Here is an 84,214-nt window from a genome sequence, read left to right on the forward strand (position 1 = left end):
CATTGGCGTCATCTCCCCGCCCGCGCCAACGGGCAGCTCGCGGCCGGAGGGTATGTCCGACGGCCCGGTACGACCGTCTACCGCGCCCAGGTCCTCGACGTGCTCCGCTTCGGCGCCGACGACCGGATCGTCGAGATCACGTCCTTCGAACCGCACCTGTTCCCGGCCTTCGGACTGCCGCTGCGGCTGTGACCGAGGAGCCGTGACCGATGAGTGGTGGGCTCCGTGTGCGTCTGTATGGCCGACACGAACGACACGTACATCACGCCCCGTACGTCACGACCCGCAAGGAGATCACCATGCTGCTCACCGACAAGACCGCGGTCATCTACGGCGCCGGAGGCTCGATCGGCGGTGCGGTCGCCCGCGCCTTCGCCGCCGAGGGAGCCCGTGTCCACCTCGTGGGACGCACCCGGGAGACGCTGGAGGCGGTGGCCACCCACATCCAGGACATCGGTATCAAGGACGCCGAGGTGGCCGTCGTCGACGCGCTCGACGAGACGGCCGTGACGGAACACCTCGCCCGTGTCGGGGACGTGGACGTGTCCTTCAACCTCGTCTCGCGCGGCGACGTGCAGGGGCTGCCGATGACCGACATGCCCGTCGACGACTTCCTGCGGCCCGTCCTCAACGGCGTCCGCGCCAACTTCATCACCGCCCGCGCCGCCGCCCGCCGGATGGCCGAGCGGGGCAGCGGTGTCGTCCTCACCCTCAACAGCGGTTCCGCGCACGGCAGTCCGATGATGGGCGGCACCGGTCCCGCCGACGCGGCGACCGACAGCCTCGTGCGCAACCTGGCGATGGAACTGGGCCCGCGCGGGGTGCGCGCCGTAGGACTGTGGGCCGCCGGCATCCCCGAGACGCTCACCATCGAGAAGCTCGGCAAGGTCAACCCCGACCTCAACGAGGCGGCGATCCAGGGCATCCTCGACCATCTGTCGAGCCTGCGGATGACCCGCCGCAACCCCACCCTCGCCGAGATCACCGCGACCGCCGTGTTCCTCGCCTCGGACCACGCGGCGAGCATCACCGGCACGTTCGTCAACGTCACCGGCGGGATGTTCCCGGGCTGAGCAGCACATGCGGAGGGGCGCCCGGCGGATCGCCGGGCGCCCCTCACAGCCGTAGCAGAACCGATTACGACGCAGCCGCGTCCGCCGCCTGGGCCTTCAGTGCGCGCTCCACACCGGACCGGGACTCCGAGACCAGGCGGCGCAGGGCCGCGTTGGGCTCGGCGGCCGTCAGCCAGGTTTCCGTGCGGTCCAGGGTGTCCTGGGAGACCTGGACCGACGGGTAGAGGCCGACCGCGATCTGCTGGGCGATCTCGTGCGAACGGGAGTCCCAGACCTCCTTGACCGCCTCGAAGTACTTCTCCGTGTACGGCGCCAGCAGGTCGCGCTGGTCGGTCTGGACGAAGCCCGAGATCACCGCTTCCTGAAGGGCGTTGGGGAGCTTGTCGGACTCGACGACCTGCGCCCAGGCCTCCGCCTTCGCCTCCTCGGTCGGGCGGGCGGCACGGGCGGTCGCCGCGTGGCGCTCACCGGCGGCCGTCTTGTCCCGCTCGTACTCGCCGGCGATCTCCGTCTCGTCGAACCGGCCCGCGGACGCGAGGCGTTCGACGAAGGCCCAGCGCAGTTCGGTGTCGACGGCCAGGCCCTCGATCGTCTGGGTGCCCTCCAACAGGGCGTCCAGCAGGTCGAGTTGCTCCGGCGTGCGGGCCGTGGACGCGAACGCGCGGGCCCACGCCAGCTGTTGGTCGCTGCCCGCCTCGGCGGAGCGCAGATGCGCCAGCGTGGCGTCCGTCCAGCGGGTCAGCAGCGCCTCGCGGGCGGCCGGGTCGGCGTACAGCTCGATCGCCAGCTTCACCTGCCGCTGGAGCGACTGCACGACACCGATGTCCGACTCCTTGCCGATGCCCGACAGGACGAGGGACAGGTAGTCGCGGGTGGCGAGTTCCGCGTCCCGGGTCATGTCCCAGGCCGAGGCCCAGCACAGGGCGCGGGGGAGGGAGGATGCGAAGTCGCCCAAGTGCTCGGTGACGAAGGCCAGCGACTGCTCGTCCAGGCGGACCTTCGCGTACGACAGGTCGTCGTCGTTGAGCAGCACCACGTCCGGGCGGCGCTTGCCGACCAGCTGCGGTACGTCCGTCAACTCGCCGTCCACGTCCAGCTCGACGCGCTCGTCACGCACCAACTTGCCGGTCTCGTCGTCGAGTTCGTACAGGCCGACCGCGATCCGGTGCGGGCGAAGCGTCGGCTCGCCCTTGGCGCCCGCGGGCAGGGCCGGGGCCTCCTGGCGGATCGCGAAGGCGGTGATGACACCGTCCGCGTCCGTCTCGATCTCCGGGCGCAGAATGTTGATGCCGGCGGTCTGCAGCCACTTCTCCGACCAGGCGCCCAGGTCACGGCCGGAGGTCTCCTCCAGCGCGCCCAGCAGGTCGGACAGACGGGTGTTGCCGTACGCGTGACGCTTGAAGTACGCCTGCACGCCCGCGAAGAACTCGTCCATGCCGACATACGCGACGAGCTGCTTGAGCACGCTCGCGCCCTTGGCGTACGTGATGCCGTCGAAGTTGACCAGGACGTCGTCCAGGTCGCGGATCTCGGCCATGATCGGGTGCGTGGACGGCAGTTGGTCCTGCCGGTACGCCCAGGTCTTCATCGAGTTGGCGAACGTGGTCCACGAGTGCGGCCAGCGCGAATCGGGCGAGTACGCCTGGCAGGCGATGGAGGTGTAGGTGGCGAACGACTCGTTCAGCCACAGGTCGTTCCACCACTCCATGGTGACGAGGTCGCCGAACCACATGTGGGCCAGCTCGTGCAGGATGGTCTCCGCGCGCACCTCGTAGGCGGCGTCGGTCACCTTCGACCGGAACACGTACTGGTCGCGGATGGTCACCGCGCCCGCGTTCTCCATCGCGCCCGCGTTGAACTCCGGGACGAACAGCTGGTCGTACTTCTTGAAGGGGTACTGGTAGGCGAACTTCTCCTGGAACCAGTCGAAGCCCTGCCGCGTCACCTCGAAGATCGCGTCCGAGTCCAGGAACTCGGCGAGCGACGGCCGGCAGTAGATGCCGAGCGGGACGCTCTGCCCGTCCTTCTCGTACACGCTGTGCACGGAGTGGTACGGGCCGACGATCAGCGCGGTGATGTACGTCGAGAGGCGGGGCGTCGGCTCGAACACCCAGGTGTCGTCCCGGGGTTCGGGCGTCGGGGAGTTGGAGATGACGGTCCAGCCCGTCGGCGCCTTCACGGTGAACTGGAAGGTGGCCTTCAGATCGGGCTGCTCGAAGCTCGCGAACACGCGGCGCGCGTCCGGCACCTCGAACTGGGTGTACAGATAGGCCTGTTGGTCGACGGGGTCGACGAACCGGTGAAGCCCCTCACCGGTGTTGGTGTAAGCGCAGTCCGCGACCACGCGCAGGACGTTCGGTCCCGCCAACAGCCCGGCCAGCGCGATCCGCGAGTCCTTGAAGACCTCGTCGGGGTCGAGCGGGTCGCCGTTCAGCGTCACCTCGTGGACCGTCGGGGCCACCAGGTCGATGAAGGACTCGGCACCGCCTTCGGCCACGTCGAAGCGCACCGTGGTCGCGGACCTGTAGGTCCCGCCCTCCTGCGCGCCGGAGAGGTCGAGATCGATCTCGTACGAGTCAACGGTGAGCAGGGTCGCCCGCTGCTGCGCCTCTTCGCGAGTCAGGTTTGTGCCAGGCACGCGGTCATCTCCTCGTTATGTGTGGGTTGCGCCATCCTTCCACGGGACCTGCGCGGAGCGCGATGTCCGTATCCCGCCGGTGAGCGGGACGGACGAGCGGGAGCCTGGAGTCATGACGACGTACACGGCACGACCCATCGGGCCCACGGTCCTGAAGGAGCTGCGCTCTGCTGACGATGCGGGAGCCCGAATGGTTCCCGTGCGCGACGAGGAGGGCGGCGCTCCGCTCCGCTGCTGCCTGCGCCGCAGCGAGCCGGGTGAGCGGATCGCCCTGGTCTCGTACGCCCCGCTGCGGCGCTGGGCGGCGGAAACGGGGGTGGAGCCGGGGGCGTATGACGAGGTGGGGCCGGTGTTCGTCCACGCGGAGGAGTGCGGGGGGCCTGCGGCCGGCTCCGGGTACCCGTTCGCGGACGCCCACCGGGTGATCCGCCGCTACTCCGCCGAGGGCCACATCCTCGGCGGCGAACTGGTCGACGCCCTGGACGACGATGCCTTCCGCCGGGCCTTCACCGACCCGTCCGTGGTTCTCGTCCACGTCCGGGCGGTGGAGTACGGCTGCTTCTTCTACGAGGTACAGCGACCCGAAATCAGCCCCTCCGGCGTTTGAGGAGCGGGGGTCCAGGGGGCGGAGCCCCCTGGGGATGGGACGGGTAGGGGCGGCGGGGGCGAGGAAGGCCGCGTCAGCCCCGGAGCTCCGCCGCCACCAGCTCCGCGATCTGCACCGCGTTCAACGCGGCACCCTTGCGGAGGTTGTCGTTGGAGATGAACAGGGCGAGCCCGTGCTCGACCGTCTCGTCGGCGCGGATACGGCCGACGTAGGACGGGTCCTGGCCGGCCGCCTGGAGGGGGGTCGGGATGTCGGAGAGGGCCACGCCCGGGGCGCCGCCGAGGAGCTCCGTGGCGCGCTCGACCGAGATGGGGCGGGCGAAACGGGCGTTGACCTGGAGGGAGTGGCCCGAGAAGACCGGGACGCGGACGCAGGTGCCCGAGACCTTCAGTTCCGGGATCTCCAGGATCTTGCGGGACTCGTTGCGGAGCTTCTGCTCCTCGTCGGTCTCGTTCAGGCCGTCGTCGACGATCGAGCCGGCGAGGGGGAGCACGTTGAAGGCGATGGGCCGCTTGTAGACCTGCGGCTCGGGGAAGTCGACCGCGCCGCCGTCGTGCGCGAGCTTGTCCGCGTCGGCGACGACCTTCAGCGCCTGCCCGTGCAGCTCGGCCACACCGGCCACCCCGGAACCGGACACCGCCTGGTACGTGGCGACGACCAGCGCCTCCAGGCCAGCCTCCGCGTGCAGCGGCTTCAGGACCGGCATCGCGGCCATCGTCGTGCAGTTCGGGTTGGCGATGATGCCCTTGGGGCGGTCCGCGATGGCGTGCGGGTTCACCTCGGAGACGACCAGCGGTACGTCGGGGTCCTTGCGCCAGGCGGACGAGTTGTCGATGACGACCGCGCCCTGGGAGGCGACCTTCTCGGCCAGCGCCTTCGAGGTCGCGCCGCCCGCGGAGAACAGCACGATGTCGAGCCCGGAGTAGTCGGCCGTCGCCGCGTCCTCCACCGTCACACCGTCGAGGACCGTCCCCGCCGAACGGGCCGAGGCGAACAGGCGCAGCTCGGTGACCGGAAAGTTCCGCTCCACGAGAATCCTGCGCATGACCGTGCCGACCTGACCGGTGGCTCCGACGATTCCGACCTTCACGGCGACTCCCTTTGCGTGCGTTTTACGTGGTCCGGCGTTTCCATGATGCGTCTCACCCGTGCCGGTGTGTCCAATCCTTTCGCCGCCCGGCCCGAGGAGTGGGACACGGGGACCGGCCCAGCCCGTCCCGATCCTCCTGCGAGGGCTCCGCGCGCTGCGAAGAAATCCGCCCCTCACCCGCCCGGGGCCGCAAGCCGTCCGGCCCGGCGGTGTGATCCATCACTCCGGCCGCCGTTCCGGAAAAATCCTCCGCACCGGTGCGAACGTTTCGGCCCTTCCCCGCGTCGTAGGGAAAACGCGGGGGAGGGGAGGGGTGGCTGTGCTGCGCAGAAGGGCCCGGCGCGCCGAGGGGGCGGACGATCCCCTGGACGCGGCCCAGGAACGGCGGGTGCGGGCGGTGCTCGCGCTCGGTGGGGTGCCGCAGACGGATCTGCCGGACGGCGTCCAGCAGGTAAGGCTGCGGCTGCTGGAGCGGGCGGCGAAGGGCGACGAGGCGCCGCGCGACGTCTCGGCGTGGGCGGCGGTCGTCGCCTCGAACTTCGCCATGGACTGGCACCGGGCCAAACGCCGTCAGGAACGGGTGGGGGAGCGGCTGGCCTCCCTGCGCCAGCTGGAGCACCCCTCCGGCGAGGACACGAGCGTCCTGTCCCTGGCGGTGGCCCGGGGGCTGGACGAGCTGCCCGACCAGCAGCGTCAGGTCCTCGTCCTGCGGTTCTTCGCCGATCTGCCGGTGCGCGGGATCGCCGAGGAACTCGGCATCCCGGAAGGCACGGTCAAGAGCCGGCTGCACTCCGCGGTCCGCGCCCTGCGCGACCGCCTGCACGAGGACGAGGTGGTGTGACGTGGCCGCGGAGCGCACTGAATACGACGGCGTGGACGCGCTGATGGCCGCGATCACGGACGAGCCGCTGCCGGAGGCGGCCCGCGCGGACGCCGCGTTCATGACCGAACACCGGGTCGCCACGGCCGATCTGGCGCTGTTGAGGGAGCAGTTGGGGATCATCGGGGAGGCGCTCTCCGAACCGGAACCGGAACCGGAACCGCGACCCGCTCCGAAGCCCGTGCGCGCGCCCCGCCCCGCCCGCCGGCGTCGGCCTGCCCTGCGCGCCCTCGCCTACGGCACGTTCGCGATGGCGGTCGTCGCCACGATGATCACCGGGATCGCCTGGCTGGCCGCGCACAACGGCGAGGTCTCCGCGTCGGGCAGCAACGCCGACTCCGGGTCCAAGTCCAGTGCCCAGGCCCCGGACAAGATGTCCGGTGCCGGGGGGGTGCCGTCCGACCCCGAGCTGGCGCTGGCCTGCGACCGGCTCGTCGTCGAGGGCACGGTGGCCCGGGTGGAGACGCGGACGGACGATCCCTGGACCCGGATCGTGCTGAGCGTGATCCGCTCCTACAAGCCCGCCAAGGGCCCCTCCCAGGTGTCCTTCCTGCTCGACGGCGGGGCGGACCCGAAGCCGCGCGCGGGCCAGCACGTGCTGGTCGAGGTCGGGCGGGACGCGCGGAACGCGAGCACGTGGGCCGTGGGCGACGACCGTGTCGCCGCGAACCGGGCCTGGATCCTCAAGGCCCTGCCCGGCTCCCGCACCACCACCTGCCCGGCCGAGGAACCGACCGACAAACCGTGAAAGGGCGGGCGCCCGCACGGACGCCCGCCCCGGTTGTCGTACGTGGTGCTACGACTGTCATAGGTGGTGCTACGACGTGACCTTCTCGATCTTCACGCTGCCCAGGCCCGCGACCGTGCCGTGGGCGTTGACCAGTTGGACCTGGCCGAAGAACTCACGGCCCGCCGGAGCGGGGGCCAGGGCGGTGACGCTGCCGGAGACGGTCGCCGAGGCGCCCGTGGCGAGCTTGACCGGCGTCGAGCCGTCGACGGTGACCGTGCCGAGCGCGGACGAGTAGAACAGGTCCAGGTAGTCGTACGCGGTCGAGCCGGACGGCACCGAGTAGCCGGCGACCTCGACGGTGTAGGTACCGGCGGCCGGGTTGGCGATGGAGACCGCCTCCTCCGAGTCGCCGTCGGCGGACTGGCCGACGACCGTACCGGCGGCGTTCTTCACCGTCAGGTCCAGGTCCGCCGCCGTGTCCGAGACGTTGCCGATGGAGACGTTCAGGGCGGTGGCGCCGGCGGGGACGTCGACCGTGGTGGTCTGGGTGACGCCCTCGGTGATGGTGGGCCGCGCGGTCAGCGAGGAACCGAGCGGGCCGCCCTTCAACGTGCCGGTGAGGGCCGCGTAGTTGTTGGTCACCTTCCACGAGGCGGTGGTCGGCGTACCGACCTTGGCCTCGGGCACGGTCACGGTCTCCGGGTCGAAGGCCGCGCCGAGGACGGTGGCGTCCAGCTGGTACGGGTTGTCGAGGTACGGCGAGGTGCGACGCGCCTCGACCTCGATCTCCCACACGCCGGCCTGCGGGTCGGTGTACGACCGCACGTCGGGCTTGCAGCCGTTGCCGTCGAGGTAGTTGTTGTAGCAGTACGGGGTGCCGTTGTTCTCGACCGAGACGCCGTACGGGTGGATGGAGAGGAACCGCGTCTGGCTCTTGTCCTTCAGCCCGCCGATCGCGACCTCAAGGGACTTGGCGCCCTCGGGGACGGTCAGGAAGTACGACTGCGAGCTGTTGCGCTGCACCGAAGTCGACGTGGAATAGGTGTACTTGACCGGCGTCGAGACGACGACCGTCGTCATGATCTGCTTGTCGACGCCTTCGGTCTTCGGGTCGTCGACCTCCAGGATCGCGCTCTTGATGCCCGAACTCCTCGGCGCCGCCTGCACCTTGACGGTCACCGGCTGGTTCAGCGGGAGCCTGACCTCGTCCGGGCCGACGATCCGGAAGGTGTCACCGGCGTTGTTCGCGAAGTGCAGCTTGTGCCGAACGGCCTTGTCCGCACCGGAGGTTCGCGTGATGACGACGTCGTACGTCTTCTTCGCGCCGGCCTTGAGGCCGCCCTCGCGGTCGTACAGGCCGGTGCCGAAGCCCGGGGTCTTCAGCGCGGAGGCGAGCGCGGTGTCGACGGGCGCCTTGACGGCGTAGTCATGAGGCACGGGCTCGTGGGCGGTGGCGCCGCCGCGGATGGACTTCCACGCGTCCACGATGTCGATGAGGCCCGCGCCCTCCTCGTACGCCTGAAGACCTTTGATGTGATCGGCGGTCGAGGTCAGGGCCGTGCGCAGGGTGGCCGGGGTGAGGGCGATGCCCTTCTGCTTGGCGGCGCTCAGCAGCAGCGCCGAGGCGCCCGCGGCCTGCGGGGAGGCCATCGAGGTGCCCTGGAGCATCGAGTAGCCGGCCGGCAGCGAGTAGCCCGCCTCGGCGACCGGGGCGCCCGGGAGCCAGGTCTGGGTGGTGTTGATCGCGGCGCCGGGCGCGACGAGCGTCGGCGTGAAGCCGCCGTCCTCACGCGGACCGCGCGAGGAGAACGGCAGCAGCTGGTACTTCTTCTCCACCTGCGAGCCGTAGTTGGCGGCCCAGGTCTGCTTCGAGATCGAGGCGCCGACGGAGATCACCTTGTCGGCGAGACCGGGGTCGCCGATGGTGTTGGCGCCCGGGCCGGAGTTGCCGGCCGAGATCACCAGCTGCACGCCGTAGGTGTCGATGAGCCGTGTGTACAGCTCGTTGCGCGCGCCGCTGCCGTCGTTCAGCGCGGGAAGACCGCCGATCGACATGTTGACGATGTCGACACCGCGGTTGACGACGAGGTCGATCATGCCCTCGGTGAGCGCCACGTTGGTGCAGCCGCCGGTCCAGGTGCAGGCGCGCGAGGAGACGATCTTCGCGCCGGGGGCCTCGCCGTTCATCTTCCCGCCGAACAGGCCGTTCGCGGCGGTGATGCCGGCGACGTGCGTGCCGTGCTCGGACTCGATGACGCCGATGTTGACGAAGTCGGCCGTCTTGCCGACCCAGGACCCGCCGTACGGGTCCATCGGGACGTCCTTGCGGATCTGCACGACGAACGGCTGCCGCTCGACGACGTCCGTCGCCGGGTTGTCGGTACCGAAGTAGCCGATCTGGTACCCGTCCTTGTACGGCTTCATCGGCGTGTCGTCGCCGAAGTCGTGGTTGTTGTTCAGGTCGACCGTCACGGTGCCGGCCGCCGGGTCGTAGAGCACGCCCCACGAGTCGGTGGTGTCACCGTCCCGGTTCGCGTCGCCCGCCGCGTCGCCGCCGGTGGTGTACGACTCCTTGAACGTGCTGATCTCGTACGACCCCGTCGGCGCCGTCCACGTCAGGCCGCCGTAGGTGAAGGTGGGCCCGGACACGGCCGTCACCATCGGGCGCCAGGTCTGGTCGTTGTCGACGATCGGGTCGGTCGCGGTGACCCAGTCGACGATCTTGCGCTCGCCGGTGGTGGTCTTCTGCAGCGCCGGGTGGCCGAGGTCGACGCCGGAGTCGAGGATGCCGATCGTGATGCCGCGGCCGTCCGCCTTCGGGTTCTTCTTCACGAAGTCGACGGCGCCCGTCTCGAAGGACGGGTTGTACGGGTTCTCGGCGGGGGTGTTCTTGTCCGGCCCGGAGTAAGTGGTCGCGGTGGACGCGCTCTTGGCGCCGCTCGCGGTGTCCGCGCTCGGCGTCGGGTCGTCGAGCGCGATCTCCTGCCGCAGGTCGATGGCGTGCACGGAGGACAGCTTCGCGGCGGCGGCGATCGCCGAGTCCGCCCTGCCGGTCGGGACGGTGGCGCGGACGTAGCCGAGCTTGTCGTAGGTGCGGCCCACGGAGCCGCCCTTGACCGCGTCCAGCTGCTGGGCGACCTGCTCGGTCCGGCCCGGCGCGGTGGCGATCATCATCGTGACGTTCTTGTCGCCGTCGGCCTTGGCGGCGGCGAGCAGATCGGCGTCGTCCGAACCGAGCTTGGCGGCGGCGGACTTGACGGTGCCGTCGGTGGGCGCGGTGCCGGACGGCGTGTCGGCGGAGAAGGCCATGGGTATCGGCCCGGCCGCGGAGAGCGCGGCGACGAGACCGGCGGCCACGGATATGCGGGCCACACGTCTCTTGGGGTTGAGGGTCATCGGCATCCCTTGTAGGTGAAGAATCCAGTGCCGGACGAGCGCACAGCTTTACCCAAGGGACGGTTGTTTGGGAAGTGTTGACCGAATCGATATGGACGTATGGGGAAAACCCCCTATGCGTTCCGGGGGTTCGCGCGCGCGTAGTGGCGGGACGCCTTCGCGCGGTTTCCGCAGGACGCCATGGAGCACCAGCGCCGGGTGCCGTTCCTCGACGTGTCGAGGAAGTGCAGGATGCACGCGTCGTGGGCGCAGCGGCGGATGCGGTCGGGGGCGGTGGAGAGCAGCTCCAGGTAGTTGCGGGCGGCGAGCCAGCCGGGGCCCCACCTGGGGTCCTCGAACTCGGGGATCTCACCGGGGCCCTCGGCGGTGACGGTGGCCCTGATCCGGCCCTGGTCGAGGACGAGGTCGAGGTCCTCCGCGCCCTGTGCGAGTGAACCGTCCACCACCGCGTGGAGCGCGTCGCGCGCGATCTTGGTGTGCAGCAGGGTGATCGGATTGGCCTCGAACCGCTCGCCGAGCCCGGCCGAGCCGAGCCATACGGCGAGCCCGCGGGGGCTGGAGAGCAGATCCTGCACGGACCCGTCCCGCATCCACCGCGTGTTGAGCAGGTCGAGGGCGAGCGGCTCGCCGACGAGCGGGCGGGGGTCGGTGGTGGCGGACATGGGCATCGAGAAGCTCCCTTCTGATCTAACCGCTCAAGAGTACGTGACCGGTTGACCCTCTCCGGTGTAACCGTTAACGTCACTCCCAACGGTTAGACCAGAGGAGGGCTTTTCATGACCCTGCACGCCGGCCACGTCGGCCTGAACGTCACCGACCTCGACCGCTCGCTCGCCTTCTACCGCGATGTCCTCGGCTTCACGGTCCTCACCGAGGGCAAAGAGGACGACGACCGCCGATACGCGTTCCTGGGCGACGGCGGCGACCACCCCGTCCTCACCCTCTGGCAGCAGGCGCGGGGGCCGTACGGCGGCGACCGCGCCGGCCTGCACCACCTGGCGTTCGCGGCCGACTCGATCGAGCAGGTCCAGCGGTACGAGGAGGCACTCAAGGCCTACGGCGCCGACTTCGCGTACGAGGGTGTGGTCGCCCACCGCGAGGGCGCGGCCTCGGGCGGCGTCTTCTTCCACGACCCGGACGGCACCCGCCTGGAGATCTCGGTGCCGAGCGGCGCGGAGAGCGCCCCGGCCCCCCACGACCAGGCCCCGACCTGCGGTTTCTTCTAGCCGTGGAGGCCACAGGGGCGGCCATGGAGACCTACCACACGGGCTCGCGGACCGTGCAGGACCGGGTGGGAGTGCGTGACGTCGCCGATCACGTCGGCCGGATCATCGGCCAGGGCATCAAACCCGTGGCCGCCGCCTTCCTCGAACTCCAGCCGCTCCTGATCCTGGGCGCCGCCGACCCGGCGACGGACAGGGTGTGGGCGTCACCGCTCACCGGCGCACCCGGTTTCGTACGGGCGACGGGCCCGCACCAGATCTCGGTCACCGACGGCACCCGCCCGGCCGACCCCCTGACCCCGGCCCTCGCCGGGGCACGGGACCTGCCGGTCGGCACGATCGCCCTCGACCCCCGCACCCGCCGCCGTATGCGTGTCGACGGCCGACTCCGGTCCACGGCACGGGGGTTCGCGATCGAGGCGGAGCGGGTGTTCTCCAACTGCCCGAAATACATCCAGCGGAGGGAGTCCTACGAGACAGTCGCCGACCGCGAACCCGCGCGGCCCCGGCGCGGCGCCGAACTGACCACGGCACAGACCGAGTTCATCGCGGCGGCCGACACCTTCTTCCTCGCCACCGTCCACGAGCACGGCGCCGGCGCCAGCCACCGGGGCGGCAACCCCGGCTTCGTACAGGCGATGTCACCCCACGAACTGACCTGGCCGGACTACGCCGGCAACGCCATGTTCCTGAGCCTGGGCAACCTCCTCACCGACCCCCGCGCGGGCCTCCTCTTCCTGGACTGGAACACGGGCACGACCCTCCAACTCACCGGCGAGGCAAGGACGGAGTTCGGGGAGGACGGGGAGCGCAGGGTGCGTTTCACCCTCGACGAGGTCATCGAGAGTGCCGCAGCGATCCCGCTGCGCTGGTCCGCCCCCGAATACTCACCTGCCAATCCGACCCCGGCGAGTTGAGCGCCCCTCCAGGGGCGCGGGGCTGTATCGATATGCGGCTCCGCCGCGTGGGCGCGACCAGCCACAACGGCGCGACAGCCGAAAAAATCCACATTGCGGCACTTCCAACAGAGCACCTAACGTCTCCGGATGCGCAAAAAGCTGAGGGTCGCCGCCTACGCCGTCTGCGTCCAGGACGGCCAACTCCTGCTAGCCCGATCGCCCGCCGACCGCGGAGGACACGAGTGGGTCCTCCCCGGCGGCGGCATGGACCACGGCGAGCACCCCAACGACACAGTGGTCAGGGAACTGGAGGAGGAGACCGGCTACCACATCGAGGTCACCGGTTTCCTCGGCATGGACTCGATCCACCACGTCATTCCATGGAGCTACCGCCGCAAGGTGGACCAACACGGCCTCCGGCTCGTGTACGAGGGCCGGATCGTCGGCGGCGAGCTGCGCCACGAGATCGGCGGCTCCACCGACATGGCCGCCTGGCACCCGCTGGACGACGTACCCGGCCTCACCAGGGTCGGGCTGATCGACGTGGCGCTGAAGCTGTGGCGGGAGCGGCCGACCACCGGCCGTGCAACGACGGCCGCCGAAGACTGACAAAGCGTTCTATGTCATCCACCTGCCGGATCAATCCCCGTTCTGGAATGCTGAGTCGACCGAACAGTGCCGAGGGGGACGGCCATGCAGTGGACGACGTCCATCACATACGGCGCACTCGGCGGCCTGGTCGTGGAGATCGTCGTCTTCTACGGCCGCATCGCGGCGTGGCAGGCGGCCCGCCACCGGGTGCTGTCGCGGAACAAGCCACGTGAGGAACTGCCGCGACTCGACGAGTACATCGACCCGGCCTCCGACGCACTGGCCGCCCTCACCCGGCTGTCGCTGGGCGCCGGGGCCGGCTGGATCTTCTCCCCACAGCTCACCGGAGCGCTGGCGGCCGTCGCCGTGGGCGCGTCGGCGCCGGCGCTGCTGCGACAGCTCGGCAGCGCGCGGACCCTCCAGGCGGTGATCGGGGGAGAGCAGCCGGCTCCGGCCGACCCGGGTGGGGCGGAGGTACTCGAGTCGTGAGCAGGCTCGCGCAGCGCTACTGGGCTTCGCTGACGGACGCCAATGTCGAGTCACTGGACGAGTTGATCGAACGGGGGAGACGGAGGGACGGTCCGCTGTGGCGCCGGTACCTCGCGTCTCTGCTGGACATCCCGGCTCCGGGGCCGGCGCCGGGCGAGGTGGAGGGGCGGGCGGAGCGGGCGGCGGTGGAAGAGGAGCGGGAGCCGCCGACGTCCACCGTCCACTACACGCTCGACACGACCATCGAGACCGGGAGCGTGCCGGCCGTTGCCCGCAAGAGGGGCTGGGGCGTCGGCAGTTGGGCTCTCGCTGCGGTCCTTTGCGTCGTCGGCACGGTCATCGGTCTGTCGGTGCACCACACGGCGCAGGAGTCGGTGACGACGCCCATCTACATCGGGACGACTCCACGGCAGAGTCCGCCGGCGAGCGCGCGTGTGGAGACCGACGACTACGCCTGGGTTCCGCCCAAGGGCTGGCGGCGTGACATGAAGACGGGCGCAGAGGTGCACTACACCTCCCCGAGCGGCGACCAGGAAATCGTGGCGAAAGCCTCCCTCGCGCGTGGCGACCTGGTGGCGACCTGGAAAGCCTCGGAGAAAAACGCCCACCAAGGCCAGGGCTACCGGAAGATCCGCCTGGAAGAGGCGGTGTTCGAGGGCTGGCCCGCCGTCCTCTGGGAATACACCTTCACACTCAAGGGCGTCCCCTGGCACGCAGTGCTCCTCGGATTCCAGGCGAATGGGAGGACGTACCAGATCAACACCTGGTACCGACCGGACATCGAAACGCAGGCGCTCAAGACCTATGAGACGGTCAGAGCGAGCTTCACGGTGATCGCTCCGCCGCAGACGACGTCGCCGCCCTCGTCCCCCGGGAACTAGGTTCACTACCCCGGGAGATGAACGCAACGTAGCCGCTCCCCGGCCATGCGAAGAGCGTTCGCGAACGCACAGGGTGTCGCAAGATCCACGTACGGTGATCGGCGCTACGCGTTGCCGTCTTGTTTACGTGCAGGTCATCCCCGATGCCAAGCATCCAGTACGAGCGGGAAGTTCGCGACCGCGATCGAAAACCGGTCGCCGCGAACCCTCGCGACCACTGCCGACGCAGTTCGTACTCGGGGAGATCGCGCCATGTCGCGCACACGCTCTGTCGCCAGCTCCGCGCTGGGGGTCAACCGCCGTACCGTCCTCGCCGCCACCGCGGCCGTGTCCGTCTCCGCAGGCGTCGGTTACGCCCTACGGCCCACCGACAGCCAGGCCGCCACCGCCGACGCGACCACCGCCGCCGCCGAGGCGCCCGTGGCGCACTCCCGCGTGGCACCGGCCGCACCCCTCGCCCCGTACACCAAGGGCACCACCCTCGCGACGGTCGCCACCCCGCGCACCAGCTCCGGTTACCGCCGCCTCGGCGACGGCGCCGGCTGGAAGCGCGTCGTGCGCGCCGACCTCGCCGCCGCCAAGTCCGGGCGCGCGGGCCGCCGTACGGCACTCGCGTCGTTCGTGCAGTTCACCGACCTGCACCTGGCCGACACCCAGCACCCGTTGCGCCTGGAGTACTTCCGCTCGACCGCTGTGAACACCTGGCGCCCGCAGGAGGCGCTGACCGTGCAGGGCGGGATCTCGCTGGTCGAGCGGGTCAACGCGCTGCGCGGCGCCCCGGTCACCGGCTCCCCGCTGCACTTCGTCATGACCACCGGCGACAACACGGACAACAACGCCAAGTCCGAGCTGGAATGGTTCATGAAGACCATGAGCGGCGGCCGGTTCACCCCCAACACCGGTGACCCGCGCCACTACGAGGGCGTCCAGAACAGCGGCCTCAAGCTGTACTGGCAGCCCGACTCCGCGCTCCGCGACGGCGACAAGCAGCTCGGCTTCCCGCACCTGCACGGCTTCCTGGCCGCCGCGATCCGCGAGGTCCGCAGCCCCGGCCTCAACCTGCCCTGGTACTCCACGGTCGGCAACCACGACGCGCTCCCGCTCGGCTGCTACGGCTCGCACGGTGACACCTACCTCACCGAACTCGCCGTCGGCGGCAAGAAGTTGATGAGCGTGTCGGCGTCCGAGGCGAAGAAGCTCCGGGACTCGATCAGGCAGGTCAAGGACCCCAAGGGCGTCGGATACGCCGACTTCCTCAAGGCCCACGCCCGCTCGATGCGCTCGGTCACCCCGGACGAGAACCGCGCCCCGTACACCCAGGCCGAGTACCTCAAGGCCCACCTCGACCCGGCCTACCAGGGCCTCGGCCCGGTCGGCCACGGCTACTCCTCCGCGAACGTCGACGCGGGCACCCAGTACTACGCGTTCCGCATCGCCGACGACGTGATCGGCATCAGCCTGGACACCACGGACGCGGGCGGCCACTACGAAGGGTCCATCGGGGCAACGCAGTTGAGGTGGCTCGACAAGACACTCCGCGACAACAAGGACTCGTACGCGGTGATCTTCAGCCACCACACCAGCAAGACGATGGACAACACCCGCCCCGACCCGGCGCACCCCAGCGAGCGCCGCTACGACGGTTCGGCGGTCGTCGCGCTCCTCGGCAGCCACCCGAACGTGCTGGCCTGGGTGAACGGCCACATCCACCGCAACGTCATCACCCCGCACTCGGCGCCCGACGGCCGCAGCTTCTGGGAGATCTCCACCGCCTCGCACGTCGACCATCCCCAACTCGCCCGCGTCATCGAGCTGGTGGACAACAAGGACGGCACGCTGTCCGTCTTCACCACGCTGATCGAGTCCGCGGCTCCGCACCGCACCGACTTCTCCGACCTCACCCAGACCGGCCTCGCGGCCCTCTACCGCGAACTGTCCTACAACGCGCCGGGCTCCAGCACGGTGCTGGGCGGCGACGCGAAGGACCGCAACACCGAGTTGATCCTCAAGAAGGGCTGAAACTCACTCAACTGGCGTACACCGGAGCAACCTTCGTATCGGACCCCTGTGTCCCTCCCCTCGACCGAGCCGAACAGGGCTCAACGAAGGGGGAAGACATGGCAGTTCGAGCGGTAGTGATGGGTGCGACGGCGGTGGCGCTGTCGGTGGCGCTGGCGGGTCCCGCGACGGCGGCGCCCGCCGGAGGGAACCACACGGCGACCCGGCAGGCGATCCAGGCAGCCGTGCAGGACGGCGTACCCGGTGTGACGGCCACTGTGCGGGACGGCGGCACCACCTGGTCGACGACAGCCGGTGTGGGCAACCTCCGCACCGGCAAGCCGCGTTCGGCCGATGACCGCTACCGGGTGGGCAGTATCACCAAGGCATTCGTGTCGACGGTGCTGCTCCAGCTGGAGGCGGAGGGCCGCCTGTCGCTCGACGACACGGTGGAGAAATGGCTGCCGGGCACGGTCCACGGCAACGGCAACGACGGTGGCAAGATCACGGTCCGCCAGCTCCTGAACCACACCAGCGGCATCTACAACTACACGCAGGACGACGACTTCGGCCGCGCGTACTTCACCAAGGACGGCTTCTTCCAGCACCGTTACGACACGAAGACCCCGGCCGACCTGGTGGCGATCGCGATGTCCCACAAGCCGGACTTCGCGCCGGGCACGTCGTGGCACTACTCCAACACGAACTACGTCCTGGCGGGCATGGTCATCCAGAAGGTCACCGGCCACTCGTACGCGACGGAGATCCGCCACCGCATCATCAACCCCCTGAAACTGACGGCGACTTCACTCCCCGGCACGGGGGTGACGGTGCCGAGCCCGAGCAGTCACGCCTACAGCAAGCTGGCGGAGACGACGACGGGCCCGACGTACGACGTCACGAAACTGAATCCGTCCATCGCCTCCTCGGCGGGCGAGATCATCTCCGACTCCGCCGACCTGGACCGCTTCTACGGCGCGCTGCTGGGCGGAAAGCTCCTCCCGGCGAAGCAGCTCGAGGAGATGCAGACGACGGTGCCGGCGGGCGACAGCCCGACCACGCGCTACGGCCTGGGTATCTCCGACATCCACCTGCCCTGCGGCGTCCATCTCTGGGGCCACGACGGCGGCATCCACGGCTCCCAGTCCGCGGTGGTGGCGACGCCGGACGGCCGCCACGCGCTGGCGTTCAACTTCAACGGGGACTGGTCCGGGGACGCGGGGGCGGTGGTGGTGGGGGAGTTCTGCGGCAAGTAGGGACACCGCGGGCGGGCTCGCTTGCGTAAGCGGAACAAGGTTCCATATGCTGTTCCGGAACCTTGTTCCGCTTATCGTGTTCCCTCTAGGAGAGCCATGCACTACCGCACACTGGGCCGCACCGGCATCAAGGTCAGCCCCTACTGCCTGGGCGCGATGATGTTCGGCGCCGTCGGCAACCCCGACCACGACGACTCCGTCCGGATCATCCACAAGGCGCTCGACGCGGGCATCAACTTCATCGACACCGCCGACTTCTACTCGCACGGCGAGTCCGAGGAGATCGTCGGCAAGGCGCTGAAGGACGGCCGTCGCGACAACGTCGTACTGGCGACCAAGGCGCACCTCCCGATGGGCGACGACCCCAACCGGCGCGGAAACTCCCGGCGTTGGCTGGTCCGCGCGCTGGAGGACTCCCTGCGCCGCCTGGGCACCGACCACGTCGACCTGTTCCAGATCCACCGCCCCGAGCCGGAGACGGACGTGGAGGAAACCCTCTCGGCCCTCACGGACCTGGTGCGCGCGGGCAAGATCCGGGCGATCGGCACGTCCTCGTTCCCCGCGTCGGAGATCGTCGAGGCGCAGTGGGTGGCGGAGCGGCGCGGTCTGGTCCGCTTCCGCACGGAACAGCCGACGTACTCGATCCTCAACCGGGGCATCGAACGCGAGGTGCTGCCGGTCTGCGAGCGCTACGGCATGGGCACCCTGGTCTACAGCCCCCTCGCGGGCGGCCTCCTGACCGGCCGCTACCGCAAGGCTCGGCAGACGGACACCCACCGCTCCACGTTCGGCTTCAAACACCTCACCGACGAACACCGCCTGGACGCGGTCGAGCACCTCGTCACCCTCGCCGAAAAGGCGGACCTCCCGCTGACCCACCTGGCCCTGGCCTTCGCGATCACCCACCCCGGCGTCACCTCGGCGATCATCGGCCCCCGCACGATGGCCCACCTCGACGACCTGCTCGCCGGCGCGGACACCGTCCTGTCCGACGAACTCCTCGACGAGATCGACGCGTTGGTACCGCCCGGCACGGACGTGGGGACGCTGGACATGGCCTACGAGCCGCCGGCGATCCAGCGGCCGGTGCTGCGCAGGCGCGGGTTCGGGGAGCGCGCGGCGGCCTGACCAACGGGGCCGGTGCCGAGACGAAGGGCCCGCCCAGGCGTCTCTCCGCATTCCTTGATTGGTTTCCGCGGGACGACATCGGCAAGACGGTTCGCGCCCGGCTCGCCGGAGGCCCCCGCACCAATTGACCCCGGGATAACCAACCGGACCCAGACACGAGACGCACAGTTCATTCATGCGAAATGTCCGTGCCGCCTCATAACGGCTAACCCGCTGTTCACGGGGATGGCTCGATTCATACGCAAGGCGGGTGGTCGTGTGCGCGCTAGACACGAGCTGCACGTGCTGTCGGTCTACGAAGGCTTCTTCTCCGGGGGAGCCCGAATCGTCCACAGCGACGTCGTTCTGGGACTGGTGGAGGGCGGCCAGCATCATTCGGTGCTGAGCATTCACGGAGAGGTGCACCGAGAAGCAACCCGGCAGGCCATGGAGAACGACGCCTGCTACCAGCAACTGACCTCGGCCGGGGTCGGCGTCTCCACCCTCGGCCGCAGTTTCGGCGGCGACCGGGACCCGGACGGCACCGTCAGCGACGGCTTCACCGGCCCCGAGCTGGCCGACGCGGCCCGCGCCCTGGCGGACGCCGACGTCGTCCTGTCGCTCAAGGAGCAGCCGCTCTCGCTGCTCAACCAGGCGGGTCTGCCCCGCCGCCCCGTCGTCGTGTGCCTGCACCGTTCGGACCCCGAACACCAGGGCGCCGCCCTCGACGAACTGAAGGCCGCCATCGCCGACGGCAAGGTCGTCGCCTGCGTCTGCTGCGCGGAATCCACCCGCGACGCCTACCAGGCCGCCGGCATCCCGCCCGAGGTCCTGCACGTCATCCCCAACGGCGTCGACCTCTTCCGCTTCCGCCCCGATCCCGCCCGGCGGCTCGCGCTGCGCGCCTCCCTCGGAATCCCGGATGCCGCCCCCGTCGTCGTGTTCGCCGCCCGCTACGCCACCATGAAGAACATCCCGCTCTTCCTCCGCGCCGCCCACGAATGGCTACGACGCGAACCCGCCGGCCACGTCCTGATGTGCGGCACGGGCATGACCGCCGACAACCAGCCCGCCCTCTCCGCCGACATCGACGACGCCTTCGGGGCGGACCGGCACCGGCTCGCCGACCGGCTCCATCTCCTCGGCGTACGGCGGGACATGGAGACCGTCTACGCCGGGTCGGACGTCGTCGCCCTGACGTCGTCCTTCGGCGAGGCCGCGCCGCTGTGCCTCATCGAGGGCATGATGTGCGGGGCCGTACCCGTCGCCACCGACGTCGGCGACAGCGCGTCCATCGTCGCCGGGCACGGCATCGTCACGCCCCCCGACCCGGACGCCATCGCGTCGGCCTGGACCGAGGCGGTCATCGGCCGCGCGGAGTTCGCCCAGGCCCACGCCCGCAGCCGCGAACGCTTCAGCCGTACGCGCATGATCGCCTCCTACGCCGCCCTCATCGACGGCCTGCACACGAGTCATACGACCACCTCCGCGACCCCTCCGCCCCTGCCCGAACCCCTGTAGACACACATGAGGAGGGGCCACCGACCCCCGGTGGCCCCTCCTCTCCCCTCCTGATGCCGCCCCGGTCCGTCACTACCGGGGCAGCACCACGACATACGCGGCGGGATCGCGGTCCGCCGACGCCATCAGCGCCGTACGGACCACCGCCGCCTGCTGCTCCCTCGCGTCCCGGAGCTTTTTGGGGGTGATGTGGACGACCGTGATGCCGAGCCGCTCCAGGTGCTCGCGCTTGCGGGCGTACTCCGACCACAGCGCGTCCTCGTCCTGGCGGGGCGCGCGGGTGTCCAGCTCCACCGCCACCGCTTGCTCCGGCCAGTACGCGTCCAGGCCGCCGAGGTGCGGGCCGCCGGGCAGCCGCAGGTCCACGTTCCACACCGGGTCGGGGAGGCCGTACTCGCTCACCATCCGGTAGAGGCGGTCCTCCGCGATCGCGCGGCCCTCGGCCAGCAGCGAGTCCACCGCGTCCACGACGTGCGGGCGGCTCAGCAGCTTGGCGTTGTTCAACTCCCGTACCACGGCGGCCGGTTCGCAGTGGCCGCCGCGTACCGCCTCGGTGAGCAGCCGGCGTACCGCGTTCGCGTCCGACAGCTCGGCCACCGCGTCCGCGAGGGCACGCGGCACCGGGGCGACCGGGACCCCCTTCACCTGCTGCGGGGTGGGAAGCGCCGACGTGCGGGCGATACGGGCGCAGCCCGTCGAGCGGAGCCGCCGCATCCGGGGGACCAGGACGTCGATGTGGTCGAGGGCGGCGAGCGCCGGGGCCGAGGTGAAGCCGTGCAGGGCCAGCGCGGCCAGGCCCGTGACCATCGTCTCCGTGTACGTCGGGCGGTGCGGCTCCTCCGCGCCGGGCTGGACCGGGACCCCGGTCGCCCGCTCCCGTGCCGCGTACATCAGCACCGCGTGCAGCCGCTCCTCGCCGGTGGGCGGGCCGGAGTGCAGCAGGACGACGCCGGGGAGGAGCTGCTGCCAGGGGCCGTCGGGACGGCACTGCTCGTTCACCTCGGCGGCCGGGACGCCGTGCGCACGGAGCTGAGCCGTCGTCAGAACCCGGCGGTGCACCTCGGAGAGGTGGCTGAGGGGGCGGGGGGAGAGCGGGGTGTTGTGGTTCATGCAACGGGGTTTCCCGCGCCGGATCCGCTCCCTAACCGCTGTTACACGCCCGTCGACAAATCCGGACAAGGCGGTACTAAAGGACAGGCGTTCGGATGCCGAGTAGGCACCGAAAACCCCTGGTCCGGATGGGGTGGACCAGGGGTTACGGCTGCGATTACCTGTATTCAGTAACGGTCACGGAGAGGCCAATCGCAGGCCAACGATCAGCCCTGAGAGCCACCGGAACCCCGCCCCTCGTTGTCCGCCGCCTGCGCCCGCAACGCCCGCGCCAGATCGTCCCGCGCCTCCAGCACCAGCCGCCGCAGCGCCGGCGCCGCCCCCTCGTGGGACGTCAGCCACGCGTCCGTCGCGTCCGTCGTCGCCCGAGCGTCCTCGGCGGCCGGGTACGCCGGGAACAGCCCCCGCACCACGTCCACGCCGATCTGGATCGACCGCTCCGTCCACACCCGCTCGATCGCCGCGAAGTACTTCTCCGTGTACGGCGCCAGCAACTCCCGCTGCGACGGCTGCGCGAAGCCCGCGATCGTCGCCTCCACCAGCGCGTTGGACAGCGCGTCCGACTCGACGACCTGCGCCCACGCCTGCGCCTTGACGGCCGCCGACGGGCGGGCGGCGAGACAGCGGACCTGGTGGCGCTTGCCGGACGCGGTGTCGTCGCGGGCCAGCTCGGCGGCCACCGCGGACTCGTCCGCCGCCCCGTGCGCGACCAGCGGCTCCAGGAACGCCCAGCGCAGCTCCTGGTCGACCGCCAGCCCCTCGATCTTCTCGGTGCCGTCCAACAGGGCTTGCAGCAGCGCCAGTTCGTCCGGCGCCGACGCCACCGACGCGAAGAACCGCGCCCAGGCCAGCTGGTGTTCACTGCCCGGCTCGGCCCCCCGCAGATCCCGCAGCGCGATGTGCGCCAGGATCTCCGCGCCGGTCTTGCGCCACCACGGCGGCGAGTAGTTGACCAGCGCCGAGTTCGCCCACGCGTGCAGCATCTGCAGGACACCGATGTCGGTCTCCCGGCGCCCGAACTGCGCCACCAGGTCGATGAAGTCGGGCGCGAGCAGCAACGCGTCCCGGGTCATGTTCCACAGCGCCGACCAGCACAGCGCACGCGCCATCGGGTCGGTCAGCGCGCCGAGCCGCTCGCGCAGGGTCGCCAACGACACAGTGTCGAAACGGGTCTTGGCGTACGTGAGGTCCTCGTCGTTGACGAGCACCAGCTCCGGCGCGTCCGCACCGGCCAGCTCCACCACGACCGTCCGCGCACCGTCGACGTCCACCTCGGCCCGCTCGTACCGGACGAGACGCTTGCCCTCCATCCGGTAGAGGCCCACCACCACCCGGTGCGGGCGGAGTTCCGGGTGGGATGCGGCGGCCTCCTGAAGCACCGTCAGCTCGGCGATGCGCCCGCCCTCCACGTCCAACACCACTTGCGGAGTGAGGGAGTTGACCCCGGCCGTCTGCAGCCACGACCGCGCCCAGGACGCCATGTCCCGGCCGCTCGTCTCCTCCAGGACCGACAACAGGTCACCGAGGCGCGTGTTGCCGTACGCGTTCCGCTTGAAGTAGCGGCGCGCGCCCTCCAGGAACGCGTCCTGGCCGACGTAGGCCACCAACTGCTTCAGTACGGACGCCCCCTTGGCGTACGTGATGCCGTCGAAGTTGAGCTTCGCGTCCTGGAGGTCGCGGATGTCGGCGGTGACGGGGTGCGTGGACGGGAGCTGGTCCGCGCGGTAGGCCCACGCCTTGCGGCGGTTGGCGAAGGTGATCCAGCCGTCGGTGAAACGGGTCGCGCCGACCAGCGCGAACGCGCCCATGAAGTCGGCGAAGGACTCCTTCAGCCACAGGTCGTCCCACCACTCCATGGTGACGAGGTCCCCGAACCACATGTGCGCCATCTCGTGCAGGATCGTGTTGGCCCGCCCCGAGTACGACGCCTGCGTCACCTTGCCGCGGAAGACGTACTCCTCGCGGAAGGTAACGAGCCCCGGGTTCTCCATCGCGCCGAGGTTGTACTCGGGCACGAACGCCTGGTCGTACTTGCCGAACGGGTACGGGTAGTCGAAGTGGTCGTGGAAGAAGTCCAGCCCCTGCTTCGTCACCAGGAACACGTCGTCGGAGTCGAAGTGCGGCGCCAGGCCCTTGCGGCACATCGCGCCGAGCGGGATCTCCAGCGTCGTACCGTCGTCGAAGGTGCGTGAGTAGGAGTCCGTGACGTAGTGGTACGGGCCCGCCACGAACGCCGTGATGTACGTCGAGATCGGCTTCGTCTCCGCGAACCTCCATACGCCGTCGGCCAGTTCGCCGACGCCGTTGCTCCACACCGTCCAGCCCTCGGGCGCCCGCACCTCGAAGCGGAACGGCGCCTTGAGGTCCGGCTGCTCGAAGTTGGCGAAGACGCGGCGCGAGTCGGCCGGTTCGTACTGCGTGTAGAGGTAGATCTCGCCGTCCTCGGGGTCGACGAAGCGGTGCATGCCCTCGCCGGTACGGGAGTACGCGCACCGCGCGTCGACGATCAGCTCGTTCTCGGCGGCCAGGTCCTCCAGCTGGATGCGGGAGCCGTCGAAGACCGCGCCAGGGTCCAGGTCCTTGCCGTTGAGCGACACGGCGGTCACACCCGGCGCGATCAGGTCCGCGAAGCTCGCCGCGCCCGGCTCGGCGCACCGGAACCGGATCGTGGTCACGGAACGGAAGGTCCGCGGCCCCGGCCCGGCATCGTCACCCACCGCCGAGCGCAGGTCGAGGGACACGTCGTACCCGTCGACGGACAGCAGGGCGGCCCGCTCCCGGGCCTCGTCGCGGGACAGATTCTCACCGGGCACGGAGCAGCTCCCTCGGATGACGGCGGTGGTGTTCGCTGTGTGGTCAGGCCCGATCCTGCCATGCGCCCCTGACGACGGGCACGCGGGAATGAGGTGGGGAAGGGCGGCGTTGCGATGAGGAAACGGCCGTATTCCGAGAAAACCGGAGAGTCATGTCCGAGACCGCGACCACGCCTGCCAAGACCCCCGTGGACTTCTGGTTCGACCCGCTGTGCCCCTGGGCCTGGATGACCTCGCGATGGGTGCTGGAAGTGGAGAAGGTCCGGGACATCGAGGTCCGCTGGCACATCATGAGCCTGGCCGTCCTCAACGAGCCCAAGCTCGACGAACTGCCCGAGGAGTACCGCGAGCTGCTCGCCACCAAGGCGTGGAAGCCGATCCGCGTGGTCACCGCCGCCTGGCAGAAGCACGGCGCGGACATCCTCGGCCCGTTCTACACCGCGCTCGGCACCCGCATCCACAACAACGGCGAGGGCCCGACCGTCGAGGCCATCGCCGGCGCGCTCGCGGACGTCGGCCTGCCCGCCGACCTCATCGACTACGCCGACCAGGAGGACTTCGAGTTCGACGCCGAGCTGCGCGCCTCCCACAAGGAGGGCATCGACAAGGTCGGCCAGGACGTCGGCACCCCCGTCATCGCCGTCCCCGGCCCCGACGGCGAGCAGATCGCCTTCTTCGGCCCGGTCGTCACCCCCGCCCCCAAGGGCGAGGAGGCCGCGCGCCTGTGGGACGGCACCGTCGCGGTCGCCTCCGTCCCCGGCTTCTACGAGATCAAGCGCTCGCGCACCAAGGGCCCGGACTTCAGCAACCTCAGCTGAAGGAGGCCGGGAGGCTGAAGCCGGCCGACTGGTTGCTGTACGGCTGGACCCACAGGCACTGCCCGAGCGCGGTCTTTCCCTGGCACCGCCAGAAGCCGTGGGCACCCTTCTTGCCGCGCAGTTCCTTCTCGATGTGCTGCTCCTCCTTCGCGTTGACCCTGCGGAACGGATGCAGCTTCCCCTGGGGGCAGTTGGGGCAGTGAATATCGGTCACTCGGGCCTCCCGGTCCCATGAAAAGGGGTGGAACCGGAAGCGTAGGTGCGTCGCTTTCGTGGCGTAAGCCCGGAATCGGTCATGCCGTCGGCGGGGCCTCCTCCCGGAACTTCTCGGGGAGGAGGCCGCCGTCGCCCCTGCTGTACCAGCGCTGGTACCACAGGCAGCCCGCGGCGGTGCAGCGCCAGTAGTCGTGCACGTAGTGCCGGTCACCCTTCTCCGCCCGGACGGCGGTCTTCTCGGCGTCGTCGAGCGGCCGGAAGTCCTGCCAGCCGTCGCAGGTGGGACACGCCTTACGTCTCATTTCCGCTCTCCTCCTCGTCGGTCACGCCCGTTCCCGTGCCGCCGCCAGCCGCGCGAGATGCTCCGCGAACCCCTCGGTGTAGTACGCGGCCCGCCCCGCGTCCGGCTCGACGACCTCCGTCGGCCGCGTCCAGGCCGCCGTGTCGAGGCCGACCCCGTACCGTTCGGCCGCCGCCAGCACCGCGCCCCGCGCCCCCACCTCGCCCTCGACCACCCGCAACGGCCGCCCCAGGACATCGGCGAGGAGCCGCATCCACGCGGGGCTGCGCGTCCCCCCGCCGCACACGGCCAGCGACCCCGTCAGACCCGCCGCCTCCAGACAGTGCCGGGCCGCGTACCCGATGCCCTCGCAGGTCGCCCGGATCAGGTCGGCGGGCGTCGACTCCAGGGAAACACCGGTGAGTTCGGCGCGCAGACGCGGCTCGACGAAGGGCGCGCGCTCGCCGGACGGCGCGAAGTACGGCAGCACCCGCACCCCGTGCGCACCCGCCGGGGTCGCCGCGAGCAGCGCGTCCACCTCCTCGTGCCGGACGCCCGTCGTCGACAACACCCAGTCCAGGGCCGCCGTACCGACCATCGCCGGCATCGCGCGCAGCCAGTGCCCCGGCCGGTCGAGGGAGATGTACAGGCCGGCCGGTTCGCCGCTCAGGTCCAGATCGGTGGTCGCGACCAGACTGGCGAGACACGTCCCGACGATGAGCAGCCCGTCCCCCGGCTCCGTCACACCCGCGCCGAGCGCGCACGCGGGCAGGTCGTACGGCCCGTTCGCGATCCGCGTCCCCGCCGGCAGCCCCTCCCCGCGCGCCTCCGCCGTCGCGACCGGATCGCTGACCGGCACCAGCAGCCCCCGGTGCCGGGTCAGACCGAGGAGTTCCACGACACCGTTGTCGTACGACCGCGTCCTGGGGTCGAGGAACGGCATCGACGCGTCCGAGACATCGGTGGTCGCCGGCGCCCCCGTCAGCCGCTGGAACACCATGTCCTTGCAGTACAGGGCGGTCGCCGCCGCGTCCAGCGAGGTGGGCTCGTGCGCCGCCAGCCACGCCAGCAGCGGGCCCGGACACCCCGGGAACATCGCACTGCCCGTCCGCCGGAACACCGTCTCGAACGTCCCGTCCGCCAGCCACTGCCCGAGCAGTTCGTACGCCCGCCCGTCCATCCAGGATGCCGCCGCCCGCACCGGCCGCCCCTCCGCGTCCACCAGCCACACCCCGTCACCCTGCCCGGTGAGCCCGACGAACTCGACCGACCCGGCCGTGCCCGACGTGAGTTCGTCCAGTTCGTTCAGTTCGTCCAGTACGGCGACCACCGCGCCGTACACCTCGTCCATGTCCTGCTCGACGAACCCACCACGCATCGACAGCCCCACCGGCCTTGCCGCTACGGCGAGTTGACGCCCGGCGCCGTCGAAGGCGGCGGCCTTCACCGTGGATGTGCCGACATCGATTCCGATGTACATGGGGCCTCCTGGGGGTGGTTTCAGTGGGGGAGGGTGAGGTGCGGGGCGGCCGACGCGTGGGGGCAGCCGGACTCGGTGGGCCCTCACCCGAGTTCGTGGGACAGACGCTCACCTCGTGCCCAGCGGCCCACCTCCGCCGCCGATATCCGTGCCGCCTTCTCGGCGACGGCGCGGGAGGCGCCGCCGAGATGCGGGGTGAGGACGACCCGGTCGGCGAAGCCGAACAGCCGCGCCCCGGCCGGCAACGGTTCGCTCGCGTATGTGTCGAGGGCCGCCGCCGACACCTGCCCGCTCTCCAACGCGTCGCACAACGCGTCCTCGTCCAGCAACGGACCCCGCGCCACGTTCACCACCACCGCGCCGGGCCGCAGCAGCGCCAGTTCGCGGGCGCCGATCAGGCCGCGTGTCCCGGGGGTCAACCGGGCGTGCAGGGTGATGACTTGGGAACGCCGGAGGAGTTCATCCAGCGCCCCGACGCGCAGTCCGTGGATCTCGCCGTGCACATAAGGGTCGTACACCATCACGCGTGCCCCGAACGCGCACAGCACCCGGGCGACCCGGCTGCCGACCGCGCCGTACCCGACGAGCCCGACCGGCAGGTCCTCCAGCTCCAACCCGCTCCGCTCGTACGTGTAGTAGGCGGCCCCGGACTCCCAACTCCCCTGCCTCGCAAGGAGTTCGTGCGCCTGCGGGATACGGCGGAGCGCGGCCAGCATCATCCCGACGGTGAACTCGGCGGTCGCGGCGGCGTTGCGGCCGGGCGCGAAGCACACCCGTACGTCGTGGGTCTTCGCCGCGTCGAGGTTGACGTTGACGGGCCCGCCCCGGCACACGACGACCAGCCGGAGGCCGGGGCAGGCCTTCAGCACACGCTCGGTGACCGGCCCCATCTGGGTGACCAGCACCTGGGCGCCGCCGCTCCGCAGGGCGTCGATCACCTCGTCCTCGGCGTCGCTCGCCTCCTCGACCTCGGCGACGGGCCCAAAGGGTTCCAAGGGCCAGCCGAGGGTCAACTCGGTGGTGGTGAACGGGTGTTCGCGCAGTTCCTCGGCGATCGCGGACGTGATCAGCGACGGCAGGACGAAATGGTCACCGGCGGCGACGACACGCAGGGTCTCGGTCATCGTGGGGCTCCCTCCCTCTTTGCCACGATGAACGGGGAATGCCGAACGCGAAACCCCTGTGGGAGGTCCGGATGATGTTCGAGGGTGACGACGGGGCGTGGCTGGGCATCGACCTGGGTACGCAGAGCGTCCGCGCGCTGCTGGTCACGGCCGACGGCACGCCCCTCGGTACCGGCACCGCCCCGCTGACCAACCACCGGGACGGCGTACGGCACGAACAGGACCCGGGGGAGTGGTGGGAGGCGGTGTGCACCGCGTCCCGCTCCGCAGTGAGAGGACAACACCTCTCGCGGCTACGGCTCGGCGGGCTCGCGGTCTGCGGCACCTCCGGGACCGTACTCCTGACGGACACTCAAGGACGCCCGCTCACACCGGGGTTGATGTACGACGACGGGCGCGCGGTGGCGGAAGCGGCGCGGGTGGGGATGCAGACGAGCTGGGCGCTGCCGAAGGCGATGTGGCTGCTGGAGGAGTACGGGCGGGGGCAGGGGAAAGGGCAAGGGCAGGGGAAAGGGCAAGGGCAGGGGCAGGTGGCGCGGGTGACGCACCAGCCCGACGTCATCACCGCCCGGCTGACGGGCGGGCCGGTCCCGACCGACTCCAGCCACGCCCTCAAGACGGGCTACGACACGGAGCGCGAGGTCTGGCCACCTCGACTGGCCTATTTGGGCGAGGTGTTGCCGGAGGTGGTGCGGCCCGGGAGCCGGCTCGGGGAAGTCTGCCGGGCCGCCGCCGAAGCGACCGGCATCCCCGCCGGTACTCCGGTCATCGCGGGCATGACGGACGGCTGCGCGGCGCAGATCGCGTCCGGCGCGCTGCGCTACGGCGCCTGGAACTCGGTGCTCGGCACCACGCTGGTCCTCAAGGGGGCGTCCGCGAGGCCCGTCCGGGACGACACCGGCGTGGTCTACAACCACCGTGCACCGGACGGGAGTTGGCTGCCGGGCGGGGCGTCGAGCGTAGGCGCGGGCGCACTGCCGGCCGGGTCCGACCCGGCGACGATGGACGGGAGGGCAGCCGGGTACGAGCCGTCCGGAGCCCTGACCTACCCCCTCACCTCACCCGGCGAACGCTTCCCCTTCCTGGCCCCGGACGCCACCGCCTTCACCCTCGGCACCCCGGCTTCCGAGGCGGACCGCTGGGCGGCGGTACTTCAAGGCGTCGCCTTCACCGAACGCCTCTGCCTCGACTACCTCCACCACCTCGGCGCCGGGATCGACGGCCCGCTCACCTTCACGGGCGGCGCGGCCCGCAGCGCGTACTGGAACCAGCTCCGCGCCGACATCCTCGGCCGCCCGGCCCGGGTACCGGAACAGATCGAACCGGCCCTGGGAATGGCGGTGTTGGCGGCGCACGCCGGGCTGGGCACGAGCCTGGCGGACACGGCCGACCGGATGGTCCGCATCCGCACCGTCCTCGCACCCCGCGCGTCCCACACGGCCCGCTTCACCGAGCCGTACGCTCGCCTGGTGGACGAACTGGAGACCAGAGGCTGGCTGCCTACCCCGGTCGCGAACCACACCCGCACCCGCCTGAACCAGAAAGCCTCCGACTCATGAGCACCACCCTCCTCCTGGCCCGCCACGGCCAGACCGTCTGGCACACCGAGAACCGCTACGCCGGCATCAGCGACGTCCCCCTCACGGACACGGGTGTCGCGCAGGCGGAGTCCCTCGGCCGCTGGGCGGCCACCCACCCGGTCGACGCGATCTGGACCTCCCCGCTGTCCCGAGCCGTCCTCACGGCGGCCCCCGCGGCCCGCGCCCTGAACCTCACCCCCCACACCGAACCCGCCCTGCGCGAATGCGACTTCGGGGTGGTGGAGGGCCGTACCCTCGCGGAGTTCGCAGCGGAGAACCCGGCGGCGGAGGAGGCATTCCGCGCCGATCCGGTGGCCCACGCCTTCCCCGGCGCCGAGGACCCGACGGCAGCGGCGACGCGCGGCACGACCGCCCTGCACCGCATCGCCGCCGCCCACCCCGGCCAACGCGTGCTGGTCGTCGCGCACAACACGCTGCTGCGGCTGGTGCTGTGCCGGTCGCTGTCGATTCCGCTGGGCGAGTACCGGCGGGTGTTTCCCCGCCTGCGGAACGGGGCGGTGAGTGAACTCCGGGTGCAGGGAGGGACGGTCGCCCTGCTGTCGCTCAACGTGCCGCGCGGAGAGGAGAATTGAGGAAGACCCCCGCGAGTCACGTCCTCGCGGGGGTCTTCCTCTTTATCCGCCCGCCCGCGTGAAAGGTGAGAAGACGATCACGAGGCAGGACGTTTCCTGTGCCGTATGTCCTGTGCCTTATGCGGGCAGGATCGGCTGCCGGGACTTCGCCGCCTCGTAACGTCGCGCCACGTCCTGCCAGTTGACGACCGCCCACATGGCGTCGATGAAGTCGACCTTCTGGTTCTTGTACTGGAGGTAGAAGGCGTGCTCCCAGGCGTCGAAGACGAGGAGGGGGGTGGAGCCCTGGCCGACGTTGCCCTGGTGGTCGTAGATCTGCTCGACGATCAGCCGGCCGCTGAGCGGCTCGTGGGCGAGGACGCCCCAGCCCGAACCCTGTGTCGTCGCGGCGGCCTTGGTGAGCTGGGCCTTGAAGCCGGCGAAGGAGCCGAAGGATTCGGTGAGGGCGTCCGCGAGGCCGCCGAGGCCGTCGGCGGCGAGCGGTTCGCCGCCGCCGTCGCCGGTCATGTTGTGCCAGTAGATGCTGTGCAGGATGTGGCCGGAGAGGTGGAAGGCGAGGCTTTTCTCCAGGCCGTTGACCGAGCCCCACTGCTCCTTGTCGCGTGCCTCCGCCAGCTGCTCCAGTGTGTCGTTCGCACCCTTCACGTACGCCGCGTGGTGCTTGTCGTGGTGCAGTTCGATGATCTCGGGGCTGATCACGGGGGCGAGCGCGGAGTAGTCGTAGGGCAGGTCGGGCAGCGTGTAGACGGGCATGGCGGATCGATCCCCTTCGAGCCTCTTATTGCACATAGCTTGCAACTACAATCTAGCAGCGAAAAGGTGCTGTGTGGCTACTCCGCCACCGACGTGTAGTGCGACGCGTCGCCCTCGATCGAGTAGCTCTCCTTGCCCTCGGTGCCGACCGGGATGTCGCCGGCGACGGTGACGCGGTGGAGGCGGCGGGGCTGGTCGTCGTAGTTGTCGATGGCGTAGTGCTGGGTGATGCGGTTGTCGAACAGGACGAGCTGGTTCGGGGACCAGCGGTGGCGCAGGACGTTCTCGGGGCGGGTGACGTACGCCTGGAGGATGTCGAGGATCTTGCGGGACTCGCCGGTCGACAGGCCTGCGATCCGCTGCGCGAACCCGCCGATGAACAGGCCGCGTTCACCGGTCAGCGGGTGGACGCGGACGACCGGGTGGACCGTACGGAACGTGATGGACGTGAACTGCGCGCGCTGGGCAGCCTTTTCGTCGTCGATCTCCTCCTCCGGTACGGCGTAGTCGTAGTCGTTGGTGTGCTCCGCCCACAGGGTGTCCGCCAGGGCGCGCAGCGGTTCGGGCAGGTCGCGGTAGGCGGCGGCCGAACTGGCGATCAGGGTCTCGCCGCCGTACGGCGGGACCGTGATGCTGCGCAGGGTGCTGGCCTGGGGCGGGTTGAGGACGAAGGTCACGTCGGTGTGCCAGTGGTTGGCCCGGCCGCGCTCACTGTCGACGGGCAGCACGTTCGGGGCGCCGTCGACGGCGGGCACGGTGGGGTGGGCGGTGGTGACGTCCCCGAAGTGCCGGGCGAAGGCCTCCTGGCCCTCGTCGTCGAGGTGTACGTCGTCGAAGACCAGTGCCTTGTGGACGTTGAGGGCTTCGCGGACCGCCGCGACCTGCTCGGCGTCGAGCGGCTTGTCGATGTCGACGCCGGAGACGCGCGCGCCGATGTTCGCGGTGACCTTCTGGATCTCGATGGACATGGTGAAGTCCTTTCAGACGAGGGCGGGTTGGGCGTACTGGTTGGCGGGGCGGGGGAGGCCGTAGCGCTCCCGGAGGGTCGTGCGCGGGCCGTACTCCGTGCGGAGCAGGCCGCGGGCGCGGAGGAGCGGGACGACGTGCTCGACGAAGGCGTCGAGGCCGGACGGAAGCACCGCGGGCATGATGTTGAAGCCGTCGGCGGCGCCCTGGGTGAACCAGGTCCCGATCGCGTCGGCGACCTGCTCCGGCGTACCGGCGAAGGTGAGATGCCCGCGTCCGCCACCGAGCCGGCCGATCAGCTGCCGTACGGTCAGCCGGTCGCGGCGGGCGAGTTCGACGACGAGTGTGTAGCGGCTCTTGGCGCCCTCGATGGCGTCCTCGGGCGGCAGGCCGGAGGGGAGCGGGGCGTCCAACTCCAGGGTGCCGGGCTCCAGTTGCAGCAGCCGTTCCAGATGGTCCACGCCGTGCGTGTACACGATGTGGTCCTCAAGGAGCCGCTCGTTCGCCCGCGCCTCGGCCTCCGTCGAACCGAGCACCGGGACGATGCCGGGCAGCACCTTGATGTGCCCGGGATCCCGACCGGCCGCCGCCGTACGGGACTTGAGGTCCGCGTAGAACGCCTGCGCGTCGGCGAGGGTCTGCTGCGCGGTGAACACCGCCTCCGCGTAGCGCGCCGCGAAGGCCTTGCCGTCTTCGCTCGACCCCGCTTGCACGAGGAGTGGGTAACCCTGCGGTGAGCGGGGGACGTTGAGGGCTCCCTCGACACTGAAGTACGTCCCCCGGTGACGCGGCGGGTGGATCTTCGCGTCGTCGCCCCACACCCCGGCCGCCTTGTCGGCGACGATCGCGTCGTCCTCCCAGCTGTCCCAGAGCTTCAGCGCCACATCGAGGAACTCGGCGGCACGCGCGTACCGGTCCGCGTGCGCCGGCTCGTGCTCCAGCCCGAAGTTGCGGGCCGCCTCGGCACCGGCGGTGGTGACGATGTTCCAGCCCGCCCGGCCACCGCTGATGATGTCGAGCGAGGCGAACTTGCGGGCCAGGTTGTAGGGCGAGTTGTAGGACGTGGACGCCGTCGCGATGAGGCCTATGTGCTCGGTGGCCGTCGCCAGTGCGGTGAGCAGGGTGAGCGGTTCCAGGGCGCCGGCCGGGCGTTGGGCGAGGTTGCTCCACAACTGCGGTCCGTCGGCGAGGAAGAGGGAGTCGAAGGTGCCGCGTTCGGCGACGCGGGCGAGATGTGTGTAGTGGTCCAGCTCGACGTGGGCGTAGGGGTTGCTCTCCGGGAGGCGCCAAGAGGCTTCGTGGTGACCGGTGTTCATGAGGAAGGCGTTGAGGTGGAGTTGGCGGGGCATGCCAGGTCCTTACGTGAGAGATCCGGTGCGTGAATCAGCCCTTCGGGCGGCTTCTCGGCGCGGGCAGTGAAATCAGCTCGTCCGGCGTCTTTTCAACGCGGGCAGCAAAATCAGCTCCTCCGGCGACTTTTCGGCGCGGGCAGTGAAATCAGCCCCTCCGGCGACCTTTCGACGCGGGCCGCCAATATCCAGCCCGTCCGGCGTTTGAGGACGAGGCCCCTTCAGGGCCGATGGGGGTCTGGGGGCGCAGCCCCCAGGAGACGGCACGAGCAGCTGACGCTCACCGGGAATCCGACGCTCACCGCGAGTCCGACGTCACACCGAGCGCAGCCAGCAACCGCTCCCGGTACTCCGCCCGCGGCACCCCGGGGTCGATCGCCAGGTCAAGCCCGATCCGCCCCTCCTCCAGCACAAGCACCCGATCCGCGAGGACAACCGCCTCGTCAACGTCATGGGTGACCAGCAACACCGAGGGACGGTGCCGCTCCCACAACTCGCGGAGCAGCACGTGCATCCGGATCCGCGTCAACGCGTCCAACGCCCCGAACGGCTCATCGGCCAGCAGCAGTTCAGGCTCACGCACCAGCGACCGGGCAAGCGCCGCCCGCTGCGCCTCACCACCGGAGAGCTCATGGGGCCACGCACGCTCACGACCGGCGAGACCCACCTCGGCAAGAGCCTCACGCCCCCTCGCCGCGGCCTCCTTCCCGTCCGTCCCCAGCAGCACGTTGTCGAGGACCCGGCGCCACGGCAGCAGCCGGGAGTCCTGGAACACCACCGACACCCTTTCCGGAGCGTCCAGTCGACCGCTCCCGGCGACCTCGTGGTCGAGCCCCGCGATGGCCCGCAGCAGCGTGCTCTTGCCGGACCCGCTGTGCCCGAGCAGGGCGGTGAACTGTCCGGCGGGCAGGTCGAGATCGATGTGGTCGAGGACCGTACGACCGTCGAACGACCGGGTGAGACCCCGGAGTTGGACGGTGGGCGGCGCGGTGGTCAGCTGCTGAGTGTGCGGCGCCATGACAGCACCCTCCGTTCGACGAGACGGACCGCGCTGTCGGAGACCAGGCCGAACACGCCGTAGATCAGCAGGCCGACCAGGATGACGTCGGACTGGCCGTAGTTCTGGGCCTGGAACATCATGTAGCCGAGGCCGCTGGTGGCGTTGATCTGCTCCAGGACCACCAGGCTCAGCCAGGAGCCGGTCACCCCGAGGCGCAGGCCGACGAAGAAGCCGGGCAGGGCGCCGGGGATGACGATCTGCCGGACGAACTGGAGCCTCGACAGGCCCTGGACCTCGGCGAGTTCGACATAGCGGTGGTCGATGCCGGACAGCGCGGAGTGCAGGTTGAGGTAGATCGGGATGTAGACGACGATCGCGATGATGGCGACCTTGAAGGTCTCGCCGATGCCCAGCCAGAGGATGAACAGCGGGATGAGACCGAGGGTCGGGATGGCCCGGTTGAGCTGCACGGTCCCGTCGATCAGCGCCTCGCCGATCCGGCTGAGCCCGGCGGCCAGCGCGAGGACGACACCGGCGGTGAGGCCGAGGGCGAAGCCGTATGCGGCGCGTTCCAGGGAGGTCAGGATGTCCGTGGGTAGCGTGCCGGCCGTCCACAGCCGGCCGGCGGTCCTCACCACCGTCCAGGGTGCCGGGATCGCCGCCGGGTCCAACCGCCCTGCGGCGGAGGCGACGGCCCACAGCGCGAGGAAGAGGACGGGACCGACGATCCGGGAGGCGGGCAGACGTTTGCCGGGGGCGAGGCCGCGGCGCCGCCCGCGCCGTACCGAAGTCTTCTCCTCAACGGCGGTCACCGGCACGGTGGTTGTGGTGGTCGCCCGGGACGTGGAGGAGGTCGTCACGGCCGTCACTTCCGGTACTCCGCCGGTACGGACTTCGCCGCGATGGACTCGAAGCGCCGGTCGAAGAGCGAGTCCACCTTGAACTCCTTCACGAAGCCGCCCTCGGCCAGCAGATCGGCGGTCTCCTGCTCCCACTTCACGGCCTCGTCCCAATTCGGCGGGAACAAGGGCTTGTTGGCGAGAGCGGTGACCGACTGGGCCTGCGCGAGGGTCAGGTTCTGCGTCTTGACGTAGAACTCCTCGTTCCAGGTGTCAGGGTTCTCGTACTGCCAGACCTGGCCCCGCGCCCACTGCGGGATGTACGCGGCGATCGCGGCGGCCTTCGAGGAGTCGGCCAGCACGGCGGACGGCGCCCACAACAGGCTCAGCAGGTCCACGACATCGGTGGTGATCGCGCGGGCGCCCTTCGCCTCGTACTGCTTGAGGTACGCCGGTGCCTGGCTGTTGGCGAGCGGGGCGATGTCGACCTGACCGGACTGTAGAGCGGTGAGGAACTGGTTGCTGGTCAGCGGGACCAGCGTCACCTCGTCGTACTTCAGCCCGGCCGCCTTCAACGCCCGCAGCAGGACGACGCCTTGGGCCTGCCCCTGCGAGAACGCCAGCTTCCTGCCCTTGAAGTCGGCGACCGTGTGGATGTCGCTGCCGGGCTTGGTGGCGAAGAGGTAGTTGGGCTTGCGGGTGATGTCGATCGCGACGATCTTCGCGTCGAAGCCCTGGTAGTGCGCCTGGATCGGCGGGATCCCCGCGTTGTTGGCGAGGTCCAGGGATTTGGCGCGGAACGCGTTGATGACATCGGGACCGGCGCCGATGTTCACCCAACTCGACACGGTGAACGGCAACTTGGGCAGCTTCGCCAGCTTGAACTGCAACTGCTGGGTGTTCAGATACGAGGAGATCTTCAGACTCGTACCGGACGGCACCTTCTCGGCGAGCGGGGCCGACAGACCGGCCCCGGACTTGGCGGCCGCGGCACTGCTCGTGGCGCAGCCGCTGAGGCCGGCGATGCCCGCGGCGGCACCGAGCACGGAGGTGAGGAAGAGCCGGCGGTCGACGCCGGGCGCACGGGAACTGGGCATGGGAGGGCTCCCTGATTCAACGGATGAGAAGTCTGGGGAATGCTGGGGAATGCTGGGGAACGCGGACAGAATTCCGGGCAGCGGAAAGTCCGAGAAGGGAATTCGGGCAGGATGAGACCGGCGCTCGGGGCGCGTCAGCGGGTCAGCAACAAGAAGTGCGACAACTCATCTGCAGGCTCATGACCAGGATGTTCCCGGTCACGCGAGCCCCCTGTCAACATTCGGAGTTTCTGAATTAAATAGTCGCCGGTGAAGCGCTCAACGGATCCCGGTACAGCACATCCAGCAGCACCGAACCGCCCGCCACGGCCAGCACGGAATCCGGGAAACTCGTCGGCACGACAGCGGACGCACGCGTGCCACCGACCTCCTCGCGCAGCGCGCGCAGGCAGTCCTCGCGGTGGATGACCCCCAGCTCGGTGACGACCACGGTCTCCGGGTTGAGGATGTCGAGCAGCAGCCCGGCAGCCCGCCCGGCCATCCGCGCCCGCTGCGTCAACAGCCGTACGGCGACGGGGTTTCCGCGCTCGGCCGCGGCCACGACATGGGTCGGGTTCACTCCGTCGACGATCCCCGCCTCCCGGGCCCGTCGGCACAACGTCCGTTCGCTCAGCTCCACTTGGAGGCAGCCGACGCGCCCGCAGTCGCAGGGCTCCGTGCCGCCGCGCAGGGGCAGATGGGCGATCGCCCCGGCCTGCGAACGGGGACCGTGGTGCACCTCGTCGTTGGTGGCGAAGGCCGCGTCGACCACATTGCCGACGAAGAGATGCAGCACGCTACGGCTGCCGCGGGCCGCCCGCCCGAAGAGGCGCTCCGCGTTCACCAACGCCCGCGCGTGGCCGTCGACATGGACCGGCAGTCCGGTGCGGGCGCCGAGCAGTTCGCGGACCGGGACGTCCCGCCAGCCCAGCAACGGGTGCTCGACGATGGTCCCGGAGTCCCGGTCGACCCAGCCGCCGGCGGCGAAGCCGACACCCAGTGGGGTGGTCCCGGCCGCCTCCGCGAGCAACGCGTCCAGCCCTTCGGCGGCCCGCGCCAGCACCCGCGAGGGGTCGCTGGTGTCGTGCCCGAAGCGCCGCTCGGCGATCACCCGCCCCCGCAGATCGAGCAGGGCGACCGTCGTATAGGGCACGGCCACATGGACTCCGCCCACAAGGAACCGAGACGCGTCCAGGTCGACGGGCACATGGGGTCGACCCACACCCTTCGAGCGGAGTGGTGTGGCGGACTCCCGGATCAGGCCGAGTTCGGTGAAGCGGGCGCAGTAGTCGGTGACCGACGCCGGGGACAGTCCGGTCAGCCGGGAGATGGTGGAGCGGGCCACCGGTCCGTGCTCCAGCACCGAACGCAGGATGACGCTCGCGTTGGTGCGGCGCCGGTCGCTGTCGGCGGCGCGGGGCACGGGGGAATTGGGGGAGTCGGGGGAGCGGGACGGGAGAAGGGGTGCCGCGGTACGGGGCATGGGGATCTTCCTCGGGAACGGGTCCGACAGTGTGTCGTCTCGGATTCGAGGCGCACCGGATCCGCTCCGCCCGCCTCAGGGGCGGTAACAGGTCGCCGCGGCCTGGCGTCGCAGGTCGACATAGCGACGCGACGCGAAGTTCCGGGCCTGGGCAACCATGCGGTCGAAGCTAGCAAAACGGTCCACGGCTGCCCAGACGGTGACCGGTGTGCGAGACGGCACGGGTGTCGGTGTGCGAGACGGCACGAGGTCCGCGTGACCGGCATCACGCCCGGACGCGTGTAACGGGCATCCTTTGTGCGGAGCCCACCAACTCCCCGCCGAAGCCTTTGTCGAGCGCTGACGGTGATCGGCCCGAGGGCCCTGGGATAGCGTCACGATGTCCCCCTGTACCCCCGTCAACCTGCGGAGTCCCCCTTGAGTACCGCCGTCGCCACCGCCCGCCCCGGACAGGTCCTCGCCGATCTGCTGCCCGCCTCCCGCGTCCGGGACATCGCCCTCGTGCTCGGCGGCGCCGCGCTCACCGGCCTCGCCGCCCAGCTCTCCGTGCCCGTCCCGGGCTCCCCGGTACCGGTCACCGGCCAGACCTTCGCCGCGCTCCTCGTCGGCACGTCCCTCGGCGCGGGCCGCGGCTTCCTCTCGCTCGCGCTGTACGCGCTGCTCGGCCTCGCCGGTGTGCCGTGGTTCGCCGGCGGCACCCACGGGAGCGGCGCCTCCTTCGGCTACATCATCGGCATGCTGCTCGCCTCCGCCGCCGTCGGCGCCCTGGCCCGCCGCGGCGCCGACCGCTCGGTCCTGCGCATGGCCGGCACGATGCTGCTGGGCGAGGCGATCATCTACGCGATCGGCGTCCCGTACCTGGCCCTCAGCCTCGACCTGTCGACGAGCGCCGCGATCGCCGCCGGCCTCACCCCGTTCCTCCTCGGCGACGCCCTGAAGGCCGCCCTGGCGATGGGCGCGACGCCGACCGCCTGGAAGTTCGTCAACAAGCAGCGCTGACAAGGCAGTTCCCGCACAGGAGGCTCACCGGGTCGCACTGCGACCCGGCGGGCCTCTCGCACGTTTCCGCGCAGTACGGCCCCTCGGAGAGGGAGGGCTGGGTGCTCCCGCGCCCCGGCCCTCCCTCTCGGCTCACGCCCTGGCCCGACTCCGGCGGCTCGGCCCCGCAGGGCCGCTCCAGCCCTCCAGGTTCCGCCTCGCTAGCCCTCCAGAGTCCGCCCCGGCCGTCGCTGCGACCAGTACAGACCGGCCGCGCCCACCGCGATCAGCGCCGCACCGGCCGCGCCCAGGGGCAGCACGTCATCGCCGACGCCCGTCTTGGGCAGCGTGTCGCCGCCCGGTGCCACCGGCTTGTTGTCGGTACCGAGCAGCAACGGGGTGGCCGGGGCGTTCGGCGACGGGTTCGTCGTACCGAACGGGACCGGGCCCTGCTGCCAGAACGTCTTCTTGCCGTCGGCGGACATCACCGGCAGACAGATCTTCCCGGCCTTGCTCAGGTCGTACGTCGCGTCGACCGCGTACGACTTCGACTTGCCCGCGGTGAGAGTGCCGACCGAGCACTTGAATCCGCTGTTCGAACCGGGCGGCAGATCCTTTGCGGCGATCGCCGAACACCCCTGGACGCTATTGACCTTGAGGCCGTCGAAACCGACGACCAGGAGATTGAGATCGCCGCTCTCCTTGGTCCCGTCATTCTTCACCGTGGCCGTGAGCGCCGTCTTGTGCGAACTGTTGTCGACCGAGATCTTCTCCGGCAGGAGCGTGGTCAGTTTCACCCCCGCCGGGGCCGCGTCCACGGCCTTTCCCCCTTTGCTGCTCCCGGGCCCCTGGTCATCGGCCGAGGCGGCGAAGGAAAGGATCATCACCGCCGAGAAAGATGCCGTGAGCAGCGATCCTGTGATGGCCGTAGCGATGGTCGTCGCACGACGAGAACTCATGTTCGTCCCCCTTGCGTTCCCCTGTATCCCCCTGGGACTGCGCCTGAATTCGCAGTACTTGAAGAGGTACCACAAGATTTCTCCGCACTATGCTGGTACGGCATGAAGTGTGACCATTGTGTTTTGTATGGGAACAGTTAGGCGATCGTTGGGGGGTGCGACGGATTGCCGGAGAATATGGGGAATTCGGGGAACGCGGGGAATGCGGGGAGCGGTGGTACTCCGGGGCTGCTGGTGACCGGGCGTTATCGGCTGGTCGAAAGTATCGGCCAGGGGGGAATGGGGCGGGTGTGGCGAGCCGCCGACGACATGCTCGACCGGCAGGTCGCGGTCAAGGAGATGCGGATAGACGGCCTCGACCCGGAGGACACCCGCACCCGCCGCGAGCGCACCCTGCGCGAGGCCAGGGCGACGGCCCGGATCGACCATCCCAACGTCGTACGGGTCTACGACGTCGTCGACGAGGGCGAACGCCTGTGGATCGTCATGGAGTTGGTCGCCGGGCGCTCACTGGAACGCATCCTGTCGGAGGACGGCGCGCTAGGCCCGCGCGAGGCGGCCCGCATCGGACTCGGGCTGGTGGCGGCCCTGCGCCAGGTGCACGCGGGCGGCGTCCTGCACCGCGACATCAAACCCGGCAACGTACTCGTCGAGAGCCGCGGCCAACGCGTCGTGCTCACCGACTTCGGCATCGCCGCGATCCAGGACGCCAAGGCGCTCACCATGGTCGGCATGCTCGTCGGCTCGCCCGACTACATGGCGCCCGAGCGGATCTCCGGCCGCCCGCAGGGACCGCCCTCGGACATCTGGTCCCTGGGCGCGACCCTCTGCGCGGCGCTCGGCGGACGTTCCCCGTTCTCCCGCGACACCACGCTGGCGACACTGCACGCGGTGCTGTACGAGGAGCCCGAACTCCCTTCGGCGGCGGGGCCGTTGCGCGAGGTGCTGGCCGCGCTGCTGGAGAAGGAGCCTTCGGTTCGGCCGGGGTTGGAGGAGGTGGAGGAGGCGCTGACTCCGGTCGCGTTTCCGGCGGAGGTGGAGGAACTCGGTTCAGTGGAAGGGGGGTTGGCGGAGGAGGCGTTGCCCGAGGCGTATCGGGAGCCGTCGCCCGAGGTGTATCGGGAGTCGCCCACCCCGGCCTTTCTGGAGCCGTCCCTCGTCCAGGCGGCACGCGATCCCCGGATACGGGAACCCGATCCCGACCCCGACCCCGACCCCGACCCCGATCCCGTCTCCGTCGAGGACGCCATACCGACACAACGTCCCGCCGTAGAAGAACCTGCCTCCACCGCCGAAGCCGCCTCCGAGCTGAACTCCGAGGCCTCCTCGAACAACTCCCGGCGACCCGCTCCCCGCAGGGCCGGGGTATCCCTCGCCCGAGCCGATCAGGGTGAGCGTGCCGATCACGGTGAGGGAGCCGATCACGGTGAGCGCCCCGGGCCGGCCGAGGGAGCCGGGCAGGGCGAGGGGCCCCAACAGGCTGGACACGCCAGGCAGGCCGAGTACCTCCAGTACTCCGAGTACCCCCAGTACTCCGAGTACCTCGAGCGCTCCGAGCGCCCCGAGTACCCCGAGTACCCCGAGCGAGCTGAACCCGCCGAGCGCCCCGAGTACCCCGAGCGAGCTGAACCCGCCGAACAAGCCGAGCGCAGCGAACGGGCTCAACTCGCCCAACAAGCGCAGGCGTTGACCGAACCAAAACCCGTGCCCCTCCTGTCCCACCCGCCGGCCCCACGCCCGGCACCACCGCACCCCGGCCTCGGCTCTGGTCCCGGTCTCCGCTCTGGCCCCGGTCCCGGTAACGGCCTCGGCTCCGGCCCCAGTCCCGGCCTCGGCTCCGGCCCTGGCTCCGGTAACGGCCTCAGCAACGGCCCCGGCCCTGGCCCTGGTCCCGGCCTTTACTCCGTCCCCGGTCCCGTCCCCGGTCCCGTCCCCGGTCCCGTCCCCGGTCCCGTCCCCGGCCCCGGCCCCGGCCCCGGCCCCGGTAACGGCCCCGGCCCCGTCCCCAATGCCGCCCCCATCCCAGCCCGATCGCCCCGCCCGCACACTCCGCGCCCCGACCTGGGTCCCCACCCCGCCCGTCTACCCCACCTCGCGGCCCCGCCCCCCGGCGCCGAACTCCCGGTCCCCGCCCAGCCGTTCACCCCGCGCGGCACCAACGACCACGACCACCACCACCACCGTCGCCGCCGCCGTATCGGCCTGATCGCCGCCGCGGCCGTAGTGGTCGTAGGCGCGGTCATCGGGACGATCCTCGCGAACGGGAACGGCTCGTCCGACGGCACGGCCACGGGCTCGGCGTCGAAGGCGTCCACCAACGCGTCGGCGTCCAGCAGCGTGTCCGCGTCCACCAGCGCGTCGGTGTCGACCGGCGCATCGTCGGCCCCCACCGAACCGTCGAGCCCCGCCACCTCCCCGCCCCCCACGGTCGAGGGCACCTCCCGCCCCCGGAGCCTGCCTCCGGGTACCCACCAGGAGGCAGGCGGGTTCGCGTGGGCGACGCCCGGCGGCTGGCGGCGGGATCTGAAGACGGGGGCCGAGGTCCACTACACGTCCCCGGACGGCGCCCAGGAACTGGTCGGCAAGTCGTCCCTCGCCCGGGGCGATCTGATGCAGACCTGGGAGGCCTCGGAGCGGAACGCGCGGCAGGGGCAGGACTACCGGAAGATCCGCCTCGACAGGACGACGTTCCGCGGTTACCCGGCGGTGGTCTGGGAGTACACGTTCACGCTCAAGGGCGTCCCCTGGCACGCCCGGCTGCTCGGATTCGACGAGGACGGGAAGTCGTACCAGATCAACACCTGGTACCAGCCGGACGTGGAGACCCAGGCGCTGAAGACCTACGACAGGGTCAAGAACAGCTTCGTGGTCCTGTGAACACCCTTAGCCCACAGAGACCTTGTCGGTGTCGGTGTCGGTGTCGGTGTCCGTGTCCGCGGCGGTCGCGACCGGCTTTCCGCCCCGCACCCGTTCCTTGATCACGGCGACCGCCAACACGCCCGCCGCGACCGCCAGCGACAGCAGGACGGTCGTACGGCCGCTGCTCTCGCCCTCGGTGTCGGTGAGCATGTAGCCGAGGACGAACACGATCAGGGCGATCGTCGCCCAGGTCAGATACGGGAACAGCCACATCTTCACGACGAGCTTCTCGGGCGACTCGCGCTCGATGATCCGCCGCATGCGCAGCTGCGACGCGCAGATCACCAGCCACACGAACAGGGCAACCGCGCCAGAGGAGTTGACGAGGAAGAGGAAGACGGTGTCCGGGAAGGCGTAGTTGAAGAAGACCGCGACGAACCCGAAGACGACCGACGCGATGATCGCCGCCAGCGGCACACCGCGGGAGGTCGTCCGGGCGAACGCCGCCGGCGCGTCTCCGCGCTCGCCGAGCGAGAAGGCCATGCGGGAGGCCGTGTACAGGCCGGAGTTGAGGCAGGACAGTACCGAGGTCAGCACGATGAAGTTCATGATCTGGCCGGCGTGCGCGATACCGAGGGAGTCGAGGGCGGCGACGTAGGAGCCCTGCTCCTTGATCGACGGGTCGTTCCAGGGGAGCAGGCAGACGACGACGAGGATCGAGCCGAGGTAGAAGACGCCGATGCGCCAGATGATGCTGTTGGTGGACTTGGTGACCGCGCGCTGCGGGTCCTCCGACTCGCCGGCGGCCAGCGTGGCGATCTCGCTGCCCATGAAGGAGAACACGACCAGCAGGACGCCGGTCAGGATCGCGCCGGGGCCGTTCGGCAGGAAGCCGCCGTGGTCGGTGAGGTTGCCGAGACCTGCCTTGTCGGTGTGGGCGCCGGGCAGTACGCCGAAGACCGCGAGCGCGCCGACGACGATGAACGCGCCGATCGCCACGACCTTGATCCCGGCGAACCAGAACTCGAACTCGCCGTAGGAGCCGACCGATACGAGGTTCGTGGCGGTCAGCACCACCATCACGATGAGGGCCCAGCCCCACTGCGGTACGGCGGGGATCCACCCTTCGAGGATCTTCGCGCCGGCGGTCGCCTCGACGGCGAGCACGACGACCCAGAAGAACCAGTACAGCCAGCCGATCGAGAAACCGGCCCAGCGGCCGAGCGCGCGGTCGGCGTGCGCGGAGAACGAGCCGGAGGTGGGGTTCGCGGCCGACATCTCGCCGAGCATGCGCATCACCAGCACCACGAGTGTGCCGACGAGCGCGTAGGAGAGAAGGATGCCGGGTCCCGCGGTCGCGATGCCGGAGCTGGAGCCGACGAACAGGCCGGCGCCGATGACACCGCCGATCGCGATCATCGAGAGATGTCGGTTCTTGAGTCCTGCCTGGAGGCCGGAACCATCAGTCGTGGGGGCAGTCATGGGGGGAGTTCCTTTACGCCGGTTGGGCTGCCGGTTGGGGTGCCCGTACGAGCGGTGTACGGGTCGGTCCAGTGAATCGGAGGTAAAGGAATTCCTGAACCTCTGAATCCAGATCGTTACTTGAGGTTTCCTTGAGGTTCGGAGGTGTCGCCCGCATTTAACGAGGTCGGGCCCCGAAGCTGCCTCCCGGAAACAGCCATGTCACACTCGACGCATGCGCGTGTATCTCGGCTCCGACCATGCGGGCTTCGAACTCAAGAACCACCTCGTCGAGTGGCTCAAGGAGGCGGGCCATGAGCCCGTCGACTGCGGGCCCCACATCTTCGACGCCCAGGACGACTACCCGCCCTTCTGCCTCCGCGCCTCCGAGCGCACGGCCGCCGACCCCGAGGCCCTCGGCATCGTCATCGGCGGCTCCGGCAACGGCGAGCAGATCGCGGCGAACAAGGTCAAGGGCGTACGGGCGGCCCTCGCCTGGAGCGAGGAGACCGCGTCGCTCGGCCGGCAGCACAACAACGCCAACGTCGTCGCGGTCGGCGCGCGGATGCACACGCAGGAGGAGGCGACGAAGTTCGTCGAGACGTTCCTGGCGACGCCGTTCTCCGAGGACCCGCGGCACATCCGTCGCATCGACATGCTGACGGAGTACGAGACGACGGGCGAGCTGCCGGAGATCCCGGCGCACCACCCGCAGCGGTAGGAAGTCTTTCAAGGCCCACCCGTCGAGGGACCTCGACGGGTGGGTAGGTGGGAAAGGAAGTTCGCCAGGTGCCAGAGGGGCACACGATCCACCGACTCGCACTGGACTACGGCAGTCACTTCGCCAACCGAGCCACTCAAGTCACGAGTCCCCAGGGCAAGTTCACCGACTCCGCCGCGCTGCTCGACCGCACGGAACTCACCCGCACGGAAGCCCACGGCAAGCATCTCTTCCTGGGTTTCCGTGACGCCGACTGGATCCACATCCACCTCGGCCTCTTCGGCAAGGTGAACTTCGGCGGAGCCCCGGCGCCCCCGCCCACGGACACCGTCCGCCTGCGCCTCGCGAACGACACGTCGTACGTCGATCTCCGCGGCCCCACGACCTGCGCCCTGATCACGGACACCGAGAAGCAGGCGATACACGACCGCCTCGGCCCCGACCCGCTGCGCTCCCCGAAGGACACGGACCCGAACGCGGCGTACCGCCGTATCTCCCGCAGCCGTACGACGATCGCCGCACTCCTCATGGACCAGAAGGTCATCGCCGGCGTCGGCAACGTCTACCGCGCCGAGGTCCTCTTCCGGCACGGCATCGACCCGTACCGCGCGGGCAAGGACATCACCCTCGCCGAGTGGGACGCGATCTGGGCCGACCTCGTCGACCTGATGCGCGAGGGCGTCCGCAACAACCGCATCGACACCGTCCGCCCCGAACACACCCCCGAGGCGATGGGCCGCCCGCCCCGCGTGGACGACCACGGCGGCGAGGTCTACGTCTACCGCCGGGCCAACCGGCCCTGCCACATCTGTGGCGGCGAGATCCGCACCGCCGACCTCGCCGCCCGCAACCTGTTCTGGTGCCCCAACTGCCAGAAGCCGTAAAGCCGTTGCGGCAGTCCTGAAGGAGTTCTAGAAGCCGTGCGGCAGCCACGGCGCGACCGCCGACCCGAACGCCGGCGAGGCCTCCGCCAGCGCCCCGGCCCGCAGCTCCCGCACCCGACCGGCACCCGCGAGCGACGCGAGGGACACCCCGCCGAGATACGCGGCCCCCAACTCCCGTACGGACAGCGCGAGATCGGCCGGTTCCTCGGTCCGCTTGCAGGACGCGCCCTTCGCGTCACCGGTGAGCCGCCAACGCCCCGCGTTCCAGGGGCAGAAGGCGTCCTCGACCTCGAACACGACGTCCACGGGCGTCTGGTAGGTCCGCGCCTCCAGCGCCGCACCCAGGTCCACCAGCCGTACGTGCAGCGAGTCGGTCTGCCGGACGGAGCACCGGCGGACGTCGGAGACGAGGTGCTGCCACGCGTCGTCGACGGGCCGGCTGTGCAGCGCCACCTTCGCCGTCAGGTCGATGTCGCAGAGGTACCGCCACAGCGCCGCGTACGACGCCGGGTCCAGCGCCTCCAGATCACGCAGCCGTACGGTCCCCTTGGGGCCCTGGTCGTCCCACTCGGGCTTGACGAAGTACCGCGTGTAGCCGACGACTTCACCCTCCCGCTCCGCGACCACGCACTGCAGCGGCGACGAGCCCTTGCGCTCGCTCTCCGGGGCCAGCAGCGGCAGATCCTCCCACCCGGGCCGCCGCGCCAGCATGCCGGGGCGCCCGGCCACCTGACGCGCGTACACCGCCTCGCACTGGTCGCGCACGGCGCCGGGTTCGGCGAAGCGCAGCCGTACGTCGTCCGTGCCCGGCGGCACCGAGAGCCGTACCCGGGCGGTGTCGATCTCGGCCATCGTCTTCATCGTCGCGATGCCGTACCCGAACCGGCCGTAGATCACCGGCTCGGAGGCCGTCAGCACGGCGAGCGGCTCGCCCCAGGACCGTACGTCGTCCAACTGCCGCCGCATCATCGACGTGAGGATGCCCCGCCGCCGGTGGGTGGCGGCCACGCTGACCATCGTGACGCCCGCGGCCGGCACGGAGGCGCCGCCGGGCACGGTGAGCCGGAAGCTGAACGCGCCCGCCGTCCCCACGCACGCGTCCCCGTCCCAGACGCCGAGGGAGCGGTCGAACTCGGTGAGCCGGGACCACAGCTCACGCTCCTCGGGCGGCTCGTGGAGTCCGCCGAAGGCCGTGACCAGGTTGTCGTACCAGGTGTTCCACTCGTCCTGGCGCAGTACCCGCAGCTCGGTCCGCTCCGCACGCGTGTTGCTCGCATCTGTCCCCATGGACCATGCCTATCAGCGCATTGCGGGACGAGCCAGGGAATTTCCGCTCGGCGCCCGCACGGCGGCCTCCGGTGAAGTTCACTGTGAAGTTGAACCTCGCAGGGGGGACAAGTGGGACCTCCCGTGCCAAGCGGCTGGTCGGATGGATAGGGTCCCGAACTAATGGCAGCAGGACGAGAGCGGCGCGCGGAGGCCGACACGTTCACGGCCCGGTTGAAGAAGCTGGTTCACCGGGTCCGCACCGGCCTGCGCAGAAGTGCCGTCGACTACTTCCGCGGGGACGGCTCGGACTGGGTCGCGCTGGCCGGGCTGTTGATCACGATCCCGGTGATCGTGGCGATGACCCTGGCCAACGCGGTGTGGTTCTCACCGGCCGCGCTGGTCCTGCCGATCGTCGCGGGCGGCCTGCTGCTGCGGCCCGCGAGCCTGCTCGGCCTGTACGCGGCGGCGGCCACCGGACTGATCGTCGAGTCGGTGAAGCTCGGCCCGTACACCGAGGGCCCGGCGCGGGTGACCCCGGGCGTGGTGCTCGTGGTGGCCGCGTGCGGGTTCTTCGGGCTGCTGATCGCCCAGTTCCGCAGCCGGGTGGGCGTGCCCTGGCGGCGCGGCGGCACCATGCTGTTCGACCTGCGCGAACGCATCCGGGTGCAGAGCAAGCTCCCGCAGCTGCCGCAGGGCTGGCACCGGGAGATGGCGCTGCGGCCGGCGGGCGGCCAGTCCTTCTCCGGCGACTTCGTCGTCGCGGCGCGGACGAACGGTGGTCGGACCATGGAGGTGGTCCTCACGGACGTCTCCGGCAAGGGCATGGACGCGGGCTCCCGCGCCCTGCTCCTCTCCGGCGCCTTCGGCGGCCTGCTGGGCTCCCTGCCCCCGCACGCCTTCCTCCCCGCCGCCAACGGCTATCTGCTCCGCCAGGACTGGGACGAGGGCTTCGCGACCTCCATCCACCTCGTCCTGGACCTCGACTCCGGCGACTACGAACTCTTCTCCGCGGGACACCCGCCGGGCCTCCAGCTCAGCGCGGGCAGCGGACGCTGGGAGGAGAAGGCGGCGGAAGGACCACTGCTGGGTGTGTACGACGGCGCCCAGTTCGACCCCGTGAAGGGATCGCTACGGCCCGGAGACGTGTTGATGCTGTTCACAGACGGCCTGGTGGAGACCTCCGACCGGGACATCGTCGAGGGCATCGACCGCCTCACGGGTGAGGCCGACCGCTATGTCGCCGGCGGCTTCCACGGCGCCGCCTGGCACCTCATCGAGGCCGTCGCCAAGGACGTCAACGACGACCGGGCCCTGCTGCTGGTCTGCCGGGAAGGCCCCACGGCGGCGGCACAGGCGTCGACGCGATGACCGCGCCCCTCACGCTCGCCGAGGTCGAGGCCCTGGCCCGCGCCGCCCACGAGGGCCAGACCGACAAGGCGGGGCGGCCCTACGCCGAGCACCTCCAGGCCGTAGCGGAGGGCGTACGTGCGCGGGGCGGGGACGCCGAGCAGCTCGCGGCGGCCTGGCTGCACGACTCCGTGGAGGACGACGCACTCACCGAGCAGTGGCTGAGCGAGGCCGCGCTGAGCCGTCGTACGAAGGACATCGTGCTCGCGGTCACCAAGCGGGCCGGGGAACCCGCGGAGGCGTACGCCGGGCGCGTTCTCGCGACCCCCGGCGCGCTCCTCGTGAAGGAGGCGGACCTGGCGCACAACGCGGACCCGGCGCGCCTCGCGGTCCTCGACGCACCGACCCGCACCCGACTGACCGAGAAGTACGCACGGATGCGCGCACTTCTCGGCCTCACGGTCGGCCCTGACTAGGCGCTGACCTTCTCCCGTACGACGTGTTGCTCGAACCGCTCGCGGTCGCGGGCCAGTTCGGCCGCGTCACGCCTGAACGCCCACTCCATGCGCGGCTCGATCACGAAGCGGAACACCCGTCGTACGGGCGGGGTGCACAGCAGGGTGACGGCGGTGGCCGCGAGGCCGGTCACGAGGAGCACGCCGTACGGCCGGTGCAGCCAGGCGTGGTGGAACAGACCCGCGTAACCGGCGCCCTTGACCAGGAAACCGTGCAGCAGATAGCCGTACAGGGTGCCCGCGCCGAGCGCCGTGAACCAGGTCCTCCGGCTCGGCACCCAGGAGTAGAAGCCGGCGGTCAGCAGCAGCGAGCAGGCGAACATCAGGAGCGTCATCACCGGCCCGGCCCACCAGGGAGCGCCGAACTCCTGGGCGGAGTCGTGGTGGTAGACCCAGCTCGCGTTCATCCGCGGCACCGCCCACCAGCCGAACACCACGGCGCCCGCGAACACCGGTACCGCCAGCACCCGCGCCGCACGGCGGCGCACCAGCCGGAAGTGCTCGGGCCTCAGGACCAGACCGAGCACGAAGTACGGCAGGAACTGCGCCAGCCGCTGCAGATCGAAGTCGTCGGTCATGTCCGGGGTGCAGGACGCGAGCATGGCGAGACCGAGGGCGATCGGCAGCGGATACCGGACCAGTTTCCAGATCGGGGTGGTCAGCCGCCAGATGAACAACGCGCAGAGGAACCAGGTCAGATACAGCGGGTCGAGAAGGGTGATCCGCTGGTGCGGGTCGTCGTTGCCGTACCGGCTGAAGAGCGAGTAGGCGATCTCGAAGACGATGTACGGCATCGCGACACCGGTGAGCAGTCGCTTCAGCCGGTCGGGGCGGAGGTCGAAACTCCGGGAGAAATAGCCGGAGATGATGATGAAGGCCGGCATGTGGAAGCTGTACACGACCAGGTACAGGCCCTGCAGCACTCGGCTGTCGCCCTTGAGGGGCTCCCAGGAGTGGCCGATGGCGACCAGCAGGATCGCCAGGTACTTCGCGTTGTCGAAGAACGCGTCGCGCTGTCTGGGGTGTTCGTTCTTTTCGTTCGGTTCGTTCTGTTTGCTCTGTTCGTTCTGGCCCGGGGGCGTGGCAGCGTGGAACATTTGAGGCACCCTAGCGTTGCCTGTGGGAATCGGTGAAACCATCGAGCGCGCGTCCGAAATCTGCGCCTGATGTCACGATTCATCCAGATCAAAAGGTGCGAAAGGCCATGCCGGGAACGCGCGTTCGTGTGCTCGTGCCAACAATTCGAACTGGTTGCGAACGCATCTCTTTCGAACCTTTGGGACCAACGATGCGTCACCCGCCGCATAGGTGGGCCGGGTTGGTGGCACGATGGTTCTGGCGGGGGTGCGCGCGGTGGCGCCTCCGGGCCGGGAGAGCGGACCGACCGAGGGTGTGATCAGTTGTGGCCATTTCACTGTCTGTGGTGCTGCTGTTGGCGATCATCCTGGTGGTGTTGATCCGAGGGGGATCGATCAAGGCGGGCCCAGCCATAGTCGCCATCCTCTTCGGCTTCTTCCTCGCCTCGACCGGCATGGCACCGTCCATCAACCGGTTCCTGAACTCGATAGCCGAGACGATCAACTCGATCAGCTTCTGATGGCGGGACGCTTCACCAAGGAGTCGGCGGGCGCGCTGTTCGCCGCGTTCGCGGCGTTCCTGCTCACCCGCGACGCCACGTTCGGCTACTTCCGGCACGCGCTGCCCGACTGGGCGTACCGGGCCACGGCCCTCACCGGCCTCGCGGTGGCGGCCGTCACCTACGGACTCGCCACGCTCTGGCTCCGCCGGCTGCCCTGAAACGAGTCAGGACCAAGTCCGAGGAATCATCCTCCGACCTGGCCCTGAGTCGTACGGAGCGGGCGACGGGAATCGAACCCGCGTAGCTAGTTTGGAAGATCGCGTATGCAGACCGGGGCTGACCTGCCGAGACGCTGACCTGCCGGTTCTCGGGTCGCTCGCCGGCGTTCCCCGCTACTCCCCGCCGTTCGCCGCTCGATCGGGCACGCAGAGGACACGGCGCCGGGTTCACTCGGGGACACACATCATGCGGTGAGCCGGCGCGACGGGTTCGCTCGGTAGCGGATCGATTCCACGGACCCGTACGGCCACGATATCCGTGGCGACGGGGGATCGGTCCGGAACCCTCGTCAAACGCCACCTGAAGGCCGCTGGGGCGTCTTTTGCGGGCAACTCCACCATGGCGAGGCTGACCCATCGATCGTAGTTGGTCGGGTACACGCGAACCAAAGCGCCGCATTCCTGGCAACGTGGCGGCTCGATCAATGTCACGTCGTCCGGGTCGGGGTTCGGTCTGGGCGGGGCTGTGGCGCCATCGGCTTCGGCCATCTCGTTGGCGTAGGTGTTCCAGCACCCCTCGCAGTAGCTCGCCATGAGACCGAACCGGCCGCGCTCACGCACGGTGGGGCTGATCTCCCCGCAGCGATGGCATGCAAGCTGGTCACGATCCCGAATCGCCCCCATGTGTTCGAGTGTGAGCGAATCTGACCGAATCTCAGTAGGGCGCGATTTGGCCTCATTTGACGATCAGGCGCAAAGATGTCCATCTGGGCGGTGTGATGGGTTCCATCTCAGCCGGGCACGCTGAGGCGTCATGCCGCACAAAGAGGTGGGCTCGCCGGTCTCCGAGTCAGTACGATCCGCCTGGCCATGAGTCGTTTTAGCGGCCCAAGACGTCGCACTCGGGTTCGCCCCGATGCGGAAACCCCGGTTCGAATCCGGGCTGTGGCCACCCTCGGCATCTCCACCCATTTCCCGAGGTCGCGACATCACCTCAACCCACCACTCGCCCCGCTTCCATCCCGTCCGCCGTCGACCCACACACCGTGGAGCGGGCGTGGTTCATGGCGTCCAGGTGGAGCGCGCCACTGTACGAACGACCTGGACGCCATGGGCCGCGTCTGCTCGGCTCTGCCTGGGTCGATGGTGGACGGGATGGAAGCACCCCACGCACACCCCTACGGGCCCGCAGCCGCGTACGGCGCCCCCTCCATCCCGGTGCCGGCTGATCCCCCGCCGGAGGCATGTTCTGGCCGTGGCTACTGCGTGTCCAGGTCTCTACTCGGGGCCGTAACTTGCTGCGGCCCCAGGGCTTGGCCCCGGCGCCGTAGGCGCAGAGGGGCCGGAGCCCAGGGGCCAGCCCGCGCTTGCGCGGGCACTTGATGAGGTAGAGAAACCTGTAACAACAGCGCTAGATCACCGCGCTCCGCTCGGCCAAGCCGCGAAGGGATTCAGGAACACGCGGCTCCGAGAGTTGGATTAGGTCGCGGATCACCTCACGGGCCAAGTGGTGATCGTGGATCTGTTCGGGTGCCAGAACCTCGGACTCCAAGAGTGCGGCTGTTGCCTCGCCAACGTGTCGCCGCTGCGCGTGCGCTCGCGCCACGTCAAGCAGTAAACGTGACTGCCGCTCGGGTGAAAGGGCGGATGCGTCGATCCGTTGGGCCACCTCAAGGGCAAGTCCAGCGTCCCCCAACTCGACGGCTGTACTCACCGCGTGGATCTCAACGTTCGTCGGTCCGAACTCCGTGTCGAAGTCGTTGCGGTCCTCACCCAACCGCGCCGCGATCCCGCGCGCCCGGTCAATGTGCTCGTGAGTCCGTCGCCGGTTACCCTCCCGCGCATTGATCACAGCGAGAACCAGGTTCATGGCGCCCAAGAGCGACAACTCTTCCGGCGGGCATGCAGGGGCGTCCGCTCTAGGCGCCATGACGACCACGGCGGACTTCGCTGCCTGCTCGGCCTGTTCCATGTGCTGCTGCCGCATGAAGGCATGCGCCATGCGAAACAGGCTCGCCACAACCTCTAGCGGCTGGCCTGCGAGTTCGGCTGCCTGGAGCGCCCGGTCCGCCGCAACCCATGCCGCGTCGGCCTGGTCTTGCCGGGTAAAACTCGCGGCTGCCACCTGGTACGCCTTGGCACGCAAAGCATGAAGTTCCGAGCGATCGCCGGCGGGGGCATGGCGTACGGCCGCCTCGATGCTCGGAAGCAGCCGCACCAGGTGATCGCTCAATGCCGCGTAACTCGATGCGTGGGCGAGTGCCCAAGCCTCGTCCACACGCTGACGGAAGTCGGCAAGCGAGGGGATAGGTTCAGCCGGCAACTGTTCAAAGAGGCTGCCCAGAGCTGGGTGTCCTGTGAGGGCCACGCGCAGCCCTTCCAGGTCGTTACTCTCGTGAGCCTCTTCCGGCTCGGTTTCCTCCGCTGGCGCTGCATCAGGCCGGATCTCGCGTACGGATACGCTCAGCGCATCGGCAAGACTCTGAAGGATCGACAGCCGCTCAACGGGCTGCACGCCTCTTTCGACCTGTGAAACCCAGCTCTCCGAGCGCTTCATCGCGGTAGCAAGGTCACTCTGTGACATGCCTGCCGCGCGACGCAGCTCCTTGACTCGCTGGCCAAGCGTCTTGGTGTCCGAGCCTGTCACGCCTCGGCTCCGGTGGGGTACTTGCCTGCGTACGGCTGGAGTCGATCAACCTCGGTCTTCTCAACGTACTTGGTGCGCTCAGTGAGGAAGTGGCGCGTGTGGGGCTGGCGCTCGTGCTCCTCGAACGCGTCGTGATCGGCGTATAGCTCAAAGAAGATCCGCTCATTCGGTGCGCCCTCCACCTCGTGGCATGCGTAGACCAGAGTGCCCGGCTCGTGAGCCCGGATTCCGGCGGTGGTCTCCCGCATCAGCGCGTCAAATGCCTCGCCCGCACCCTCGCGAAGAGTGAAGCGAACAAAAAGCCCAAAGTTATCCATTTCTCCTCCTTCTCGTCGCATCCAGTCTCGCAGAGTCAGACTTCTACTGCTAGTCGCAGATTTTCTGTTGACTCGCAGTTTTTCTGCGAGTAGCTTCGATGGTGTCGGACAACAAGGCGCCCCGAGCTACGTGCATCCGCCAAGATCACAACGCAGCCCGGGGCTCATCCCACAAGGGGAGACTCCATAATGCCGTCGTTCAAGATTGACGTTTCGACCGCCATGGTGTTCGTGGCGACTGCGCCCGAACCGAAGGTGAAGAACTTCGCGACCGGTGAGCGGGCCGTGAACCAGGAAGGTCGGCCGATGTCGACCGTGGGGCTGCTGGTCTCGGACGAGGGGGAGGGCAACCTCCTGAAGGTCTCGATCCCCGAGAACGGCTACCCGGAGGGTCTCGCGCCGGGCATGCCGGTTCAGGTCATCGGCCTGAAGGCGCGTGACTGGGACAACGTGATCAAGGGCGAGAAGCGCTCGGGCATCGCGTTCAGTGCGGTCGCGCTCACCCCGCTGGGGGCCTGATCATGACCGACGCGACGATGTGGCTGGAGACCACGGGCGCCATAGCGGCTGCCGGTGGTGTCGGCTACGCGAAGTACCGCGCTCCTCGCGCGTACTGGTCGCTGGTCGGATTGCCCGCGACGTGGGGCCGGTTCACGGTGACGTACCGCTCGACGATGGACGTGTGTGGGTTGACGGTCCAGCCGTCCGGCCTGCGGGCGTTCATGGCACGCAGCGTCGCCCGCCGTCAGGTCCAGCCGGTTCCGCCGAAGATCCGCCGGGTCCGGGGCACTATGACCGGACTGCGGGTGACCCTGCGTCTGCCCGCGGGCCTGGAACCTGCCGACGTGATCGCCTCCACGGAGCGGCTGCGGCATGCCTGGGGTGTGCACGCGGTGCGGGTGGCGGTGACGAAGCCGGGGTTCGTGGAACTGCGCATGACCGGGTACGACGTGTTGCGGCGGGTGCGTATGCCGCGCAAGGCCCAGCCCCGGGACATGGTCGTGCCCGTGGCGCTGCGCGACGACGGGACCGTGTTCGAGCGGGACTACCGCAAGGTACCCATGGCGCTCACGCTGGGCGCCAACAGTTCGGGCAAGTCGACGTATCAGCGCAACCTGATCAAGGGGCTGGCTCAACTCCCGGTGGCGCTGGTGGGGATGGACTGCAAGCGCGGGGTGGAACAGTCCTCGTACGCGCCGCGTCTGTCGGCCCTGGCGACCACCCCGGACGATGCCGCCTCGCTGGCAGATGTGCTGGTCACGGAGATGGAAGACCGCTTCGACCTGCTGGGCCTGTACGGCGCTGCGGACATCTGGGAACTGCCCGAGGACCTACGCCCGGCTCCGATCGTGGTCCTGGTCGACGAGATCGCCGAACTCTTCCTGATCTCCCGCAAGGAGGACGAGGACCGCCGCACACGGATCGTCACGGCGTTGATCCGGCTGGCACAGATGGCCCGTTCGGCCGGCATCTACCTGGAGATCTGCGGTCAGCGCTTCGGTTCCGACCTCGGCAAGGGCGCCACCATGCTCCGCGCCCAACTCACCGGGCGGGTCGTACACCGGGTCAACGACAAGGAAACGGCCGAGATGGGGCTGAAGGATGTTGCCCCGGTGGCGGTCCCGATCGCCTGCATGATCCCTGCGAGCCGTGCCGGTACGGCCGTGGCCACGGACGCCGATGGCGGCTGGTCCCTGATCCGCACACCCGAGATCTCCCGCGATGAAGTCGCCACGGTCTGCCGGGACTTCGAGCACCTGGTGCCTGACCTGCCGTTCCTTCGGCCCTTCGCCCCCGCCGCGTCCTCGCCGCTCGCCGGCACCCCGCTGCTGACCAAGCCCTGACACCCCCGGCTCCATCGGTCGGCGCGACCGCCTCGCGCCAGGTCCCTACCCGATCCATGCCGAAATCCGGAAGGAGCGCAGCTCATGGCCACTGCCGACACCGCCGCCCGCGAGACCGGAGCGAAGGACTGCCCGGTCTGCCACGGCACCGGAGAGGTCTCCCGCACCGTCCAGGTCGGCCGCAAACGCCGCGCGGTCGGCAAGCAAACCGGCTTCTGCCTCAACTGCCTGGGCAGTGGCGAAGCCCCCGCCGAATGACCTGCCGGGGTCGGGCGGCCGGAGACCGCTTTCCCCGCCCGCTCCTGGCCCAACTCTCCTGAAGGGAGGTGCCGTTCATGGCCCGCTCGGTCCGTCTGGACGCAGTCCTGATCCAAGCCGTCATCGCCGGCGCCCTCTCGTTCGCCCACCTGCACGACCTCGCCGAAGCGGCCCACCAATCCGGCTGGAAGGCCTGGGCCTACCCGGTCTCGGTCGACCTGCTGATGGTCGCCGCCTGGCGCCGCCTGCGCACCGCCCGCCGCGACCGCGCCGCGTGGACGTGGTTCGTGATCGCCCTGTCCGCCTCGCTCGGCGCGAACGTCGCCACCGCCGGACTCCTCGACCTCGACCATGTCCCGGCCTGGCTGCGCATCCTCGTCGCCGGCTGGCCCGCCCTCGCCTTCCTCGGCGGAACCCTCCTGGTCCACTCACCCACCGCCGCGCCCGCTTCCCCACAGCCTGTGGACGACGTGGCCGCGCCGGAAGTCGAGATGCACCGCACCGACGAGCCCGCCCCGGCGGTCGACCCGGTACCGGAACTGCCCGCCGCACCCGAACCGCCCGCTGTTCCTGCGCCCGTGGTGCCGGCCGCGCTGCTCGACCACGCCCGGAAGATCGCAGAAGCCCACCGCGCCGCGACCGGATCGGCCATGCCCGCTGACGCACTGTTCGTCCGGCTCCAACTGCCCGCACCGATGACCGCCGCGATCGCCGCACAACTCCAACTCACCTGACAGGAAAGGAAGTTCATCATGCGTCCGTCCATCGAGTCCGCCCTCAAACAGGCGGCGGAACTGACCCGGAACAACCGCCTCGTCGACGCCGTGGCCACCGCTGAGGCCGCGATCAGCCAGGCCACCGCCGACGAACACCCCGAGATCCAGCAGTGGCTTACCGACCACGCCAGCGACTTCACCGGACAGGGGAACTGACCCGTGACCGCGTACCGCCGCTTCCGTCACGTGATCCGTGTCGGACCCGTTCAGGTCGCCACCTACACCGACGACCGGGGCCGCGAGAAGCACGCCATCGCCTGCACCGCGCCGGACTGCGGCTTCTCCAGCGACTACCGCGACCGTGCCGCCGCCGAACTCACCGCCCAAACCCACCGCTGCAACGCCTGAAGGGAGATCACGTCATGGCTGTTCCGCTCTGGTTCGCCCTGCTCATCGTCGGCTACCTCGGCATCAAGCTCATCCGCCCGCCCGTGTGGCTGGTGATCGTGCTCCTGCTCGGCGGCTACCTCCTCGCCGGCAGCGTCCTCGCTCCCGCCCTCGCCACGGTCCTGAAGTAACCCAACTCGAAGGGAGATCAACCGTGTTCACCCCGAAGTACCCGCCGCAGGACACCGCCCCCGACCCGACCACGGTCCCGCACGTGCTGGCCGCTGGCGCCCCGGTGCCCGCTCCGCAGGCTCCGGCCCCGGTCGCCCCGGTCTCGAATCGTCCGACCGTGCAGCTCACCCCGGGCAGTGCGCTCGCCCTCGCGGCCGGCGGCGGTGCCGTGGTCCTCGTCGTCGGCGCGGTCCTGGTCTCGCTGCTCCTCGCGGTCGCCATTACGGGCATGTCCGTCGCCGTGGTCGCGGTCGTCCTGCGCTCGCTGCTGAAGGACCTCAACAACCAGCGTTAACCGGCCCCCGGAGCGGCCTCGGTCTGCCAACTTCCGCCGCTCCGGGCGCCTCACCCATTCCTGATCCAACGGACCCGAAAGGGACGCCCTCATCATGCCCCAGCACGCCCCGAACACGCCCGTCTGCCGAGACTGCGACGGCTTCGCCGCCGCCGCCATCACCACCGGTGCCCGCGACGGTGACGGCTCCCGCGTCACCCTCCGCGTCACCTGCAAGGCCTGCAAGGGCACCGGTCACACCGCCCCCGCCGCCCTCGTCCGCGCCGGGAGGTGACCGCGATGTTCCGCAAGCTCCCCGCCGACCTCACCCCGACCGAGGACAGCCCCGGTCTGCGCGTCAAGACTGGTACCCGCTACAGCAGCTCGCAGGGCGACTACATGTGCGGCGGCTGCGGTGCCGAGGACCACGCCAACGGCGACACCGACGTCACGGCCCTGGTCGAGGACTACAGCGCCAACCACGGCCCCGCCCACCGCAACGGGGGCCGGCGATGAACGCGCCCCGGGTCCTGGACCTGTTCTCCTGCGCCGGCGGTGCCGCCATGGGCATCACCTGGACCGACGTCCACGAGGAGCTGACCGAGGCCATCCCGCCCGCCTACACGCGGTGGCTCGGTACCGCGTTCCTGACCGTGGGTCAGGAGGTGTTCGCGTGACCGACACCGCCACCCTGGCGGGACTCGACCCGGCCACCCTCAACGACGTGCTGAGGGTGGCTGGCTCGGCCCACTTCGACCGCTGGCAGGACCAGATCCGCCGCACGGGCGGCTGCTCCGACCCGATCCGCCTCGCCGGCGCCACCAAGACCATCGACCCGACCACGAAAACCGTGCTCTACGCGTACACGACCGAGCACGAGCCCGGCGGCATGCTCCGGATCGCGTGCGGCAACCGTCGTGCCTCGCGCTGTCCGGCCTGCGCCTGGACGTACGCCGGCGACACCTACCACCTCATCCGCGCCGGACTCGTCGGAGACCCTGCCAAGGGCACCCCGCACACGATCCGCGACCACCCCCGGGTCTTCGCCACCCTCACCGCGCCCTCGTTCGGCCCTGTCCACAACCGCCCCGGCAACCGGCCCTGCCGCTGCGGTCGGCAGCACGCGGAGGACGCGCCCGAACTCGGCACCCCGCTCGACCCCGCCTCGTACGACTACGCGGGCGCGGTGCTGTGGAACAACCACGCCTCCGACCTGTGGCGCTACTTCACGATCTACCTACGCCGCGAGATCGCCAAGCGCGCCGGTCTCACCCAGAAAGACGCACACGCTCAGTGCCGCGTGGCCTTCGGCAAGGTCGCCGAATACCAAAAGCGCGGAGCCGTCCACTTCCACGCCGTGATCCGCTTCGACGGACCGGACGGACCCGACAGCCCCCCGCCGCCCTGGGCCACCCTCGACCTGCTCGACGGCGCGATCCGGGCCGCTGCCGCCCGCGTCGCGGTCGACGTCGACCCCGCCGGGGATCAACCGGCGCGCACCCTCGTCTGGGGTACGCAGCTCGACGTCCAGCCGATCGGCGCCTTCGGCCACGGTGAAGAGATCACCGAAGCCGCAGTTGCCTCCTACGTCGCCAAGTACGCCACCAAGGCAGCGGAGACCACGGGCACAGTCGACCGCCGGATCGGCAACAAGGAAGCCCTCGTACTGCTCGACGTGCCCGACCACCCGAGCCGGCTGATCGAAGCCTGCCTCGACCTCCACGCGCTCTACCCGGACCGCAAGCTCCGCGACTGGGCCCACATGCTCGGCTTCCGGGGCCACTTCTCCACCAAGTCCCGCCGCTACTCCACCACCCTGGGCGCCCTGCGACAGGTCCGAGCCGACTACCGAGCGGCCCAACACCGCGAAGCCCTCGGCCTGCCCGACCCCGACGACATCCCGGAGGCAACCACGCTCACCCTCGCCCACTGGACCTACGCCGGCCACGGCCACACCCCCGGCGAATCCTGGCTCGCCGCCAACATCCGGCGAGAGATCCAACTCAACCGCGAGACCGCACGCGAGGAACTGAACGCTGACGCAGGGGAGGGTGAACATGGCTGATCGCCTGTTGAACGTGGCTGAGGTCGCCGTGCGTCTCGGCACCTGGGAAGACAGTGGGGAGCGGTTCCCGCGTCGTCTGATCGAAGAGCGCCGGATCGCCTACGTCAAAGTTGGGCGGTATGTCCGTATCGCTGAGAGCGTCATTGACGCGTACATAGCGGCGAACACGGTGCAGCCGCGTCGGCGGGGTTCTGTCCTCCGGGCGGTGGCTGCCTGATGGCTGGCAAACGACGACAGTTCGGCCGCGTCCGCAAGCTCCCGTCCGGCCGCTACCAGGCCCGCTACGTCGGCCCTGATGGGCTGCTTCGGCCCGCTCCGGACACCTTCGCCACCAAGCGGGACGCTGACGACTGGTTGGCCGACAAGCAGACCGAGATGCGGCGCGGCGACTGGCACGACCCGGACGCCGGGAAGGTGCCGTTCGGCGAGTACGCCGCTGCCTGGATCCGGGAACGGGAGCTGACCACCACCACTCGTCAGCTCTACGGCTCGCTCCTGCGTCACCATCTCGCGCCCACCTTCGGGACGGTCAACGTCGCCGAGATCTCGCCCCCGCTCGTGCGTCGGTGGCGCGCTGACAAGCTCGCCGGCGGCACGGGTCCGACCACCGTGGCGAAGGCGTACGCCCTGATGCGCGCCATCCTCGGTACAGCCGTGGCTGACCTGCTGATCCGCCGCAACCCGTGCACGATCAAAGGGGCCAGTACCGTGCACACACCGGAGCGACCGACCGCGACCGTGCAAGAGGTCTACGGCCTGGCCGACGCGATCCAACCCCGCTACCGCGCGCTCGTGCTGATGGCCGGCTTCCTGGGGCTGCGCTGGGGTGAGTTGGTCGGGCTGCACCGCCGGGATGTCGACCTCGACCACGGGGCCGTTCGCGTCCGCCGGGCCGTCGCCGAACTGAACAACGGGCAGCGGGAGATCAAGGCGCCCAAGAGTGCGGCGGGCAAGCGCACCGTGGCCATTCCTGCCGCGATCGTCCCTGAGATCCGCGTGCACCTGGACCTGTACGCCGAACGCGGTGCTGACGGTCGGGTGTTCGTCGGAGCGAAGGGGGCGACTCCGCGCCGCAACCACTTCAACCGGCTGTGGCACAAGGCGTGTTCGGACGCGGGGATCAAGGGCCTGCACTTCCACGATCTTCGGCACACGGGCAACACCCTCGCCGCGTCGACCGGGGCCAGCACTCGTGAGTTGATGGCGCGCATGGGCCACAGCACCGCCCGCGCCGCTCTGATCTACCAGCACGCGAGTGTCGAGCGTGACCGGTTGATCGCCGATGCCGTGAGCGGGCTCGTCGACAAGGGGCGGAAGAAGGCTCGAAAGGCCAAGAAGAAGCAAGATCGAAAGCCTAAGGGGCACGAGGGGGACACGGCGGGCTGATCGGAGCCCCCGGAAACGATCAGGGCCAGGCGGAGAATCCAACCTCCGACCTGGCCCTGAGTCGTACGGAGCGGGCGACGGGAATCGAACCCGCGTAGCTAGTTTGGAAGACTAGTGCTCTACCATTGAGCTACGCCCGCGCATGACGCGCCGCAGGTCAGACGACCGCGGCACAGAGAGCATCGTAGCGGGTCGGGCACCCCCGGCGCACACCCCCATTCCCCGCACCCCCGGCGCTCGTGAAATGCGGCGGCCCCACTGCCTGCGGGCATGTACCCTACGTGTCGCACCAGACGGGGTGTGGCGCAGCTTGGTAGCGCGTCCGCTTTGGGAGCGGAAGGCCGTGGGTTCAAATCCCGCCACCCCGACCACGTGCCGGACCTCAGGGACCGGCAGCAGGACCGGTACCACACGAGTACCTCGCGAGATCGCCTTTTGGGGCGTCCAGCCGCTGCGGCTACTATGCAAGCTGCGCGCCCGTGTGTCTCTCACACTTTGAAGTCCTCCGGGCGACCAGAAACCGCCGGACCTGTCTGGGTCCGCAACCCAAGAAGTCAGCCCCCAAGGAGACCGAACCGTGAAGAGCGCCGTGGAGACCCTGAACCCGACCCGGGTTCGGCTCAGCATCGAGGTGCCCTTCGAGGAGCTCAAGGACAGCCTCGACGCGGCGTACAAGAAGATCAACCAGCAGGTCACGGTGAAGGGCTTCCGGAAGGGCAAGATCCCGGCGCGCGTCATCGACCAGCGGTTCGGCCGCGGTGCGGTCCTGGAGGAGGCGGTCAACGACGCGCTTCCGAAGTTCTACACCGAGGCGGTCAACGAGGCGGAGCTCAACCCGCTCGGCCAGCCCGAGGTCGACATCACGGAGCTGAAGGACGGCGAGACGCTGAACTTCACCGCCGAGGTCGACATCCGCCCGACCATCGAGATCCCGGACTACTCGGGCATCGAGGTCGAGGTCGACGCCGTAGAGGTCAGCGAAGAGGACATCGACAAGTCGGTCGAGCAGCTCCGCGAGCGCTTCGCCGCGACCTCCCCGGTCGAGCGCGCCGCCGTCGACGGTGACGTCGTCACCCTCGACCTGGAGGCCAAGGTCGACGGCGAGGTCCTCGAGGACGGCGTCGCCGAGGGCGTCTCCTACACCATCGGGTCCGGTGAGCTGCTCGAAGGCATCGACGAGGCCGTCACGGGCCTGGAGGCCGGTGGCGAGGCCACCTTCGCCTCCGAGCTCAAGGGCGGCTCCGCGGCCGGCCAGGAGGCCCAGGTCACCGTCAAGGTCACCCAGGTCGCCGCTCGCGAACTGCCCGCGCTGGACGACGAGTTCGCCCAGCTCGCCTCCGAGTTCGACACCCTGGAGGAGCTGCGCGCCGACAGCCGCAAGCGCCTCGAGAACATGAAGCAGTACGACCAGGCCACGCAGGCCCAGGAGCGCGTCCTGGACAAGCTGCTTGAGCTCGTCGAGGTGCCCGTCCCCGAGAAGCTGCTCGAGGACGAGATCAACACCCGCAAGCACAACCTGGAGCACCACCAGCTCGGCCAGATGGGCCTCGACCTCGAGAAGTACCTTGAGATCCAGGGCAAGACGGCCGAGGAGTTCGACGCCGAGACCAAGGAAGCCGCGGTCAAGGGCATCAAGACGCAGTTCGTCCTCGACGAGCTCGTCAACAAGGAGAAGCTGAACGTCAACCAGGAGGAGCTCACCGAGCACCTCATGCGCCGCGCGGCCTCCTCCGGCATGTCCCCCGACCAGTTCGCCCAGGCGGTCGTCGAAGGCGGCCAGGTCCCCCTCCTGGTCGGCGAGGTCGCCCGCGGCAAGGCCCTCGCGGTCGTCGTGGAGGCCGCCACGGTGAAGGACACCAACGGCGAGGTCGTAGACCTCGATGACGAGGACGAGACGGAGGCCGCCATCGAGACGGTCGAGACCGTCGAGGCCGCCACCGAGGAGCCCGCAGAGGCGTAAGCAAACGCACACAAGGGCCCCGGGGACATTGCTCCCCGGGGCCCTTGTCCTACCTAGGGGCGCGGGGAACTGCGCGACCAGCCCCCGCCGACCCGCAGCCCCCCGGCAACCTGAACCCACCACAACGCGGGGATACCGCTCCAGCCAGCGCAGCGATGTGCTGACAGCGAACAGTTCCCTTTGCGGGATTCTCCGAAGGGACCCGCGCGTTAGGGTCCATGAATACGAGGGCAGGGGAGTCCCCGTTGCCCCCGGCAGTACACGTGAGACGGCCCGGCGCCGTCGTAAAGACGAGCAGGTGGATACGTGACGAATCTGATGCCTACAGCCGCCGGCGAGCCCTCTTTCGGTGGCCTCGGCGACCAGGTCTACAACCGACTGCTCGGTGAGCGGATCATCTTCCTCGGCCAGGCGGTCGACGACGACATCGCGAACAAGATCACCGCACAGCTCCTGCTCCTTGCCGCCGACCCCGACAAGGACATCTACCTCTACATCAACAGCCCCGGCGGTTCGATCACGGCCGGCATGGCGATCTACGACACCATGCAGTTCATCAAGAACGACGTGGTGACCATCGCCATGGGCCTCGCCGCCTCCATGGGCCAGTTCCTTCTCAGCGCGGGTACCCCGGGCAAGCGCTTCGCCCTCCCGAACGCCGAGATCCTGATCCACCAGCCCTCCGCCGGCCTGGCCGGTTCGGCCTCCGACATCAAGATCCACGCGGAGCGGCTGCTGCACACCAAGAAGCGCATGGCCGAGCTGACGTCCTTCCACACCGGCCAGACCATCGAGCAGATCACTCGCGACTCTGACCGGGACCGCTGGTTCGACGCCGACGAGGCCAAGGAGTACGGCCTCATCGACGACGTCATTCCCACGGCCGCCGGTATGCCGGGCGGCGGCGGCACCGGGGCCTGAGGCCCCCGCACAGCCCCCAGCCGACCGTCACAGCCCCTAGGAGAGAGACAGTGAACGACTTCCCCGGCAACGGCCTGTACGACCACGCACGCGCCGAATACACGGGCCCCGCCGCCGAGTCCCGTTATGTGATCCCGCGCTTCGTGGAGCGCACCTCGCAGGGCGTGCGCGAGTACGACCCGTACGCGAAGCTCTTCGAGGAGCGCGTGATCTTCCTCGGAGTCCAGATCGACGACGCGTCGGCCAACGACGTCATGGCGCAGCTGCTGTGCCTGGAGTCGATGGACCCCGACCGCGACATCTCGATCTACATCAACAGCCCCGGCGGCTCCTTCACGGCCCTTACTGCGATCTACGACACGATGCAGTTCGTGAAGCCGGACGTCCAGACGGTCTGCATGGGCCAGGCCGCGTCCGCCGCCGCCGTCCTGCTGGCCGCCGGCACCCCGGGCAAGCGCATGGCGCTGCCGAACGCCCGTGTGCTGATCCACCAGCCGTACAGCGAGACGGGCCGGGGCCAGGTCTCCGACCTCGAGATCGCGGCCAACGAGATCCTCCGCATGCGTGCCCAGCTGGAGGACATGCTGGCCAAGCACTCGACCACCCCGCTGGACAAGATCCGCGAGGACATCGAGCGCGACAAGATCCTCACGGCCGAGGACGCCCTGTCGTACGGCCTGATCGACCAGATCATCTCCACCCGGAAGATGAACAACGCCGACGTCCGCTGACCCGGACTCTGTATCGTCCAACACCCCTCGGCACGGTCCACGTGGAAGTGAACCGTGCCAAGGGGGGCCCGAACGGGGGGCCCGGCAAGGTACCGTCGGACATAAGGCAGCACCAGGAGCCGCTGGACCCAGGCGGCTCCCAGGCGAAGGGGAAGCACACCGTGGCACGCATCGGTGACGGCGGCGATCTGCTCAAGTGCTCGTTCTGCGGCAAGAGCCAGAAGCAGGTCAAGAAGCTCATCGCAGGGCCCGGTGTGTACATCTGCGACGAGTGCATCGACCTCTGCAACGAGATCATCGAGGAAGAACTCGCGGAGACGAGCGAGGTCCGCTGGGAGGAACTCCCCAAGCCCCGCGAGATCTACGAGTTCCTCGAGGGTTACGTCGTGGGCCAGGAGTCGGCGAAGAAGGCACTCTCGGTCGCGGTGTACAACCACTACAAGCGCGTCCAGGCCGGTGAGAACGGCGGCGGCCAGAGCCGCGAGGACGCCATCGAGTTGGCGAAGTCCAACATCCTGCTGCTCGGCCCCACGGGCTCGGGCAAGACCCTCCTCGCACAGACCCTGGCCCGCATGCTGAACGTGCCGTTCGCGATCGCCGACGCGACCGCGCTCACGGAGGCGGGCTACGTCGGCGAGGACGTCGAGAACATCCTGCTGAAGCTGATCCAGGCGGCGGACTACGACGTCAAGAAGGCCGAGACCGGGATCATCTACATCGACGAGATCGACAAGGTCGCCCGCAAGAGCGAGAACCCGTCGATCACCCGTGACGTGTCGGGCGAGGGCGTCCAGCAGGCCCTGCTGAAGATCCTGGAGGGCACGACGGCCTCGGTCCCGCCGCAGGGCGGACGGAAGCACCCCCACCAGGAGTTCATCCAGATCGACACGACGAACGTCCTGTTCATCGTGGGCGGCGCCTTCGCGGGCCTGGAGAAGCTCATCGAGTCCAGGGCCGGCGCCAAGGGCATCGGCTTCGGCGCGACGATCCGCTCCAAGCGGGAGCTGCAGTCCAAGGACCAGTTCGAGGACGTCATGCCCGAGGACCTGGTCAAGTTCGGCATGATCCCCGAGTTCATCGGCCGCCTCCCCGTCATCACCTCGGTCCACAACCTGGACCGCGAGGCCCTGCTCCAGATCCTCATCGAGCCGCGCAACGCGCTGGTGAAGCAGTACCAGCGCCTCTTCGAACTCGACGGTGTGGAGCTGGACTTCGAGCGCGAGGCCCTCGAAGCCATCGCCGACCAGGCCATCCTCCGCCAGACCGGCGCCCGCGGCCTGCGCGCCATCATGGAGGAAGTCCTCCAGGGCGTCATGTACGAGGTCCCGTCCCGCAAGGACGTGGCCCGCGTCGTCATCACGGCGGACGTCGTCCTCTCGAACGTCAACCCGACCCTGATCCCGCGCGACGCGCGCAATGGGCGAGGTCCGGGCGAGCAGAAGACGGCGTAACCGCTTCCGTACGGCACGAAGGGCGCCCGGTCAGTCAACTGACCGGGCGCCCTTCGCACTTGGGGGCCCGGGGCTAGCTCTTCACCCGAACTTCCTTACGCAGCTTGGTAGTCATGGCGACGGCGGTGTCCTTCGATACATCGGCCGTGTTGTCACCGGGGGACACCATCGCGATGGTGCTGTAGTCGGCCCAGACGCAGAACCAGTCGGTCTGCGTCTTCTTGGTCACCTGGTTGGTGCCCTTGGCCGCCTGGCACTTCATGACCGCGCCGTCGACGTCGACCGACTCGGGGTCCCCGACCAGCTTGCTGCCGCCCGACGAGCTGCTGGAGGAGCCGCTCTGGTTGACGTCCTTCTGGATGTCCGCGAAGAAGGCGTCCAGGGCCTTCTTGGGATCGGCGATCTTGCCGTAGGCGCCGATGAGTGAGATGCCCTTGGCCGTGAGGAGTTCCGTCTGGCTGGGCGCGGTGGAGGGGTCGCTCGGGTTGTAGCCGCTCAGGTCGGCCGTCGTGTAGGCGCCGAAGACGGCGGTGCCGTTCTTGACGCCGCTCTTCTCCAGGTCCTTCACGGTCGAGGAGCCGCTGTCGCTGGTGTCGCCGTCTTTGGTCGCCCGGCTGTAGTCGCCGAGCACCTTCGCCGGCGTCGTCAGCTTGTGCGGACCGTCGTCCGCGAGGCCGGACGACCCGGTGCCGCCGATGACGAAGTACACGCCCACACCGATGGCCGCCACGACAGCCACCGCGCCGATGATGAGCCCGGTCTTCTTCTTCCCCCCGGGTGCCGGGGGCTGCGGAACGCCGTACGGGGGCTGCCCGTAAGGAGGTTGGCCGTAGGGCAGCTGCTGCTGCCCGTACGGCGGCTGCGGCTGGCCGTAGGGGTTCGGCTGTTGCGGGGGCTGCTGCGGGTAGCCGTAGCCCGGCTGGGCGGGGGGTGCCTGTTGGGGGTAGCCGTAGCCGGGCTGGGGGGCGCCCTGCGGCGCCTGCTGCGGAGGCGGCCCGTAGGGACCCGGCTGACCGTACGGTCCGGGCTGCTGAGGCTGCCCGCCGTACGGGCCCGGCTGGTTGTAGCTCATTCTGGGTTCCCCTCCAGATGCTTATGTGTTCCTGACATCCTGGCGGAGCCACAGGGAACGCATGGCGTCGGGGGGCGCACCGTTACAGAACAAAGGCGTTTCGGGACACCCCCGCGACACCCCTAAACTGGCCCCGTGACCGAGAACGCTCAGCAGCAGCCACCAGCGCCCGACTCCGAACTGCCGACCCAGTACGCGCCGGCCGATGTAGAGGGGCCGCTGTACGAGCGCTGGGTGGAGCGGGGTTACTTCGAGGCGGACGCGAAGAGCGAGAAGCCGCCGTACACGATCGTCATCCCGCCGCCGAACGTCACGGGTTCGCTCCACCTGGGGCACGCCTTCGAGCACACGCTCATCGACGCCCTCACGCGCCGTAAGCGCATGCAGGGCTTCGAGACGCTGTGGCAGCCCGGCATGGACCACGCCGGCATCGCCACGCAGAACGTCGTCGAGCGCGAGCTGGGCAAGGAGGGCAAGTCCCGCCACGACCTGGGCCGGGAGGCCTTCGTCGACCGGGTCTGGCAGTGGAAGGGCGAGTCCGGAGGGCAGATCTCCGGACAGATGCGCCGCCTCGGCGACGGCGTCGCCTGGTCGCGCGAGCGCTTCACCATGGACGAGGGCCTCTCCCAGGCCGTCCAGACCATCTTCAAGCGGCTCTACGACGATGAGTTGATCTACCGCGCCGAGCGCATCATCAACTGGTGCCCGCGCTGTCTCACCGCGATCTCGGACATCGAGGTCGAGTACCAGGACGACGACGGCGAGCTCGTCTCCATGAAGTACGGCGACGGCGACGAGACCATCGTCGTCGCCACGACCCGCGCCGAGACCATGCTCGGTGACACGGCCGTGGCCGTTCACCCGTCGGACGAGCGGTACAAGCACCTCGTCGGCAAGCTCATCAAGCTGCCGCTGACGGACCGTTCCATCCCGGTCGTCGCGGACGAGCACGTCGACCCCGAGTTCGGCACGGGTGCCGTCAAGGTCACCCCGGCCCACGACCCGAACGACTTCGAGATCGGCCAGCGGCACGACCTCCCGGCCATCACGGTCATGGACGAGCACGCCGTCATCACCGTCCCCGGCCCCTTCCAGGGCCAGGACCGCCTCGAAGCCCGCTCGGCGATCGTCGCCGCGCTGCGTGCCGAGGGCCGGATCGTCGCCGAGAAGCGGCCGTACGTCCACTCCGTCGGCCACTGCTCACGCTGCAAGACGACCATCGAGCCGCGCCTTTCGATGCAGTGGTGGGTCAAGGTCGGCCCGCTCGCGAAGGCGGCCGGCGACGCGGTCCGCGACGGCCGGGTCAAGATCCACCCCCAGGAGATGGAGAAGCGGTACTTCGACTGGGTCGACAACCTCCACGACTGGTGCATCTCACGGCAGTTGTGGTGGGGCCACCGCATCCCGGTCTGGTACGGCCCGGAGGGCGAGGTCGTCTGCGTCGGACCCGACGACGAGCCGCCGACCGGTGAGGGCTGGCGCCAGGACACCGACGTCCTCGACACCTGGTTCTCCTCCGGCCTGTGGCCCTTCTCCACCCTCGGCTGGCCCGAACAGACCGAGTCGCTCGCGAAGTTCTACCCGAACTCCGTCCTGGTCACCGGCTACGACATCCTCTTCTTCTGGGTCGCCCGGATGATGATGTTCGGCCTGTACGCGATGGACGGCACCCCGCCGTTCCACACCATCGCCCTGCACGGCATGGTCCGCGACCAGTTCGGCAAGAAGATGTCCAAGTCCTTCGGGAACGCGGTGAATCCGCTCGACTGGATGGACAAGTACGGCTCCGACGCGCTGCGTTTCACCCTCGCGCGCGGCGCCAACCCGGGCGTCGACGTCCCGATCGGCGAGGACTGGGTCCAGGGCTCCCGCAACTTCGCCAACAAGCTCTGGAACGCGACCCGTTTCGCCCTCATGAACGGCGCGACGGTCGAGGGCGAACTCCCGGACGCCGCACGCCTGTCAGCGACCGACCGCTGGATCCTGTCCCGCCTCAACTCCACCGTCGCCGAAGTCGACGCCCTCTACGAGGACTACCAGTTCGCGAAGCTCTCCGACGCGCTGTTCCACTTCGCCTGGGACGAAGTCTTCGACTGGTACGTCGAGTTGTCCAAGACGACGTTCATTGCGGGCGGCGAGCCCGCCGAGGTCTCGAAGCGCGTCCTCGGTGAAGTCCTCGACGTCACCCTGAAGTTGCTCCACCCGATCGTCCCGTTCGTCACGGAGACTCTCTGGACAACCCTCACGGGCGGCGAGTCGATCGTCATCGCGGACTGGCCGAAGGACAGTGGCTTCCGGGACGACGCGGCCGAGAAGGAGATCGAGACCCTCCAGCAGGTCATCACCGAGGTCCGCCGTTTCCGCGCCGACCAGGGACTCCAGCCCGGCCAGCGCGTCCCGGCCCGCCTCACCCTGACCGGCACGGCCCTCGCCCCCCACGAGGCGGCCATCCGCCAGCTCCTCCGCCTCCAGGCCGAGGGCGACACCTTCGCGGCGACGGCCACCCTCCCGGTCGGCGGCGCCACGGTCGCCCTCGACCTCTCCGGCACGATCGACGTGGCGGCGGAGCGCAAGCGCCTCGCGAAGGACCTCGCCGCCGCCGAGAAGGAGAAGGCCCAGGCAACGGCCAAGCTCGGCAACGAGGCGTTCCTGGCCAAGGCCCCGGACAACGTGGTCGACAAGATCCGAGGCCGCCTCTCCAAGGCGGACGAGGACATCGCCCGCATCAAGGCCCAGCTGGAAAGCCTGCCTCAGGCCTAAGCGCCCTGAAGGGGCGCGGGGAACTGCGCGACCAGCCACAACGTTCCCCGCGCCCGCCAAACAGGACCAGCCACCCCCATCCTTCGGCGCACCCCTAAACTGGCCCTGTGACCGACAGCGACCCCTTCGACGAGATCATCGACGCCGAGACAGACCGCGACCCCGACCTCGCGGTCATCGAGGCCGGCAGCCGCACCCTCCGCACCCAGGGCACCGGCGCGCCGCAGGCCGACGTCCCCGGTCGCCCTGAAGACCCCAAGCTGGACGCCGCCCTCCGCGAGGTCGAGGCGGAGCTGGCCACCCGCTGGGGCGAGACGAAGCTGGAGCCGTCGGTCAGCCGTATCACCGCGCTGATGGACGTCCTGGGAGACCCCCAGCGCGCGTACCCCGCGATCCACATCACCGGCACGAACGGCAAGACGTCCACGGCCCGCATGATCGAGGCCCTCCTCGGCGCCTTCGAACTCCGCACCGGCCGCTACACCTCCCCGCACGTCCAGTCGATCACCGAGCGCATCAGTCTCGACGGCGCCCCGATCTCCGCCGAGCGGTTCATCGAGACGTACAACGACATCAAGCCGTACGTCGAAATGGTGGACGCGCAGCAGGAGTTCAGGCTGTCGTTCTTCGAGGTGCTGACCGGGATGGCGTACGCCGCGTTCGCGGACGCGCCCGTCGACGTCGCCGTGGTGGAAGTCGGGATGGGCGGGACCTGGGACGCCACCAACGTCATCGACGCCGATGTCGCCGTAGTCACGCCCATCGATCTCGACCACACCGACCGGCTCGGCGGGACGACCGGTGAGATCGCGACCGAGAAGTCCGGCATCGTCAAGCAGGACGCCACCGTGATCCTGGCGCAGCAGCCGGTGGACGCGGCGCAGGTGTTGCTGAAGAAGGCCGTCGAAGTCGATGCGACCGTGGCCCGGGAAGGGCTCGAATTCGGGGTCGTGTCGCGGCACGTCGCCGTCGGCGGGCAGCTGATCAACCTGCGCGGACTCGGCGGCGAGTACGAGGAGATCTACCTCCCCCTCCACGGGCCGTACCAGGCGCACAACGCGGCCGTCGCCCTCGCCGCCGTAGAGGCGTTCTTCGGTGTCGGGGCCCAGCGGCCCGATCCGCTCGCGATCGACACGGTGCGGAAGGCGTTCGCGGCCGTCACCTCGCCGGGGCGGCTGGAGGTCGTGCGGCGGTCGCCGACCGTTGTGCTGGACGCGGCGCACAACCCCGCGGGCGCCCGTGCCACCGCCGAGGCCGTGGCCGAGGCCTTCGACTTCAGTCGGTTGATCGGGGTGGTGGGGGCCAGTGGCGACAAGAACGTGCGCGGGCTGCTCGAAGCCTTCGAGCCGATGTTCGCCGAGGTCGTCGTCACGCAGAACTCCAGTCATCGCGCGATGGACGTGGACGAGCTGGCCGGGATCGCCGTCGAGGTGTTCGGCGACGAGCGGGTGCAGGTCGAGCCGCGGTTGCCGGACGCGCTGGAGGCCGCGATCACGCTGGCCGAGGAGGACGGGGAGTTCGCGGGCGGCGGTGTGCTGGTCACCGGTTCCGTCATCACCGTCGGTGAAGCCCGACTGCTCCTCGGGAGGGGCTGACTTTTCGTGCGTACGCTCTGTTCCTCGACGCTGCTCGGCGAGTTCTTCGTGATCGGTTTCGCCGGTCTGGTCGCCATGAAGGACCCGGATCTGACCACGTCCACGGTGTGGACGGTGTGCGGGATCGCCATGTTCCTGTCGGTCGCGCTGTGCGGCGCGGTGACCCGGCCGGCCGGCATCGCGCTCGGCTGGGCGCTGCAGATCGCGCTGATCGCGGCGGGCGTCGTGGTGCCGTCGATGTTCTTCCTCGGGGCGGTCTTCGCGGCCCTGTGGTGGGCGTCGGTGCACTACGGCCGGAAGATCGACGAGGCGAAGGCGCGGTTCGCGGCGCAGGCGGCGCAGGCCGACCCCATTACACCTGACGCTGCGTAACGGACGCATGGACACGCCCTGTAGCCTCGGGCTTGTCGTGAGACGACCGTGACACGACCGTGAGTCGACCCGCACCATCATGATCCGAAGGAGCCCCGTCGTGACCCAGCGCACCCTCGTCCTGCTCAAGCCCGACGCCGTACGTCGTGGCCTGACCGGCGAGATCATCAGCCGCATCGAGCGCAAGGCCGGCTGGCAGATCACCGCGCTGGAGCTGCGCACCCTGGACCAGGACACCCTGGAGCAGCACTACGGCGAGCACAAGGGCAAGCCCTTCTACGAGCCGCTGGTGGAGTTCATGGCCTCCGGTCCCGTCGTCGCCCTGATCGTCGAGGGCGAGCGGGTCATCGAGGGCGTGCGCGCGCTGGCCGGTCCGACCGACCCGATCGCCGCCGCGCCGGGCTCGATCCGCGGGGACTTCGGGGTCATCGTCCGGGAGAACCTGATCCACGCCTCGGACTCGGAGGAGTCCGCCGAACGCGAGGTGAAGATCTTCTTCCCCGGGCGCGGCTGAATCTCCATCAGTAACCCACATGCCTGACCAGGGACGGCCGCGTTTTTCCGGCCGTCTCTTGGCATATGCGTGCCGATCGGGGGAACGAGTGCCCCCGTTGGGCCGTCTCCACAAGCGAGGCGCCGCCTCACATGCTGACAATGGCGAAGACCCTCGCGCAGTGTTCGTGATGGCGCGTCTACGATGGAAGCCTTCACGTCACAGCACCCACTTCGCCGACCTGAAAAGCCCTCAAAAGCTCCCGGGAAGGCCAGACGAATCCTGATGGGGAACTCAATGTCGTTCATCGGCCGTGACATGGCTGTCGACCTCGGGACCGCCAACACGCTGGTGTACGTCAGGGGTCGCGGGATCGTACTCAACGAGCCGTCCGTCGTCGCGATCAACACCAACACCGGTGGCATTCTCGCGGTCGGCTCCGAAGCCAAGAAGATGATCGGGCGGACACCGGGCAACATCGTTGCCGTACGTCCGCTGAAGGACGGTGTCATCGCCGACTTCGAGATCACCGAGCGCATGCTCCGCTACTTCATCCTGAAGATCCACAAGCGGCGCTATCTGGCCCGTCCCCGTGTCGTCGTCTGTGTGCCCTCGGGCATCACGGGCGTCGAGCGCCGTGCCGTCATCGAGGCGTCGTCCCAGGCCGGCGCCCGCCAGGTGCACATCATCGAGGAGCCCATGGCCGCGGCCATCGGCTCCGGCCTGCCCGTCCACGAGGCCACGGGCAACATGGTGGTGGACATCGGCGGCGGCACCACGGAGGTCGCGGTCATCTCGCTCGGTGGCATCGTCACCGCCCAGTCCATCCGCGTCGCGGGCGACGAGTTGGACAACGCGATCATCCAGCACATCAAGAAGGAGTACTCGCTCCTTCTGGGTGAGCGGACGGCTGAGCAGATCAAGATCACGATCGGTTCCGCGTACGACCTCGACGACGACCAGCACACCGAAATCCGCGGCCGGGACCTGGTCTCCGGCCTTCCGAAAACAGTCGTCATCTCGGCCGCCGAAGTCCGCAAGGCGATCGAGGAGCCCGTCAACGCGATCGTCGACGCGGTGAAGACGACCCTCGACAAGTGCCCGCCGGAGCTGTCCGGCGACATCATGGACCGCGGAATCGTTCTGACCGGCGGCGGAGCCCTGCTGCAGGGTCTCGACGAGCGGCTGCGCCGGGAGACCGGAATGCCGATCCACATCGCCGAGGACCCGCTGGACAGTGTGGCGCTCGGCTCCGGCAAGTGCGTCGAGGAGTTCGAGGCGCTCCAGCAGGTGCTGGACGCCCAGCCGCGCAGATGACGTAACGCTTCGATTCCGCCGTACGGGATGATCTCCTCTCGTGCGGCGGATCGTTGATACGGAGGCATAGGCTCCGACACAGGCCTTCATTCACATCCGACGGGCCTCCACACACACCTGCATACCCGAACCTCCGCACATTTCTATGAGGAAGGCACGGCCGCCGCACGTGAGGGACACACGAGAGAGCCGGCTGCTCCTGGTGCTGCTGATCGCCGTCGCGTTCGCGCTGATCACGGTGGACATCCGGGGAGGGCAGGACTCGCCGGTCGAGGGTGCCCGCCGGGCCGCGGCCACCGTGTTCGGCCCGATCGAGAACGGCGTGTCGTCCGCCGTCAACCCGGTCGGCGACGCGATCTCCGCGGTCCGCGACTCCGGTGAGCGGCACGACCGGCTCGCGCTCCTGGAGAAGGAGAACGCGGCCCTCAAGGCGAAGCTCGGCAGCGACGACCGCAACCGCAGCCGCCTGAACCAGCTGGACAAGATGCTGAAGGTGGCCGGCGAGGGCCAGTACGGCATCAAGGGCGCCCAGGTCATCGCGATAGGAGCCGCGCAGAGCTTCTCCTGGACGATCACCATCGACGTCGGCGCCAACGACGGCATCAAGCGCGACATGACCGTCCTCAACGGCGACGGGCTGGTCGGGCGCGTCACGACCGTCGGCCCCGACGCCTCCACCGTCCTCCTCGCCAACGACCCCGACTTCACCGTCGGCACCCGGATGGAGAGCAGCGACGAACTCGGCTTCGCCTCCGGTGAGGGCGACGGCCCGCTGCGCGTCGAACTCCTCAACGGCAAGGCCGAGGTGCAGAAGGGCGACCGGCTCGTCACCTTCGGCTCGCAGGCCGACAAGCCGTTCGTGCCCGGCGTCCCGGTCGGTGTCGTCTCCCGCGTCGACCCCTCCGGCGGCGGCCTGACCCGCACGCTCTACGTCACGCCGTACGTGAACTTCACGAAGCTCGACATCGTCGGTGTCGTGGTCGAGGCCCCGAAGAAGGACCCGCGTGACACGGTCCTGCCCGCGAAGTCCAAGCCGATCCCGACCCCGACGGTGACCGTCACGGTCACCCCGTCCGCGAGCGCTTCGGCCACCGGCCAGTAACAGCAGTAGGAGCTCAGCCCCATGCGTGTCAACCGGATCCTGCTCTCCGTGCCGCTGGTCGTCGTCGCCCTCGTGATCCAGGTGAGCGTCCTCGCCCGCCTCCACCTCCCGGGCGCCGTCCCCGACCTGCTGCTCCTCACGGTCCTCGGCCTGGCCATGGTCTACGGCCATGTCACGGGCGCCCTCATCGGCTTCGGCGCGGGCCTCCTCGCCGACCTCGCCCCGCCCGCCGACCACGCGGCCGGCCGCTACGCCCTCGTGCTCTGCGTCATCGGCTACCTCGCGGGCCTGGCGAAGCCGGAGAACGGCCGCCTCAAGTCGGCCACCGGCCCCATGGCCGTCGTGGTCGCCGCCGCGATCGGCGCCACCCTCCTCTACGCGGGAGTCGGCGCCCTCGTCGGCGACACCGCCGCCCGCCATGTCGGCCTGCCCAGCCTGCTGTTCACGGCCGCCCTGTACGACCTGCTGCTCGCCCCGTTCGTCGTCCCCGGCGTCATGGCGCTGGCCCGGCGCGCCGACAACGACCCGCTCGCCGAGACCAACGCCGCCAAGTCGGCCGACATCTCCTCGGGCTGGCTCTCCTCGGGCACCGGCCTGAAGATCGGCGGCCAGCGCGGCGGCCTGCGGATGAAGACGGCACGCGCGCGGGTGGCACGTGCCGGGCGCATCAAGGGGGTCAAGCGGCTGTGAGGGCGCGGGAGTTGGCGTACGGCCGCACAGGTAGGTCGTATATGACTCGTACACACATCGAGAGGGGGAGGCAGCACCAATGACCAACATCCCGGAGACCGGACGGACTCCACGGGTCCAGATCAGGCTCGTCGTCATCCAGGTCCTCGTCCTCTCCCTCCTCGGCACCCTCGGCGGGCGCCTGTGGTACCTCCAGATCCGGGAGGGCGCCGCGTACCAGAAGGAAGCGTCCGGCAACCACGTCCAGCAGGTCGTCGAGCCCGCGGTGCGCGGGTCGATACTGGACGCGCGCGGTGTGGCCCTCGCCGACAACGAGACCCGGCTGGTGGTCTCCGCCTCCCGTACCGACCTGCTGAAGCAGGCGGACGACGGCAAGGCCGTCCTCACCAAGCTGGCCGGTGTGCTGGGCCTGAAGCCCGAGGACGTCATCCAGAAGGTCCGGCTGTGCGACGCGAAGACCCCGCAGCCCTGCTGGAACGGCTCGCCGTACCAGCCGATCCCGATCACCGACAAGGCCACCGCCAAGCAGGCTCTCCAGATCCGCGAGCGCGCCGAGGACTTCCCCGGCATCACCGCCGAGCCCGAGGCCGTACGGCGTTACGCGGCCCCCGGCGACGCCAACGCGGCGCAGGTCCTCGGCTACCTCTCGCCGGTCACCGACGACGAGATCACGCAGGCCAAGGACTCCGACTCGCCGTATCTGCGCTCCGACCAGGTCGGCCGCTCGGGCCTTGAGCGCGAGTACGACAAGGAGCTGCGCGGCAAGGCCGGCGTCACCCGCTACGAGGTCGACAACCTCGGCCGAGTGATCGGCAAGGCCAAGTCGGACGCCCCGCAGCCCGGTTCGAACCTCGTCACCAGCATCGACGCGCGGGTGCAGCGGGTCGCCGAGTACCAGCTCGACAAGGCGATGAAGACCGCCCGCGAGCAGTACGACAAGATCACCCAGGAGAACTACAAGGCCGACTCCGGTGCCGTGGTCGTGATGGAGGCCAAGACCGGCCGTATCGTCGCGATGGCGTCCGCGCCGACGTACGACCCGAACGTCTGGGTCGGCGGCATCTCCGCCAAGGACTACAAGCAGCTCACCGGCAAGAACTCCGACTACCCGCTGCTGAACCGGGCCATACAGGGTCAGTCGGCGCCCGGTTCGACGTTCAAGGTGGTCTCCACGGCCGCCGCCGTCGAGGCCGGCTACGCGTGGGACGGCGGCTACCCCTGCACGAGTTCGTACTCGGTGGGCGGCCAGGTCTTCAAGAACTTCGAGGGCGAGAACTTCGGCCCCATCTCGCTGGGCCGCGCGCTGGAGGTCTCCTGCGACACCGTCTTCTACGGTCTCGCGGACGCGCAGTGGAAGAAGGACGGCGGCATCAACCCGAAGAAGGGCGAGCCGAAGGACTACTTCTACAAGGCGGCCCACCAGTTCGGCCTCGGCAAGACCACCGGCGTGGACCTCCCGAACGAGGTCACCGGGCGCGTCCCGGACCGCAAGTGGAAGCAGCAGACCTACGAGGCCAACAAGGCCTACTGGTGCAAGACCGGCAAGAAGGGCGGCACGTACGTCCAGCAGATCGCCTACGAGAACTGCCTCGAAGGCAACAAGATGCGTGAGGGCGACTCGATCAACTACTCCATCGGCCAGGGCGACACCCTCGTCACCCCGATCCAGGAGGCCATGATCTACGGCGCCCTCGCCAACGGCGGCACCGAGTACGTCCCGACCATCGGCAAGGCGATCGTCAGCGCCGACGGCAAGACCGTCACGGAGATCAAGCCGAAGGTGAAGGCCAAGCTGCCGATCAGCGCGGCCACGCACAAGGGCATCGACAAGGCGCTCGCGGGCGTGGTCACCAGCGGTACCGCTGCCTGGAAGTTCCAGGGCTGGCCGCAGGACAAGATCGAGCTGCACGCCAAGACGGGTACCGCCGAGGTCTACGGCAAGCAGACCACCTCGTGGTTCGCGACGTACACCAAGGACTACACGGTCGTCATGACGATCGCCCAGGCCGGTACGGGTTCGGGCGCCTCCGGTGAGGCCGTGCGCAACATCTACAACGCGATGTACGGCGTCCAGGCCGACGGCTCCGTCGACAAGAAGAAGGCGCTGCTGCCCACCCCGCAGACGAGCCTCCCGAAGGTCCGCGCCGACGGCACGATCGCCTCCCCGAAGATCACCGCCGACCCGGCCAAGGAGCTGGAGAAGCAGCAGGAACAGGCGACCCAGGGCGGCGTCACGGCCGCGGACGGCACCCAGCAGCCCGCCACCTCGCCCACCCCGAACCCCACCAACAGCAACACCCGTAGGCGCCCGCGCAGAAGGGGAAGCCGGAGGATGCTCACATGACCGGCAACAGCTTCTCCGTCTCCGGATACGGCCCCGAGCGGGCCGGCTGGACCCGGGTCCTCGCCCGTGACTCGCTGGCCCGGCGCCTTGACTGGCCGATACTGCTCTCGGCGGTCGGCCTGTCCCTGATCGGCTCGCTGCTGGTCTTCTCGGCGACCCGCAACCGCACCGAGATCAACCAGGGCGACCAGTACTACTTCCTGATCCGGCACCTCATGAACACCGGCATCGGCATCGCCCTGATGATCGCCGTGATCTGGCTCGGCCACCGCACCCTGCGCGTCGTCGTCCCCTTCCTGTACGGCGCCTCGGTGTTCGGCATCCTGCTGGTGCTCACCCCGCTCGGCTCCACGGTCAACGGCGCGCACTCCTGGATCGTGCTCGGCGGCGGCTTCTCGCTCCAGCCCTCGGAGTTCGTGAAGATCACGATCATCCTGGGCATGGCGATGGTGCTGGCCGCCCGGGTCGACGCGGGCGACAAGCCCTACCCCGACCACCGCACGGTCCTCCAGTCCCTGGGCCTGGCCTCCGTCCCGATGATGATCGTCATGCTGATGCCCGACCTCGGGTCCGTCATGGTCATGGTCATCATCGTGCTCGGCGTACTGCTGGCCTCCGGCGCCTCCAACCGCTGGGTCTTCGGCCTGCTGGGCGCGGGCACGCTGGGCGCGATCGCCGTGTGGCAGCTGCACTTCCTGGACGAGTACCAGATCGCCCGCTTCGCCGCCTTCGCCAACCCGAGCCTCGACCCGGCCGGCGTCGGCTACAACACCAACCAGGCCCGCATCGCGATCGGCTCCGGCGGCCTCACCGGCGAGGGTCTGTTCCACGGCTCCCAGACGACCGGGCAGTTCGTCCCCGAACAGCAAACAGACTTCGTCTTCACGGTCGCCGGCGAGGAACTGGGCTTCGTGGGCGCGGGCCTGATCCTCGTCCTCCTGGGCGTGGTCCTGTGGCGCGCCTGCCGCATCGCCCGCGACTCGACCGAGCTCTACGGCACGATCGTCGCCGCCGGAATCGTCGCCTGGTTCGCCTTCCAGTCCTTCGAGAACGTCGGCATGACCCTCGGCATCATGCCGGTCACCGGCCTGCCACTGCCTTTCGTGTCCTACGGCGGAACGTCGATGTTCGCGATCTGGATCGCGGTGGGTCTGCTCCAGTCGATCCGGGTCCAGCGCCCCATGTCCGCGTAATCGTTACCTGCGGGTTCGCCCAGGTTTCCCCGGGGTTCATTTGGGACGCCCTCTGCCATCCCGGCTCGTCAGCAACTAGATTCAGTTCATGGCGGACACAAAGCGCGAGATCGAGCGTAAGTACGAGTCCGACGAGAGCGGTCTGCCCGACCTGACCGGCGTCGCAGGGGTCGGGACCGTCATCGACAAGGGCGTCGCGAACCTGGACGCGGTCTACTACGACACGGCCGACGAACGCCTGGCCAGGGCCTCGATGACGCTGCGCCGCCGCACCGGCGGTTCGGACGCGGGCTGGCACCTGAAGGTGCCGGTCGCGCCCGGCGTCCGCGACGAGATCCGGGAACCGCTCTCCGACGCCGTGCCGCGCAGCCTCGCCGGCCTGGTCCGCTCCCGGGTCCGCGAGGCCGAGCTGCTCCCTGTGGTCCGGCTCCGCTCCGACCGGGACGTACGCCACCTCGTGGACGCGGACGGCGCGCTGCTCGCCGAGGTCAGCGTGGACGCCGTACACGCGGAACGGCTCAGCGACGGCGGCGGCACCGCCCAGTGGACCGAGATCGAGGTGGAGCTGGCCGACGACGGCGACCCCGCCTTCCTCGACAAGGTGGAGAAACGGTTGCGCAAGGCAGGCGTACGACCGTCGTCGTCCGCGTCGAAGCTGGCGCGTGCGCTGGCGGAGACCGCTCCGAAGAAGCCGAAGAAGCGCAAGGTACCGCCGGTGTACGGGGAGCCGGTGACCGCCGGCGACCACGTCCTCGCCTACGTCCGCGACCAGCGCGACGCGATCCTCGAACTCGACCCGGCGGTACGGCAGGACGCGTATGACTCCGTGCACCGCATGAGAGTCGCCACCCGGCGGCTGCGCAGCACCTTCCGCTCGTACGGCAAGGTGCTCGACCGCACGGTCACCGATCCGGTCGGTGAGGAACTGAAGTGGCTGGCAAGCGAGTTGGGCGTGGACCGGGACCGCGAGGTGATGACCGAACGTCTGACGGCGGTCCTCGCCGAACTGCCCCGCACCCTGGTCTCCGGCCCGGTCCGCACCCGGATGCGCACCTGGGCGAACGCCCGCCGCGGCGGCTCGCGCCGACGACTCATCGGCGTCCTGGACTCCAAGCGGTATCTCGCGCTGCTCGACACCCTGGACGCGCTGGTCGCCGAGCCGCCGCTGCTGCCGGACGCGGCCGGCAAGCCGGAGAAGGTGATCGGCAAGGCCGTAGGCAAGGACTTCGGCAAGGTCTCCGCACTCGTGGAGGAGGCGATCGGGGCTCCCCCCGGTCCGGACCGCGACCTCGCCCTGCACGAGGCCCGCAAGAAGGCCAAGCGCACCCGGTACGCGGCGGAGGCGGCCACTCCGGCTCTCGGTACTTCGGCCCGCGCCCTGGCCAGGTCCATGAAGTCCCTGACCGGCCTGCTCGGCGAGCACCAGGACAGCGTCATGGTCCGCGAGACCCTGCGCGAGCTGTCCGCGGTGGCACACGCGGCGGGGGAGAGCTCGTTCACGTACGGGGTGCTGTACGGGCGGGAGGAGCAGCGGGCGGCGGGGGTGGAGGCGGCGTTGCCGGGGGTGTGGGAGGAGATCGGGTCCGGGGAGCCCGTCTGAGGCGTACGGGGGAGGTCCGGGATCGCGTTAGTCTGGATGGTCACCCGTCCGTTCAGTCCCGCTCACGAAGGTTCGCGAGATGCCTGCCGAAGTCGCTGCGGCCGCAGAGTCCGTGTTTCCGCAGCTCGAAGCCCTGCTCCCGCATGTGCAGAAGCCGATCCAGTACGTCGGCGGCGAGCTCAACTCCACCGTCAAGCCGTGGGAGTCGTGCGACGTCCGCTGGGCGCTGATGTACCCGGACGCCTACGAGGTGGGACTCCCCAACCAGGGCGTCATGATCCTCTACGAGGTCCTGAACGAGCAGGAGGGCGTCCTCGCCGAGCGCACGTACAGCGTGTGGCCGGACCTGGAGGCGCTGATGCGGGAGCACCGCGTCCCGCAGTTCACGGTCGACAGCCACCGCCCGGTGGGCGCCTTCGACGTCTTCGGCCTGAGCTTCTCCACCGAACTCGGCTACACGAACATGCTGACGGCCCTGGACCTGGCGGGCATCCCGCTGGAGTCGAAGGACCGGACGCTCGACGACCCGATCGTGCTGGCGGGCGGCCACGCGGCCTTCAACCCCGAGCCGATCGCGGACTTCGTGGACGCCGTGATCATCGGCGACGGCGAACAGGCCGTCCTCGACTTGACGAAGATCGTCCGCGGCTGGAAGGCGGAGGGCCGTCCCGGCGGGCGCGAGGAGGTCCTCTTCCGCCTGGCGAAGACGGGTTCGGTCTACATCCCCGCGTTCTACGACGTGGAGTACCTGCCGGACGCCCGTATCGCGCGCGTGGTCCCCAACAAGTCGGGCGTCCCGTGGCGGGTGTCGAAGCACACGGTCATGGACCTGGACGAGTGGCCGTACCCGAAGCAGCCGTTGGTGCCGCTGGCCGAGACGGTCCATGAGCGCATGTCGGTCGAGATCTTCCGCGGCTGCACGCGCGGCTGCCGTTTCTGCCAGGCGGGCATGATCACGCGCCCGGTGCGGGAGCGGTCGATCACGGGCATCGGCGAGATGGTCGAGAAGGGCCTGAAGGCGACGGGCTTCGAGGAGGTCGGCCTCCTGTCCCTGTCCTCGGCGGACCACTCGGAGATCGGCGACATCGCGAAGGGCCTGGCGGACCGGTACGAGGAGGACAAGATCGGCCTGTCCCTCCCGTCGACCCGCGTGGACGCGTTCAACGTGGACCTGGCGAACGAGCTGACCAGGAACGGCCGGCGCTCGGGCCTCACCTTCGCGCCCGAGGGCGGCTCGGAACGCCTCCGCAAGGTCATCAACAAGATGGTGTCGGAGGAAGACCTCATCCGCACGGTCTCGACGGCGTACGGCAACGGCTGGCGCCAGGTCAAGCTGTACTTCATGTGCGGCCTGCCGACCGAGACCGACGAGGACGTCCTCCAGATCGCCGACATGGCGATGAACGTGATCGCCGAGGGCCGCAAGGTCTCCGGCCAGAACGACATCCGCTGCACGGTCTCGATCGGCGGCTTCGTCCCCAAGCCCCACACCCCCTTCCAGTGGGCACCGCAGCTCTCCGCCGAGGAGACGGACGCCCGCCTCGGCAAACTCCGCGACAAGATCCGCGGCGACAAGAAGTACGGCCGCTCGATCGGCTTCCGCTACCACGACGGCAAGCCCGGCATCGTGGAGGGCCTGCTCTCACGCGGCGACCGCCGCATCGGCGCGGTCATCCGCGCGGTCTACGAGGACGGCGGCCGCTTCGACGGCTGGCGCGAGCACTTCTCCTACGACCGCTGGATGCGCTGCGCCGAGAAGACCCTGCCCGCCTTCGGCGTCGACGTCGACTGGTACACCACCCGTGAGAAGACCTACGAGGAGGTCCTGCCCTGGGACCACCTCGACTCCGGCCTCGACAAGGACTGGCTCTGGGAGGACTGGCAGGACGCCCTCGACGAGACGGAGGTCGAGGACTGCCGGTGGACGCCTTGCTTCGACTGCGGGGTGTGTCCTCAACTCGGCCTGGACATTCAGATCGGTCCGACCGGTAAGAAGCTTTTGCCCCTGACGGTCAAGGGTGCGGCGACCGGCGGGCACACGCACTGAGGGCGTCGCTCAGCTGACGGGGTCCGAGGGGCCGTAGAGCGTGGCGATGTCCTTGGAGGTCGCCCACCGGCTGTAGGTGGGCGACTGGGGCCAGTTCTCCGGTGAGTCCTGCCACTCCTCCTGGCGGCCGTAGGGCAGGAGGTCGATCAGGGCGAAGCTGTGGCTGAGTTGTTCGGTGCCCCGGCCGTTGGTGTGCCAGGTGCGGTAGACGGTGTCGCCGTCGCGGAGGAAGACGTTGACCGCGAATCCTCCGTCGGGCGGTGCGCCGACGTCGGTGCCGAAGGGGCTGTTCGCGGTCGAGTACCACGGCATCCGGTTGCCCACCCGGTGCTTGTAGGCGAGGGCCTCGTCGATCGGGCCCTGGGTGACGACGACGAAGCGTGCGTCGTAGTTGTCCAGGAAGTCCAGGCGGGTGTACTGCGAGGTGAACCCGGTGCAGCCCGGGCACTGCCATTCCTTGCCGGCGAACCACATGTGGTTGTAGACGATCAGCTGCCGCTTGCCCTCGAAGATCTCCGCCAGCCGAAGGGGGCCGTCCTCGCCGTCGAGGGTGTAGTCGGGCATCTCGACCATCGGCAGACGACGACGCTCGGCGGCGATGGCGTCGAGTTCCCGTGTCGCGGCCTTCTCGCGGGCGCGGAGGGTTTCGAGTCGGTGCTCCCACGTCGCGGCGTCCACGACGGGTGGCAGTGCGTCGGCGGTCATGGTTCCTCACAGAGTTTGTGTGCGTGGCTGTGCCTTGTACGGGGGTAGACCTCGCCGGGTTGCGGAACTCATCGGCCGGAGTCGGCATGGGCCGGCATCTCGAGGTGGGAGCTGGGTGGCATGGGGGAAGCGTCCGGCGAGCAGGCTGTCACGAGGTTCCTGGCGGCGATTCAGGTGGGTGACCTTTGTCAGGGGACGGTCGCGGCCGTCTCTCGGTCTGGGATCTCGGTGGTCCTGGATGGCTTCGCGGCTCAACCGCTGGGGGTGGTGGGGCCGTTGGACGGTTCCTGGCTCCGGAGGCTCACCGACGTTGCCGTGGTCGGGCAGAGGATCAGCGCCGAGGTGATCGCCGTGGACGCGGACGCGGGGCGGGTGCGGATGTCGATGGCGGCCACCGAGCACCCGGAACTCTGGACGTTCCTCAAATGGAGATCGACCGGGATCGGCGCAGGCCGACCTTGTCGCCGCGGCTGGTGTGAGGGGTGCCCGGAGGTCTGTCGGCGGATCTCCGGGCGCCCCTTCTCACGCGTGGTTCACGTGTGGTTGCCGTGTGCCGCGGGGGCGGTCATGTCCCGCTGTTGGTGACTGCCGGGGACGGTTGCAGGGTCACCTTGGTCCAGAGGTTGGGGGCGCCCAGGCTGTCGTTGCAGTTCAGGGTGGCGGGGTTGGTGCTGTTGACCTCCACGCACGTGGTCTCCCACACCTGGCCCGTCGTCGTCATGACGTCGAACTTGATGGGTTGCCCCGCGTTGGAGCTGTGCCCGTTGATGGAGACCCCGCAGACGAAGCCGACGTTGTGTCCGCCGGTGTCCAGGCCTCCCGCCGGGTAGCCGGGGTGGGTGCTGAGGTCGGTCCAGAGGAAGTTGCGGGGGGTGTTGCCCCTGAGGTCGTGGATGCCCGCGTAGGTGATTCCGCCGGTCAGCGCGACTCGCAGCTCGAAGTCGTTCGAGTCCTGGTCGGCGTCGATGTCGGAGCACGGCCCGGTCGCACCGGTGGCTCCCGTCGCGCCCGTGGGTCCGGTGGGTCCGGTCTGGCCGTTGGTGCCGGGCGTGCCCGTGGCGCCGGTCGGTCCGGTGGGTCCGGTGGG

The 84,214-nt window shown here is 69.5% G+C and carries 81 protein-coding genes, 3 tRNA genes and 1 pseudogene (1 of these 85 running past the window's edge); 56 read left to right on the top strand and 29 right to left on the bottom strand.

The annotated features are described in order from the left end of the window. Together ACIQBL_RS14875 and ACIQBL_RS14880 are read left to right on the top strand one after the other, a co-directional pair. On the top strand, window positions 1-192 hold the 3' end of the coding sequence (locus ACIQBL_RS14875) for a sigma-70 family RNA polymerase sigma factor (protein WP_401941192.1). 1,143 nt of this gene lie to the left of the window's left edge; only the last 192 of its 1,335 coding nucleotides appear in the window; its start codon lies beyond the left edge, outside the window; it ends in the stop codon at window positions 190-192. 107 nt (window positions 193-299) lie between these two features. Then, a complete protein-coding gene (locus ACIQBL_RS14880; RefSeq protein ID WP_401941195.1) occupies window positions 300-1,073 on the top strand; it encodes an SDR family NAD(P)-dependent oxidoreductase in 774 nt (257 codons plus the stop codon). 64 nt (window positions 1,074-1,137) lie between these two features. Here the strand turns inward: ACIQBL_RS14880 and pepN (ACIQBL_RS14885) are convergent, their stop codons facing one another. Next, entirely contained in the window at window positions 1,138-3,711 is a 2,574-nt protein-coding gene (pepN, locus tag ACIQBL_RS14885) for an aminopeptidase N (RefSeq protein ID WP_401941197.1), read from the bottom strand. A 112-nt stretch (window positions 3,712-3,823) separates the two neighbouring features. Here pepN (ACIQBL_RS14885) and ACIQBL_RS14890 point away from each other — a divergent pair, with 112 nt between their 5' ends. Then, a complete protein-coding gene (locus ACIQBL_RS14890) occupies window positions 3,824-4,318 on the top strand; it encodes a DUF1203 domain-containing protein (RefSeq protein WP_401941198.1) in 495 nt (164 codons plus the stop codon). Window positions 4,319-4,391: 73 nt separating this feature from the next. Here the strand turns inward: ACIQBL_RS14890 and ACIQBL_RS14895 are convergent, their stop codons facing one another. Beyond that, window positions 4,392-5,408 carry an aspartate-semialdehyde dehydrogenase gene (locus tag ACIQBL_RS14895; RefSeq protein WP_401941201.1) on the bottom strand — a complete coding sequence of 339 codons (1,017 nt, stop codon included), beginning with the start codon at window positions 5,406-5,408 and terminating at the stop codon, window positions 4,392-4,394. Between the two features lie 313 nt (window positions 5,409-5,721). On the opposite strand from ACIQBL_RS14895, the gene ACIQBL_RS14900 reads away from it, so the two are divergent. Further along, window positions 5,722-6,249: a sigma-70 family RNA polymerase sigma factor gene (locus tag ACIQBL_RS14900; RefSeq protein WP_401941203.1), complete on the top strand. Its 528-nt coding sequence runs from the start codon at window positions 5,722-5,724 to the stop codon at window positions 6,247-6,249. 1 nt (window position 6,250) lies between these two features. After that, the gene (locus tag ACIQBL_RS14905; protein ID WP_401941206.1) at window positions 6,251-7,036 is read left to right on the top strand and encodes a hypothetical protein; all 786 of its coding nucleotides are present in this window, start codon (window positions 6,251-6,253) and stop codon (window positions 7,034-7,036) included. A 69-nt stretch (window positions 7,037-7,105) separates the two neighbouring features. Here ACIQBL_RS14905 and ACIQBL_RS14910 read toward each other — a convergent pair whose 3' ends face one another. Together ACIQBL_RS14910 and ACIQBL_RS14915 are read right to left on the bottom strand one after the other, a co-directional pair. Beyond that, window positions 7,106-10,414: a S8 family serine peptidase gene (locus ACIQBL_RS14910; protein WP_401941208.1), complete on the bottom strand. Its 3,309-nt coding sequence runs from the start codon at window positions 10,412-10,414 to the stop codon at window positions 7,106-7,108. Between the two features lie 113 nt (window positions 10,415-10,527). Continuing rightward, window positions 10,528-11,076, bottom strand: a complete 549-nt coding sequence (locus tag ACIQBL_RS14915) for a CGNR zinc finger domain-containing protein (RefSeq protein ID WP_401942502.1) — start codon at window positions 11,074-11,076, stop codon at window positions 10,528-10,530. Between the two features lie 114 nt (window positions 11,077-11,190). Between ACIQBL_RS14915 and ACIQBL_RS14920 the strand changes: the two genes are divergently transcribed. The 9 genes from ACIQBL_RS14920 to ACIQBL_RS14960 all read left to right on the top strand — a co-directional run bounded on the left by ACIQBL_RS14920 (window position 11,191) and on the right by ACIQBL_RS14960 (window position 20,379). After that, entirely contained in the window at window positions 11,191-11,640 is a 450-nt protein-coding gene (locus ACIQBL_RS14920; RefSeq protein WP_401941210.1) for a VOC family protein, read from the top strand. A 23-nt stretch (window positions 11,641-11,663) separates the two neighbouring features. Continuing rightward, entirely contained in the window at window positions 11,664-12,554 is an 891-nt protein-coding gene (locus ACIQBL_RS14925) for a pyridoxamine 5'-phosphate oxidase family protein (RefSeq protein WP_401941212.1), read from the top strand. Between the two features lie 129 nt (window positions 12,555-12,683). Beyond that, on the top strand, window positions 12,684-13,145 hold the full coding sequence (locus tag ACIQBL_RS14930; protein ID WP_401941215.1) for an NUDIX hydrolase: 462 nt from the start codon (window positions 12,684-12,686) through the stop codon (window positions 13,143-13,145). 84 nt (window positions 13,146-13,229) lie between these two features. Beyond that, window positions 13,230-13,616, top strand: a complete 387-nt coding sequence (locus tag ACIQBL_RS14935; RefSeq protein WP_401941218.1) for a hypothetical protein — start codon at window positions 13,230-13,232, stop codon at window positions 13,614-13,616. Next, a complete protein-coding gene (locus ACIQBL_RS14940; RefSeq protein WP_401941221.1) occupies window positions 13,613-14,497 on the top strand; it encodes a hypothetical protein in 885 nt (294 codons plus the stop codon). Before ACIQBL_RS14935 ends, ACIQBL_RS14940 begins: the two co-directional genes overlap by 4 nt. A 252-nt stretch (window positions 14,498-14,749) precedes the next feature. Next, complete coding sequence (locus tag ACIQBL_RS14945; RefSeq protein ID WP_401941223.1) at window positions 14,750-16,516, top strand: TIGR03767 family metallophosphoesterase; 1,767 nt, start codon at window positions 14,750-14,752, stop codon at window positions 16,514-16,516. A 98-nt stretch (window positions 16,517-16,614) separates the two neighbouring features. Continuing rightward, window positions 16,615-17,751 (top strand): serine hydrolase domain-containing protein, encoded by a 1,137-nt coding sequence (locus ACIQBL_RS14950; RefSeq protein ID WP_401941225.1) that lies wholly within the window; start codon window positions 16,615-16,617, stop codon window positions 17,749-17,751. Window positions 17,752-17,847: 96 nt separating this feature from the next. Further along, entirely contained in the window at window positions 17,848-18,879 is a 1,032-nt protein-coding gene (locus ACIQBL_RS14955) for an aldo/keto reductase (protein ID WP_401941228.1), read from the top strand. Between the two features lie 282 nt (window positions 18,880-19,161). Next, window positions 19,162-20,379 carry a glycosyltransferase gene (locus ACIQBL_RS14960; protein WP_401942505.1) on the top strand — a complete coding sequence of 406 codons (1,218 nt, stop codon included), beginning with the start codon at window positions 19,162-19,164 and terminating at the stop codon, window positions 20,377-20,379. 72 nt (window positions 20,380-20,451) lie between these two features. Here the strand turns inward: ACIQBL_RS14960 and ACIQBL_RS14965 are convergent, their stop codons facing one another. Together ACIQBL_RS14965 and pepN (ACIQBL_RS14970) are read right to left on the bottom strand one after the other, a co-directional pair. Next, on the bottom strand, window positions 20,452-21,489 hold the full coding sequence (locus ACIQBL_RS14965; RefSeq protein WP_401941230.1) for a hypothetical protein: 1,038 nt from the start codon (window positions 21,487-21,489) through the stop codon (window positions 20,452-20,454). A gap of 206 nt (window positions 21,490-21,695) precedes the next feature. Then, complete coding sequence (pepN, locus tag ACIQBL_RS14970) at window positions 21,696-24,302, bottom strand: aminopeptidase N (RefSeq protein ID WP_401941232.1); 2,607 nt, start codon at window positions 24,300-24,302, stop codon at window positions 21,696-21,698. Between the two features lie 152 nt (window positions 24,303-24,454). On the opposite strand from pepN (ACIQBL_RS14970), the gene ACIQBL_RS14975 reads away from it, so the two are divergent. Next, window positions 24,455-25,120, top strand: coding sequence for a DsbA family protein (locus tag ACIQBL_RS14975; protein ID WP_401941234.1), 666 nt, complete (start codon window positions 24,455-24,457; stop codon window positions 25,118-25,120). Here ACIQBL_RS14975 and ACIQBL_RS14980 read toward each other — a convergent pair. From ACIQBL_RS14980 to ACIQBL_RS14995, 4 genes are all read right to left on the bottom strand, one after another. Next, window positions 25,113-25,334, bottom strand: coding sequence for a hypothetical protein (locus ACIQBL_RS14980; RefSeq protein ID WP_401941237.1), 222 nt, complete (start codon window positions 25,332-25,334; stop codon window positions 25,113-25,115). The genes ACIQBL_RS14975 and ACIQBL_RS14980 overlap by 8 nt on opposite strands. Window positions 25,335-25,413: 79 nt before the next feature. Then, the gene (locus tag ACIQBL_RS14985) at window positions 25,414-25,638 is read right to left on the bottom strand and encodes a hypothetical protein (protein ID WP_401941239.1); all 225 of its coding nucleotides are present in this window, start codon (window positions 25,636-25,638) and stop codon (window positions 25,414-25,416) included. Window positions 25,639-25,659: 21 nt separating this feature from the next. Further along, on the bottom strand, window positions 25,660-27,096 hold the full coding sequence (locus ACIQBL_RS14990; RefSeq protein ID WP_401941242.1) for an FGGY family carbohydrate kinase: 1,437 nt from the start codon (window positions 27,094-27,096) through the stop codon (window positions 25,660-25,662). An 83-nt stretch (window positions 27,097-27,179) separates the two neighbouring features. After that, on the bottom strand, window positions 27,180-28,220 hold the full coding sequence (locus ACIQBL_RS14995) for a 2-hydroxyacid dehydrogenase (protein WP_401941245.1): 1,041 nt from the start codon (window positions 28,218-28,220) through the stop codon (window positions 27,180-27,182). Window positions 28,221-28,291: 71 nt separating this feature from the next. Between ACIQBL_RS14995 and ACIQBL_RS15000 the strand changes: the two genes are divergently transcribed. After that, window positions 28,292-29,779 (top strand): FGGY-family carbohydrate kinase, encoded by a 1,488-nt coding sequence (locus ACIQBL_RS15000; RefSeq protein ID WP_401942507.1) that lies wholly within the window; start codon window positions 28,292-28,294, stop codon window positions 29,777-29,779. Then, a complete protein-coding gene (locus ACIQBL_RS15005) occupies window positions 29,776-30,393 on the top strand; it encodes a histidine phosphatase family protein (protein ID WP_401941247.1) in 618 nt (205 codons plus the stop codon). Before ACIQBL_RS15000 ends, ACIQBL_RS15005 begins: the two co-directional genes overlap by 4 nt. A 117-nt stretch (window positions 30,394-30,510) precedes the next feature. Here ACIQBL_RS15005 and ACIQBL_RS15010 read toward each other — a convergent pair whose 3' ends face one another. From ACIQBL_RS15010 to ACIQBL_RS15040, 7 genes are all read right to left on the bottom strand, one after another. Next, on the bottom strand, window positions 30,511-31,146 hold the full coding sequence (locus ACIQBL_RS15010; protein WP_401941249.1) for a superoxide dismutase: 636 nt from the start codon (window positions 31,144-31,146) through the stop codon (window positions 30,511-30,513). Window positions 31,147-31,223: 77 nt separating this feature from the next. Next, the gene (locus ACIQBL_RS15015; protein WP_401941252.1) at window positions 31,224-32,114 is read right to left on the bottom strand and encodes a TauD/TfdA dioxygenase family protein; all 891 of its coding nucleotides are present in this window, start codon (window positions 32,112-32,114) and stop codon (window positions 31,224-31,226) included. A 12-nt stretch (window positions 32,115-32,126) separates the two neighbouring features. Beyond that, entirely contained in the window at window positions 32,127-33,461 is a 1,335-nt protein-coding gene (locus ACIQBL_RS15020; RefSeq protein ID WP_401941255.1) for an LLM class flavin-dependent oxidoreductase, read from the bottom strand. 298 nt (window positions 33,462-33,759) lie between these two features. Next, window positions 33,760-34,479 (bottom strand): ABC transporter ATP-binding protein, encoded by a 720-nt coding sequence (locus ACIQBL_RS15025; RefSeq protein WP_401941258.1) that lies wholly within the window; start codon window positions 34,477-34,479, stop codon window positions 33,760-33,762. After that, complete coding sequence (locus ACIQBL_RS15030; RefSeq protein WP_401941261.1) at window positions 34,455-35,330, bottom strand: ABC transporter permease; 876 nt, start codon at window positions 35,328-35,330, stop codon at window positions 34,455-34,457. Before ACIQBL_RS15030 ends, ACIQBL_RS15025 begins: the two co-directional genes overlap by 25 nt. Continuing rightward, a complete protein-coding gene (locus ACIQBL_RS15035; protein ID WP_401941264.1) occupies window positions 35,327-36,397 on the bottom strand; it encodes an ABC transporter substrate-binding protein in 1,071 nt (356 codons plus the stop codon). The genes ACIQBL_RS15030 and ACIQBL_RS15035 overlap by 4 nt, the downstream gene beginning before the upstream one ends. 235 nt (window positions 36,398-36,632) lie before the next feature. Then, window positions 36,633-37,859, bottom strand: a complete 1,227-nt coding sequence (locus ACIQBL_RS15040; protein ID WP_401941267.1) for an ROK family protein — start codon at window positions 37,857-37,859, stop codon at window positions 36,633-36,635. Window positions 37,860-38,276: 417 nt separating this feature from the next. On the opposite strand from ACIQBL_RS15040, the gene ACIQBL_RS15045 reads away from it, so the two are divergent. After that, window positions 38,277-38,858: a biotin transporter BioY gene (locus ACIQBL_RS15045; RefSeq protein WP_043669859.1), complete on the top strand. Its 582-nt coding sequence runs from the start codon at window positions 38,277-38,279 to the stop codon at window positions 38,856-38,858. A 200-nt stretch (window positions 38,859-39,058) separates the two neighbouring features. On the opposite strand, the gene ACIQBL_RS15050 is transcribed toward ACIQBL_RS15045, so the two are convergent. Continuing rightward, complete coding sequence (locus ACIQBL_RS15050) at window positions 39,059-39,796, bottom strand: LPXTG cell wall anchor domain-containing protein (protein WP_401941270.1); 738 nt, start codon at window positions 39,794-39,796, stop codon at window positions 39,059-39,061. Between the two features lie 234 nt (window positions 39,797-40,030). On the opposite strand from ACIQBL_RS15050, the gene ACIQBL_RS15055 reads away from it, so the two are divergent. Further along, window positions 40,031-42,673 (top strand): protein kinase, encoded by a 2,643-nt coding sequence (locus ACIQBL_RS15055; RefSeq protein WP_401941272.1) that lies wholly within the window; start codon window positions 40,031-40,033, stop codon window positions 42,671-42,673. 6 nt (window positions 42,674-42,679) lie between these two features. On the opposite strand, the gene ACIQBL_RS15060 is transcribed toward ACIQBL_RS15055, so the two are convergent. Continuing rightward, window positions 42,680-44,137, bottom strand: coding sequence for an amino acid permease (locus ACIQBL_RS15060; RefSeq protein ID WP_401941275.1), 1,458 nt, complete (start codon window positions 44,135-44,137; stop codon window positions 42,680-42,682). Window positions 44,138-44,351: 214 nt separating this feature from the next. On the opposite strand from ACIQBL_RS15060, the gene ACIQBL_RS15065 reads away from it, so the two are divergent. Both ACIQBL_RS15065 and ACIQBL_RS15070 read left to right on the top strand, forming a co-directional pair. Continuing rightward, window positions 44,352-44,837 carry a ribose-5-phosphate isomerase gene (locus tag ACIQBL_RS15065; protein WP_401941278.1) on the top strand — a complete coding sequence of 162 codons (486 nt, stop codon included), beginning with the start codon at window positions 44,352-44,354 and terminating at the stop codon, window positions 44,835-44,837. Window positions 44,838-44,905: 68 nt separating this feature from the next. Continuing rightward, complete coding sequence (locus ACIQBL_RS15070; protein WP_401941281.1) at window positions 44,906-45,721, top strand: Fpg/Nei family DNA glycosylase; 816 nt, start codon at window positions 44,906-44,908, stop codon at window positions 45,719-45,721. 27 nt (window positions 45,722-45,748) lie between these two features. Here the strand turns inward: ACIQBL_RS15070 and ACIQBL_RS15075 are convergent, their stop codons facing one another. After that, window positions 45,749-47,008, bottom strand: coding sequence for a GNAT family N-acetyltransferase (locus ACIQBL_RS15075; protein WP_401941283.1), 1,260 nt, complete (start codon window positions 47,006-47,008; stop codon window positions 45,749-45,751). A 162-nt stretch (window positions 47,009-47,170) separates the two neighbouring features. Between ACIQBL_RS15075 and ACIQBL_RS15080 the strand changes: the two genes are divergently transcribed. Together ACIQBL_RS15080 and ACIQBL_RS15085 are read left to right on the top strand one after the other, a co-directional pair. Continuing rightward, complete coding sequence (locus ACIQBL_RS15080) at window positions 47,171-48,358, top strand: PP2C family protein-serine/threonine phosphatase (protein WP_401941286.1); 1,188 nt, start codon at window positions 47,171-47,173, stop codon at window positions 48,356-48,358. Then, a complete protein-coding gene (locus ACIQBL_RS15085) occupies window positions 48,355-48,813 on the top strand; it encodes an HD domain-containing protein (protein WP_401941289.1) in 459 nt (152 codons plus the stop codon). The genes ACIQBL_RS15080 and ACIQBL_RS15085 overlap by 4 nt, the downstream gene beginning before the upstream one ends. Here the strand turns inward: ACIQBL_RS15085 and ACIQBL_RS15090 are convergent. Then, a complete protein-coding gene (locus tag ACIQBL_RS15090; protein ID WP_401941292.1) occupies window positions 48,810-49,949 on the bottom strand; it encodes an acyltransferase family protein in 1,140 nt (379 codons plus the stop codon). The two genes, ACIQBL_RS15085 and ACIQBL_RS15090, sit on opposite strands and share 4 nt — an antisense overlap. Window positions 49,950-50,254: 305 nt before the next feature. On the opposite strand from ACIQBL_RS15090, the gene ACIQBL_RS15095 reads away from it, so the two are divergent. Both ACIQBL_RS15095 and ACIQBL_RS15100 read left to right on the top strand, forming a co-directional pair. Next, entirely contained in the window at window positions 50,255-50,449 is a 195-nt protein-coding gene (locus ACIQBL_RS15095) for a hypothetical protein (RefSeq protein WP_026178055.1), read from the top strand. Beyond that, window positions 50,449-50,649 carry a hypothetical protein gene (locus tag ACIQBL_RS15100; protein ID WP_401941294.1) on the top strand — a complete coding sequence of 67 codons (201 nt, stop codon included), beginning with the start codon at window positions 50,449-50,451 and terminating at the stop codon, window positions 50,647-50,649. Before ACIQBL_RS15095 ends, ACIQBL_RS15100 begins: the two co-directional genes overlap by 1 nt. 228 nt (window positions 50,650-50,877) lie before the next feature. Here the strand turns inward: ACIQBL_RS15100 and ACIQBL_RS15105 are convergent, their stop codons facing one another. Further along, the gene (locus ACIQBL_RS15105) at window positions 50,878-51,333 is read right to left on the bottom strand and encodes a DUF6083 domain-containing protein (RefSeq protein ID WP_401941295.1); all 456 of its coding nucleotides are present in this window, start codon (window positions 51,331-51,333) and stop codon (window positions 50,878-50,880) included. Window positions 51,334-51,515: 182 nt separating this feature from the next. Here ACIQBL_RS15105 and ACIQBL_RS15110 point away from each other — a divergent pair. After that, window positions 51,516-51,601, top strand: a tRNA-OTHER gene (locus ACIQBL_RS15110). Between the two features lie 459 nt (window positions 51,602-52,060). Here the strand turns inward: ACIQBL_RS15110 and ACIQBL_RS15115 are convergent. Continuing rightward, window positions 52,061-53,296 (bottom strand): helix-turn-helix domain-containing protein, encoded by a 1,236-nt coding sequence (locus ACIQBL_RS15115; RefSeq protein WP_401941297.1) that lies wholly within the window; start codon window positions 53,294-53,296, stop codon window positions 52,061-52,063. Next, on the bottom strand, window positions 53,293-53,613 hold the full coding sequence (locus ACIQBL_RS15120; RefSeq protein WP_401941299.1) for a putative quinol monooxygenase: 321 nt from the start codon (window positions 53,611-53,613) through the stop codon (window positions 53,293-53,295). Before ACIQBL_RS15120 ends, ACIQBL_RS15115 begins: the two co-directional genes overlap by 4 nt. Before the next feature lie 189 nt (window positions 53,614-53,802). On the opposite strand from ACIQBL_RS15120, the gene ACIQBL_RS15125 reads away from it, so the two are divergent. From ACIQBL_RS15125 to ACIQBL_RS15190, 14 genes are all read left to right on the top strand, one after another. Next, complete coding sequence (locus ACIQBL_RS15125; RefSeq protein ID WP_401941302.1) at window positions 53,803-54,132, top strand: hypothetical protein; 330 nt, start codon at window positions 53,803-53,805, stop codon at window positions 54,130-54,132. 2 nt (window positions 54,133-54,134) lie between these two features. After that, the gene (locus ACIQBL_RS15130) at window positions 54,135-55,457 is read left to right on the top strand and encodes an FtsK/SpoIIIE domain-containing protein (RefSeq protein ID WP_401941304.1); all 1,323 of its coding nucleotides are present in this window, start codon (window positions 54,135-54,137) and stop codon (window positions 55,455-55,457) included. Window positions 55,458-55,541: 84 nt separating this feature from the next. Continuing rightward, the gene (locus ACIQBL_RS15135) at window positions 55,542-55,715 is read left to right on the top strand and encodes a hypothetical protein (RefSeq protein WP_401941306.1); all 174 of its coding nucleotides are present in this window, start codon (window positions 55,542-55,544) and stop codon (window positions 55,713-55,715) included. Window positions 55,716-55,792: 77 nt separating this feature from the next. After that, the gene (locus tag ACIQBL_RS15140) at window positions 55,793-56,449 is read left to right on the top strand and encodes a DUF2637 domain-containing protein (RefSeq protein WP_401941308.1); all 657 of its coding nucleotides are present in this window, start codon (window positions 55,793-55,795) and stop codon (window positions 56,447-56,449) included. An 18-nt stretch (window positions 56,450-56,467) separates the two neighbouring features. Beyond that, on the top strand, window positions 56,468-56,647 hold the full coding sequence (locus ACIQBL_RS15145) for a hypothetical protein (RefSeq protein WP_401941311.1): 180 nt from the start codon (window positions 56,468-56,470) through the stop codon (window positions 56,645-56,647). A 3-nt stretch (window positions 56,648-56,650) separates the two neighbouring features. Continuing rightward, on the top strand, window positions 56,651-56,839 hold the full coding sequence (locus ACIQBL_RS15150; protein ID WP_401941314.1) for a mobile element transfer protein: 189 nt from the start codon (window positions 56,651-56,653) through the stop codon (window positions 56,837-56,839). 14 nt (window positions 56,840-56,853) lie between these two features. After that, entirely contained in the window at window positions 56,854-57,009 is a 156-nt protein-coding gene (locus ACIQBL_RS15155; protein ID WP_401941316.1) for a hypothetical protein, read from the top strand. 23 nt (window positions 57,010-57,032) lie between these two features. After that, a complete protein-coding gene (locus ACIQBL_RS15160) occupies window positions 57,033-57,344 on the top strand; it encodes a SpdD protein (RefSeq protein ID WP_401941318.1) in 312 nt (103 codons plus the stop codon). A gap of 94 nt (window positions 57,345-57,438) precedes the next feature. Continuing rightward, window positions 57,439-57,618, top strand: coding sequence for a hypothetical protein (locus tag ACIQBL_RS15165; protein ID WP_401941320.1), 180 nt, complete (start codon window positions 57,439-57,441; stop codon window positions 57,616-57,618). 5 nt (window positions 57,619-57,623) lie between these two features. After that, window positions 57,624-57,839 carry a hypothetical protein gene (locus ACIQBL_RS15170; RefSeq protein WP_401941323.1) on the top strand — a complete coding sequence of 72 codons (216 nt, stop codon included), beginning with the start codon at window positions 57,624-57,626 and terminating at the stop codon, window positions 57,837-57,839. Next, on the top strand, window positions 57,836-58,000 hold the full coding sequence (locus tag ACIQBL_RS15175; protein ID WP_401941325.1) for a hypothetical protein: 165 nt from the start codon (window positions 57,836-57,838) through the stop codon (window positions 57,998-58,000). The genes ACIQBL_RS15170 and ACIQBL_RS15175 overlap by 4 nt, the downstream gene beginning before the upstream one ends. After that, complete coding sequence (gene repSA, locus ACIQBL_RS15180; RefSeq protein WP_401941326.1) at window positions 57,997-59,388, top strand: replication initiator protein RepSA; 1,392 nt, start codon at window positions 57,997-57,999, stop codon at window positions 59,386-59,388. Before ACIQBL_RS15175 ends, repSA begins: the two co-directional genes overlap by 4 nt. After that, window positions 59,381-59,605, top strand: coding sequence for an excisionase family DNA-binding protein (locus tag ACIQBL_RS15185; protein ID WP_401941328.1), 225 nt, complete (start codon window positions 59,381-59,383; stop codon window positions 59,603-59,605). The genes repSA and ACIQBL_RS15185 overlap by 8 nt, the downstream gene beginning before the upstream one ends. Then, window positions 59,605-60,774, top strand: a complete 1,170-nt coding sequence (locus ACIQBL_RS15190; protein ID WP_401941329.1) for a tyrosine-type recombinase/integrase — start codon at window positions 59,605-59,607, stop codon at window positions 60,772-60,774. The genes ACIQBL_RS15185 and ACIQBL_RS15190 overlap by 1 nt, the downstream gene beginning before the upstream one ends. A gap of 69 nt (window positions 60,775-60,843) precedes the next feature. Here the strand turns inward: ACIQBL_RS15190 and ACIQBL_RS15195 are convergent. Beyond that, window positions 60,844-60,914 (bottom strand) — tRNA-Gly (locus ACIQBL_RS15195). A gap of 154 nt (window positions 60,915-61,068) precedes the next feature. Here ACIQBL_RS15195 and ACIQBL_RS15200 point away from each other — a divergent pair. From ACIQBL_RS15200 to clpX, 5 genes are all read left to right on the top strand, one after another. After that, window positions 61,069-61,145: transfer RNA gene (locus ACIQBL_RS15200), tRNA-Pro, on the top strand. 206 nt (window positions 61,146-61,351) lie between these two features. Further along, complete coding sequence (gene tig, locus ACIQBL_RS15205) at window positions 61,352-62,734, top strand: trigger factor (protein ID WP_401941332.1); 1,383 nt, start codon at window positions 61,352-61,354, stop codon at window positions 62,732-62,734. Window positions 62,735-63,052: 318 nt separating this feature from the next. Further along, the gene (locus tag ACIQBL_RS15210; RefSeq protein WP_043676731.1) at window positions 63,053-63,655 is read left to right on the top strand and encodes an ATP-dependent Clp protease proteolytic subunit; all 603 of its coding nucleotides are present in this window, start codon (window positions 63,053-63,055) and stop codon (window positions 63,653-63,655) included. A gap of 50 nt (window positions 63,656-63,705) precedes the next feature. Further along, complete coding sequence (locus ACIQBL_RS15215; protein ID WP_401941335.1) at window positions 63,706-64,386, top strand: ATP-dependent Clp protease proteolytic subunit; 681 nt, start codon at window positions 63,706-63,708, stop codon at window positions 64,384-64,386. Between the two features lie 161 nt (window positions 64,387-64,547). After that, a complete protein-coding gene (clpX, locus tag ACIQBL_RS15220) occupies window positions 64,548-65,837 on the top strand; it encodes an ATP-dependent Clp protease ATP-binding subunit ClpX (protein ID WP_401941336.1) in 1,290 nt (429 codons plus the stop codon). A 73-nt stretch (window positions 65,838-65,910) separates the two neighbouring features. Here clpX and ACIQBL_RS15225 read toward each other — a convergent pair whose 3' ends face one another. Next, complete coding sequence (locus tag ACIQBL_RS15225) at window positions 65,911-66,909, bottom strand: hypothetical protein (RefSeq protein WP_401941338.1); 999 nt, start codon at window positions 66,907-66,909, stop codon at window positions 65,911-65,913. Window positions 66,910-67,044: 135 nt separating this feature from the next. Between ACIQBL_RS15225 and ACIQBL_RS15230 the strand changes: the two genes are divergently transcribed. The 11 genes from ACIQBL_RS15230 (at window position 67,045) to ACIQBL_RS15280 (ending at window position 82,422) form a co-directional block, all read left to right on the top strand. Then, window positions 67,045-69,669 carry a valine--tRNA ligase gene (locus tag ACIQBL_RS15230; protein WP_401941340.1) on the top strand — a complete coding sequence of 875 codons (2,625 nt, stop codon included), beginning with the start codon at window positions 67,045-67,047 and terminating at the stop codon, window positions 69,667-69,669. A 107-nt stretch (window positions 69,670-69,776) separates the two neighbouring features. Further along, window positions 69,777-71,264: a bifunctional folylpolyglutamate synthase/dihydrofolate synthase gene (locus ACIQBL_RS15235; RefSeq protein WP_401941342.1), complete on the top strand. Its 1,488-nt coding sequence runs from the start codon at window positions 69,777-69,779 to the stop codon at window positions 71,262-71,264. Window positions 71,265-71,270: 6 nt separating this feature from the next. Continuing rightward, window positions 71,271-71,636, top strand: coding sequence for a DUF4233 domain-containing protein (locus ACIQBL_RS15240; protein WP_401941344.1), 366 nt, complete (start codon window positions 71,271-71,273; stop codon window positions 71,634-71,636). A 100-nt stretch (window positions 71,637-71,736) separates the two neighbouring features. Then, entirely contained in the window at window positions 71,737-72,150 is a 414-nt protein-coding gene (ndk, locus tag ACIQBL_RS15245) for a nucleoside-diphosphate kinase (RefSeq protein ID WP_399391562.1), read from the top strand. Window positions 72,151-72,426: 276 nt separating this feature from the next. Continuing rightward, window positions 72,427-73,446 (top strand): rod shape-determining protein, encoded by a 1,020-nt coding sequence (locus ACIQBL_RS15250; protein ID WP_019063224.1) that lies wholly within the window; start codon window positions 72,427-72,429, stop codon window positions 73,444-73,446. A 169-nt stretch (window positions 73,447-73,615) separates the two neighbouring features. Further along, window positions 73,616-74,548: a rod shape-determining protein MreC gene (mreC, locus tag ACIQBL_RS15255; RefSeq protein ID WP_401941346.1), complete on the top strand. Its 933-nt coding sequence runs from the start codon at window positions 73,616-73,618 to the stop codon at window positions 74,546-74,548. A gap of 21 nt (window positions 74,549-74,569) precedes the next feature. Continuing rightward, complete coding sequence (gene mreD / locus ACIQBL_RS15260) at window positions 74,570-75,238, top strand: rod shape-determining protein MreD (protein ID WP_401941348.1); 669 nt, start codon at window positions 74,570-74,572, stop codon at window positions 75,236-75,238. 79 nt (window positions 75,239-75,317) lie between these two features. Continuing rightward, window positions 75,318-77,582 carry a penicillin-binding protein 2 gene (gene mrdA / locus ACIQBL_RS15265; protein WP_401941351.1) on the top strand — a complete coding sequence of 755 codons (2,265 nt, stop codon included), beginning with the start codon at window positions 75,318-75,320 and terminating at the stop codon, window positions 77,580-77,582. Next, complete coding sequence (rodA, locus tag ACIQBL_RS15270; RefSeq protein ID WP_401941353.1) at window positions 77,579-78,775, top strand: rod shape-determining protein RodA; 1,197 nt, start codon at window positions 77,579-77,581, stop codon at window positions 78,773-78,775. The genes mrdA and rodA overlap by 4 nt, the downstream gene beginning before the upstream one ends. A gap of 88 nt (window positions 78,776-78,863) precedes the next feature. Next, window positions 78,864-80,375 (top strand): CHAD domain-containing protein, encoded by a 1,512-nt coding sequence (locus tag ACIQBL_RS15275; protein ID WP_401941356.1) that lies wholly within the window; start codon window positions 78,864-78,866, stop codon window positions 80,373-80,375. Window positions 80,376-80,454: 79 nt separating this feature from the next. Beyond that, window positions 80,455-82,422, top strand: a complete 1,968-nt coding sequence (locus ACIQBL_RS15280) for a TIGR03960 family B12-binding radical SAM protein (protein WP_401941357.1) — start codon at window positions 80,455-80,457, stop codon at window positions 82,420-82,422. Window positions 82,423-82,431: 9 nt separating this feature from the next. Here ACIQBL_RS15280 and ACIQBL_RS15285 read toward each other — a convergent pair whose 3' ends face one another. The 3 genes and pseudogenes from ACIQBL_RS15285 to ACIQBL_RS15295 form a co-directional block, all read right to left on the bottom strand. Further along, entirely contained in the window at window positions 82,432-83,127 is a 696-nt protein-coding gene (locus ACIQBL_RS15285; RefSeq protein WP_401941360.1) for a DUF899 domain-containing protein, read from the bottom strand. A 251-nt stretch (window positions 83,128-83,378) separates the two neighbouring features. Further along, the gene (locus tag ACIQBL_RS15290; RefSeq protein ID WP_401941363.1) at window positions 83,379-83,522 is read right to left on the bottom strand and encodes a hypothetical protein; all 144 of its coding nucleotides are present in this window, start codon (window positions 83,520-83,522) and stop codon (window positions 83,379-83,381) included. A gap of 170 nt (window positions 83,523-83,692) precedes the next feature. Then, window positions 83,693-84,214 (bottom strand): annotated as a pseudogene (locus tag ACIQBL_RS15295) (hypothetical protein); the annotation flags it as partial.

It is taken from the genome of Streptomyces sp. NPDC088350, assembly GCF_044753545.1.
In the GTDB taxonomy this organism is placed as follows: Bacteria; Actinomycetota; Actinomycetes; order Streptomycetales; family Streptomycetaceae; genus Streptomyces.

Excerpts from the sequence above, each read along its gene's own strand:
- ACIQBL_RS14930 (WP_401941215.1), top strand. The coding sequence starts at position 12,684 with ATGCGCAAAAAGCTGAGGGTCGCCGCCTACGCCGTCTGCGTCCAGGAC.
- ACIQBL_RS15000 (WP_401942507.1), top strand. The coding sequence starts at position 28,292 with ATGATGTTCGAGGGTGACGACGGGGCGTGGCTGGGCATCGACCTGGGT.
- ACIQBL_RS14880 (WP_401941195.1), top strand. The coding sequence starts at position 300 with ATGCTGCTCACCGACAAGACCGCGGTCATCTACGGCGCCGGAGGCTCG.
- ACIQBL_RS14920 (WP_401941210.1), top strand. The coding sequence starts at position 11,191 with ATGACCCTGCACGCCGGCCACGTCGGCCTGAACGTCACCGACCTCGAC.
- ACIQBL_RS15250 (WP_019063224.1), top strand. The coding sequence starts at position 72,427 with ATGTCGTTCATCGGCCGTGACATGGCTGTCGACCTCGGGACCGCCAAC.
- ACIQBL_RS14915 (WP_401942502.1), bottom strand. The coding sequence starts at position 11,076 with ATGTCCGCCACCACCGACCCCCGCCCGCTCGTCGGCGAGCCGCTCGCC.
- ACIQBL_RS14910 (WP_401941208.1), bottom strand. The coding sequence starts at position 10,414 with ATGACCCTCAACCCCAAGAGACGTGTGGCCCGCATATCCGTGGCCGCC.
- ACIQBL_RS15085 (WP_401941289.1), top strand. The coding sequence starts at position 48,355 with ATGACCGCGCCCCTCACGCTCGCCGAGGTCGAGGCCCTGGCCCGCGCC.
- ACIQBL_RS14995 (WP_401941245.1), bottom strand. The coding sequence starts at position 28,220 with ATGACCGAGACCCTGCGTGTCGTCGCCGCCGGTGACCATTTCGTCCTG.
- ACIQBL_RS15005 (WP_401941247.1), top strand. The coding sequence starts at position 29,776 with ATGAGCACCACCCTCCTCCTGGCCCGCCACGGCCAGACCGTCTGGCAC.
- ACIQBL_RS15020 (WP_401941255.1), bottom strand. The coding sequence starts at position 33,461 with ATGCCCCGCCAACTCCACCTCAACGCCTTCCTCATGAACACCGGTCAC.
- ACIQBL_RS14890 (WP_401941198.1), top strand. The coding sequence starts at position 3,824 with ATGACGACGTACACGGCACGACCCATCGGGCCCACGGTCCTGAAGGAG.
- ACIQBL_RS15040 (WP_401941267.1), bottom strand. The coding sequence starts at position 37,859 with ATGCCCCGTACCGCGGCACCCCTTCTCCCGTCCCGCTCCCCCGACTCC.
- ACIQBL_RS15225 (WP_401941338.1), bottom strand. The coding sequence starts at position 66,909 with ATGAGCTACAACCAGCCGGGCCCGTACGGCGGGCAGCCTCAGCAGCCC.
- ACIQBL_RS15075 (WP_401941283.1), bottom strand. The coding sequence starts at position 47,008 with ATGGGGACAGATGCGAGCAACACGCGTGCGGAGCGGACCGAGCTGCGG.
- mrdA (WP_401941351.1), top strand. The coding sequence starts at position 75,318 with ATGACCAACATCCCGGAGACCGGACGGACTCCACGGGTCCAGATCAGG.
- ACIQBL_RS14935 (WP_401941218.1), top strand. The coding sequence starts at position 13,230 with ATGCAGTGGACGACGTCCATCACATACGGCGCACTCGGCGGCCTGGTC.
- ACIQBL_RS14965 (WP_401941230.1), bottom strand. The coding sequence starts at position 21,489 with ATGAACCACAACACCCCGCTCTCCCCCCGCCCCCTCAGCCACCTCTCC.
- rodA (WP_401941353.1), top strand. The coding sequence starts at position 77,579 with ATGACCGGCAACAGCTTCTCCGTCTCCGGATACGGCCCCGAGCGGGCC.
- ACIQBL_RS15155 (WP_401941316.1), top strand. The coding sequence starts at position 56,854 with ATGGCTGTTCCGCTCTGGTTCGCCCTGCTCATCGTCGGCTACCTCGGC.
- ACIQBL_RS15065 (WP_401941278.1), top strand. The coding sequence starts at position 44,352 with ATGCGCGTGTATCTCGGCTCCGACCATGCGGGCTTCGAACTCAAGAAC.
- ACIQBL_RS15105 (WP_401941295.1), bottom strand. The coding sequence starts at position 51,333 with ATGGGGGCGATTCGGGATCGTGACCAGCTTGCATGCCATCGCTGCGGG.
- ACIQBL_RS15275 (WP_401941356.1), top strand. The coding sequence starts at position 78,864 with ATGGCGGACACAAAGCGCGAGATCGAGCGTAAGTACGAGTCCGACGAG.
- ACIQBL_RS15080 (WP_401941286.1), top strand. The coding sequence starts at position 47,171 with ATGGCAGCAGGACGAGAGCGGCGCGCGGAGGCCGACACGTTCACGGCC.
- ACIQBL_RS14985 (WP_401941239.1), bottom strand. The coding sequence starts at position 25,638 with ATGAGACGTAAGGCGTGTCCCACCTGCGACGGCTGGCAGGACTTCCGG.
- ACIQBL_RS14925 (WP_401941212.1), top strand. The coding sequence starts at position 11,664 with ATGGAGACCTACCACACGGGCTCGCGGACCGTGCAGGACCGGGTGGGA.
- ACIQBL_RS15135 (WP_401941306.1), top strand. The coding sequence starts at position 55,542 with ATGGCCACTGCCGACACCGCCGCCCGCGAGACCGGAGCGAAGGACTGC.
- ACIQBL_RS14950 (WP_401941225.1), top strand. The coding sequence starts at position 16,615 with ATGGCAGTTCGAGCGGTAGTGATGGGTGCGACGGCGGTGGCGCTGTCG.
- ACIQBL_RS15015 (WP_401941252.1), bottom strand. The coding sequence starts at position 32,114 with ATGTCCATCGAGATCCAGAAGGTCACCGCGAACATCGGCGCGCGCGTC.
- ACIQBL_RS15190 (WP_401941329.1), top strand. The coding sequence starts at position 59,605 with ATGGCTGGCAAACGACGACAGTTCGGCCGCGTCCGCAAGCTCCCGTCC.
- ACIQBL_RS15060 (WP_401941275.1), bottom strand. The coding sequence starts at position 44,137 with ATGACTGCCCCCACGACTGATGGTTCCGGCCTCCAGGCAGGACTCAAG.
- ACIQBL_RS15120 (WP_401941299.1), bottom strand. The coding sequence starts at position 53,613 with ATGGATAACTTTGGGCTTTTTGTTCGCTTCACTCTTCGCGAGGGTGCG.
- ACIQBL_RS14990 (WP_401941242.1), bottom strand. The coding sequence starts at position 27,096 with ATGTACATCGGAATCGATGTCGGCACATCCACGGTGAAGGCCGCCGCC.
- mreD (WP_401941348.1), top strand. The coding sequence starts at position 74,570 with ATGCGTGTCAACCGGATCCTGCTCTCCGTGCCGCTGGTCGTCGTCGCC.
- ACIQBL_RS15090 (WP_401941292.1), bottom strand. The coding sequence starts at position 49,949 with ATGTTCCACGCTGCCACGCCCCCGGGCCAGAACGAACAGAGCAAACAG.
- ACIQBL_RS15285 (WP_401941360.1), bottom strand. The coding sequence starts at position 83,127 with ATGACCGCCGACGCACTGCCACCCGTCGTGGACGCCGCGACGTGGGAG.
- ACIQBL_RS15140 (WP_401941308.1), top strand. The coding sequence starts at position 55,793 with ATGGCCCGCTCGGTCCGTCTGGACGCAGTCCTGATCCAAGCCGTCATC.
- ACIQBL_RS15185 (WP_401941328.1), top strand. The coding sequence starts at position 59,381 with ATGGCTGATCGCCTGTTGAACGTGGCTGAGGTCGCCGTGCGTCTCGGC.
- ACIQBL_RS15035 (WP_401941264.1), bottom strand. The coding sequence starts at position 36,397 with ATGCCCAGTTCCCGTGCGCCCGGCGTCGACCGCCGGCTCTTCCTCACC.
- ACIQBL_RS14945 (WP_401941223.1), top strand. The coding sequence starts at position 14,750 with ATGTCGCGCACACGCTCTGTCGCCAGCTCCGCGCTGGGGGTCAACCGC.
- ACIQBL_RS15280 (WP_401941357.1), top strand. The coding sequence starts at position 80,455 with ATGCCTGCCGAAGTCGCTGCGGCCGCAGAGTCCGTGTTTCCGCAGCTC.
- ACIQBL_RS15125 (WP_401941302.1), top strand. The coding sequence starts at position 53,803 with ATGCCGTCGTTCAAGATTGACGTTTCGACCGCCATGGTGTTCGTGGCG.
- ACIQBL_RS15130 (WP_401941304.1), top strand. The coding sequence starts at position 54,135 with ATGACCGACGCGACGATGTGGCTGGAGACCACGGGCGCCATAGCGGCT.
- ACIQBL_RS14955 (WP_401941228.1), top strand. The coding sequence starts at position 17,848 with ATGCACTACCGCACACTGGGCCGCACCGGCATCAAGGTCAGCCCCTAC.
- ACIQBL_RS15175 (WP_401941325.1), top strand. The coding sequence starts at position 57,836 with ATGAACGCGCCCCGGGTCCTGGACCTGTTCTCCTGCGCCGGCGGTGCC.
- ACIQBL_RS15210 (WP_043676731.1), top strand. The coding sequence starts at position 63,053 with ATGCCTACAGCCGCCGGCGAGCCCTCTTTCGGTGGCCTCGGCGACCAG.
- ACIQBL_RS14975 (WP_401941234.1), top strand. The coding sequence starts at position 24,455 with ATGTCCGAGACCGCGACCACGCCTGCCAAGACCCCCGTGGACTTCTGG.
- ACIQBL_RS15050 (WP_401941270.1), bottom strand. The coding sequence starts at position 39,796 with ATGAGTTCTCGTCGTGCGACGACCATCGCTACGGCCATCACAGGATCG.
- ACIQBL_RS15165 (WP_401941320.1), top strand. The coding sequence starts at position 57,439 with ATGCCCCAGCACGCCCCGAACACGCCCGTCTGCCGAGACTGCGACGGC.
- ACIQBL_RS15025 (WP_401941258.1), bottom strand. The coding sequence starts at position 34,479 with ATGGCGCCGCACACTCAGCAGCTGACCACCGCGCCGCCCACCGTCCAA.
- ACIQBL_RS15100 (WP_401941294.1), top strand. The coding sequence starts at position 50,449 with ATGGCGGGACGCTTCACCAAGGAGTCGGCGGGCGCGCTGTTCGCCGCG.
- ACIQBL_RS15145 (WP_401941311.1), top strand. The coding sequence starts at position 56,468 with ATGCGTCCGTCCATCGAGTCCGCCCTCAAACAGGCGGCGGAACTGACC.
- ACIQBL_RS15010 (WP_401941249.1), bottom strand. The coding sequence starts at position 31,146 with ATGCCCGTCTACACGCTGCCCGACCTGCCCTACGACTACTCCGCGCTC.
- ACIQBL_RS15170 (WP_401941323.1), top strand. The coding sequence starts at position 57,624 with ATGTTCCGCAAGCTCCCCGCCGACCTCACCCCGACCGAGGACAGCCCC.